The organism is Stutzerimonas stutzeri, from assembly GCF_038561965.1.
In the GTDB taxonomy this organism is placed as follows: domain Bacteria; phylum Pseudomonadota; class Gammaproteobacteria; order Pseudomonadales; family Pseudomonadaceae; genus Stutzerimonas; species Stutzerimonas stutzeri_AA.
Genome location: NZ_CP139348.1, coordinates 402,453 through 517,795, shown reverse-complemented (window position 1 = coordinate 517,795; position 115,343 = coordinate 402,453). Strand labels below are relative to the sequence as shown.

The 115,343-nt window shown below is 61.9% G+C and carries 96 protein-coding genes and 1 pseudogene (2 of these 97 cut by a window edge); 36 read left to right on the top strand and 61 right to left on the bottom strand.

Annotated features, from left to right (window positions below; translation table 11 throughout):
* Positions 1-964: the 5' portion of a lipid IV(A) 3-deoxy-D-manno-octulosonic acid transferase gene (waaA, locus tag SM130_RS02245; protein ID WP_102824211.1), read on the bottom strand. It extends 305 nt beyond the left edge of the window; the window shows 964 of its 1,269 coding nt (coding positions 1-964); the start codon lies at positions 962-964; its stop codon lies beyond the left edge, outside the window.
* A gap of 119 nt (positions 965-1,083) precedes the next feature.
* Between waaA and SM130_RS02240 the strand changes: the two genes are divergently transcribed.
* The 4 genes from SM130_RS02240 to SM130_RS02225 all read left to right on the top strand — a co-directional run bounded on the left by SM130_RS02240 (position 1,084) and on the right by SM130_RS02225 (position 4,425).
* Positions 1,084-1,416, top strand: a complete 333-nt coding sequence (locus SM130_RS02240; RefSeq protein WP_102824210.1) for a DMT family transporter — start codon at positions 1,084-1,086, stop codon at positions 1,414-1,416.
* Positions 1,417-1,470: 54 nt separating this feature from the next.
* A complete protein-coding gene (locus tag SM130_RS02235; protein WP_102824209.1) occupies positions 1,471-2,646 on the top strand; it encodes an NAD(P)/FAD-dependent oxidoreductase in 1,176 nt (391 codons plus the stop codon).
* Positions 2,643-3,452: an aldo/keto reductase gene (locus SM130_RS02230; RefSeq protein ID WP_102824208.1), complete on the top strand. Its 810-nt coding sequence runs from the start codon at positions 2,643-2,645 to the stop codon at positions 3,450-3,452. The genes SM130_RS02235 and SM130_RS02230 overlap by 4 nt, the downstream gene beginning before the upstream one ends.
* An 85-nt stretch (positions 3,453-3,537) precedes the next feature.
* Positions 3,538-4,425: a metal ABC transporter ATPase gene (locus SM130_RS02225; RefSeq protein ID WP_102824207.1), complete on the top strand. Its 888-nt coding sequence runs from the start codon at positions 3,538-3,540 to the stop codon at positions 4,423-4,425.
* A gap of 94 nt (positions 4,426-4,519) precedes the next feature.
* Here SM130_RS02225 and hldE read toward each other — a convergent pair whose 3' ends face one another.
* The 6 genes from hldE to msbA form a co-directional block, all read right to left on the bottom strand.
* The gene (gene hldE, locus SM130_RS02220; RefSeq protein WP_102824206.1) at positions 4,520-5,941 is read right to left on the bottom strand and encodes a bifunctional D-glycero-beta-D-manno-heptose-7-phosphate kinase/D-glycero-beta-D-manno-heptose 1-phosphate adenylyltransferase HldE; all 1,422 of its coding nucleotides are present in this window, start codon (positions 5,939-5,941) and stop codon (positions 4,520-4,522) included.
* Between the two features lie 27 nt (positions 5,942-5,968).
* A complete protein-coding gene (locus tag SM130_RS02215; RefSeq protein WP_102824205.1) occupies positions 5,969-7,243 on the bottom strand; it encodes an O-antigen ligase family protein in 1,275 nt (424 codons plus the stop codon).
* The gene (locus SM130_RS02210) at positions 7,243-8,034 is read right to left on the bottom strand and encodes a glycosyltransferase family 2 protein (RefSeq protein WP_102824204.1); all 792 of its coding nucleotides are present in this window, start codon (positions 8,032-8,034) and stop codon (positions 7,243-7,245) included. Before SM130_RS02210 ends, SM130_RS02215 begins: the two co-directional genes overlap by 1 nt.
* Positions 8,035-8,143: 109 nt before the next feature.
* Positions 8,144-9,613, bottom strand: a complete 1,470-nt coding sequence (locus tag SM130_RS02205) for a PIG-L deacetylase family protein (RefSeq protein ID WP_102824203.1) — start codon at positions 9,611-9,613, stop codon at positions 8,144-8,146.
* Between the two features lie 3 nt (positions 9,614-9,616).
* Entirely contained in the window at positions 9,617-10,510 is an 894-nt protein-coding gene (locus SM130_RS02200; protein WP_102824202.1) for a GNAT family N-acetyltransferase, read from the bottom strand.
* On the bottom strand, positions 10,507-12,339 hold the full coding sequence (gene msbA, locus SM130_RS02195; RefSeq protein WP_102824626.1) for a lipid A export permease/ATP-binding protein MsbA: 1,833 nt from the start codon (positions 12,337-12,339) through the stop codon (positions 10,507-10,509). The genes SM130_RS02200 and msbA overlap by 4 nt, the downstream gene beginning before the upstream one ends.
* A gap of 150 nt (positions 12,340-12,489) precedes the next feature.
* Here msbA and SM130_RS02190 point away from each other — a divergent pair, with 150 nt between their 5' ends.
* Positions 12,490-13,083, top strand: a complete 594-nt coding sequence (locus SM130_RS02190; protein WP_181019228.1) for a phosphotransferase — start codon at positions 12,490-12,492, stop codon at positions 13,081-13,083.
* Positions 13,084-13,112: 29 nt separating this feature from the next.
* Here the strand turns inward: SM130_RS02190 and SM130_RS02185 are convergent, their stop codons facing one another.
* Positions 13,113-14,033 (bottom strand): glycosyltransferase family 2 protein, encoded by a 921-nt coding sequence (locus SM130_RS02185; protein ID WP_102824200.1) that lies wholly within the window; start codon positions 14,031-14,033, stop codon positions 13,113-13,115.
* Positions 14,034-14,326: 293 nt separating this feature from the next.
* Between SM130_RS02185 and SM130_RS02180 the strand changes: the two genes are divergently transcribed.
* From SM130_RS02180 to SM130_RS02170, 3 genes are read left to right on the top strand one after another with little or no spacing between them, the layout of a single operon-like run.
* A complete protein-coding gene (locus SM130_RS02180) occupies positions 14,327-14,947 on the top strand; it encodes a hypothetical protein (RefSeq protein ID WP_342369095.1) in 621 nt (206 codons plus the stop codon).
* Positions 14,938-15,603 (top strand): hypothetical protein, encoded by a 666-nt coding sequence (locus tag SM130_RS02175; protein WP_102824198.1) that lies wholly within the window; start codon positions 14,938-14,940, stop codon positions 15,601-15,603. Before SM130_RS02180 ends, SM130_RS02175 begins: the two co-directional genes overlap by 10 nt.
* A 42-nt stretch (positions 15,604-15,645) precedes the next feature.
* Positions 15,646-16,797 (top strand): hypothetical protein, encoded by a 1,152-nt coding sequence (locus tag SM130_RS02170; protein ID WP_102824197.1) that lies wholly within the window; start codon positions 15,646-15,648, stop codon positions 16,795-16,797.
* A 19-nt stretch (positions 16,798-16,816) separates the two neighbouring features.
* Here SM130_RS02170 and SM130_RS02165 read toward each other — a convergent pair whose 3' ends face one another.
* From SM130_RS02165 to glnE, 14 genes are all read right to left on the bottom strand, one after another.
* On the bottom strand, positions 16,817-17,698 hold the full coding sequence (locus SM130_RS02165) for a lipopolysaccharide core biosynthesis protein (protein WP_102824196.1): 882 nt from the start codon (positions 17,696-17,698) through the stop codon (positions 16,817-16,819).
* Positions 17,682-18,752 (bottom strand): polysaccharide pyruvyl transferase family protein, encoded by a 1,071-nt coding sequence (locus SM130_RS02160; RefSeq protein WP_102824195.1) that lies wholly within the window; start codon positions 18,750-18,752, stop codon positions 17,682-17,684. Before SM130_RS02160 ends, SM130_RS02165 begins: the two co-directional genes overlap by 17 nt.
* 70 nt (positions 18,753-18,822) lie before the next feature.
* Positions 18,823-19,815: a glycosyltransferase family 9 protein gene (locus tag SM130_RS02155; RefSeq protein WP_256044873.1), complete on the bottom strand. Its 993-nt coding sequence runs from the start codon at positions 19,813-19,815 to the stop codon at positions 18,823-18,825.
* Positions 19,805-20,941 (bottom strand): glycosyltransferase, encoded by a 1,137-nt coding sequence (locus SM130_RS02150; RefSeq protein ID WP_256044874.1) that lies wholly within the window; start codon positions 20,939-20,941, stop codon positions 19,805-19,807. The genes SM130_RS02155 and SM130_RS02150 overlap by 11 nt, the downstream gene beginning before the upstream one ends.
* Entirely contained in the window at positions 20,934-22,688 is a 1,755-nt protein-coding gene (locus tag SM130_RS02145) for a carbamoyltransferase family protein (protein ID WP_102824193.1), read from the bottom strand. Before SM130_RS02145 ends, SM130_RS02150 begins: the two co-directional genes overlap by 8 nt.
* A gap of 12 nt (positions 22,689-22,700) precedes the next feature.
* On the bottom strand, positions 22,701-24,146 hold the full coding sequence (locus SM130_RS02140) for a lipopolysaccharide kinase InaA family protein (RefSeq protein ID WP_102824192.1): 1,446 nt from the start codon (positions 24,144-24,146) through the stop codon (positions 22,701-22,703).
* The gene (locus tag SM130_RS02135; RefSeq protein ID WP_102824191.1) at positions 24,143-24,889 is read right to left on the bottom strand and encodes a lipopolysaccharide kinase InaA family protein; all 747 of its coding nucleotides are present in this window, start codon (positions 24,887-24,889) and stop codon (positions 24,143-24,145) included. Before SM130_RS02135 ends, SM130_RS02140 begins: the two co-directional genes overlap by 4 nt.
* Entirely contained in the window at positions 24,886-25,620 is a 735-nt protein-coding gene (locus tag SM130_RS02130; protein WP_102824190.1) for a lipopolysaccharide kinase InaA family protein, read from the bottom strand. The genes SM130_RS02135 and SM130_RS02130 overlap by 4 nt, the downstream gene beginning before the upstream one ends.
* Positions 25,620-26,426, bottom strand: a complete 807-nt coding sequence (gene rfaP / locus SM130_RS02125) for a lipopolysaccharide core heptose(I) kinase RfaP (protein ID WP_102824189.1) — start codon at positions 26,424-26,426, stop codon at positions 25,620-25,622. The genes SM130_RS02130 and rfaP overlap by 1 nt, the downstream gene beginning before the upstream one ends.
* A gap of 211 nt (positions 26,427-26,637) precedes the next feature.
* Positions 26,638-27,759, bottom strand: a complete 1,122-nt coding sequence (locus SM130_RS02120) for a glycosyltransferase family 4 protein (RefSeq protein WP_102824188.1) — start codon at positions 27,757-27,759, stop codon at positions 26,638-26,640.
* Entirely contained in the window at positions 27,759-28,760 is a 1,002-nt protein-coding gene (gene waaC / locus SM130_RS02115; protein ID WP_102824187.1) for a lipopolysaccharide heptosyltransferase I, read from the bottom strand. Before waaC ends, SM130_RS02120 begins: the two co-directional genes overlap by 1 nt.
* Positions 28,761-29,795 (bottom strand): lipopolysaccharide heptosyltransferase II, encoded by a 1,035-nt coding sequence (gene waaF, locus SM130_RS02110; RefSeq protein WP_102824186.1) that lies wholly within the window; start codon positions 29,793-29,795, stop codon positions 28,761-28,763. It abuts the gene before it with no gap.
* Positions 29,796-29,865: 70 nt separating this feature from the next.
* Positions 29,866-30,789 carry a branched-chain-amino-acid transaminase gene (ilvE, locus tag SM130_RS02105; RefSeq protein WP_102824185.1) on the bottom strand — a complete coding sequence of 308 codons (924 nt, stop codon included), beginning with the start codon at positions 30,787-30,789 and terminating at the stop codon, positions 29,866-29,868.
* Between the two features lie 50 nt (positions 30,790-30,839).
* Complete coding sequence (gene glnE / locus SM130_RS02100) at positions 30,840-33,785, bottom strand: bifunctional [glutamate--ammonia ligase]-adenylyl-L-tyrosine phosphorylase/[glutamate--ammonia-ligase] adenylyltransferase (RefSeq protein ID WP_102824184.1); 2,946 nt, start codon at positions 33,783-33,785, stop codon at positions 30,840-30,842.
* Between the two features lie 266 nt (positions 33,786-34,051).
* Here glnE and aceE point away from each other — a divergent pair, with 266 nt between their 5' ends.
* Both aceE and aceF read left to right on the top strand, forming a co-directional pair.
* On the top strand, positions 34,052-36,697 hold the full coding sequence (aceE, locus tag SM130_RS02095) for a pyruvate dehydrogenase (acetyl-transferring), homodimeric type (RefSeq protein ID WP_102824183.1): 2,646 nt from the start codon (positions 34,052-34,054) through the stop codon (positions 36,695-36,697).
* A 24-nt stretch (positions 36,698-36,721) separates the two neighbouring features.
* Positions 36,722-38,728, top strand: a complete 2,007-nt coding sequence (aceF, locus tag SM130_RS02090) for a dihydrolipoyllysine-residue acetyltransferase (protein ID WP_102824182.1) — start codon at positions 36,722-36,724, stop codon at positions 38,726-38,728.
* 123 nt (positions 38,729-38,851) lie between these two features.
* Here the strand turns inward: aceF and SM130_RS02085 are convergent, their stop codons facing one another.
* The gene (locus tag SM130_RS02085) at positions 38,852-39,340 is read right to left on the bottom strand and encodes a hypothetical protein (RefSeq protein ID WP_102824624.1); all 489 of its coding nucleotides are present in this window, start codon (positions 39,338-39,340) and stop codon (positions 38,852-38,854) included.
* Between the two features lie 149 nt (positions 39,341-39,489).
* Between SM130_RS02085 and SM130_RS02080 the strand changes: the two genes are divergently transcribed.
* Both SM130_RS02080 and msrA read left to right on the top strand, forming a co-directional pair.
* Positions 39,490-42,162 (top strand): bifunctional diguanylate cyclase/phosphodiesterase, encoded by a 2,673-nt coding sequence (locus SM130_RS02080; RefSeq protein ID WP_102824181.1) that lies wholly within the window; start codon positions 39,490-39,492, stop codon positions 42,160-42,162.
* A gap of 113 nt (positions 42,163-42,275) precedes the next feature.
* Positions 42,276-42,923: a peptide-methionine (S)-S-oxide reductase MsrA gene (gene msrA / locus SM130_RS02075; protein ID WP_102824180.1), complete on the top strand. Its 648-nt coding sequence runs from the start codon at positions 42,276-42,278 to the stop codon at positions 42,921-42,923.
* Positions 42,924-43,335: 412 nt separating this feature from the next.
* Here msrA and SM130_RS02070 read toward each other — a convergent pair whose 3' ends face one another.
* The 4 genes from SM130_RS02070 to SM130_RS02055 all read right to left on the bottom strand — a co-directional run bounded on the left by SM130_RS02070 (position 43,336) and on the right by SM130_RS02055 (position 49,010).
* On the bottom strand, positions 43,336-45,114 hold the full coding sequence (locus SM130_RS02070) for an acyl-CoA dehydrogenase C-terminal domain-containing protein (protein ID WP_102824179.1): 1,779 nt from the start codon (positions 45,112-45,114) through the stop codon (positions 43,336-43,338).
* 139 nt (positions 45,115-45,253) lie between these two features.
* Positions 45,254-46,543: a GGDEF domain-containing protein gene (locus SM130_RS02065; protein WP_102824178.1), complete on the bottom strand. Its 1,290-nt coding sequence runs from the start codon at positions 46,541-46,543 to the stop codon at positions 45,254-45,256.
* A 161-nt stretch (positions 46,544-46,704) separates the two neighbouring features.
* Entirely contained in the window at positions 46,705-48,510 is a 1,806-nt protein-coding gene (locus SM130_RS02060) for a phenylacyl-CoA dehydrogenase (RefSeq protein WP_102824177.1), read from the bottom strand.
* A gap of 242 nt (positions 48,511-48,752) precedes the next feature.
* Positions 48,753-49,010 carry a hypothetical protein gene (locus SM130_RS02055; RefSeq protein WP_102824176.1) on the bottom strand — a complete coding sequence of 86 codons (258 nt, stop codon included), beginning with the start codon at positions 49,008-49,010 and terminating at the stop codon, positions 48,753-48,755.
* A 195-nt stretch (positions 49,011-49,205) separates the two neighbouring features.
* Between SM130_RS02055 and SM130_RS02050 the strand changes: the two genes are divergently transcribed.
* Together SM130_RS02050 and SM130_RS02045 are read left to right on the top strand one after the other, a co-directional pair.
* Positions 49,206-49,994: an SRPBCC family protein gene (locus tag SM130_RS02050; protein WP_102824175.1), complete on the top strand. Its 789-nt coding sequence runs from the start codon at positions 49,206-49,208 to the stop codon at positions 49,992-49,994.
* Positions 49,994-51,163, top strand: a complete 1,170-nt coding sequence (locus SM130_RS02045) for a zinc-dependent alcohol dehydrogenase (RefSeq protein ID WP_102824174.1) — start codon at positions 49,994-49,996, stop codon at positions 51,161-51,163. Before SM130_RS02050 ends, SM130_RS02045 begins: the two co-directional genes overlap by 1 nt.
* Here SM130_RS02045 and bioD read toward each other — a convergent pair.
* The 5 genes from bioD to bioB all read right to left on the bottom strand — a co-directional run bounded on the left by bioD (position 51,153) and on the right by bioB (position 55,703).
* Positions 51,153-51,833 carry a dethiobiotin synthase gene (gene bioD, locus SM130_RS02040; RefSeq protein WP_102824623.1) on the bottom strand — a complete coding sequence of 227 codons (681 nt, stop codon included), beginning with the start codon at positions 51,831-51,833 and terminating at the stop codon, positions 51,153-51,155. The two genes, SM130_RS02045 and bioD, sit on opposite strands and share 11 nt — an antisense overlap.
* A gap of 4 nt (positions 51,834-51,837) precedes the next feature.
* Positions 51,838-52,632: a malonyl-ACP O-methyltransferase BioC gene (bioC, locus tag SM130_RS02035; protein ID WP_102824173.1), complete on the bottom strand. Its 795-nt coding sequence runs from the start codon at positions 52,630-52,632 to the stop codon at positions 51,838-51,840.
* Complete coding sequence (locus SM130_RS02030; RefSeq protein ID WP_102824172.1) at positions 52,625-53,350, bottom strand: alpha/beta fold hydrolase; 726 nt, start codon at positions 53,348-53,350, stop codon at positions 52,625-52,627. The genes bioC and SM130_RS02030 overlap by 8 nt, the downstream gene beginning before the upstream one ends.
* Entirely contained in the window at positions 53,343-54,521 is a 1,179-nt protein-coding gene (bioF, locus tag SM130_RS02025) for an 8-amino-7-oxononanoate synthase (RefSeq protein ID WP_102824171.1), read from the bottom strand. Before bioF ends, SM130_RS02030 begins: the two co-directional genes overlap by 8 nt.
* A gap of 123 nt (positions 54,522-54,644) precedes the next feature.
* Positions 54,645-55,703 carry a biotin synthase BioB gene (gene bioB / locus SM130_RS02020; protein ID WP_102824170.1) on the bottom strand — a complete coding sequence of 353 codons (1,059 nt, stop codon included), beginning with the start codon at positions 55,701-55,703 and terminating at the stop codon, positions 54,645-54,647.
* A gap of 93 nt (positions 55,704-55,796) precedes the next feature.
* On the opposite strand from bioB, the gene SM130_RS02015 reads away from it, so the two are divergent.
* Both SM130_RS02015 and SM130_RS02010 read left to right on the top strand, forming a co-directional pair.
* Positions 55,797-56,501, top strand: a complete 705-nt coding sequence (locus tag SM130_RS02015; RefSeq protein WP_102824169.1) for a ComF family protein — start codon at positions 55,797-55,799, stop codon at positions 56,499-56,501.
* A 71-nt stretch (positions 56,502-56,572) separates the two neighbouring features.
* Positions 56,573-57,547 carry a serine/threonine protein kinase gene (locus SM130_RS02010; protein ID WP_102824168.1) on the top strand — a complete coding sequence of 325 codons (975 nt, stop codon included), beginning with the start codon at positions 56,573-56,575 and terminating at the stop codon, positions 57,545-57,547.
* A gap of 144 nt (positions 57,548-57,691) precedes the next feature.
* Here SM130_RS02010 and SM130_RS02005 read toward each other — a convergent pair whose 3' ends face one another.
* A complete protein-coding gene (locus SM130_RS02005) occupies positions 57,692-58,531 on the bottom strand; it encodes a 23S rRNA (adenine(2030)-N(6))-methyltransferase RlmJ (RefSeq protein ID WP_102824167.1) in 840 nt (279 codons plus the stop codon).
* 134 nt (positions 58,532-58,665) lie between these two features.
* Here SM130_RS02005 and SM130_RS02000 point away from each other — a divergent pair, with 134 nt between their 5' ends.
* On the top strand, positions 58,666-59,709 hold the full coding sequence (locus SM130_RS02000) for an NAD(P)H-dependent flavin oxidoreductase (protein WP_102824166.1): 1,044 nt from the start codon (positions 58,666-58,668) through the stop codon (positions 59,707-59,709).
* Positions 59,710-59,792: 83 nt separating this feature from the next.
* Positions 59,793-60,320 (top strand): sterol desaturase family protein, encoded by a 528-nt coding sequence (locus SM130_RS01995; RefSeq protein ID WP_102824165.1) that lies wholly within the window; start codon positions 59,793-59,795, stop codon positions 60,318-60,320.
* Here SM130_RS01995 and crtB read toward each other — a convergent pair.
* From crtB to fni, 5 genes are read right to left on the bottom strand one after another with little or no spacing between them, the layout of a single operon-like run.
* Positions 60,280-61,206, bottom strand: a complete 927-nt coding sequence (gene crtB, locus SM130_RS01990) for a 15-cis-phytoene synthase CrtB (RefSeq protein ID WP_102824164.1) — start codon at positions 61,204-61,206, stop codon at positions 60,280-60,282. The genes SM130_RS01995 and crtB overlap by 41 nt on opposite strands.
* Entirely contained in the window at positions 61,203-62,723 is a 1,521-nt protein-coding gene (locus tag SM130_RS01985) for a phytoene desaturase (RefSeq protein WP_102824163.1), read from the bottom strand. Before SM130_RS01985 ends, crtB begins: the two co-directional genes overlap by 4 nt.
* Entirely contained in the window at positions 62,720-63,889 is a 1,170-nt protein-coding gene (gene crtY / locus SM130_RS01980) for a lycopene beta-cyclase CrtY (protein ID WP_102824162.1), read from the bottom strand. Before crtY ends, SM130_RS01985 begins: the two co-directional genes overlap by 4 nt.
* The gene (locus tag SM130_RS01975) at positions 63,868-65,166 is read right to left on the bottom strand and encodes a glycosyltransferase (RefSeq protein WP_102824161.1); all 1,299 of its coding nucleotides are present in this window, start codon (positions 65,164-65,166) and stop codon (positions 63,868-63,870) included. The genes crtY and SM130_RS01975 overlap by 22 nt, the downstream gene beginning before the upstream one ends.
* A 19-nt stretch (positions 65,167-65,185) precedes the next feature.
* A complete protein-coding gene (gene fni / locus SM130_RS01970; RefSeq protein ID WP_102824160.1) occupies positions 65,186-66,226 on the bottom strand; it encodes a type 2 isopentenyl-diphosphate Delta-isomerase in 1,041 nt (346 codons plus the stop codon).
* A 157-nt stretch (positions 66,227-66,383) separates the two neighbouring features.
* Here fni and SM130_RS01965 point away from each other — a divergent pair, with 157 nt between their 5' ends.
* From SM130_RS01965 to selO, 5 genes are all read left to right on the top strand, one after another.
* Positions 66,384-67,274, top strand: a complete 891-nt coding sequence (locus tag SM130_RS01965) for a polyprenyl synthetase family protein (RefSeq protein WP_102824622.1) — start codon at positions 66,384-66,386, stop codon at positions 67,272-67,274.
* 105 nt (positions 67,275-67,379) lie between these two features.
* On the top strand, positions 67,380-69,182 hold the full coding sequence (locus SM130_RS01960; protein WP_102824159.1) for an acyl-CoA dehydrogenase: 1,803 nt from the start codon (positions 67,380-67,382) through the stop codon (positions 69,180-69,182).
* A 134-nt stretch (positions 69,183-69,316) separates the two neighbouring features.
* A complete protein-coding gene (locus SM130_RS01955; protein ID WP_102824158.1) occupies positions 69,317-71,062 on the top strand; it encodes a potassium/proton antiporter in 1,746 nt (581 codons plus the stop codon).
* A 129-nt stretch (positions 71,063-71,191) separates the two neighbouring features.
* Positions 71,192-74,482, top strand: a complete 3,291-nt coding sequence (gene mscK, locus SM130_RS01950) for a mechanosensitive channel MscK (RefSeq protein ID WP_102824621.1) — start codon at positions 71,192-71,194, stop codon at positions 74,480-74,482.
* A gap of 90 nt (positions 74,483-74,572) precedes the next feature.
* Entirely contained in the window at positions 74,573-76,033 is a 1,461-nt protein-coding gene (gene selO / locus SM130_RS01945; protein ID WP_102824157.1) for a protein adenylyltransferase SelO, read from the top strand.
* Positions 76,034-76,115: 82 nt separating this feature from the next.
* Here selO and SM130_RS01940 read toward each other — a convergent pair whose 3' ends face one another.
* The 5 genes from SM130_RS01940 to SM130_RS01920 all read right to left on the bottom strand — a co-directional run bounded on the left by SM130_RS01940 (position 76,116) and on the right by SM130_RS01920 (position 82,597).
* Entirely contained in the window at positions 76,116-77,306 is a 1,191-nt protein-coding gene (locus SM130_RS01940; protein ID WP_102824156.1) for a hybrid sensor histidine kinase/response regulator, read from the bottom strand.
* 2 nt (positions 77,307-77,308) lie between these two features.
* Positions 77,309-77,911, bottom strand: a complete 603-nt coding sequence (locus SM130_RS01935; protein WP_102824155.1) for a chemotaxis protein CheB — start codon at positions 77,909-77,911, stop codon at positions 77,309-77,311.
* Entirely contained in the window at positions 77,908-78,726 is an 819-nt protein-coding gene (locus SM130_RS01930) for a CheR family methyltransferase (RefSeq protein ID WP_102824154.1), read from the bottom strand. The genes SM130_RS01935 and SM130_RS01930 overlap by 4 nt, the downstream gene beginning before the upstream one ends.
* Before the next feature lies 1 nt (position 78,727).
* Positions 78,728-82,237 carry a response regulator gene (locus tag SM130_RS01925; protein WP_102824153.1) on the bottom strand — a complete coding sequence of 1,170 codons (3,510 nt, stop codon included), beginning with the start codon at positions 82,235-82,237 and terminating at the stop codon, positions 78,728-78,730.
* A 201-nt stretch (positions 82,238-82,438) separates the two neighbouring features.
* A complete protein-coding gene (locus SM130_RS01920) occupies positions 82,439-82,597 on the bottom strand; it encodes a YqaE/Pmp3 family membrane protein (RefSeq protein ID WP_003282625.1) in 159 nt (52 codons plus the stop codon).
* 441 nt (positions 82,598-83,038) lie between these two features.
* On the opposite strand from SM130_RS01920, the gene SM130_RS01915 reads away from it, so the two are divergent.
* On the top strand, positions 83,039-84,031 hold the full coding sequence (locus SM130_RS01915) for an SDR family oxidoreductase (RefSeq protein WP_102824152.1): 993 nt from the start codon (positions 83,039-83,041) through the stop codon (positions 84,029-84,031).
* Positions 84,032-84,042: 11 nt separating this feature from the next.
* Here the strand turns inward: SM130_RS01915 and SM130_RS01910 are convergent, their stop codons facing one another.
* Positions 84,043-84,240, bottom strand: a complete 198-nt coding sequence (locus SM130_RS01910; RefSeq protein WP_102824151.1) for a hypothetical protein — start codon at positions 84,238-84,240, stop codon at positions 84,043-84,045.
* Complete coding sequence (locus SM130_RS01905; RefSeq protein ID WP_102824150.1) at positions 84,240-85,073, bottom strand: MBL fold metallo-hydrolase; 834 nt, start codon at positions 85,071-85,073, stop codon at positions 84,240-84,242. The genes SM130_RS01910 and SM130_RS01905 overlap by 1 nt, the downstream gene beginning before the upstream one ends.
* Positions 85,074-85,262: 189 nt before the next feature.
* Between SM130_RS01905 and SM130_RS01900 the strand changes: the two genes are divergently transcribed.
* The 4 genes from SM130_RS01900 (at position 85,263) to SM130_RS01885 (ending at position 89,467) form a co-directional block, all read left to right on the top strand.
* Positions 85,263-86,642 (top strand): NfeD family protein, encoded by a 1,380-nt coding sequence (locus SM130_RS01900; RefSeq protein WP_102824149.1) that lies wholly within the window; start codon positions 85,263-85,265, stop codon positions 86,640-86,642.
* Positions 86,632-87,390 carry a slipin family protein gene (locus tag SM130_RS01895; RefSeq protein ID WP_102824148.1) on the top strand — a complete coding sequence of 253 codons (759 nt, stop codon included), beginning with the start codon at positions 86,632-86,634 and terminating at the stop codon, positions 87,388-87,390. Before SM130_RS01900 ends, SM130_RS01895 begins: the two co-directional genes overlap by 11 nt.
* 15 nt (positions 87,391-87,405) lie before the next feature.
* Complete coding sequence (locus SM130_RS01890; protein WP_102824620.1) at positions 87,406-87,894, top strand: LEA type 2 family protein; 489 nt, start codon at positions 87,406-87,408, stop codon at positions 87,892-87,894.
* A 301-nt stretch (positions 87,895-88,195) separates the two neighbouring features.
* A complete protein-coding gene (locus tag SM130_RS01885; RefSeq protein WP_102824147.1) occupies positions 88,196-89,467 on the top strand; it encodes an OprD family porin in 1,272 nt (423 codons plus the stop codon).
* Between the two features lie 84 nt (positions 89,468-89,551).
* Here SM130_RS01885 and SM130_RS01880 read toward each other — a convergent pair whose 3' ends face one another.
* The 10 genes from SM130_RS01880 to kdgD all read right to left on the bottom strand — a co-directional run bounded on the left by SM130_RS01880 (position 89,552) and on the right by kdgD (position 101,923).
* Positions 89,552-90,445, bottom strand: a complete 894-nt coding sequence (locus tag SM130_RS01880) for an aldose 1-epimerase (protein WP_102824146.1) — start codon at positions 90,443-90,445, stop codon at positions 89,552-89,554.
* A 186-nt stretch (positions 90,446-90,631) separates the two neighbouring features.
* Complete coding sequence (locus SM130_RS01875) at positions 90,632-91,558, bottom strand: 2-hydroxyacid dehydrogenase (protein ID WP_102824145.1); 927 nt, start codon at positions 91,556-91,558, stop codon at positions 90,632-90,634.
* 54 nt (positions 91,559-91,612) lie between these two features.
* The gene (locus SM130_RS01870) at positions 91,613-91,936 is read right to left on the bottom strand and encodes a DUF3325 domain-containing protein (protein WP_102824144.1); all 324 of its coding nucleotides are present in this window, start codon (positions 91,934-91,936) and stop codon (positions 91,613-91,615) included.
* A 2-nt stretch (positions 91,937-91,938) separates the two neighbouring features.
* Positions 91,939-93,465: a PepSY-associated TM helix domain-containing protein gene (locus SM130_RS01865; protein WP_102824143.1), complete on the bottom strand. Its 1,527-nt coding sequence runs from the start codon at positions 93,463-93,465 to the stop codon at positions 91,939-91,941.
* Positions 93,462-93,758 (bottom strand): DUF3649 domain-containing protein, encoded by a 297-nt coding sequence (locus SM130_RS01860; protein ID WP_102824142.1) that lies wholly within the window; start codon positions 93,756-93,758, stop codon positions 93,462-93,464. Before SM130_RS01860 ends, SM130_RS01865 begins: the two co-directional genes overlap by 4 nt.
* A gap of 49 nt (positions 93,759-93,807) precedes the next feature.
* Positions 93,808-95,931, bottom strand: a complete 2,124-nt coding sequence (locus SM130_RS01855; RefSeq protein ID WP_102824141.1) for a TonB-dependent siderophore receptor — start codon at positions 95,929-95,931, stop codon at positions 93,808-93,810.
* Between the two features lie 142 nt (positions 95,932-96,073).
* Entirely contained in the window at positions 96,074-97,627 is a 1,554-nt protein-coding gene (gene garD, locus SM130_RS01850; RefSeq protein ID WP_102824619.1) for a galactarate dehydratase, read from the bottom strand.
* A 439-nt stretch (positions 97,628-98,066) separates the two neighbouring features.
* A complete protein-coding gene (gene gudD, locus SM130_RS01845) occupies positions 98,067-99,407 on the bottom strand; it encodes a glucarate dehydratase (RefSeq protein ID WP_102824140.1) in 1,341 nt (446 codons plus the stop codon).
* A gap of 91 nt (positions 99,408-99,498) precedes the next feature.
* Positions 99,499-100,941 (bottom strand): aldehyde dehydrogenase family protein, encoded by a 1,443-nt coding sequence (locus tag SM130_RS01840; RefSeq protein ID WP_102824139.1) that lies wholly within the window; start codon positions 100,939-100,941, stop codon positions 99,499-99,501.
* A 70-nt stretch (positions 100,942-101,011) separates the two neighbouring features.
* A complete protein-coding gene (kdgD, locus tag SM130_RS01835; protein WP_102824138.1) occupies positions 101,012-101,923 on the bottom strand; it encodes a 5-dehydro-4-deoxyglucarate dehydratase in 912 nt (303 codons plus the stop codon).
* Between the two features lie 447 nt (positions 101,924-102,370).
* Between kdgD and SM130_RS01830 the strand changes: the two genes are divergently transcribed.
* The 4 genes from SM130_RS01830 to SM130_RS01815 all read left to right on the top strand — a co-directional run bounded on the left by SM130_RS01830 (position 102,371) and on the right by SM130_RS01815 (position 106,843).
* Entirely contained in the window at positions 102,371-103,750 is a 1,380-nt protein-coding gene (locus SM130_RS01830) for an enolase C-terminal domain-like protein (RefSeq protein ID WP_102824137.1), read from the top strand.
* Positions 103,751-103,778: 28 nt separating this feature from the next.
* Positions 103,779-104,756, top strand: coding sequence for a tripartite tricarboxylate transporter substrate binding protein (locus SM130_RS01825; RefSeq protein ID WP_102824136.1), 978 nt, complete (start codon positions 103,779-103,781; stop codon positions 104,754-104,756).
* A 64-nt stretch (positions 104,757-104,820) separates the two neighbouring features.
* Entirely contained in the window at positions 104,821-105,312 is a 492-nt protein-coding gene (locus SM130_RS01820) for a tripartite tricarboxylate transporter TctB family protein (protein WP_102824135.1), read from the top strand.
* 10 nt (positions 105,313-105,322) lie between these two features.
* Positions 105,323-106,843, top strand: a complete 1,521-nt coding sequence (locus SM130_RS01815) for a tripartite tricarboxylate transporter permease (RefSeq protein ID WP_102824134.1) — start codon at positions 105,323-105,325, stop codon at positions 106,841-106,843.
* Positions 106,844-106,878: 35 nt separating this feature from the next.
* Here the strand turns inward: SM130_RS01815 and SM130_RS01810 are convergent, their stop codons facing one another.
* The gene (locus tag SM130_RS01810) at positions 106,879-108,021 is read right to left on the bottom strand and encodes an L-talarate/galactarate dehydratase (protein ID WP_102824133.1); all 1,143 of its coding nucleotides are present in this window, start codon (positions 108,019-108,021) and stop codon (positions 106,879-106,881) included.
* Positions 108,022-108,125: 104 nt separating this feature from the next.
* Here SM130_RS01810 and SM130_RS01805 point away from each other — a divergent pair, with 104 nt between their 5' ends.
* On the top strand, positions 108,126-109,067 hold the full coding sequence (locus SM130_RS01805; RefSeq protein WP_102824132.1) for a LysR family transcriptional regulator: 942 nt from the start codon (positions 108,126-108,128) through the stop codon (positions 109,065-109,067).
* A gap of 114 nt (positions 109,068-109,181) precedes the next feature.
* Here the strand turns inward: SM130_RS01805 and SM130_RS01800 are convergent, their stop codons facing one another.
* From SM130_RS01800 to SM130_RS01785, 4 genes are all read right to left on the bottom strand, one after another.
* Positions 109,182-110,204, bottom strand: a complete 1,023-nt coding sequence (locus tag SM130_RS01800) for a restriction endonuclease (protein ID WP_102824131.1) — start codon at positions 110,202-110,204, stop codon at positions 109,182-109,184.
* A gap of 88 nt (positions 110,205-110,292) precedes the next feature.
* Positions 110,293-110,835 carry a hypothetical protein gene (locus SM130_RS01795; protein ID WP_146029726.1) on the bottom strand — a complete coding sequence of 181 codons (543 nt, stop codon included), beginning with the start codon at positions 110,833-110,835 and terminating at the stop codon, positions 110,293-110,295.
* 499 nt (positions 110,836-111,334) lie between these two features.
* Positions 111,335-112,561, bottom strand: a complete 1,227-nt coding sequence (locus tag SM130_RS01790) for a type II toxin-antitoxin system HipA family toxin (protein ID WP_102824129.1) — start codon at positions 112,559-112,561, stop codon at positions 111,335-111,337.
* Positions 112,561-112,884, bottom strand: a complete 324-nt coding sequence (locus SM130_RS01785; RefSeq protein ID WP_146029725.1) for a helix-turn-helix domain-containing protein — start codon at positions 112,882-112,884, stop codon at positions 112,561-112,563. The genes SM130_RS01790 and SM130_RS01785 overlap by 1 nt, the downstream gene beginning before the upstream one ends.
* Positions 112,885-113,088: 204 nt before the next feature.
* On the opposite strand from SM130_RS01785, the pseudogene SM130_RS01780 reads away from it, so the two are divergent.
* Positions 113,089-113,322 (top strand): annotated as a pseudogene (locus SM130_RS01780) (LysR substrate-binding domain-containing protein); the annotation flags it as partial.
* Here the strand turns inward: SM130_RS01780 and SM130_RS01775 are convergent.
* A complete protein-coding gene (locus SM130_RS01775) occupies positions 113,321-113,875 on the bottom strand; it encodes a thioesterase family protein (protein WP_102824127.1) in 555 nt (184 codons plus the stop codon). The pseudogene SM130_RS01780 and the gene SM130_RS01775 overlap by 2 nt on opposite strands.
* Positions 113,876-113,980: 105 nt before the next feature.
* Here SM130_RS01775 and SM130_RS01770 point away from each other — a divergent pair, with 105 nt between their 5' ends.
* Entirely contained in the window at positions 113,981-114,955 is a 975-nt protein-coding gene (locus SM130_RS01770) for a GlxA family transcriptional regulator (protein WP_102824126.1), read from the top strand.
* 196 nt (positions 114,956-115,151) lie between these two features.
* Positions 115,152-115,343, top strand: the beginning of a protein-coding gene (locus tag SM130_RS01765; protein ID WP_102824125.1) for an AzlC family ABC transporter permease. The gene runs 525 nt beyond the window's last position; 192 of the gene's 717 nt are visible here — the first part of the coding sequence; its start codon is at positions 115,152-115,154; its stop codon lies beyond the right edge, outside the window.

The following is a 115,343-nucleotide window of genomic DNA, read 5'->3' as shown; positions in this document are numbered from 1 at the left end:
TATCTGCCAGGGCATAGAGAAACAGTAGCTCGCCCATGGTGTCGCCGACCAGCACCTGGGTGCCGGCGCTGACCGCCTCGCCTTTCGAGCGCCGAACCGCGACGAAACCCTCGTTGCGGCATAGCTCGAACACCGAGGCGAAGCGTTCCGGATGCCGAGGCACCAGAATCAGCAGGGCCTGCGGATGCGCCGCAAGCAACTGCCGATGCGCGGCAAGAATGATCTCGTCCTCGCCGACATGGGTACTGGCAGCAATCCACAGCGGCCGTTCCAGCGCCGCCCATTGCCCGCGCAGATCGGTCGCCCGTGTCAGCAAAGCAGGGTCAATGGTCAGGTCGAACTTGATCGAACCGGTCACCACGACGCATTCGGGGCGCGCGCCGAGCTGACGAAAGCGCTCAGCTTCGGCCGCTGTCTGCACCGCGATCAGGCTTAGCTCGGCCAGCATCGGCGCAGTCAACCGGGCGAAGCGTGCATAGCCGCGTGCGGAGCGCTCAGACAGCCGGGCATTGACCAGCGCCACCGGAATGCCGCGCCGGGCGCATTGATGGATATGGTTGGGCCAGAGTTCGGTTTCCATCACCACTGCCAACTTCGGGCGCAGGCGGTCAAGAAACCGCGCCGCTGCCCAGGGCAGGTCATAAGGCAGATAGCAGTGCTGCACGCTGTCGCCGAACAGCGCCTGAATGCGCTCCGAGCCGGTCGGTGTCATGCAAGTGACGGTAATCGGCAGCTGTGGATAGCGCGCCATCAGCTCGCGGATCATCGGCGCCGCGGCGATGCTTTCGCCGACAGATACCGCATGCACCCAGATGCCGCCTGGCCGAAGTGGCGGCAGCCCGATGGCGAAACGCTCACCGACGCGTCGCGAATAAGCCGGCGCCCGCCTGGCGCGCCAGAGCAGACGCAGAAACACCAATGGCAGGCCGAGGTGGAACAGCAGGGTATAGAGGGTGCGATTCATGGGCGCGGAGCTTAGCAAGCCGCCTGCCGGCGAGCCACATCCGCCACATCCGGCGAACTTGTGAACCCTGACACGACCGAACGAAGTTGACCCTTCCCGCCACCATCAGGATTTTCACCATGTCCGGCTACGTTTACCTGGCCATCGCCATCTGCGCTGAAGTCGTTGCCACCACGTCCATGAAAGCTTTGGCAGGCTTCAGCCGCCCACTGCCATTGCTACTGGTGGTCTGCGGCTACAGCTTGTCGTTCTGGATGTTGGCATTGGTGGTCAAGACCATCCCGGTGGGGATTGCCTACTCGATCTGGGCGGGTCTGGGTATCGTGCTGGTCAGCGTCGCTGCGGCGCTGATCTATCGCCAACATCTGGACCTACCAGCGGTGCTCGGCATGGGGCTGATAATTGCCGGGGTCGTGGTGATCCAACTGTTCTCCGGCAGCACTGGCCACTGAGTCCCGCCGCGCTGCAGTTATACTGCGCGTTCGTTTCCCATCCGAGGTCTGCACATGCCTGAATCCCTCAGCACCGACGTCCTGATCGTTGGCGGCGGCGTCGCCGGTCTCTGGCTCAACGCGCGCTTGCGCAGACAAGGTTTTGCCACGCTACTGGTGGACAAAGGGACGCTCGGCGGCGGCCAGAGCGTGAAGTCCCAGGGCATCATTCACGGCGGCACCAAGTACGCTTTGAGCGGCGCGCTGACCGGCGCCTCCGAAGCTATTGCCGAGATGCCGCGCCGCTGGCGCGAGGCTCTCGAAGGCAAGGGAGAGCTGGACCTTACTGGCGTGCGCCTGCTCTCCGATGCGCATTACCTCTGGTCGCCCGGCACCCTGGCTGGCAACCTCACCAGCTTCTTCGCCAGCAAGGCGGTGCGCTCGCGGGTCGGCCAGGTCAAGGGCGACGAACTTCCGCCCGCGCTGCAGCACCCCAAATTCAAAGGCAAGGTCTACCGCCTCAGCGAGCTAGTGCTCGATGTGCCCAGCCTGATCGCACGCCTTGCAGAGCTCGCTGGCGACAGCCTGCTCGCCGGCCAGCAGATCGAGCCGCTGCTTGATGGTGACGAGCTGGTCGGGCTGCGGGTCGACGGCCGCGAGATCCGCGCCCAGCGCATCGTCTTCAGCGCCGGCGGCGGGACTGCCGAACTGCTCGCTTCGCTCGGCCTGCAACAACCGGCCATGCAGCGCCGCCCGCTGCACATGGTCATCGTCAAGGCGCCGACGCTCAAGCCGCTCTACGCACACTGCCTGGGCGGCGGGACCAAGCCGCGAATCACCGTGACCAGCCATCCGGCGGCGGACGGCGAGTGGGTCTGGTATCTCGGTGGAGATCTGGCCGAAGCCGATGGTGTGGCGCGGGACGAAGCCAGTCAGATCGTCGCCGCGAAAAAAGAGCTGGCCGAACTGGTGCCCTGGATCGACCTCTCCGCCGCGCACTGGGCCACGCTACGCATTGATCGCGCCGAACCGGCGCAATCGGCCCTCGCCCGCCCGGACAACGCCTTCCTTGCCGAGCAAGGCCGGCTGTTGGTCGGCTGGCCGACCAAGCTGGCTCTTTCTCCGGACTTTTCCGACCGCGTCGAAGCCGCCCTCGCCCGCGACGGCATTCGCCCCGGCGAGCATCCTGCGCTGCCGGAACTGCCGCGACCACCGCTGACCGGGCCGTTCTGGGAAGGTCTGCTGCCATGACCGCAACGCTGCACGACCTGCACCGCCCGCTGGGCAGCACCGGCCTGAGCATCTCGCCGCTGGGTCTGGGTACGGTGAAGCTCGGCCGCGATCAGGGCGTGAAGTATCCCAACGGATTCTCTATTCCCGATGATGCAGAGGCCCGCCAACTGCTGGCCCTGGCGCGCGAACTGGGGATCAACCTGATCGACACCGCCCCGGCCTACGGGGTCAGCGAAGAGCGACTCGGCCCGCTACTGGCCGGCCAGCGTGACGACTGGGTGATCGTCAGCAAGGTCGGTGAGGAATTCGAGAACGGCCAGTCGCGCTTCGATTTTTCCGCCGCACACACGCGCTTCTCGGTCGAGCGCAGCCTCGAGCGGCTGCGCACCGACCGCATCGAGCTGGTGCTGGTGCATTCCGACGGCAACGACCTGGATATCCTGCAGCACGCCGAGGTCTACCAGACCCTGGCCGAACTCAAGCGCGAGGGCAAAATTCTCGGCTACGGCTTGTCCGGCAAGACCGTCGACGGCGGGCTGCTGGCCCTGCAGCAGGGCGACTGCGCGATGGTCACCTACAACCTCAACGAGCAGACCGAGCGTCCGGTGCTCGACTACGCTGCAACCCATGGCAAGGGCATCCTGATCAAGAAGGCGCTGGCCAGCGGACACGCGTGCCTCAAGCCGGGCGAAGACCCGGTGCGTCGCAGTTTCGAGCTGCTGTTCGGCCATCCGGGCGTCAGTGGCGCGATCATCGGCACTATCAATCCGCAGCATTTGACGTCTAACGTAGGGACTGCTGCCGCCGTTCTGACTGCAAGCTGAGGCAGGCAGCAGCGTTCATCCGTTTTGCGCAGGGGCGTTACGCTGCCAGCGCACGGCGGCCTTATTCGCCGTAAGGAGAAATGGAATGCCAAGAGTTCTGGTGCGCAAGAGCCCGGCCGCATTCAAGACCCTGCCCCTCTACGTCGAGGCTAGCCAGGACAACCTGAGTTACCAGAGCCTGGGCAGGCCGCTGAACTTCAGCGAAGTGATCGAGCGGCGGCGCCCGGTTGAGGTTCCCGATCCGGGCCGCTTCGCCATCGAGCTGGCCAATCTTGGCGTGTCGGTGCGACTGACCATGAGCTGGCAGGGCCGCGAATACTGGGTATTGGTCCGTCAGCAGCGGCCGGACCGTGGCGACGTGGTCCTCAAGCTGATCTCCGGCTACATACCCGCGCACGAGCTGAACCTGCCGCTGCTCACCGCCATCCAGGAGATCGCCGAGGAATGCCTGCTGGAAACTCCAGAAGGCTGGCTGGCCGGCCGTTTCGGCGATACCTGGCTGCCCACCCCGTACCAGGCCAGCCTGCATTACCGCGAGGCGGTGCACTTCAAGCTCGCCTCCCAATCCGGCGCTACGCGCTCGGTGCAGTGCGGCAACATGGTGCTGATGGAGCGCCCGCGTGCCTATGTACACCTGCCTACGGCATCGCTGCAGCTGGTTTACGACATGCGCATGGAGCTACCTAAAGAGACGCGTCAGCTCAGTCTTTTTCACGTCGATGAGCGTTTGGAGGACGATCAGCTGGTGGCACGCCTGGACCGTAGCCGCCCGGACATCTATCTGATCCCGCTGCACCAAGGGCAGCCGCAAGATCAGCTGCTGCAACTGCACAACGGCCAGTTCAGCTCGGTGAACACCCGCGGCCTCTGGCTATCGGAAAGCTTTGCACCGCAGGATGGCTGGGTGGTACGCGACGAGCGCGTTCGCTGGAAGGATTGGTGGGCCGCAAGGCCGGTCGCAGCAGCCCGATGAAAACCAGGGCGGATGCCTCCGCCGCAGCGGTGCCCACCGCTGGCTGGCGAGCTTCGAGACATAGCAGCGCCCGCAGCCGCCGCGACTAGCCTGCTCAGCGGCTGCGAATTTTCTCGACGATGGCAGTGGTCGAGCTGTTTTCCACCAGCCCCAGCACCTTCACCACACCACCGTACGCCTTGACCAGCTCGGCACCAACCACCTGATCGACGCCATAGTCGCCGCCCTTGACCAGCACATCGGGACGAACCTGGCCTAGCAGGTTCTCCGGTGTGTCTTCCGAGAAACACACCACCCAATCCACCGCCTCGAGCCCGGCGAGCACCGCCATACGGCGATCCACCGAGTTGATCGGCCGGCCCGGCCCCTTCAGGCGACTGACCGAGCCATCATCATTGACTGCGACGACCAGACGATTCCCTTGCGCACGGGCCTGCTCCAGATAGGTCACGTGGCCGGCATGCAGAATGTCGAAGCAGCCGTTGGTGAAGACGATCTTTTCTCCTTCCGCGCGGGCGTCCTCAACGGCGGTGAGCAACTGCTCGACGGTCATTACACCGCGCTCGGAGCCCTCTTCGCGTTGCACCGCACGGCGCAATTCCGGCGCGCTGATGCAGGCTGTACCGAGCTTGCCGACCACGATGCCAGCAGCCAGGTTGGCCAAAGCCACCGCTTGCGGCAGTTCTTCACCGGCCGCGATGGCCGCAGCCAAGGTCGAAATGACGGTATCGCCAGCGCCGGTCACGTCGAAGACTTCGCGGGCGCGGGCCGGCAGGTGCAGCGGGGCGTGATCGGGGCGCAGCAGGGTCATGCCATGCTCACCGCGGGTGACCAGCAACGCTTCGAGCTCGAGCGAGCGCATCAGTTCGGCACCTTTGCTCACCAGCTCGGCCTCATCGGAACAGTGCCCGACAATCGCCTCGAACTCGCCCAGGTTCGGCGTGATCAGCGAGGCGCCACGATAGATTTCGAAGTCCTTGCCCTTGGGATCGGCAAGGACCGGGATGCCATGGCGACGCGCGGCCTGGATCAGCGCCTGATGATTTTTCAACGCGCCCTTGCCGTAGTCAGACAGCACCAGCACCCTGACGCCAGCCAACAGGCCCTCCACGTCCGCCAGCAGCGCAGCGGGATCCGTATTGAACTGCTCTTCGAAATCCATGCGCAGCAGCTGCTGATGGCGACTCATCACCCGCAGCTTGACGATGGTTGGCTGATCCTCAACGCACTGGAAATGTGTCTCCACACCTGCCGCGGCGAGGCTGTCGGCCAGACTCTGGCGCGCTTCGTCTTCACCGGTCACACCAACCAGTGCAGCAGGCGCACCCAGTGCCGCAATGTTCAGCGCCACGTTGGCCGCACCACCTGGCCGATCCTCGATCTGCTCGACCTTGACCACCGGCACCGGCGCTTCCGGTGAGATACGCGAAGTCCCACCATGCCAGTAACGATCGAGCATGACGTCACCGACCACCAGAACGGCAGCTTGGTCGAATCGGGGCATGGACAGTTTCATATAGGCTCCTAAGTTAAGACGGATAGCTTAGCAGGCAGCGGCGCCGTGATCGCCAGCCTTGAACTGCTTCAAACCACTCCGAAGAGAAGCACTTGGTAATGCGCAGGCAAAAGCCACCGGTAGCCAGACCCATAGCCAAACGAGGTTGGGAGTCGACAGGAAAGAGCTGAAATCAACCCCTATCGCGGCCGCGGCACCACACAGGATCGAAAGCCATAACGCACTTAGTGGATTCTTGTGATTGAGCCACAGACGTCTAATCGAACCGGCCAGTACGGTTACAAAAGCCGCCAACCCCAGCAGTCCATAGTTGAAGATCACTTCAACATAGAGGCTATGAGCGTGATTGATCAGCGTTTCGGAACCGCCAAGCTTTTGCAGCCCCAACAGCGACTCAATGCTTGCATCGGCCCCGTAGCCAAGAAGCCACTTACCTGGCATTAGGCCAAAAACCATCCGCCAGATTTCGTCCCGATGGGTAAGCTGGCGGGTAAATAATTCATACGCGATGCGCTCATGAAAAAAAACAACGGCCAAGGTCGCAGTAACGAGTACGCCCCCCCAGAAAGCATATCGCTGTTGCTTGGTCGCTAGAACCGTAACGAGCACCACCACCGCCACCGCAGCAGCGAGCCACCCAGACCGACCTAGCGTACCGAAGACATAAACTGAAGTGACAACGGCGCATAACAACCAAAAGCACTGAATCGATCGGCGTTTGGCGATTAAATAAAGCCAGACGATCAACACCAACGAGAAGGCCATCTGTAATGATGCAAGTACGCTGTTTTCGAACTCAGCCAACCCCTTGATGCCCGAATCGCTGATCGCAGCCGCACGATTACCCAAATCGAGTGAGCCGGCGTGCCAGAGGTCCCATAGGGTTACTGCACAGGCCATTACGGAAGCGATCCCTGTCGCCGATATAAGCACAGCCCAATGGCTCTGCCGCTGGTCGGCGGCATGGGCAAGCGCAATGAAGAACGCTGAAACCAGCACTACGCGGCGCATGGTTTTGCCATCACCGAGCCATATGCTGCTCACTGCGATATAGGCCAACAAAGCTGCAGCGGCCCATAGCAAATAGTTTTGCTTGAGGCATTGCCTGAAAACGCTCGCATCGAGAAGGCTTAGCGCCAGGCAGAGGAACAAGGTGGCGCGTATGAACCCGGCCCAGGTGCTTGCCTCACCAAACCACCATATCCGGCCTACCAAAAGCGCAAACAGCGCGCAGAAAGCCAATGCAGCACAAGCAGTTCGGGGCCAGCCCAATTGCCGCGATTCGCCCGTTAAGGACAACATCAAATCGATCCACGGCCAAAGTATCCGACCGCCACCCCCAAGCAAAACAACAAAGCTACAGCTACAACGCGACCGATTTTTTTCTTTCGTTTCTTACGTTGTTTTTGCTGGTCTGAGTCTGCCCAGACATGCGCATCATCGCCAGTATGAATGACTGCATCGGACTCGAGAATGACGACCCTGTAACCCAGCGCCTCAAACTCCTGAGACAGTCGTGACTCGCCCTCAGCAGAAGAAGAGAAGCGGGCAACCGGCGATACCTTCTGGAAGTCACGCATACGTCGCAAGCCGGGGTTGAAGGAAAAACCTCGCCATGCCGGTTCGCTGGATAGCAGGTAGTGACAGGCTATACCGTCTAGCACCAGCCGATCGCCGAGCATGTGAAATGGGTAGTTAACTCTGACATCGTGCGCGAAACTTCTCAGCCAGACCTGCAAGATTTCCGGGAACGCTTGAAGAATGCTCAGCGATTGCTCAACGAAACCGGGCCGGTAGAATTCCCAATCATCCTCGCAATGAAAAACATAAGTCGTTTCCACCTGCTCGTAAGCCCGGTCGATGGCAGCGAGTTGCCCGAGTCGCGGCCGGTTCAACAGGACTTGGGTATTTGCCTTCCAACTCGCTGGAAGCGTCATGTGAACGGCGTCATCGCCGCTGTCCTCGACGATAATGACTGACCTGATAGGAGCAGTGTTGAACCTATCGAAACTCTCGAGTGTTTTACGCAGATGATCGAACCGCCCGCAGCTTGTTACAACCAGAGTTACATCGCTATCAATGCTGAACTGCATGTTGTGTTCACTTACCCTTGAGATGAAACCGCATCTGGCCACTGAGCAACTTCTTTCGTGCAGAGCGAGCCTCACGTCTAAAACCGAACTGGTAACGGCTGTACTAGCGTCAAACCTCAACTCGAAGGCTTGGCATCTGAAGGCCATCTGCTGGCGGTCGGCGCACCCAGAACAGCTCATGCCGCCGTACCGCCTTGCGAAAAAACTCGTCCTCCCCAATCGCTGGCCATACACGGCCCGCTAGAAAACACTGGATAACCCGGCGCAGGCGCTTCTTGAAAGGCAGCGGTATCTGCAAGTCATGCTGCATCGTCAATGCCATGGCCTTGTCGATTCGGGTGGCGGAGGAAAGCTTTGGACTCCAGGGAGCATAAGCAGGTAATGGTTCGATGGCGGGCGGAAGCGCGACGCCACAATTGGCAGGTCCCATAGGCCAACGATCGTTGTCCGCTAGGTGATTGGCATAAAGCAATTGCACGCTGGGCTTCCAGGAACTCTGGGCGATGGCTTGATCAACAGCCAACGTAGCATGCACATGGTCGTCATGCGGATCGAGCTCTGGATGTGGCATGACCACCACATCAGGTTGATGATGCTCAAGCAATTCAACCAGGTCGGCAATCAGGTTCTGCCAAGTGGGAAGACCGTCAGCGTCCCCCGGCAAAGAGTGTTTATTGAGGTAGCGCGCGCCTCGTATGTCAGCCTCTTCGGACTCACGAGAGCCGTACACCTCGCCCGGATGAGCACGCATCTCAGACAACTGTAGGCAGTAGTATCCCAATTGAACGCAATTCTCTATGGGCACATCGCCCCAAAGTGGCACCGCATAGCTGTTCCATGTTCTCAAACGCCCTTTTAAACGTGCAGCGGCAGCCGTATCCAGGCCCAACCGACGGTAATAGCCGGCCTCAACTTCGCCTTGGGTCAGGGTAACAATTACAGGCTCCCTGCTTTCGCTGTACAGACCGAACGCGGCAAGCTCTGCATCATCGGCGTGAGGCGCAATGATCATCAGTTTCTGCTTGGAGAAATCGGGGTGACTAAAGGCATGGAGTATTGCTGTTTTACCTAGGCGGCAACACTTACCCTTCAAGGTGAGCTTACCATCGCGAAGCGACTCTCCAGCCCCGGAGAGATTGAGATAACGCTTGCCTGATACCCTCCTTTCGAAGTCCTGCCGGTCCGGCTCAGGCATGCCGCTTATAAGGACCTGCGGATCAAGCAAGAAGCCCGCCCATGTCGACCTCACATCGACCTCTAGAATGAGCGTATCGGCACTCACAGGGACATCCTGACCACAACAGAGCACTTGCCCCTCGCTTAAAGCGACCGGTAGTGCAACGCTATCGGGCGGAAAACTGTACCGATAGGAGTCGCGCGGAGAATAGAACAGGTGGTCGGCGAACCAAGCCTCGTGGGCCAACCAAAACAACATCGCCAGTATTGGCGAAATCCACCAGGGACCAATATTGTAAACACCAACGTCGATGAACGCGGTCAGGATCAGCGCCAGCAAAGCCAAAATTACGCGTTTGTTGCGCCGGTGCCTCTTGAGAAGGGCCTTCTTGCGTGCCGACATTAATCAGACCTCAAAACATTCCATGCGATTACACCAGCGTTCCTTGTATTCACGATCGGCCCGACCAAACGAATAGCGCAATGACTTGCCACGCGATTCGGCATCAGCCCAAGCAGCTTGAATATTAGCGAAACTGAGTATACTGCCGGGGCTAAACGCTCGGCTTTCAGGGTCCACGCCGCCATTAACATATTCGATACTAACCCACTGGGTAGACTCCACCCGGTACAACACCTGTATTGCTACCGGCTTAGTATTCAGCACAGCAATTGAGCCAAAGATGAACGGCTGTAACATTTCGAAAACCTGAGCAAGATTCTTTTTGCCAGGTACGTCGAACCCCCACCGGCGCTCGAATAAGTCAGTGTAGATCGCCGCCTGCTCGTGCGCGGAGTAGCCACTCATTGGCTGTAACTGCCCTCCCGCCTCCTCGAACAAACGCAACTCACGACGCTGGTTATAGCGAAACTTGCGAGAAAACTGGTCAAGCGGGCGAGCCATTGCCAGCTCGTCCTTTTGGGGACGCAAGCCCGAGAAGCGCCCTTGGTTAAGCGACGACAGAAAAGCCCCTCGATGGCGTAAAGGCGCCTGTGCTGTGTCTCGAGCGGGCAAAATGATTTCGGCGTTACCCATATCAAATGCTCCTCGCTGTCCAATGCGTTTCAGCACGCGCCGCGAAAGCGCAAGATCACGCCCCCAACATGCGAGCGCAGCCTCGATCTCTCCAGAACTGAAGCGCCCGAGGTAGCGCACCTTTACGCCCACCAATGAGGAAAGGCTCTCCACAAAGAAGGGATGGGTCGCAACACTACCACCAAAGCGGTGCCATGCCTGAGCGTAAGTCGGTGCATCTATCGCAACCCACCCCCGCTCGCGCCAGTAACGCAGGCTAATCATGTGGGCGTCTCGAACTCAGCGTCGGTAACGTCGGAATTCGGCTGAACCGTCTCTTCGAAATTATGGCTATGCAGGCGAGCGTAGTAGCCATTGACCGCAATCAACTCAGAATGACTACCGCGCTCTACGATGCGGCCCCGGTCCATTACTAGGATCAAATCTGCCTTTTCGATTGTAGACAAGCGATGAGCGATGACGATGGTGGTCCGCCCTAGCACGACTTCATCCAACGCAGCCTGTATATGCCGCTCTGATTCCGTATCGAGCGCCGAAGTCGCCTCATCGAGAATCAGAACAGGTGCGTCCTTCAATAGCGCCCGTGCGATTGCCAAACGCTGCCGCTGGCCGCCCGACAACAACACGCCGTTTTCCCCCACAAGCGTGTCAAAACCTTTCGGCAGTGCATCAATGAACTCGGAGGCATAAGCGGCATCCGCCGCATGCACGACCTCCTCCCGGGACTTGGACGAGAGATCACCATAGGCGATGTTCTTAGCAATGGTATCGTTGAACAGGGTTACCTGCTGGGTTACTAAAGCGATATGAGATCGCAAATTACGAAGCGTATACTTCTCGACCGGCACTCCATCCAGCAGAATCTCACCTACACTGTGCCGATAAAAGCGGGGAATCAAATTAGCCAGTGTCGACTTTCCGCTGCCAGAGCGCCCTACCAGAGCAACCATCTGTCCTGGCTGTATGCTGAAACTTATATCATCCAGAATTACTTTTTCACTTCCCGGATAAGAAAAACTCAAGTTACAGACTTGAACCTCCCCGGTTACCGCTTCCCGCTCAATGCAGCCGTCGTCCTGCTCCGGCGTCTCGTCAAGCTGCCCGAAAATTGTTTCCGCACCGGCTAGTCCTTTCTGAATGGTGGAGCTAACCTCAGACAACTGACGAATAGGCTTGGGCAATAAGCCTGCAGCAGTAATGTAGGCAACAAGGTCGCCTACTGTGGAGTCTCCTCGGAGATATAGCACCAAAAACATCATCAGCGCCATGGCGCTATAAGTTACCAACTGCAACGATGGCGTATATATTGCCGATGTGCGAACCATACGCAACTGCTTACGAGCATTGTCGATATTGGCCGCAAGGAAGCGGTTACTTTCGTAACGCTCGCCGCCAAAGCTCCGAACCACTCGGTATCCCTGTATGGTTTCCGAAGTCACATGCGTGAGCTCGCCCATAGCGTCCTGTATCTTTCGGCTTTGCGAGCGAAACTTGCGACTTGTAATCCGCACCATCACAGCGATGAAAGGAAGTACGCCCACCATAACCAACGTCAGCTTCCAGTTCATCCACAAGAGGTAACTGAAAAGGAATATAACAGTTAGCCCCTCTCTGACGAGGACCTTCAGCGCATCCGTAGCGGCGCCGGTCACCATCGAGACGTTGTATGTGACACGAGAAATTAGATGTCCCGACGAGTGCTCATCGAAATACCGGTTAGGCAGGGTTAAGAGATTATTAAATAACGTCGTTCGAAGATCTTGCACCAAGCCAAGTGCAACCCTGGCCAAATAGTAGCTACCAAGAAATGATCCTATACCTTGCCAAATAGTAATCAGCATTAGCGCAAGCGGGACGCCGTAAAGCAGCTCCATTGAGCCAATTACTGGCAGCGTCACCTCGCTCTGCGTTGAATCGGCAAGGCCGTCTACAAAGTACTTCAGCAAGCCGGCCATCATTGGCTGGGTGGACGCGAAAATTATGTAGCCAATCATACTTACCGCAAAATACAGCCAGTACGGCCGGACGTACGTCAGCAATCGCAAGTAGAGCCGCACGCTAGACAGTTTTGATCTTGAAGAATCTGGGGTCATGGTAATCATCAGATCGAGGACAGGCGACGATTGTATCACTCAGCGACAAGGTGCCAAATTATTGCTAATATTCAACGCTTCCCCTGCCCTTGAAGCCCCCTCCTAAACCGCATGCATTCCATGACAAGCGAGGCCTTTCAGCGAATTACCATGCACGCCGCCGTGCTCGAAGAAGACGGATTCGGCCCTAAAGTGTATCTGCTGGAGGACGGAAGCTTTTTAAAGCTGTTCAGACGTAAGCGCTTCTTTTCATCGGAGGCGCTGCGGCCGTACGCACGGCGTTTCGCCGAAAATGCAACGGTGCTACGCGGCCTACTGATACCCGTCCCCGAGATCAAAGGGGTCTACCGACTGGCAGATCCGCCCCGTACGGCAGTGCATTACGTCGGACTACCAGGAAACACCATGCGCACCAGCATGCGAGAGGCCGACGAAGCCGGACGAGAGCGCCTAGTAAGACGATTCGGACAGTTACTTGCCCACCTGCATGACGCCGGCATCTACTTCCGATCGCTCCACCTAGGAAACGTGATCGTACTGCCCAATGAGGAACTGGGCCTGATCGATTTCGCAGACATGCAGACTTATCGCAAGAGCCTCTCCATATCCAAACGCAAACGCAATCTTCGACACGTACAACGCTACGAAGAGGATCGCGGGTGGATATTCGAAACCTACTTGTCCACACTGCAAGAAAGCTATCGTGGAGCCACGAACACACCAGAGTTCCAGATGACCCTGTAAGGCCTCAACTGCTGAGTTGCGGGATGCACTTAAGTAAGACGCTGAATAGGACCAGGCCGGGGGCGCTTGATCAGAAAATGGCGGAGTCGCCTCAATAGCTGCCGGTCCCACTGCCGCGCCGGAATCTGCCTGAACAGCGCCCAGGCGAAGCGCTTGTCATGCAATACAGCCAGGCGCAGGGCCTTGCATATGAGACGTGCCTTGGCAGATTCGTAGCGTGGATGATCGGCGTACGGCTGAATCACCTGGAGACTGTAGCGGTATTCAGCAATGTAGTTCTTTGACAAACTGTCTCCATGGCGCCTGTAAAAGGTGACCACGTCCGGAAGAATATCTATTCGATAACCAGCAGCGGCTATTTTCAGAGTCATCTGGAAATCTTGAATCTTGATCGAGGGGTCATACCCACCGACGCGCTCAATTGCCTCTCGCCTGTAGACTGCAATGTTGCCGCCAACACATAGCGCCTGAGCCAGAACATCATCGAAGGCGTATTGACATACGGACCGCTTCTTGTTTTTTCTCGGCAGAAGCTTTCCCGTCTCGTCGATCCTGATGGCCTGTCCGCCCAAACAACCGACCTCTGGGCGATCACGCAAATAATCAACCTGCACGGCCAGCCTTCCTGCCACCATCACGTCATCGGCATCAAAGGTAGCCACATATTCGCCAGCAGCAATGGCCAAGCCCCCGTTCAAGGCCGCACTGACACCCTGATTGGCCTGACGAATAAACTCGACGCGACGCACGAACGAACCAGGTACACCCTGCGCTATCGCCGTCTCGATCACCTCAACACTATTGTCCGTCGACCCATCGTCCACGACGATGAGCTCAAAATTTGGGTAGGTTTGTGCCAGGACACTGTAGATACATTCAGCGACGAATGCGCCGTAGTTAAAGCAAGGCACAATCACCGAGATTAAAGGGTAGCAGGCCGTGGAAGCCATATCACTCACCACAGGGAGGGGTTGAGCACATCACCATGCGGCATGCCACCCGAACGGCTACTTGCGGAAGGCAAACGCGGGCGCGGCGCCCTATACTAACCAGACTCATAGATTTCTCGGTAGATCTTAACGGCGGATCGTCATAGGGATGACCGTCCCTTTGAGAACAATTGTAACGAAAAAACAAGGCAGTGCGAATGCCCCCACAACTTGACAGTCCAGAGATAACAATATTCGACCTAATCGAATTTCGCCCACCGAAGAGATGGATGCCGTGGCGACGCGATCAGCGCATGCTTCTGTACGTAGACGGCAAGCGTTTCGACTACGTGAGCGGTGCATGGGCCTATTGGATACCTGCCCTTCGCTGCAAATTTCTGCATTCGTCGCAGGGGCGCCTGGATTGCCGATTTACCGGCGTACCCTCCCGACAGACTTGTGAAACCGCGACTGACCCTGATAGCTCTGCTGGCAATGACAGCCCTTACACCTGGCAAGACTGGCGAAACGTTTACGCAAAGACGGCAGCACGCCGTGCCGCCGAGTTGTACGTTGCAACGGAGCGGCTATACAAGGCAGGAATCGGCCCCCGCCCCCTAGGCATTTGCATGGCGCGATCCTTGGTCGAATCGGGTCATGAGGATGTCCATGGCGCCTTTGGCATCAGCACGGAAAACGTACTTCAACTGCCTGTCAAGGCACCAGCTACTGAAGATGAGTTCTTGCGCGCGGGCGTACAACCTGACCGCATAGGAAGCTGCATTCGGCAACAGCTACGCGGCTATGCGGTTGACCTGAACTCTGCGGTCGGCGCAATGCCAATAAACGCAGAGGCAGAGATAGAAGCGATAGAAGCATTCTTGAAAACGCACATATACAGCAACCCTGCGGCCGTCACCCCAAAATGTACCTGACTCAGACAAAAGCGAAACTGCAGCTAGGCCAAGCCCTCGTACTGCGTATTGATCCGCGCAAGGTAACTCATCACGCCGGGTCAAAATTTCCACTTAGCAAAACCATTGAACAGAAGCTTAAAGGCTTCCCAAAGCTGATTAGAAAGGGTGCCAGCCAGCTCTGCACACGCTATCACCCCTTCGTTCTAGACGACGACGCTCTCCCCTCGCTAATACCGGTTGAGCTGCTTGAGAAAGACAGGAGAGTAAAAGACCTTCTGTTCTCCAACCATTACTCCGATTCGCTGTGGTATCGATCTCTGCTTACCGAGCTGACAACCAAGGGAAAGACACGACATAAAGGTATCAAGATAACCAGCCAAGACGAGCTGAATAAATTCTTCGAGACCTACGTCTGGGAGCTGGTAGCAAGCATGCGAAGGGACGGTTACGTTGAAAGAGCCGGATCGGATACCGGAACCGCATTCATTCTGAGCAGCGGCGTACTCGTCAAAAGCGCGAGCGCAGACCATCGTTTCCTTGTCGCAAGAAACCTCGGAGTAGGGGAATTTCCGCTTACAGTTATGGGCGTATGCCGGGGATGGCTGGAAAGCACCGGAACAACCATTGAGCACATCGGACCCGCATTAAAGAATATTGCTGAACGGTATCGCTAAATATTGCACACTAACTGATAGCTTCCCAGCCAAGATCGAGACATGACAAATACTATAGAATTGCAAATCAACAAGAGCACACCTAACAGAATTGAGCTGAACACCGACAGCATCAGCATCTACCTAGAAACAACAGGCTTCGATATAGAGCACGTCAGCGATGACTTCGCCGTATGGATGCTCTTGCCAATAGCAATGAAATGCGGCAAAGATCTCCACATCAGAGGAACCATTGATCCCGTCGTTGCCCGCAACGCTGAAAAGCTATCCTATATATGGGCCATGTGGGTGCCGGGCCTTTACTCCCCCATAAAGGTTACGGCCGACCACTGCATGCCCACAGCCCCGGCTCAAGAACGAGCATCTGAGGTCATCCTATTTTCCGGCGGCATTGATTCAACGCATGCCATGATCAAACGAGGCAAGGCGGGCAACGGCAATCTTGCCGTCACGGTTCATGGCATGGATTATAAAGCGAGAGACGACGCTCGCTTTGAAAGCCTGATGGCAAAAGGTCTTCCGCTTATTCAGGAGTTAGCCTACGAAAGCGCCTCAGTGAAAACTAACGCTGCTGAGTACGTTGCCCCGTTGAGTTACAGCCATGGTTTTCTGCTGGCCAGTATTCTGTTCCTGTTTTCAGGGCATTTCAAAAAAGGCGTTATAGCCTCGGACTGCACATGGGAGCAGGACATGCTCATCTCGCCTTGGGGAAGTAATCATGTAACAAACGAGTATTTCGCTTCCGAAAATTTCAAACTGGAGACTGCCGAAGCCAATCTCAGTCGAATCCAAAAAATATCGGCAATCTCTGCGCACCCGATTGCTCTGAACACGGTCTCTTTCTGCAAAAACTATAAATCCCGCCCAGATAACTGCGGGCAATGCACCAAGTGCATAAGAACAAAAACGATGTTCATCGCAGAGCTAGGAAGCTGCCCACCAATCTTTCACGTGACCGAATTAACGAAAGAGCAAGTTACCTCGATAACTCTTGAAAAGAAAAGCGACTTCATGTTCTTCTTCGACGTCGTGCTTTCAGCGCGAGCGAACGGAAACCTCGAAAAGCTGGCGGGTCTGGAGATTAAAGTTGAGCGCTACATTGCGAAACAGAAAACGCTGCTGGCAGAAAAGAAACTCAGCAAACCAAAGAAGCTGGCACGCAGACTCTTAAGCATAGCCGGACTTAAACGGTAGCAATAAAAAGTCCGCCCGATCACGCCAGCGATATTTTCTTGAGCAACTCGTCAAGGTCATTCAATCGTTCAAGCCGCGGAATGACCGACTTGGGCAGGCGACTGCTCGAAAATAGATTATACACTTTGAACTCTGACGTCCGCCTAAAAGTTCGGGACATATATTTAAAGCTGGGCAATATGAGCGCCTCGTAATCATCATCCAATGCGCTACGCATAGGGGCCTCGCCCTCTTCATAGAAGCGACCGGCCCCCGAACTCAGATCTACGCCAACCAGAACGACATGGCTAAAGCCGAGATGATAAGCCAACTGAATCGCAACGTATGGAACCGTCCGAGCACAGAAATAACCCTTTTCTATATTTTTGCTAAAGCCGATGCGATTGGCTTTCTTCGACCAGAGGGAGAACCGGCACATCAGATCGGGATCACGGCGAACGGACCAGGAGAACCGGCGGTCCGACATCGCCCTCCCATGCCACGGACGGTTCAGTCGCTCCACAAGGTACAAGGGGCTATTTCCGGGACGAAACTCCTCGTGATGCTTCAATACCTGATCCAGAACAGATGGGCTTAAGGCAACGTTTTCTGAAAACTCTGCCGCCTCGATAACCACTTCGCTTTTCGCGTCACCGTAATTAGGGTCGTCGCAGACATAAAAGTAGGGGCGCACATCCGCCGCTTTGAAAGCAGCCAACGATCCATTGACTGCAAACATAGGCATATGACTATAACGTTCAATCGGAAAGTTTTTTACCGAAGGGCCTGAAGCAATGATAATTGCAGCACCCTTACGGGTACTCTTGCACGCGCTCAGGCTTTCAGTCTGGAAAAGGCACTTACCATTTTGGATGACGTCGTACCTTTTCGTATTCTCGGGCCGCTCAAACAATAACGTCATGATCTACTCTACGCCTCTCGGCCCGCTGTGCAATTTCTTCGAACATACGCACAGCATCTCGCCGTGCGTCTGTCTTGAATTTTTCTATGCGCTCTTTTTCAGGTTCTGTAAACGCTAGTTGAGAACACGAATTTAATGCGTCGCTATACGAATCAAAGACCCTCTTTTCCAAGCCTATCTCTTCAAGTAACGCCTCAATTTTATGGGTATTCGACGGCACAGCGTAGAACGGTGTACCCATGACAAGGCAAAGCGTTACACAATGAAAGCGCCCTGTGATCACTCCTTCTGAAGAGGCCAGGGCACGGAGGAACCGATCCCCGGACAGTACCGCATGTCGCCAGCGCAACCGATCCATCCTCTTTTTTTCCAGACACCCAGAGCCTAGCGTCAGATAGCTTTCAGCAATATGCCTGTAGCGCTTCAATCGTTTGATATAACCCTGAAAAGCCAGACGTTTGAAACCTCGCCCAACTCGCAAAGGCGGCAATGTCCGTATGCTGAGGTAACGCAACGGCATAGACGCGCTCGAAACTAGGCGCAGCGCTTCAAGCTGACGCTCTTTCAGGACGCTTCCGTTGACTACCAGCCCTTCGCGCGTAGCCGATATAGAGGGAGCAAGCGTGAAAGTAAGGTCAGGCACAACCTTCGCGTTTACCCCCGAAGCGGCCAACTCCTCTTTGCTCATTCGATCACGCACATAGATCGCGGCAAAGTCAGTGGCGTATTCCAAAAGCCGGCAATTATCTTGCCACACACTATTTATCAGAAAGCAAGGCACGCCAACACTGCGGCAATATCGCGCGAGCCTTCCGTAGGACAGCGCCGAGCCTGCATCATGATGCATGGTGCCTTCGCCATTCACGATACAGAGGTCAAGCGTAGCGATCTCCGCAATCAGCTGTTGGTCTGACTCCCAATCATAGTTTTTTGGACAATAGCGCCTGACCTGAATACCTGCGTCCTTACTCAGCTTTCCAAGCTGAGCCATAACGAACTGGCAGCCATGGTGTTCATCACAGGAGGTGTCATTAAAAACGATGGCTTGCAACATGGCTTTCTAATTAGCTTCGGGAACTGCTTCAGGCAGCTGGTTGGTCCGGTAGGCGTATACGATCCGCCCGTTACTTTTTGCGATATAGGCCCAGCTGCGATGGAACACGCCAAGCAGGCACGAATGGACGCCAGATATATCGCCCAAAGAGCTTAAACCTATAGTAGGGATGCAGCACCGTATTAAGATTATTGAACCCTGGCCGCCAGGTAAACTGCTCCCCCCGCCTGGTAATCGTAAAGGTTTTCAGCCCAATCAAGGACGCCAGGTGTCCACCGCCGGAGTCATTACTTATGACCACCGAAGCTGTCGACACATGATCGATCAACCCATTGATATCGACAAAACTCCTGACGACAAAGCCGGGAAAAGCCGCTTCCAGCTGCTGATGCTCTTTTGGAACGCCGACGTATTCAACGTCCCAGCCATTCTTTCGAATTGCATGCCCTAACAGCCTGAAACCCAGAAGCCAGTAATTCTTCTTCGGCTGAGGAGTCGTCGGAAAAATAAGCACCAAACGACTGCTCCCCCGTTCTTCCAATTGAGATAACAGTTCTCCGCCAGGCTTGACTGATATGCCGAACACGTCGCGAGCATAGGTATCAACCCAGTCGACCATCGTGAGTCCGGCGTCCGAGTCACGGCAGAACGCCGTGCTCGCATCTGCGAAGCGGCGCCCGCGGACCATGACTTCGCGCCCTTGTACACCAACGTTGCGAGGAATTTTCTTTGCGGTCACAAAGGCAACATTCGCAAGGCCATTCGAGAGCTGCGATGCCACTGACGGGCAATAGCATCGCTCGAAACACGCGATAACCAGATCGAATCGATTGGCAACATCCACCAGGTCCTCTTTCCCGTCCTGGCGCACGTCAAGCCACGTAAAGCGATCACGCGCGGGATACAGCAAACTGCTGAAAAACTGCACCTGCGCGCCTGCCATGCACAAGTTCCAGGCCAAGCGCAGATAGATAGTGACATCACCTAGAGCAGGGAACGGCAGTATGGCAACGCTCATTCCAGCGACACTAAACGGCGGCACACCTTTTTCTTCAAGTTCCATTAGCAGCGGCCTTCCCCAGTATCGCGACAACATCTTCCATAGACCAGAACCGCTGGCGAGCAGCTGTATCTGAAAAACGCAGGCGAAGCGCCTTAGCCATGGATTCCCGCTGAGCGGCGAGCGCTTCCGGGCCCTGCCGTGACGTATTGATCAGTACGTCAGACAACGCCCGCTCATCACCCAGACGGAAAAAGACACCACAACCTTCCAAGACCTCGGGAGCCCCCCCACAATCGGCACTCACGATCGGCAACCCGGCTGCCATTGCTTCCAGCAGCACCATACCGAAGGGTTCGTGATCGGAACTCAGGACGAATATATCGAAAGCCTTGAACAGCCGGCGCGCTTCGGCTATTTGCCCTAGGAAATACACCGAAGAGCCGACGCCCATCGCCTCCGCCAAGGCTTTGAGCTCTGCCTCCAAGCGCCCTGTCCCGACGATGACTAAGATACTGCCGTGCGGCAAACGATCTCGAGCGGCCGCGAAACCACGTATCAGCGTCGCCTGATCCTTGTCCGGATGTAAGCGTCCGACATTACCGACAATCCAGGAGTCCTGCGGCAGACCAAGGACTTGGCGCGCGTCTTCACGGCAAACTTGCTCTGCCTGAACCGCGTCGACATCGAGGCGGTTGTAGAGAGTTTGTATGCGGTCGGCCTTCCAAGTCGGCAAGCAGCGCCGAATATCGTCACGCACGGCATTGGACACACCGAGAAGCATGAGCCGCTCGCGAAACAGGTTACTGAACGCGCGGCGCGAGCGGCGCGCGTAATCGCCGAACGCGTGATGAACATTTATGACGGCAAGCCTGGTGCCAAGCAACGCGACATATGCCGGCTTGGAGCGGTGCGCAATGCACAGTGCAAAATCACGCGCGGCCGCTATGCGGCGGATTTCCCGTATGGCAGCCAGCTTGAGACCTCTGACCGCCTTGCTGTCATGACCAAGAAAGATGACCTCGTCAGACGCAGACCCCTCAACAACCTCCTCTCTTGGTCTACCTGTCAGGTAGACCGTTGTGACCTTGTAGGAAGTCCCCTGAAATAGCACGGCATATTGCCGTGCGCAATCGAGGAAAGGTCCGTCATAGCCGTGACAGATCTGGAGGATCCTGCGTTCAGACACAAAGGCGTTCCTCGGCGTCACCCTTGACCACCAGCACATCCTCCATGATCAGGTACTGCAGATCCGAGCCATAGAACATGTTCAGCGCATCGGTCGGTGAGCAGATCATCGGCTCACCGCGGCGATTCAAAGACGTATTGAGCGACACGCCATTGCCGGTGAGCTTCTCCAGCGCCAGCATCAGGTCGTACCAGCGCGGATTATGCCGGCGCTCCAGTACCTGGGCGCGGGAGGTGCCGTCTTCATGAACGACCTCACCGACACGCTCCTTCCAGCCCTCGTTGACCTCGAAGGTAAATGTCATAAATGGGCTCGGATGGTCGACCTTGAGCATCTGCGACGCAACGGTATCGAGCATGGACGGGCAGAAGGGTCTCCAGCGCTCGCGAAACTTGATCTGTTCATTAATCCGATCAGCGACGCCAGGGATGCTCGGGCAACCGATAATAGACCGCCCGCCAAGGGCGCGCGGGCCGAACTCCATACGGCCTTGAAACCAGGCGACCGGGTTCCCCTCAACCATGATTTTCGCTATGCGCTGAGGTACATCGTCGATTTGCTGCCATACGGGCTTGTTCGGATGACGAGCGCAGGCCGCGATCACGTCTTCGTTCGAGTAGGACGGCCCAAGGTAGACGTGCTCCATCTTTTCAACGGGAACGCCGCGTTGGTGCGAAACATAGGCTGCAGCACCAACCGCGGTACCGGCATCACCAGACGCGGGTTGGACGAAGAGCTCCTTGACCTCGTTACGGGCAATGATCTTCTGGTTGAGCTTGACGTTCAGGGCGCAGCCGCCCGCAAAGGCAATCTTGCCGGTCTGCTTGATGATGTCCCCCAGATAATAATCCATCATCTCCAGCGCTAGCTTCTCGAAAAGCGCTTGCATGGCAGCCGCGTAATGAATGTAGGGGTCGTCGGCGATATCGCCTTCGCGCTTGGGTCCCAGCCATTCGATCAGCTTCGGCGAGAAGTAGTAGCCCTTGCCCTTCTCCTTGTAGCGACGGAAGCCGATGACATTCGCGTAGTCGGTATTAATGGTCAGCTCGCCGTTCTCGAATTTGGCCAGTCGCGAGAAATCGTACCTGGCGGCGTCGCCATAGGGCGCCATGCCCATCACCTTGAACTCGCCGTCGAGCATCTCGAAGCCGAGGTATTCGGTGATCGCGCCATACAGCCCACCCAAGGAGTCCGGATCGTAGAACTCCTTGATCTTGTGGATCTTTCCGTTTTCACCATAGCCGAAGAAGGTAGTGGCGTACTCTCCCTTACCATCGATACCGAGGATCGCAGTCTTCTCGGTAAATCCGGAGCAGTGGTAAGCGCTAGAGGCATGGGCCAGGTGATGCTCAACCGGCTGCAGCTTGACCTTTTTAAGATCGAAGCCGAGCTGCTGCAGACACCACTCAATGCGCTTCTTGTAGCGGTAGTAGCGGCGGTTGCCCATAAGGATGGCATCCAGCGCGCGGTCGGGCGCATACCAGTAACGCTTGGCATAGTGCCAGCGTGCCTTCTCGAAGATGCTGATGGGTGCGAAGGGGATCGCCACCACGTCGACATCCGCCGGATTGATGCCAGCCTGCTCCAGGCAGAACTTCGCGGACTCATAGGGCATGCGGTTCTTGGCATGCTTGTCGCGCACGAAGCGCTCTTCTTCAACGGCGGCGATCAGCTTGCCGTCGATGTAAAGGGCGGCGGAAGGATCATGACTGAGGGCGCCGGAAAGGCCGAGAATCGTCAATGCCACGGGTAATGCCTCTTAATCTTCGATACGGGTGCCGGGCACCGCGGGTAAACGTTGGTCAAGCAGCCGATACAGGGCGCTATCGATCGGCCAGTTACGCAGAAAGCGTGCACGATCCTTGGCATAGGCACGTGCGAAGCTGGCATCGTTACTGTGTTGCTGCACAGCATCAAGGTCGATCAGGGTCCAGCGATCCTGCTCCCAGAACAGGTTATGTCCTTTAAGATCGCCGTGGCTGATGCGCTCGCGAATCAGCGCGTTAAACAGTTGATCCAGAGCGGATAGCTCCGGCTCGGGCGGGCAAGCATCCAGGTACGGCTGAAAACGCGAGATTATATCTTCACCCTGCAGTAATTCGGTAATCAGCCACGCAGGGCCGCGCATCCACAGCCAGCGGCGCTCGATTACAGCCAGCAGGCGCGGTGTGGCAATTCCCAGAAAATCGAGGCGATTGCCTTCGACCCAGCTATGCCAGGCCCGACTCGGGCGCCAGAAGCGCTTGAGCCAATGCAGTGGATTCTTGATGTTGTAGCGCTTGATCAGTAGTGATCGGCCGTTCGACGCCACCCTGGCGACCGTCGCACTACCGCCGTCTTTCAACAGAACGCCTTTGGCTAGGCATGCATTGGGATCACCGAGCACCGCCTGCAATGCTGCCTGCTCTTCGCGACGAACCACTTGCGCGCCGAAGGCGCCGATGTGCGCGCTGAACAGGCTGCAATCGCGCGTTACCTTCTTAAGATAATCGTTTAGACGCCAGACGCGGGTCTTGTGAACTTCCTTGAGCAGCGCCTCTAGCGGCAAGGCATGCTCGCTATTGGCAAGCAGGTAGTGCACCAGCAGCTCTTCAATGAAGGGCTCGATCTCTGCCGGCAACTGAGCAAAGAAGACGCCAAGATTTTCCAACACTCTTTGCCGGGATAGCGGGGCGCCAGGCGTCTCCACCTTCACACCGCCACCATCGACCACGTAGAGCCGCCCGCCTGCCCGCAGCAGGTTATCGAGGTGCAGATCGGCTTGCCAGAGGCCGCGCGCATGCATCCTGGCAATCAGTTCGAGCGCCTCGCCAAGCACGCTTTGCTGCCCCTGCGAAAGCAGCTTTTCAGGCTCCACGACGCGCCAGGCAGCCCAGAGGCTTTCAGCGTCATCGATCCAATCGAAAATCAGCCAACCACCCTCGCCTTGATGCCAGCCCTCAGCCAACAGAGCGGGCGTCGGTAGGTGTTGCTCGGCGAGGCGCTGGGCCCCGCCTCGCTCGGCCTGATAATGACGCTGCGCCTTGCTGCCAACCATCAGCTTGGCCAACACCGCGCGACCATTCCACTCGGCACGCCCGACATATCGCTGGCCAGGCAGAATCCGTAGCCAGCGTTCAATGTTCAGCACACTGCTGTCAGGCAGCACAACTTGCACCGGGCAGGATGGCTGGCGCCCGGTGCCGGGCAGGTCGGACAACCTCATCCGCGCGCCTCTTTCGCTCTGCGCCGACGCCCGAGGTGCTGCACCCAAATATCCAGAAGGCGATGGTCATCAAGATAGGTCGAGAGCAGAGAGCGCACACCGTCGTCGCCAATACCGGCAGCGCGGCGTACAAGAGGCTCAAGATCCTTGATCCGGTCACGCTGGCCGAACAGCAGAGGCCTCGTCTTCTCCAGGTCGATCAGGCACGCCTGCCAGCTACCTGCCTGCTCTCGAAGAAAAATATGCTTGGGATAGAAACATCCATGCATTTGCCCGGCCCGGTGAAGGGTGCGTGCCAACTCACCCGTTGCATGGAGGATCGCTTGGCGCTGCGACTCGGCCAGCTGAGGCCACTGGCTCAGCCAGCCCTCCAGATCCGTCCAACCATCGAGTGCACGTGTCAACAGAATGGCGCGCTGCTCGCCGGCCACCTTGCGCTGTCCGAAGAAACTCGCCTGCAATGCGGGCACACCGAGCTGGGCGTAGCGGCGTATGTTGCGAAATTCGCGGGCGAAGGTGGGCTCACCGAATGGATGGGTCAGGCTGCGGGTAAGATGGTTGCTCTGCCGCTTGAGGTAAAAGGCCGCACCGTCAAGTTCGAGCCGGAAAACGCTACTCCATCCTCCACGTTCGATATTTGGCTCATCCACCGCCTCGAGCTGTACAGCCCAGAGCTCATCGAAGTGGCTCATGCCGCTGCACTCGAGTAACGGGCGATCGGACTCAGCTATGAAATCAGTCATTCTCGTCCCTGGAAGTAATCCAAGATCTGCCGGATACGTGGCTTATCCTGGGCTGCCAGCCGTGGACGCTGGCAGTACTGCAAGTAGAACCTCAGCCGCTGAGTGCGAGTGAGCTGATACTTGGCCACCTTGTCCAGGCAAGCCAGGTCCTTGACGATACGCCGCTGTAGAAACGGGCCGTGCCAAAACGCGCCGGTCGGGCAATCGATCAGGTACAGACGACGCTGCGGATCGACCAGCAGGTTGCGCCATTTCAGATCATTATGAGCAAAGCCTCGCTCATGCAATGCTCGAGTCGAACGCGCCAGCTGCAGACTGATAGCCTGCACCCAATCGGGATCACGAAGGCGGGCATCATGAGTAGTGGCAAGCATCGCCAGATCGTCGGTCTGTTCCAGCTCGCGCGTGATCAACGCACCTCGCACGAAAGCACCAGCCCGCCGCTCCAGCCCGTAGGCCACGATTGGCGCCGTCGGAATACCCCAGCGACGGAATAGCATCAGGTTCTGCCACTCGGCCTTCACCCGCGGCCTGCCGACAAATCGCCGCAACCCCTTACCCGCACCAGAGTATCGCTTGACGTAATAACGCACACCATTGCGCTCGACACGAATGACCTCCGATAGCGGGTCACGGGTCAAACGCTCGCCCGACAAGGCGAACACGCTTTCCAGACTGCCGAAATCGTCCCGTAGATCGGCGTAGGCAGGGTCCAGGGCCCAGCCCGCCATCAAAGCGCTCCCCCGTAACGCTGCTTGCGTCCCAGCAGCTTTTCCGCCCGCTGCTGCAGCCAGACCAGCAGCGACGCCTCATCGCTTAGAATTTCACGCAATGGTCGCTTGAAATAGTCACGTAGAAAACGCAGCTTGTCGCCGCGAGTCAAGCCAATCTCAAGTGCCGAGAAATACAACCCGGCCAAGTCCTTGTTGCGCCAGCGGCGAGGCGTCTGGCTACGAGTTTGTGCTCGGTGCAGGTCGATCAGCGACAGGCGGAAATCGCTCGCCGTTACTGGCCTGTCGGTATGCAGCAGAAAGTGGCAGATGTAGAAATCGCGATGATTGACCCCGGCGCGGTGCATGGTGCCGGCCATCCTTGCGACCTCGGCGATCAGGGCACGCTTGAGCGCAGGCGCAGGCGGATTTTCCGGCCAGTCGGCGGCAAAATCTTCGAGGCTGACGGTGGGTGCCAGCTCTTCGGTGATAATGAACGAATGCTGGGTCGCCGGATTGCCGCCACGCTCGCCATAGGCGACCGCGGTCATGGTCGGCACGCCAGCCTGATGCAGGCGCTGTAAAGCTCGCCACTCCTGGCCAGCGCCAAGTACGGGAGCCTTTGCCGTCAGCAGGTTCTTGGCGATTTCGCCCCAGCCGATACCGCGATGAATCTTGACGAAGTAACCGCGCCCGGCCACTTCGGTACGCAGCGTGCGACGACCTTCCAGCTCGCGGTAGACCTGACCCTGCAGTCGCTCCACCTCCATGAAGGGATCCTTGCCGTGCCAGAGGCTCTTGAAAGGCTCCGATAAGATCAGTCGCATGTAGCCTCCGCGGTTTGGAGCATCAACGCTGGTCGAGGAGCTTGAAACCGGCGCAAGCCTGCCGTCTGCAATCGCCGCGATGGCGCGGCCCCAACGGAATTAGCGGGCGCTCGCCACTTTTGTGGGTGCCCCGACCTCGAGGCGATGCTCTTGAGTGCGGTGGGCAAGCCTGTGGCTTGCGACCGGCGTGGGGGCATGCGGGTCATAGGCCTCATGCCTGCTCTCCAAGGATCACGTCGGCGGCTTTTTGCGGCATGGAATAAAGGTCAGCTGTTTCGCCATAGGCCAGCGCGTTGCGGCTCCAGGCCGCGCGCTGCTGATCGTCAGCCAGCATCTGCGCCAACAGCCGATCGAGAACACCCTGCTCGAACGGGCTAGGCACCACGCGCCCGCAATCGGCATCAACGATGTAATGTGCGTACCCACATACATCGGTAACCAGCACCGGCAGCCCGGCGACCAGCGCCTCTAGCAGCACAGTGCCGGTGTTTTCGTTATACGCCGGATGGATCAGCAGATCGGCACCCAGCAGGAAACGCGGAATATCGCTGCGTCCCTTGAGGAATGCGACCATACCCGAGACGCCCAGCGCCTTGGCCTGCAGCTTGAACGGCTTGGGATCGTCCTGGCCGATCACCAGCAGCCGGGTGCGCTGACTCAGTTCGTGCGGCAATGCGGCAAGCGCCTTGAGGCTGCGGTCCAGACCCTTGGTCTTGAAACCGGAACCGATCTGTACCAGCAGCAGCTCGTCGGGCCGCACCTCGAATTCCTCGCGAAACTCGGCACGGATTTGCGCGGCATTGGCCGGCGCGCGGCGATCCTGGGCGATGCCCGGCGGCAACAGGTGAAAGCGTTCGGCGGGCGTGCCGTAGTGCTTGACGAACAGCGGCTGCTGCACCTCGGAGATCATCAGGATTTCGGTCTTCGCCTCGGGCGCAAACACCGCGCGCTCGTACTCAGCGAAGTGCTTGTAGCGACCCCAGCGGCGGTAGATCGGATTTCGCAGGGTCTGCGCCTTGTCCTCGAAGCAGGGGTCAGCGGCGTAATACACGTCCAGCCCAGGCATCTTGTTGAAGCCGATCACCCGGTCCACCGGCCGCCGCGCCAGATCGGCCTCGACCCAGGCAGTGAAACGCTCGTTGCGGGTGTGGTTGAACAGCGCCTTGACCGGGGCGATCAGCACCTCGAAGCCGTCCGGCACGTCGCCTTCCCAGATCATCGCGTAGACGCGGACCGCATGACCGCGCCGCTGGCATTCGAGGGCAATGCGCATGAAGTCACGCTGCAGCCCGCCGAAGGGAAAGTACTTGTAGAGGATGAATGCCAGTTGCATCAGACGGACTCCGGGGCCCGCAGCAGGGCTTTCAATTCGGTGACGACACGCTCAGGGCGCAGATCGTCGAAACAGGGCTTATGCCGATCACCGCGACCGGCATTCGGCCCGCTGGCGCACAGGTGCACCTGCGAGCGCCCGTAGGCACCGACCCGCCCGGGCAGGGTCGGACCATAAAGGGAAATGCTCGGCACATCCAGCGCCGCGGCCAGATGACCGAGACCGGTATCCACCGCGACGCACGCGCGCGCACCGGCGATCACCCGGGCGACACCAGCGAGATTGAGCTTTGGCAGCACCGCGGCGCTGGCAATGCCGCTGACGATACGCTCGGCCCGCGCCTTTTCCTCGGCATTGCCCCAGGGCAGGCGGATCGCCCAGCCGAAATCGCTCATGCGCTCGGCCAGCTCGCGCCAGTAAGCTTCCGGCCAGTGCTTGCTCGGCCAGGTGGTGCCATGCAGAAATAGCAGATAAGGCTGATCGCTCGGCGCAGCCATCTGCTCCCGATTCAGGCCATAGTCGGCAATGCCCTCCGGCAGCGGATAACCGAGGGCCTGCGCGAACAGCTGGCGCACCCGCTCCAAGGCGTGCTGATCACGCGGCACGGCGTAGCAGCGATCGTAAAACCTTGTCGCCAGCGGCTCGCGTGCGGATTCACGATCCAAGCCGGCGACAGGCGCCTTGACGTAGCGGGTCAGCCAAGCGCTCTTGAGCAAGCCCTGGGCATCGATCACCAGGTCGTAACGGCTTTCGCGCAGACGCGCCTTGAAGCGCTGCCACTCACCACTGCGCAGGGTATCGATCGGGTGCTTGCGCCAACGGCGAATCGCCACCGGAATCACCTGCGCCACCGCCGGGTGCCAGGCTGGAATCTCGGCGAAGCCCTCCTCCACCACCCAGTCGAACCGGATGCCGGGCAGTGCCCGCTGCGCATCGGTCAGCGCCGGCAGGGTATGCACGACGTCACCCAGCGAGGAAGTCTTGACCAGCAGAACCTTCAATCAGCGTACCTCGAGCGACTGCGGGACCAGGCGATCCAGCGCCTCGATCACCGCGCGCGGCTTCAGCTCACGCATGCAGTTGTTGTGGCCAAAGCGGCAGGTGCGTTCGAAACAGGGGCTGCAGTCGAGGCCCAGACGCACCACTTCGACCTGCTCGGAAAGTGGCGGGGTGAACATTGGCGAGGTCGAGCCATAGACAGCCACCAACGGTCGCCCAAGCGCCGCCGACACGTGCATCAAACCGGAGTCATTGGACACCACCGCGTCGGCGCAGGAGAGCAGATCGATCGCCTCGGCCAGGCTGGTTTCGCCGGCCAGGTTCACCGCTTCCTCGCGCAGGCCCGGGATCAGCCGTTCGAGAATTTCCTCACCCACCGGGTGATCGTTCTTCGAGCCGAACAGCCAGACCTGCCAACCCTCGCGAATCTTCAGCTCGGCGACCTTGGCGAAGTGTTCGGCCGGCCAGCGCTTGGACTCACCGAATTCGGCACCCGGACAGAGCGCCAGCACCGGCCGATCGAGGCTCAGGCTGAAGCGCGCCAGCGCCGTGTCGCGTGTTTCGGCGTCGATGCGCAGCGAGGGGTTCGGATAGGGCTTGGGCAGCTCGCTACCCGGCTCGAACGCCAGCGCCATGAAACGCTCGATCATCAGTGGGTAGCGCTGCTTGTCGAGCTTACGGATGTCGTTGAGCAGGCCGAAACGCATTTCGCCGCGCCAGCCGGTGCGCTTGGGGATCCCAGCGAAGAACGGCACCAGCGCTGACTTCAGCGAGTTGGGCAACAGGATCGCCTGGTCGTACTGACCGCGCAGGCTTTGCGCGACCTTGCGCCGGGTTGCCATGTCGAGCACACCATGACCGAGCGGAAAGCTAAGCGCCTGGCGCACCTCGGGCATGCGCTCGAGAATCGGCCGACTCCATTCGGGCGCCAGCACGTCGATCTGACAGTCGGGATGGCGCTGTTTCAGGCAGACGAACAGCGTCTGCGCCATCACCATGTCGCCAACCCAGCTGGGTCCCACAATCAGAATATTCATAGGGCTACAGGCTACAGGCTACAGGCTGCAAGGCGAAAGCTGTTGCCTGCCGCCTGCAGCCCGAAGCGCTTTACTTGACCAGAGTCCGCCATTCGGCGTGGTCAGCGGTCTTGCCGGAGACCAGATCGAAATAGGCTTTCTGCAGTTTTTCGGTGATCGGACCGCGACGGCCAATACCGATGGCGCGCCCGTCAACCTCGCGGATCGGCGTCACTTCTGCAGCGGTGCCGGTGAAGAAGGCTTCGTCGGCGATGTAGACCTCATCGCGGGTAATGCGCTTCTCGACCACCTTCACGCCGTGTTCGGCGGCCAGGGTCAGGACCGTGCCGCGGGTGATCCCGTTGAGGCAGGCGGTGACTTCCGGGGTGTAGATCACGCCGTCCTTGATGATGAAGATGTTCTCGCCCGAACCCTCGGCCACGTAACCTTCCGGATCCAGCATCAGCGCCTCGTCGGCGCCGCCGGAGATGGCTTCCTGCAGGGCCAGCATCGAGTTGATGTAGGCACCGTTGGACTTGGCGCGGGTCATGGTGATGTTGACGTGGTGGCGGGTGAAGGAGCTGGTGCGCACCTTGATGCCCAGTTCCAGCGCTTCGTCGCCCATGTAGGCGCCCCAATGCCAGGCCGCCACGATCACATGCACTTTCAGGCCGCTGGCGCGCAGGCCCATGCCTTCGCTTCCGTAGAACACCATCGGGCGGATGTAGGCGCTTTCCAGGTTGTTCTCGCGCACCGCGGCGCGGGTCGCTTCGTTGATCTCTTCCTTCGAGTACGGCATCGGCATGTTCATGATGTGTGCCGAATCGAACAGGCGGTCGGTGTGCGCCTGCAGACGGAAGATCGCCGTACCGTCCGGTGTGTTGTAGGCACGCACGCCTTCAAATACGCCCATGCCGTAGTGCAGGGTATGGGTCAACACATGGGTGGTCGCATCGCGCCACTGCACCAGTTCGCCGTCATACCAGATGACGCCATCACGATCGGCCATCGACATCGTTGCCAGCTCCTCAGAATTCGATATTGCTTGATAGCCCGACGAGGGGCTCAGCTAAGGCCCAGCTCACGCCAGATACGCATGACAGCGTGGCGTTCGTCGTGGAATTGATCCCCACTCACCAGTCCGGGCTGCTTCTGCAGTGATTGCCGGTGGGCTGCCGCACGGTAGGCCTTGTAGGCGTCCTGCAGCAGCCGAACCTCATCGCCGGTCATCAACCCGGCCTGCTCCAACCCATCGAGAATGCGGATGTTATCGGTATAGCGCAGCAGTTCAGGATGCTGGTGCGACCACGCCAGAGCCGCGTATTGCACCATAAATTCGATATCCACGATACCACCGGCGTCCTGCTTGAGATTGAACTCGGCAGTGCCGTCGAACGCATGCTCTGAGGTCCCGGCGTGAGTCGTCCGGGTTCCGAGGTTGTCGCGCATCTTCGCGCGCATCTCGCTGACCTCGCGGCGCAGTGACTCCAGATCGCGCTCGCGCCCAAGCACCCCGGCCCGCACCCGCTCGAAGTCGGCAGTCAGCTGCGGGCAGCCGACCAGTACGCGCGCGCGTACCAGCGCCTGGTGCTCCCACGTCCAGGCTTCCTGGCTCTGGTAGCGCTCGAAGGCGCCGAGGGAGCTGACCAGCAACCCGGCGGCACCGGATGGGCGCAGGCGCATGTCCACTTCGTAGAGCTGGCCGGAAGTGGTCTGCGTAGTCAGCAGATGAATGATGCGCTGCCCCAGGCGGGTGAAGAATTGCGCCGTGTCGATGGGCTTGGCGCCATTGGTCTCGGCGGCGGGGTCGCCGTCGTGGATGAACACCAGATCCAGGTCAGAGCCGTGGCCGAGCTCGATACCGCCGACCTTGCCGTAACCGACGATGACAAACGATGGATCACACAACGCGCCGTCACTGCGCTGCGGTTGGCCGTGACGGGCGACGGTGTGGCGCCAGGCCAGGGTCAGCACTTCCTGCAAAATCGCTTCGGCGAGCCAGGTCAGGTAGTCGCTGACCTTCATCAGCGGCAGCGTGCCGGCGATTTCCGAGGCCGCCACGCGCAGCCGGTGCGCCAGCTTGAAATGCCGCAGCGCCTCCATTTGCTGCTCAAGGTCGTCCTCAGGGATACGCATCAGCCGCTCGCGCAACTCGGCGGCGAGCTCAGGCGCCAGCGGCGGGCTGTACAGTCGCCCGGCGTTGAGCAGCTCATCGAGCAGCAACGGAAAGCGCGCGATCTGCTCGGCGATCCACGGGCTGGCTGCGCAGAGCTCCAGCAATCGCTGCAGCGCACCGGGATTTTCGGTCAGCAATACGAGATAGGCTGAACGCCGGGCAACCGCCTCGACCAGCGGCAGCACGCGCTCCAGCACCAAGTCTGGGTCGGCCTGCTCGACGATCTGGGCCAGCAGGCGCGGAATGAAGGCATCCAGCCGCTCGCGACCGAGACGCTGCATGGTGCGCACCTGACTGGCGTTACGCAGTGCCGCGAGCCGCTGACAGGCACCCTGACCGTCGCGAAAGCCCGCCTCGGTCAGCTGTCGACAGGCGAACTCCTCGTCCCAATCCTGCTCCCACAGGGGCAGCCACTCCCCGCCGACCAGCGCATCGCCCTCGGCGGCTTCGTCCTCGTCGGGGTCGGCAATGACCTGGTGGAAATGCCAGTCGATGCGCCCGCGCCAGTACAAAAGCTGCTCATGAAAGGCCTGCCAGCTGTCGAAGCCGAGCATGAACGCCACTCGCGCACAATCCACCTCGGTGTCCGGCAGCATCTGCGTCTGGCGATCGGCGATGGCCTGCAGCGCGTGCTCGGTATAGCGAAGGAACTCGTATCCCTCGCGCAGCTCGGCCACCGCTGGCGCCGGCAGGTAGCCCTGCCCTTCCAGCGTGGCCAGCACGCCTAGCAGCGGCCGTTGCTGCAGGCTGAGGTCCCGGCCGCCGTGGATCAGCTGGAAGGCCTGGGCGATGAATTCGACCTCGCGGATGCCACCGGCACCGAGCTTGATATTGGCCGCCATGCCCTTGCGCCGCACTTCCTGCTGGATCAGCTGCTTCATGGTGCGCAGCGCCTCGATCGCGGAGAAGTCCAGGTAGCGTCGGTAGACGAAGGGCCGCAACATCGCCAGCAGCTCCTCGCCGGCCTGCTGGTCGCCGCCAATGACCCGCGCCTTGATCATCGCGTAGCGCTCCCAGTCGCGACCCTGGTCCTGGTAGTACTGCTCCAGCGCGTTGAAGCTGTACACCAGCGGCCCGGACGAGCCGTACGGACGCAGACGCATGTCGACGCGGAAGGCAAAACCATCGGCGGTGATCGCATCCAGCGCCTTGATCAGCCGCTGGCCGAGGCGGACGAAGAACTCCTGATTGTCCAGCGAACGCTTGGCGCCGACGGTCTCGCCGCCTTCTGGATAGCCGAAGATCAGGTCGATGTCGGACGACAAATTCAATTCATGGGCGCCCAGCTTGCCCATCCCGAGGATCACCATATGTTGCGCGGTGCCACTGCGCCGTCCGGTCGGCACACCGAACTGCTCGCAGTGGCGTACGTACAGCCAGTGATAGGCCAGATCGACCGAGGCATCAGCGAGATCGGACAGGTCGCGGCAGGTTTCGGCCAGATCGGCCCGGCGGGTCAGGTCGCGCCAGATGATCCGCACCTGCTGGCGGGTACGAAAGCGCCGCAAGTTAAGCGCCAGGGCATCCTCGCTGCTGCAGGCATTGATCAGTTCGCCCAGCGCCTCGCGCATTTCGCCGCCTTCTAGCGAGCGCTCCAGCCACCCCTGCTCGGCAAGCTGCAGCAGCATCTGCGGATCTCGACTAACCTGATCGCTGACGAAATCACTCGCTGCGCAAACCCGGTTGAACGCCTCGCGCTGCTCTGCAAGCCAGACGCGACAACGTGCCGCAAGCGCTTCCGACAGGCTGTCAGCAGCAGCGAGGAACGACTCTTCGGCTCGACTGACAAAAGGCAGGAGCGAGGACGGCAATGCAACCAGCGGGGGCAAACTCATTGTGGTTTCCTTCACGACGGCAGTACGGTAAACCGCGATTCAGAGCCTCGCATAAGCCTTTTAAAGGGAAATGCCAGCGCCGCTGATCTGTAGTTTTACTACTAAAGAGTATTTCAGGGGGCTGATCCCGGCGCGTTTTTGTAGTAAAACTACAGACGCCCGGTCCTACCCCCGGCATTCGTCCAAGAACATTACACGCACCGGCCCACAAAGCCGGTAGCGAACAGGCGACCGATTCTGGAAGCCTTTCCGCCATGGAGCAAGCCATGCAAGATCTCGATCCCGTCGAAACCCAGGAATGGCTGGACGCCCTCGAGTCCGTCCTCGACCGCGAGGGTGAAGACCGCGCTCACTACCTGATGACCCGGATGGGCGAACTGGCCACACGTAGCGGCACGCCGCTGCCCTACGGCATCACCACGCCGTACCGCAACACCATCCCCGTCACCCGTGAAGCCAAGATGCCCGGGGACCTGTTCATGGAGCGTCGTATCCGCTCCCTGGTCCGCTGGAATGCGCTCGCGATGGTGATGCGCGCGAATCTCAAGGATCCGGACCTGGGTGGCCACATCTCCACCTTCGCCTCCAGCGCAACGCTTTACGACATCGGCTTCAACTACTTCTTCCAGGCTCCGACCGAAGAGCATGGCGGCGACCTGATCTACTATCAGGGCCACGCCTCCCCCGGCATCTACGCCCGCGCCTTCCTTGAAGGCCGGTTGAGCGAAGACCAGATGCTCAATTTCCGTCAGGAAGTGGACGGAAAGGGCCTGTCGAGTTACCCGCACCCGCACCTGATGCCGGACTTCTGGCAGTTCCCGACCGTATCCATGGGCCTGGGGCCGATCACCGCGATCTACCAGGCGCGCTTCATGAAGTACCTGGAAAACCGCGGCTTCATTCCGAAAGGCAAGCAGCGCGTCTGGTGCTTCATCGGCGACGGCGAGTGCGACGAGCCGGAAACCCTCGGCGCTATCTCCCTGGCCGGCCGTGAAAACCTCGACAACCTGGTGTTCGTGATCAACTGCAACCTGCAGCGTCTGGACGGCCCGGTTCGTGGCAACGGCAAGATCATTCAGGAACTCGAAGGCGTATTCAAAGGCGCCAACTGGAACGTCAACAAGGTCGTCTGGGGCCGCCTGTGGGATCCGCTGTTCGCGATCGATGAAGATGGCCGCATGCAGCGCCGTATGGATCAGGCGATCGACGGTGAATACCAGAACTACAAGGCCAAAGACGGCGCCTACGTGCGCAAGCATTTCTTCGGGGCCGACGCTGAGCTGCTCAAGCGCGTCGAAAGCATGTCCGACGAAGAGGTCTGGAAGCTCAACCGCGGCGGCCACGACCCCTACAAGGTCTATGCGGCATACCATCAGGCTGTGCACCACAAAGGCCAGCCGACCGTTATCCTGGCGCATACGATCAAGGGCTACGGCACGGGTGCCGGCGAGGCGAAGAACATCGCCCACAACACCAAGAAAGTCGATATCGACAGCCTGAAGAAATTCCGCGACCGCTTCGACATCCCGGTCAACGATTCCCAGCTTGAAGAACTGCCGTTCTATCGCCCGGCCGAAGACAGCGCGGAAATGAAATACCTGCGCAAATGCCGTGACAAACTGGGCGGCCATCTGCCGCAGCGCCGGCCGAAGAGCTTCAGCATTCCGACACCACCGTTGGACACCCTGAAAGCTGTACTGGACGGCTCCGGCGACCGCGAGATCTCCACCACCATGGCCTTCGGCCGGATTCTCTCGCAGCTGGTCAAAGACAAGGATCTGGGCAAGCGCATCGTGCCGATCCTCGCTGACGAGGCGCGGACGTTCGGCATGGAGGGCATGTTCCGCCAACTGGGGATCTACTCTCCGGTGGGGCAGCTGTACGAGCCGGTCGACCGCGATCAGGTGATGTACTACCGCGAAGAGAAAGACGGCCAGATCCTGCAGGAAGGTCTCAACGAAGCCGGTGCGTTCTCCTCGTTCATCGCCGCAGGCACTGCCTACAGCAACTACAACCAGCCGATGCTGCCGGTCTACATCTTCTATTCGATGTTCGGCTTCCAGCGTATCGGTGACCTGGCCTGGGCGGCCGGCGATGCTCAGACCCGCGGCTTCCTGCTGGGCGGCACTTCCGGGCGCACCACGCTCAACGGTGAAGGCCTGCAGCACGAGGACGGCCACAGCCACATCCTCGCCAGCACCATCCCCAACTGCCGCAGCTATGACCCCACTTACGGCTATGAGCTGGCGGTGATCATGCACCACGGCATGCACGAGATGATGGAGCAGCAGAAGAGCGTCTACTACTACATCACCGTGATGAACGAGAACTACCAGCAGCCAGCCATGCCGCAGGGTGTCGAGGAAGGCATCATCAAAGGCATGTACCTGCTCGAAGAAGCCAAGGGCGACTTCAAGCACCGCGTGCAGCTGCTGGGCTCGGGCACCATCCTGCGTGAAGTACGCGCTGCAGTGGATATCCTTGCCAAGATGGGCGTAGGCGCCGACGTCTGGAGCGTAACCAGCTTCAACGAGCTGCGCCGTGACGGTCTGGCGGTAGACCGCTGGAACCGCCTGCACCCCACCGAAGAGCCACGCAAGACGTATGTCGAGCAGTGCCTGGCCGGCCGTGAAGGCCCGGTCATCGCCTCGACCGACTATATGAAACTGTTCGCCGACCAGATCCGTCAGTGGGTGCCATCGCGCGAATACCAGGTGCTGGGTACCGACGGCTTCGGTCGCAGCGACTCGCGCGCCAAGCTACGTGATTTCTTCGAGGTCGACCGTCGCTGGGTGACTGTCGCCGCACTGCAAGCACTCGCCGATCGCGGCGCCATCGAACGCAAGGTCGTGGCCAACGCCATCACCGAGTTCGGTATCGACCCCGAGAAGCGCAATCCGCTGGATTGCTGATGCGTGCGCACAGGAGAACCTATTGTGAGTGAAACCATACGCGTACCCGACATCGGCAGCGGTGAGGGTGAAGTAATCGAGTTGTTCGTCAAGGTCGGCGACCGTATCGAAGCAGACCAGAGCATTCTGACGCTCGAGTCCGACAAGGCCAGCATGGAAATCCCCGCGCCCAAGGCGGGCGTGGTGAAGAGCCTGAAGGTCAAGCTGGGCGACCGCCTGAAAGAAGGCGACGAGCTGCTCGAGCTGGAAAGCGAAGAAGGCCAGGACAGCGAAGCGCCGGCGCAAGCGGCTGCCGAGCCGGCCGGCGCGGCAACCGGCGGGCCAGCCGATGAAGCCGAGGCGCCAACGCCTCCGGGCGACGACAACCCTTCGGCCTCGGCCGATGAGGGCGAGTCGCAGGAGATCAAGGTCCCGGACATCGGCTCTTCAGGCAAAGCCAGCGTGATCGAAATTGCGGTCAAGCCCGGCGACACCATTGCCGCCGAGCAAGCCCTGATCACGCTCGAATCGGACAAAGCCAGCATGGAGATTCCGTCTCCGGCGGCCGGCGTGGTCGAGAGCATTTCGGTCAAGGTGGGCGACGAAGTCGGTACCGGCGATCTGATCCTGGTTCTCAAAGGTGCGGTAGCGAGCAAGCCGGCAGCCAACAAGGCAGCAGCCAGCCAGGCGCAAAGCCAACCGAAGGAAAAGCTGACAGAGCAGGCGGCGCAAGCGCCTGCCGAAGCGGCGGGCGAGTCTGTGGAAGAGGTTCGCATCCCGGACATTGGCTCAAGCGGTAGCGCCAACGTCATCGAAGTGATGGTCAAGGTCGGTGACAGTGTCGAGGCAGATCAATCGCTGATCACGCTCGAGTCCGACAAGGCCAGCATGGAAATCCCTGCGCCCAAGGCAGGCGTGGTGGAATCCCTGTCGATCAAGGTCGGTGACGAGGCCAAGACTGGCGATCTGATCCTCACCTTGAAGGTGGCCGGCGCAGCACCGGCGAAGAAGGCCGAAGCCAAACCGCAAGAAGCGGCTCCGCAGCAGCAGGCGGTCGCACCGAACAAGCAGGGCGTGCCCGAGGCCAAGGCTGCCGCGACGTCAGCGCCGGTGGTCAGTGGTCCGAGCAAGGCCGGTGCCAAGGTGCATGCCGGACCGGCAGTGCGCATGACCGCACGCGAGTTCGGCGTCGAACTGGCCGATGTTCCGGCGACAGGTCCCAAAGGGCGGATTCTCAAGGAAGACGTCCAGGCCTACGTCAAGAACATGTTGCACAAGGTCAAGCAAGCGGCGGCGGAGGGCGCAACCGGCGGTGCCGGCATCCCGCCGATACCGGCCATCGACTTCAGCCGCTTCGGTGAAATCGAAGAAGTACCCATGACCCGTCTGATGCAGGTCGGCGCCGCCAACCTGCATCGCAGCTGGCTGAACGTGCCGCACGTGACCCAGTTCGAGTCGGCCGACATCACCGAGCTGGAAGCCTTCCGTGTCGCGCAAAAGGCGATTGCCGAGAAGGCTGGCGTCAAGCTCACCGTGCTGCCGCTGCTGCTCAAGGCCTGCGCGCACCTGCTCAAGGAGCTGCCGGACTTCAATAGTTCGCTGGCGCCAAGCGGCAAGGCGCTGATCCGCAAGAAATACGTGCATGTCGGCTTCGCAGTCGATACGCCGGACGGCCTAATGGTTCCGGTCATCAAGAACGTGGATCAGAAGAGCTTGCTGCAACTCGCGGGCGAAGCGGCAGAACTGGCCGAGAAGGCGCGTACCAAAAAGCTCTCGCCTGACGCCATGCAGGGCGCCTGCTTCACGATCTCGAGCCTCGGCCACATTGGCGGAACCGGCTTCACGCCGATCGTCAATGCGCCGGAAGTGGCGATCCTCGGTGTTTCCAAGGCCGCAATGCAGCCGGTGTGGGACGGCAAGGCCTTCCAGCCTCGCCTGATGCTGCCGCTGTCGCTGTCTTACGACCACCGCGTCATCAACGGAGCGGCTGCAGCGCGCTTTACCAAGCGCTTGTCCGAGCTGCTGGCGGATATCCGCACGATGCTGCTGTAAACAACAAAGAGCCAAACGAGAACGCCGCATCCTCTGACCGAGGGTGCGGCGTTTTCTATTAGGCGAAGGTTACGGTTCCGGCAAGCGGCATAAAGGGCAGCCCCTCCGTGTCGGGCTATTGCGTTAGCCTTTTTGCAGGTTACGGATCAGGAACGAGAGCGCCTTGGCCAGCTCCTCGGCACCCTTGGGATCTCGCAAGATGACGACCAAAGGCAGGCCATCGGCAGGGCTGTTGATCGAGCAGCTCGGGCCTTGCGCAGGACACTGGTATTGCAGATAAGGATCAAGCCCGAATACCGACAGACTGCGGTTGCGCACGGCGACGCCGCCACCGCTCGCTCGCACTTCTTCACGGATGCGCAGCTCACCGGGTGCGGCCACGCTCAGCTCGTAGAGAAAGTCCTGCGGGTTGCTCTGTCCGACCTGATAACCGGCACGTAATGCGTAGGTATCGAGCATTCCGTTACTATGCGCCAACAGCGCATCGCGGTCGTTGTTGGTCAGGTAGAGCTTCCTCAATTCGGTGAGATAACGAGCCGATTCGTCAGAGCCGAATTCGACCGTTTCACTCGCCATCAATGGTGTACCGATCGCACAGAGAATCGAGACCACCACTAACTTTGCAAGCCGACTTGTCAGTCCCTGTCGCATGATGCACCCTTGCCGGAATTAATATTATTTAGCCATCTTCCTTCGCTGGAACGGCGCCTGCAGCACAGGCCTGCCCAACTCCGTGGAGCATACTGGAAGCCAGCCGTTCGATGAAAATACATACCGATGCCGCCAGCCGTCTGGCGACCGAGGTTGTGACGCAGTTGCCAGTGCCCTCCAGGCTCGGCATGCTGCGCTTCGAGCGCCTGAACGAATCCAGCTGGACCCTGCTGTTTCTCGACCCCGCCTGCGAACGCTATCTGGGCGTATGCGCCAGCGATCTGTGCTCACTGGTCGACTCCCCTTACGCCAGCCTCATGGAGCCCAGCGCCCGTCATCAGCTGCACGAGGAAATCCAGCAGCAGCTCGCCAACCGGAGCCATTATTCGGTCAGCTACCGGCTGCATACGCCCGATGGCGTACAGGAAATTACCGAGCTGGGCGAGGTCTGCCAGCAATACGGTCGTGAAGTGCTCAGGGGCTACCTGATGCCGGGCCGGCAGCCCGAGTCGGAACAGGACCTGAGAGCGCAGAACGCGCGACTACGCACCGCCCTGCAACAGCACGAGCAGACTCAGGACGAGCACATCGAGCACATGCTGCGCTCGCGCACACAGCAGAACCTCATCGTCCGGCTGGCCCGGCATCGCTACGGCTCAGCCAATCCACAGCTGGAGGCGGCGCAGCTGATCACCCAAGCTGCCTGCGAAGTGTACGAAACCAGTCGCGCCACGATATGGCATCTGAACGGCACTCGTCTCGAGCCGATGGCGTGCTACCGACTCGAAGGCGACCATTACGAGACACCATCGACGCTTGATCTCGCCCCCTGCCCTCGCTACCTGCAAGCCCTGCAAAGCGGCCGCGCTGTTGATGCTCAGGATGTATCCCACGATCACCGCACCTGTGAGCTGGACGAAAACGTCTACCGTCCGCAGGGCGTTCGCTCCATCCTGGATGCCAGCATACGTGTAGGTGGCGAGGTAATCGGTGTGTTAAGCCTGCAGCACACCGGCAAACCGCGTGCATGGCAGGCCGATGAAATCGCCTTCGCTGGCGAGCTGGCCGATCAGTACGCGCAGGTCCTTGCCAATCAGCAGCGCCTTAGCGCCACCCATATGCTCGGCCTGTTCCAGCGCGCCGTGGAGCAGAGCGCCAGCGCCTTCATACTGGTCGATCGCGAGGGCCAGGTGGAGTACGTCAACCCGGCTTTCACTGCTATCAGCCAGTTTTCCGCATCTGAAGTGCGCGGCCAGCGACTGGCCGACCTCAAGGCACTGGAAAACTTGAGCGAGCTGCTTTTCAACACGTCCTCGGTGCTCGCCCACAGCAACAGCTGGCAGGGCGAATTTCGCTCTCGGCGCAAGAATCTCGAACCCTATTGGGGGCAGCTGTCGATCTCCAAGGTCTTCAACGAAGAAGGCGCACTGACCCATTACATCGGGATTTACGAGGACATCACCCGCAGCAAGCTGGCGCATCAGCACATCGAGCGGCTGGCCTATACCGACAATCTCACCAACCTCGGCAATCGGCCGTTCTTCATTCGCAGCATTGAAGAACGCTTTGCTGTGGGTGCCGAGCCGAGGCTCTGCCTGTTACTGGTGGATATCGATAACTTCAAACGAATCAACGACAGCCTCGGCCACCAGACTGGCGACAAGCTGCTCACCAGCTTGGCCCGTCGCCTACGCAACGGACTCAGCCAGCAAAGCGTGCTCGCACGCTTCGCCAGCAACGAGTTCGCGCTGCTGTTCGATGACAAAGGCTTGGAAGAAGGGGTCCGGTTGGCGGACCAGGTCCTGCGCATCCTCGACAAACCGCTGTTTGTCGACAAGCAACTAATCAGCGTAAGCGGATCATTGGGGCTGGCCTGCTCACCGCAGCATGGTCGCGACCCGGAAACACTGATGAAACACGCCGGGCAGGCGCTGCACAAGGCCAAGGCGAACGGCAAGAATCAGGTGCAGATATTCACCGAAGCCCTGCATGCCGAAGCCAACTACAAACTGTTCGTTGAGAACAACCTGCGCCGAGCACTGCTGCAGAACGAGTTGGAGGTGTTCTATCAACCCAAGCTCTGCCTGCACACCGGCAAGCTGCAGGGGCTTGAGGCGTTGTTACGCTGGAACCATCCGGAAAAGGGCATGATCCGCCCGGACCAGTTCATCAGTGTTGCCGAAGAAACTGGGCTGATCATCCCGATAGGCAAATGGGTCGCGCGCGAGGCGTGCCGGATGGGCGTCACGCTTTCGAAGCTGGGGCTTGGCAAACCTCAGATCGCGATCAATCTGTCACCCAAGCAGTTCTCCGACCCGGATCTGCTCAGCTCGATCGCTGCAATCCTGGCCGAGGAGCAGCTCCCAGCCACGCAACTGGAACTGGAACTGACCGAAAGCCTGCTGCTCGAGGCGACCGAAGAAACCCGCCAGCAGCTGATCGGGCTGAAAGCACTGGGCCTGACCCTGGCCATGGATGACTTCGGCACTGGGTACTCTTCGCTCAGCTACCTGAAGAAATTCCCCATCGATGTGATCAAGATCGATCGCAGCTTCATCAAGGACATCCCGGACAATCAGGACGATGTCGAGATCACCTCCGCAGTGATCGCCATGGCCCGCAAGCTGCACCTCAAGGTGGTGGCAGAGGGTATCGAAACAGCCGAGCAGCTGAAATTCCTCCGTCGTCACCGCTGCGATATTGGCCAGGGCTACCTGTTCGACAAGCCGATCCCCGGCAACATCCTCACCGAAGCACTGCGACGCTACCCGCACTGGTGCTGAGCATAGCCAACGGCTATCGCTGAGTTCGGCGACGCATGGGCAGCCGCCGCGCTTTCCCTGTCACTCCAGCTTTTGTAGCCTAGACCGTCGCTCCCGCCCCGCTCGAGGCTCACATGTCGCTACGTTCGCAGATACTGGTCAACAAACAGGCGTTGCCTACAGCAGAACAGGCACTGCCCGGCCGCTCAACCGCCATGTCGGTTCCAGCCGCCCACTATGTCAATGGCAATCCATTGCAGGCGCCCTTCCCAGCCGGCTTCTCCCAGGCCATTTTTGCCATGGGCTGCTTCTGGGGAGCAGAGCGCCGCTTCTGGGAGCAGCCCGGCGTGTGGACGACGGCCGTAGGTTATGCCGGCGGCCTGACACCCAACCCGACCTATGATGAAGCATGTTCCGGACTCACCGGCCATACGGAGGCGGTGCTCGTCGTGTTCGATCCTCAGCAGATCGACTATGGCACCTTGCTGCGCATCTTTTGGGAGGCGCACAACCCAACTCAGGGGATGCGCCAGGGTAACGATATCGGCAGCCAGTATCGTTCCGCGATCTATTGCATGGATGCACAGCAGCGCAATGCGGCGGAAGCCAGCCGAGAGCGCTTCCAGCAGCGCTTGAGCGATGCGGGCTTTCCGGCGATCACCACAGAGATAGACGACGCGCCGACGTTCTATTACGCAGAGGCCTACCACCAGCAGTATCTGGCAAAGAATCCGGGCGGTTATTGCGGGCTAGGTGGCACCGGCGTGTACATGCCGGCCTGATGAGGAGAATACGAGCGGTTTAAGTCCAAGCCGGCGAAGCTAGCTCGGCCGCGTGTGAAATGGATAAGAACTAAGCAGAAAAGAAAAACCCCGCCGAAGCGGGGCTCTGCAGACTGAATCCTGACATCCATGATCGCGCGCCGTCCTGGCACCATTCCCTGTGTGTTCCGTTTTGTGATCCGCGCTTTCCGTGCGCCACGTCCTTATGCAGTAGATTACCGCCTGGCCGTGATGGCCAGTAGTAGCCATATTGCATCACGCCTTGTAAGCCTTTTCCTACATCGCGTCATCCGTGATGCAGAGCTGTAAGTCCAAGCTTACATTGCGTGGTTTTTATGACCGAAGGACCGGCTTAATCGTTCCGCATCATGGCCAATTAATTTCAGATTGCCTTCAGATTAAGTCTCGCAAATCAGAATTGCGCCGCGTCGAGCAGATACAGCGACTCGCTACCGGCCTTCACTGACGCACTCAGAGAATGAATTCGCGGGAGCAGTCGCGCAAAATAAAAGCGCGCGGTGCCGAGCTTGCTCAGATAGAACTCGCCCTCTTCCCGCTTGGCAAAGGCCACTGCCGCCATGCGCGCCCACATATAGGCATAAGCGGTGTAGCCGAACACGTGCAGGTACTCCACCGAGGCGGCGCCGATTTCGTTCGGGTTGGCCTTGGCCTGCTCGATGACCCAAGCGGTCAAATCGTCCAGATTGTCCATGGCGCTCTTGAGCGGCTCGGCAAACTCCGCCAGCTCCGTTCCGGCGTCAGCGATAAACGCACGGATCTCATCTACGAAAGCCTGATACATGGTGCCGCCGCTACCGACGATCTTGCGCCCAACCAGGTCCAGCGCCTGGATGCCATTGGTACCCTCGTAGATCTGCGTGATGCGGCAGTCGCGCACCAGCTGCTCCTGACCCCATTCGCGAATAAAGCCATGGCCGCCGAAGACCTGTTGGCCATGCACCGTGGTTTCCAGCCCCATATCCGTAAGAAAGGCCTTGGCTACAGGTGTCAGCAGTGCGACCTGCGCCTCGGCACGCTGCCGCGCCTCGTCGTCGTCGCTGAACTTGGCGATGTCGAGCTGCAGGGCGACGTAGCTTGAGAACGCCCGGCCGCCTTCGTTCAGCGCCTTCATCGTCAGCAACATACGACGCACGTCGGGGTGCACGATGATTGGATCGGCCGCCTTGTCCTGAGCGACAGGCCCGGTCGGCGCACGGCTCTGGATACGATCGCGCGCATACTCGATTGCGCTCTGGTAGGAACGCTCGCCAGTCGCGAGCCCTTGAATGCCGACACCCAGACGCTCGTAGTTCATCATGGTGAACATCGCCGCCAGGCCCTTGTTCGGCTCGCCGACCATCCAGCCGATGGCGCCATCGAAGTTCATCACGCAAGTAGCCGACGCCTGGATGCCCATCTTGTGCTCGATCGAACCGCACGACAGCGAGTTACGCTCACCCAGCGTGCCGTCTTCATTGACCATTACCTTGGGCACCAGGAATAGCGAGATTCCGCGAGAGCCGGCCGGCGCGTCTGGCAGCTTGGCCAGCACCAGATGAATGATGTTATCGGTCAGGTCGTGCTCGCCACCGGTGATGAAAATCTTCGTGCCGCTGACTTTATAGGAGCCGTCTGCCTGGGGCTCGGCCTTGGTGCGAATGATGCCCAGATCGGTCCCGGCATGAGGTTCGGTCAGACACATGGAGCCGGACCAGACCCCGGCATACATGTTCGGCAAGTATTTCTGCTTCAGTTCCTCGCTGGCATGCGCGTAGATCGACAGACATGCACCAGAGGTCAGCATCGGATAGAGACCGAACGCCAGGCTGGCGGAATTCATCATTTCCTCGACCTGGGCCGAAATGACCTTGGGCATGCCCATGCCGCCGAACGCCGGGTCACCACCGACGCCGACCCAGCCGCCCTCGGCGTACAGCTGATAAGCCTCTCGATACCCTGCAGGTGTCGACACCGCTCCCGCATCCCAACGGCAACCTTCCTCATCACCGCTGCGATTCAGCGGGGCGATGCTATTGGCCGTGATCTTGCCCGCCTCCTCGAGGATCGCATCGGCGGTTTCGGCGTCGACCACCTCAGCTAGAGCGGGCAGCGCCTGCCAGAGCTTCGGCGCGTCGAAGACTTCATTCAGGACAAAACGCATGTCGCGCAGCGGCGCTTGGTAGTCAGCCATGGCAAGGTTCCTCGCAAGACACTGGGTTGCGGCCACTGTGGGCCGTTTCCAACGAGTCTAACCGAATAACAAAGGCGGGATTAAGCGTCTTTTTGTGACCCGATAGTTTTTACTGGTCACAAACGATACCGCTGCAACCCTAACGCGAATGCTCGGCCATGCGCACCGCTCCGCGCCCACTGCCGTGCACACGCACGCAATTGCGACCGGCCTTTTTGGCGCTGTAGAGAGCCTGGTCGGCAGCCTTGATGACTTCGTCCGGAGTACGCTGCTCGCCCTGCCGCTCGGCCACACCGATGCTGATGGTCACAGATACTTGGCCCGCCGCGGCCTTGCCCCGAGCCATACGTCCCTGGCGGTCGTCTTTCGGACGGCTGTTGGCGTCGCGCAGTTGTAGCGCATAGCTCTCAACGGACTGGCGTACCGCCTCCAGGTGCGGCAAGCACTCTTCGATGCTGCGACCGGGGAAGACCAAAGTGAACTCCTCACCGCCATAACGGTAGGCGCGCCCGCCCCCGCCTATCTTGCGCAGCCGGCTGGCCACCATCTTCAGAACCTGATCGCCGACGTCGTGCCCGTGGGTATCGTTGAAGCTCTTGAAATGATCCACGTCGGCCATGGCCAGCACATATTGGCGTCCCAGGCGTTGCAGCTTCTCGTTCAATGCGCGCCGACCGGGCAAGCCGGTCAGCTCATCACGAAAAGCCATGAGATAGGCTTCATGAGCGATTGCCACCACCAGCATCAGCAATACATGGCTGCTGAGCACATTCAGCGCGGCATAACGACTGAACGTCTGCGGCAGCATCAGCATAACCCCAAGCAGTGCGACGACCTGTGCGGCATGTGACGGCCTGGGTTGCCGTATGTACTGGACTGTCAATAACACCAGTGCACCTAGGAACGCCGGATACGCCAACTGGATGAGTTGCAGCCAATCGGCTTGCAGGGCTGGCCAGCGAATCACCGCCAGCCAGGCATGTAATGCCTCTGGAAATCGCCTCGCCATTGCCAAGGCGACGATACATACGACAAAAAGCACCGCTGCGCGTGCCAGACCATCCTGAGCGAGATGGCCGCGTTCCCGCCACACCCCATACAGGCCATACAGCAACGGCAGCAGCAAACTGCACAGGTGAAAGGTCAGGGCTGCGTTGTCTAGCAGCGTGCCGTACGAACGGTAATGGTCGGCGTGAGTGTCGAGCAGGAAATAAGCGAGATAGATGCACAGCAGCAGAAACGACTCGCGAAGGCGACCGTACATTACGCAAAGCGCACCGCCGAGCAACAGCAGCACGGTCGGCAAAACGTTATAAAGCGACGTGAAGAACTCGTTCAGCGATACCTGACGCGCAATGACCTCGCCGCCCAACAGCAAGGCCAGCGGGGCTAGAAAATGGCTGAAGCGATGCGAGAGGGTTCGCGACACAGCGACTCCGGCGGGCTGCCGAGAAAAGATAGCATTTTGCCTTCTTGTTATCGCTAATGCAGCGGAAAACCGGCGAATACGCGACAAAATCGGCACAGTCGCCCGGGCCGCGCATAAAAAAAAGCCGCTGCATAGCAGCGGCTTTTCACAACCTCAACCTATCAGTAACCGAGAGCGAAATCTTCCTCGGCCATATCCATCAGATTGTCGGCACCGGACATCATGGCGTCAACGTGCATGCGGGTACGCGGCAGGATGCGCTGGAAGTAGAAGCGCGCAGTCTGCAGCTTGGCCTTGTAGAACGCCTCATCAGAGGTACCCTCAGCCAGTTTCTCGGCAGCAACGCGAGCCATGTCAGCCCAGAAGTAGGCGAGGCAGGCGTAGCCGGAGTACATGCAGTAGTCCACCGACGCTGCGCCGACCATTTCACGGTCCTTCATGGCGGCCATGCCGATCTTCATGGTCAGCTCGCCCCACTCCTTGTTCAGCTGATTCAAGGGAGTGACGAACTCCTTGATGGCGTCGTTGGCTTCGTGGCTCTGGCAGAACTTGTGCACGATCTTGGTGAAGGACTTCAGTGCCTCGCCCTGAGTCATCAACACCTTGCGACCCAACAGGTCCAGTGCCTGGATACCGGTGGTGCCCTCGTACAGCATGGAAATACGCGCGTCACGCACGTTCTGCTCCATGCCCCATTCGGCGATGAAGCCGTGACCACCGTAGATCTGCACGCCATGGTTGGCCGCTTCGAAGCCCACTTCGGTCATGAAGGCCTTGGCGATCGGCGTGAGGAAGGCCAGCAGGGTATCGGCCTGCTTCTTCTGCTCTTCGTCCTGGCTGTTCTTGACGATGTCGACCTGCTTGGCAGTGAAGTAGACCATGGCACGATTGCCCTCGGCGAAGGCCTTCATGGTCAACAGCATACGGCGCACGTCAGGGTGCACGATGATCGGGTCGGCCGGCTTTTCCGGCGCCTTGGGACCAGTCAGCGCACGCATTTGCAGGCGCTCGCGAGCGTACTTGATGCCGCCCTGGAAGCCGATCTCGGCATGCGCCAGACCCTGCAGCGCAGTACCCAGACGCGCGGTGTTCATGAAGGTGAACATGGCGTTCAGGCCCTTGTTCGGCGGCCCGATCAAAAAGCCGGTGGCGCCGTCGAAGTTCATCACGCAGGTCGCGTTGCCATGGATACCCATCTTGTGTTCCAGCGAGCCACAGGTCACACCGTTGCGCTCGCCCTTCTCGCCTTCGGCGTTGGGCAGGAACTTGGGCACGATGAACAGGGAGATCCCCTTGGTACCAGCCGGAGCATCGGGCAGGCGGGCCAGTACGATGTGGACGATGTTCTCGGCCATGTCGTGCTCACCGGAAGAGATGAAGATCTTGGTGCCGTTCAGCTTGTAGCTGCCGTCAGCCTGGGGCTCGGCCTTGGTGCGCAGCATGCCCAGATCGGTGCCGCAGTGCGGCTCGGTCAGACACATGGTGCCGGTCCACTGACCGGAAACCAGCTTGCTGAGGTAGGTGTGCTTCTGATCGTCAGTACCGTGAGTAGCGATGGTGTTCATGCAGCCGTGCGACAGGCCGGGGTACATGCCCCAGGACCAGTTGGCCTGACCGATCATTTCGCTGATTGCCAGACCGAGCGACTCGGGTAGCCCCTGACCGCCATGATCGACGTCATGGGCCAGGCTCGGCCAACCACCTTCCACGTACTGCTCGTAAGCTTCTTTGAAGCCGGTCGGTGTCTTTACACCGGATTCGCTCCAGGTACAGCCTTCGATGTCACCCACACGGTTCAGCGGAGCGAGTACCTGCTCACAAAACTTCGCGCCTTCATCGAGAATCGCATTGACCATGTCCGGGGTGGCGTCTTCACAACCCGGAAGGCTCTGATAGTGCGCTTCGTAGCCGAGCAATTCGTCACGTACAAAGCGGATATCGCGCAAGGGGGCCTTGTAGTCAGGCATAGCGTAAACCTCAGCGGTGGATTCTTGGTTCAGGTGACTGAATGTCAGCCACGCTTGATTTTGGATTGGACCATCCGGCTTCGCCCCGGCAGGTCAAACAGGCGTTTGAAACATACGTTTAGGCCTGGACGATGTCAAGCAGCGACCAGAACGCCGCTCGTCGATATGTCGGTAATCATAGGTAGGGGTTTCGGCTGCCCTAGGCGGGCGAGGCCGCCGACCAGATCGGTCGGCAGCGGAGGTCAGGCTGTCGTATTGATCAGCGTGCCGAGCACAGCGTCGGCCGTTTCCAGCAGGCGGGCGCCTGCCTTGGCCTGGTGCTCGCCCACTTTCATCTGCACCAGTTGCTCCGTCAGTTCAGCATTGTCTGACAACGCCTGGGAGTTCTGGGCAGCCGGCAGGGTGCGCTCGGCTATCGCACTGGCTGCCTGATCGACACGCTGCTGGCCGGCCTGATACGCGCCAAGACCCGCTGACATAAGGCTGCTATTGATCTGCATGGTGGGACTCCTCCGAGATCACATGGCCACATTGAAGCAGAGCCGTTGCGCTGGCGCCAGTTGCACGTCGCGAGAACCAGCAGGCTTTTATTACTCAAATTAACAAGACACGTTCATCGGAGCAGCGCCGCAGGCTGGAACGCCTTCGATCAAGGCGTAGTCAGCTGTTCGACTGCACCTATTCCGGAGGACATCATGACCCCGTCACAATCGTCGCTCGTTTCCCTACGCACCGACCCCGAACAGGCAGGCGCGTCCAACCTCAACGGTGTCGAACGCCTGGTATCGGGCTTCCTCGGCGGCTGGCTGGTCGCCCGTGGCCTGCGCAAGGGTGGCGTTTTCGGCTTGCTCGAACTGGCCGCCGGCGGCATGGCAATCGCACGCGGCGGCTCGGGTCAGTGCAACGCCAAGCGCGCGCTTTCGCCCACGCCTTATGAAAGCCAGCTGGCCGACGAGCACCATTGGGGCCGCGCACGGGCATTGTCGAAAAGCATCACGGTGAACCGCCCGCGCGACGAGGTGTACCGGTACTGGCGCGACTTCAGCAACATGCCGACGTTCATGGAGTTCATCGAACAGGTCGAAGCCCGCGATGACCATCACGCGCATTGGGTCGCCCGCGTGCCAATGATGGACAAGACCATCGAATGGGACACCTACATCGCCGAAGACGTGCCCGGCGAACGCCTGGCCTGGATGTCCGAAGCGGATGCGCCGGTCAGAAACCTCGGCTGGGTGACCTTTCGCGACGCGCCGAACGGCAGCGGCACCGAAATCCATGCGGTCATCGCCCATGAAGTGCCAGGTGGCCGGCTCGGGTACGCCCTGGCGCGCGGTGTCAGCAAACTCACTGGCTTCAAAGCCGAGCAGGACCTGCGCCGCTTCAAGCAATTGATGGAAACCGGCGAGATATCCACCGGACAGATGAACCGCGAGCCGGCCGACAAGCACACCGGCATCGCCTCGACCGGGGAGGCACGATAATGCGCGCACTGACCTGGCAAGGCCCGAACATGTTGCAAGTCGATACCGTGCCGGACCCGGAGATCGTCAACCCGAAGGACGTGATTCTCAAGGTAATCATGTCCTCGGTTTGCGGCTCCGACCTGCACCTGGTCGATGGCTACATACCCACCATGCATCCCGGCGATATCCTCGGCCACGAGTTTCTTGGTGAAGTGGTGGAAACCGGTTCCTCCGTGACCAAATTCAGCAAAGGCGACCGCGTCATCGCCATCTCGATCATCGGCTGCGGCGAGTGCAGCCACTGCAAGGCGAGCAATTTCAATTGCTGCGACAACTCCAACCCCAACAGTCCGGAAACCGAGCTGGCCTACGGTTACACCTGCTCGGGCATCTTTGGCTACAGCCACGCCTTCGGAGGCTATGCCGGCAGTCACGCCACCTACATCCGCGTGCCCTATGCCGAGGTAAACCTGTTCAAGGTCCCGGAAGGGGTCAGTGACGAGCAAGCGGTGTTCGTTTCCGATGCGGTTCCGACCGGCTATTTCGGTGCCGACCAGGCCGACATCCAGCGCGGCGATACCGTGGCGGTATGGGGCTGCGGCGGCGTTGGTCAGATGGCCATCCGCAGTGCCTACCTGATGGGCGCCGAACGCGTGATCGCCATCGACCGCTTCACCGACCGCCTTGCGCTCGCCGAACAGAAAGCAGGCGCCATCACCATTAATTACGAAACCACCGACGTACACGAAGCGTTGCTGGAGCTGACCGGTGGCCGCGGGCCGGACCGCTGCATCGATGCGGTCGGCATGGAGGCGCATGGCACCGGCATCGAACAGGCCTACGACAAGGTCAAGCAGCAGCTGCGCTTGCACACCGAACGGGGCGTCGCATTGCGCCAGGCCATTCATTCATGCCGCAAGGCTGGCACCGTGTCGGTGCTCGGCGTGTACGGCGGACTGATGGATAAATTCCCCATGGGCGCCATTGTTAACAAGGCATTGACTCTGCGCTCGGGCCAGCAGCCGGGGCAGCGCTACGCCGAGCGCATCTTTCAGCACATTCTTGACGGTGAGATGGACCCGTCCTACCTGCTGACGCACCCGATGGATCTGGAACAGTCGCCAGAGGGTTACAAGCTGTTCAAGCATAAAACCGAACAGTGCATGCGCGCGGTGTTCAAGCCTTGAGCAGTTGCAGGTCGAGATAGCGCGCCACCCCGGCCGGGTTAGCCGTCGACAACCGTGGCACCCGGCCGATACACGGCGCTGCCAGCCGCTCGCCCAGCGTCTCGAGGTTTTCCGCCAAACGCGAGGTCTCAGGATCGACAATATTGGCGACCCAGCCGGCCAGCTTGAGGCCGTCACGCTGGATCGCCTCGGCACTTAGCAGCGCATGATTGATACAGCCGAGGCGCACTCCAACCACCAGGATCACCGGCAGACCAAGCTGTACGGCGAGATCCGAAAGCGTTTCGCGGCCGGCCAACGGCACACGCCAGCCGCCGGCGCCTTCCACCAAGGAGAACTGCGCCTGTAGCGCCAGCACCTGGCGAACCGGCTCCAGCAACGCCGCAACACTCAGCTCCACGCCCGCTTCGCGTGCCGCCAGATGTGGGGCGATGGCCGGCTCGAAGGCCAGCGGATTGACCTGCTCGTAGCGCAGCGGCAGCGTGCATTCGCCGAGCAGGGCCAGCGCATCGCTGTTGCGCAACCCCTCGGCCGTCAACTCGCAGCCGGACGCCACCGGCTTCGCCGCTGCGGTGCTGAGCCCTCCTTGCCGCGCCGCATGCAGCAGCCCGGCCGCGATAGTGGTCTTGCCGACTTCAGTGTCGGTGCCGGTGACGAAATACGCCTGGATCATTTCACTCTTCCTTGCGCAACACGCCGTACAGCACCTGATAGGTAGCCGGCAGACCTTCGGGTTGCCGAAACCCTTCGTAGGCATCCACCAGTGCGCGGATGCGTTCACGCCCGGTCAATCCACCAGGCCGCCCGGGATTGAGATTGTGCGCGCCGAGCGCCTTGAGTTCGTCGGTCAGCTGACGCAGATCGGGGAAATGTAGAACCTCCGCCTGCACGTCCAGGCTGACCAGAGCCAGACCGCTGTCACGGCATAGCGCCTGATAGGCCGTCAGCGAGCGGAAACGGTTGACGTGAGCAAAGCCGTCCACCACCTGCCAGGCGTCTCGCAGCTCCTGCAAGGTGCCGGTGCACAGGCTAGTGAAAGCCAGGGTGCCACCAGAGCGCAAAACTCGTCGCGCTTCGCTCAGTACACTGGTGAAGTCCTCGCACCATTGCAGCGCCAGGCTGGAATAGATCAGATCGACGCTGCCATCACGCAGCGGCAAGCGCTCGGCATCGCCAGCCAGGAAATGTCGCGCACCGCCCTGCGGCTTGGCATGGCGCAGCATGCCCTCGGCTATATCCAGCGCGATGCCATCTGCCTGCGCAAACCTGGCTGCCAGTGCGCGTGAGAAATAGCCGGTACCGCTGCCGAGGTCGAGCCAGCACGCCGGCTGCCGACCAACGGGTAAACGCGCCAGTAATTGGTTGCCAACTTGCCGCTGCAAGGCAGCGACACCATCGTATGTGGCAGCGGCACGGGAAAAGGACACGGCGACCTGGCGCTTGTCCGGCAATAGGGCAGCGTCAGTCATCCTCGCCCTCGGCCATGAATGCCAGCATCGCCGTTGCCACGTCGTCGGCTCGTTCCAGCGGCAAACCGTGACTGGCATTGGCCAGCACATCGACTTCCACATCCGGCAGGCAAGTCAGCAATGCGGCCGCCGCGGCGGCCGGCACCAGCGCATCGCCACCAGCGAACAAATGCAGCTGCGGACCGACGTAATGCTGCTGCGCCTCGCGCCCGTCCAGTTCGGCGAGCAGCCGCAAGCCTGCCGCCAGGACGGCCTGCGGCTGCTCCGGCAAGCTGACCTGCAATTGCCGGGCAAGCGTTCGCGGATCGTACGCACCGCGGCTGCAAAGCAAGCTGAAGCGTTTGAGCGTGTCCTCCGGTCCCAGCTGGAATGCCGCCTCGAAGGCATCGAACACTTCCGCAGGCATGGCCGTCGGCCAGTCGTCGCGGCTGCGGAAGCAGGGATTGCTGCACAGGGTGATCAAGCCCGGGCAGTTGTCACCGCGACGTGCAGCCAACTGTGTCGCCAGCATGCCACCCAGCGACCAACCCGCCAGCCAGCTGTCGGTGGGCAACCGGGCGTCCAGCTCGTCGAGCCAGGCGCCCGGCTGTTCCAGCCGTGGCAGCGGAGCAATCTCGACCTGCAGCCGCGGTTCGCGATCACGCAGTAGCTCGGCCAGCGGTTCCAGAGCAGCAGCTCCGAACGCCCAGCCTGGCAGAAGAATCAGTCGATCACGCATCGTCACTCTCCTCGGGCAGCAAGGCCCAGCACTCGGCCAGCGCCTCCAGCAGGCGCTCGAGCTGCGCATCGCTGTGGCTTGCGGTGAAGGTGATTCGCAGCCGAGCACTTCCGGCCGGAACGGTCGGCGGGCGAATGGCTCCGACCAGGAGGCCGCGCTCGCGCAGCAATTCCGACAGTCTTAACGCCCGCTCGCTGCTGCCCACCAGCACCGGCTGGATCGGCGTCGGACTGTCCATCAGCGTCAGCCCGATCTGCTGCGCGCCCTCGCGGAAACGCGCGGCCAACCGGTTCAGATGCTCGCGGCGCCAGCCTTCGCTGCGCAGCAGCTCCAGGCTTTTGAGTGTGGCACAGGCGACCGCGGGCGGCTGGCTGGTGGTGTAGATATAGGGCCGGGCGAACTGGATCAGCGTTTCGATCAGCTCTTCGCTGCCGGCGACGAAGGCGCCTGCGGTGCCAAACGCCTTGCCCAGCGTGCCGACCAGCACCGGCACGTCATCGATGCCTAGGCCGAAGTGCTCGACGATGCCGCCGCCGGTTGCGCCCAACGGACCGAAGCCATGGGCATCGTCGACCATCACCCAGGCGCCGTGCTGCTTTGCCGTGGCACAGATCGCTGGCAGGTCGGCAAGATCGCCGTCCATGCTGAACACACCATCGGTCACCACCAGGGTATTGCCGCTGGCCTTGTCCAGGCGTTTGCCGAGGCTTTCGGCGTCGTTGTGCAGGTAACGCGAGAAACGCGCGCCGGACAGCAAACCGGCATCGAGCAGGGAGGCGTGATTGAGACGATCCTCGAGCACCGTATCGCCCTGCCCGACCAGCGCGGTGACCGCGGCCAGATTCGCCATATAACCAGTGGAAAACAGCAGCGCCCGTGGTCGCCCAGTGAATTCGGCCAACGCTTCTTCGAGCTGATGATGCGGTGTGCTGTGGCCAATCACCAGATGCGAGGCGCCGCCGCCGACGCCCCAAGTCGCGGCGCCCTGCTGCATGGCTGCCACCACCGCGGGGTGATTGGCCAGGCCCAGATAGTCATTGGAACAGAACGCCAGCAGGTGCTCGCCATCGACCACCACCTCCGGCTGCTGCGGTGTTTCCAGCAACGGGCGATGGCGGTAGAGATGCGCGGCACGGCGCTCGGCGAGGCGGGACTGCAGGTCAAAGGGCATGGCGGATGGACTTGTCGTAGGCGCCAGCTTGCTGGCGAACCTGTAGCAGCGTCGAGGCTTCGCGAGCAGGGACTTGGCGCCCCCTCGCTGCTACAGGAATCGGTGTAGCGAGGTGGACGCTGCTCAGGCCGAAGCGGCGTTGTAGAACAGCTTGCTGTCACGCTGTTCGATCAGCGCCTGCTCGATGGCCGCCTGATGCACTTCGTCGGCGTGCTCGTGGCGCTCTTCCGGCTTGATACCCAGGCGCGCGAACAGCTGCATGTCCTTGTCCGCCTGCGGGTTGGCGGTGGTCAGCAGCTTCTCGCCATAGAAGATCGAGTTGGCACCAGCAAAGAAGGCCAGCGCCTGCATCTGCTCGTTCATCTGCTCGCGGCCGGCGGACAGGCGCACATGGGATTTCGGCATCATGATTCGCGCCACAGCGAGCATGCGGATGAAGTCGAACGGATCGACGTCCTGCTCCTCGGCCAGCGGCGTGCCCTTGACCTTGACCAGCATGTTGATCGGCACCGACTCGGGATGCTCCGGCAGGTTAGCCAACTGAATCAGCAGACCGGCGCGGTCGTCCAGCGACTCGCCCATGCCGAGGATGCCGCCGGAGCAGATCTTCATCCCGGATTCGCGCACGTAGCTCAGCGTCTCCAGACGCTCGGAGTAGGTGCGGGTGGTGATGATGTTGCCGTAGTACTCCGGCGAGGTGTCGAGGTTGTGGTTGTAGTAGTCCAGACCTGCCGCTGCCAGCGCCTTGGTCTGCTCCTGATCGAGCTTGCCGAGGGTCATGCAGGTTTCCAGGCCCAGCGCCTTCACACCCTCGACCATTTTCAGCACGTAGGGCATGTCCTTGGCGGACGGGTGCTTCCAGGCGGCGCCCATGCAGAAGCGCGTCGAGCCGATGGCCTTGGCTTCAGCCGCCGCCTCCAGCACCTTCTGCACTTCCATCAGCTTTTCTTTATCCAGGCCGGTGTTGTAATGGCCGGATTGCGGGCAGTACTTGCAGTCTTCCGGGCAGGCGCCGGTCTTGATGGACAGCAGGGTGGACACCTGCACGCGGTTGGCGTCGAAGTGCTGGCGATGCTCGGTTTGCGCCTGGAACAGCAGATCGTTGAAGGGTTGCTCGAAGAGCGCCTTGACCTCGGCAAGGGTCCAATCGTGACGCGTAACGGAAGCGGAGGTGGCGCTCATGGGCATTCCTTGTAATTAATAGCGGCTTGGCGGCCTGACACGGATGCGGAATGTTTAGCCAAGCCCGATACGCTGTCAACCAGGAATGGAATCATGGTTTACAACTGGTCAATTAATAAACAGTTCTGTTTGCTGTGCGATGAGCCTTGCGAAGGCCATCCGCTTTGTATTCCGTGCGAAGCGGAGCTGCCCTGGCTCGACGGCCAGTGTGCAATCTGCGCGGTGCCGCTACCGACCCAAGGGCTGATCTGTGGCGAATGCCTGAAACGACCACCGAGCTACGATCACGTCGAAGTGCCCTGGCGATTCACCTTCCCGGTCGATGCGCTGATCACCCGCTTCAAGCATCAGGCGCGCTGGCCATTCGGACGGTTGCTTGGTGAGCGCCTGGCGCTGCATCTGCAGCACGCGTTCGCCGAGGGGCTGCCGCAGCCGGACCTCCTCGTACCGGTACCGCTGGCACGCCGCCGTATGCGCCAACGGGGCTTCAACCAGGCGCAGATGCTCGCGCAGTGGCTGGGCGGGGCGTTGAAGCTGCCGGTCGATGAGCGTCTGCTGGAACGGATTGTCGATACACCCCCGCAGCAGCAACTGGACGCGGCCACGCGCCGGCGAAATCTGCGGCAGGCCTTCTCCGTGGCTCAGGGCAGCGACATAAAAGGCCGCCACTTGGCGCTGATCGACGATGTGCTGACCACCGGCGCAACTGCCGAGGCACTGGCGCGCCTGCTCAAGCGTGCGGGCGCTGCGCGAGTGGACGTCTATTGCCTGGCGCGCACGCCCAAGCCAGGCGACTGATCACGGCGGACGCGCGGTTGTTTAAAAGCCCCGGTGCAATACACTGATCGGCCCATCCTGCGGAGCCGGTCATGTCCCATCCCTTCGACACACTCACGCCGGACCTGGTCCTCGACGCCGTGGAAAGCATCGGTTATCTCAGCGATGCCCGCGTGCTGGCGCTCAATAGCTACGAGAACCGCGTCTATCAGGTGGGCATCGAAGACGAAACACCACTGATCGCCAAGTTCTACCGGCCCGGTCGCTGGAGCAACGAGGCGATTCTCGAGGAGCATCAATTCAGCCTGGAACTGGCCGAACACGAGGTGCCGGTGGTGGCGCCGCTGGAGCGTGACGGCTCGACGCTGTTCGAGCATGCGGGCTTCCGCTTCGCCCTCTTCCCTCGCCGTGGCGGCCGCGCGCCGGAACCGGGCAACCTCGACCAACTCTATCGCCTCGGCCAATTGTTGGGGCGCATGCATGCGGTGGGCGCGAGCCGACCGTTCGAGCACCGCGAAACCCTGGCGGTGCAGAACTTCGGTCACGACTCGCTGAATACCGTGCTGAACGGCGGCTTCGTACCCAAAAGTCTGCTCCCCGCCTATGAGTCGGTGGCGCGGGACCTGCTCAAGCGGGTCGAGGACGTCTTCGCCAGCACGAACTTCACGCCGATCCGCCTGCATGGCGATTGCCACCCAGGCAACATCCTCGCCCGCGACGATGCCTTCTATCTGGTCGACCTCGACGATTGCCGCATGGGCGCGTCAGTGCAGGATCTATGGATGATGCTGGCCGGCGAGCGCCATGAACGTCTGGGTCAGCTGGCCGAACTGGTCGACGGCTACAACGAATTCCACGATTTCGCCCCGCGCGAGCTGCCGCTGATCGAGGCGCTGCGCGCGCTGCGGCTGATGCACTACAGCGCCTGGCTCGCGCGCCGCTGGGATGACCCGGCCTTTCCGATGAGCTTTCCCTGGTTCGGCAGCGAGCGTTACTGGGGCGACCAGGTGCTGATCCTGCGCGAGCAGATGTCGGCACTGCAGGAAGAGCCGCTCAGGTTGTTCTGAGGACGGCCAAGCGGCGCGACTGCGGCCCTGTGACGGTGGATGTGAAAAGCGACATCCACCCTACGAACCCCGGCGTCTGCGTGGGTGGATCGCGCTTTACCGATCCACCGGGTGGCGATCCAACGGGTGGCGATCCCGTGCTGGTCAAATCTCTTCGATCAGCCAGTCCAGGCGCCAGCTGCTCTGGCTTTGCGCCAGCTGCTCGGCCAGCCATGGCAACAGCTCGCGCAGTTCTTCCTCCAGCCCCCACGGCGGATTGATGATGGCCAGGCCCGAACCGCTCAGGCGGCTGGCGTCGTCGGCTGGGTGGACGAACAGTTCGGCGCGCAGCAACTTGGGCGCGCCACTGCGGGCGAGGTCCTGATAGAAGCGCTTGAGTTGGCGTTCGTCCTTGATCGGGTACCAGATCACGCCGATGGTCTGGCGCATGCGCCCGAGCGCTTCCTTAATTGCCGTCACGCAGCGGCTCAGCTCATCGGCCTGCTCGAACGGCGGATCGATCAGCAGCACCACGCGCTTTTCCTGCGTCGGCATCAGCGCCCGCGGCACATGCCAGCCCTCGCCGCGGTGCACGGCCACGCGGCGGTCGCCGGTCATGTTGTCCTTGAGCAGCGCGCCGTCCTCGGGATGCTTTTCGTTGAGCTGCAGACGATCCTGCTCGCGGGTCAGTTGTCGCGCCAGCTCGGGCGAGCCGGGGTAATAGCGCAGCGCCCCATCCAGATTGAGCTGGCGAATCACGCCGAGGTAGTCATCGAGCAGCGCCGGACGTGCTTCCGCCTGCCAGATGCGCGCAATGCCCTGCAACCACTCGCCAGTGCGACTGGCCTGGTCGCCGGCCAGGTCGTACAGGCCGACGCCAGCATGGCTGTCGAGGTAGGCGAACGGTGCCTCCTTGCGCGACAGCAGGGCGAAGATCCGGCTCAGAACCAGGTGTTTGAACACGTCGGCGTGGTTGCCGGCATGGAAGGCGTGGCGGTAGTTCATCTGATCCTCCTCGAGAGCCGCGCAGTTTACCTGTCCGCCCTGCGCTGCGCAGGTCCGGCATGACCAGCGTCGTTTTCCCCGACCGCCGACAGGGGCTACAGTGGCGCCCACGACGAACGAACGGAGTTGACCTCATGGACCTGCGCGATCTCTTCGGCATCGAGCACCCGATCATCCAGGCGCCTATGGCCGGTGCGCAGAATCACCAGCTGGCCGCCGCGGTCTGCGAGGCCGGCGGGCTGGGCTCGATCCCGGCTGGCATGCTCAATGCCGAGGCGCTGGACGTCGAGCTGACCGCCATCGAGGCGCTGACCGACCGCCCCTACAACGTCAACTTCTTCTGCCACCAGACGCCTGCCGCAAACCCCGCGACCATCGACGCCTGGCACCGGATGCTGGTGCCGTTCTTCGCCGAGTTCGACATCGACCCGGCAAGCATTCCGGCCGGCGCCACCCGCCAGCCTTTCGATGCAGCGATGGCCGAGGTGCTGGAGCGGCACAAGCCGGCCCTGGTCAGCTTCCACTTCGGCTTGCCGACGCCCGACCTACTGCAACGCGCCCGAGGCACCGGAGCAAAGATCGCCTCCAGCGCAACGACGGTCGCCGAAGGCCTCTGGCTGCAGCAGCACGGCGTCGATCTGGTGATTGCCCAGGGCCTGGAAGCCGGCGGCCACCGCGGGGTGTTTCTCGACGAAGGCCTGACTACCCAGCTCGGCACCTTCGCCCTGCTGCCACAACTGGTTGCCGCGCTCGACGTGCCAGTGGTCGCCGCCGGCGGCATTGCCGATGCGCAGGGCGTGACTGCGGCGCAGATACTTGGCGCGGCCGGCGTGCAACTCGGCACCGCCTACCTGCTGTGCCCGGAAAGCCGTACCAACCCGCTGCATCGCGCCGCCTTGAAGAGCCCTCAAGCGGCGCATACCGCGCTGACCACCCTGTTCAGCGGCCGCCCGGCCCGTGGCATCGTCAACCGCATCATGCGCGAGCTCGGCCCACTGCCCGAAGGCGTGCCGCCCTTCCCACTGGCGGGCAATGCCATCGGCGCGCTGCGCGCCCAGGCGGAAAAGCAGGGCTTGGATCACTTCACGCCACTGTGGGCCGGGCAGAACGTCAGCGGCTGTCGGGAAGTCCCTGCCGGCGAGCTGACCCGTGAACTTGCGGCCGGCTGGCGGGCCTGAGTCATTGTGCACTCCGTCGCGACAAAGCCTGAGCATGCGCGACGGGGCGTAGAATCGACCGGACGTCACACGGAACGCCTGCAATGAGCCCACTGACCAACACGCTCGTCTTTCTGGCCACACTGGCCGGCATGGAGCTGTTCGCCTGGTGGGCGCACAAGTACGTGATGCACGGCTGGGGTTGGGGCTGGCACAAGTCGCATCACGAGCCGCGCAGCGGCTGGTTCGAAAAGAACGATCTGTATGCGGTGGTGTTTGCCGGCGTCGCCATCCTGCTGATTGCATTGGGCACGGCGGGCTACGGCCCGCTGGAATGGATTGGTGCCGGCATGACGGCCTACGGCTTTCTCTACTTCGTAGCCCATGATGGGCTGGTCCATCATCGCTGGCCGCTGCGCTACGTGCCGCGCAACGGCTATCTCAAGCGCCTCTATCAGGCACACCGCATGCACCATGCGGTGGAGGGCAAGGAACGTTGCGTGTCCTTCGGCTTCCTCTATGCGCCGCCATTGCCGGTACTCAAGCAGCAACTGCGCGAACTGCACGACGGGCCGTTGCGCAAGGCGAGTACTAGCGAGGACGCGTCCAGAGATCGTCAGGACGCGGCCTGACCTGCATCCGCCGCGAGGCCAGCGCCAGCACGCCCCCGGCCAGCAGGAACTGCAGCTTCTGCCCTTTGCTGGTGGAGACGCGCGAATCCCATGCCGCCGAACCGCGTGCTTTCACTTCGACGCCGATCTGCCGGTAGACCCCATGCGCGGTGGCGATCGACCAGGCCGAGCGTAGCGGCAGATCCGGCAACCCCTGGGAGGCCGACTGGTAGTAGGGTTCGGCGAGATCAACCAGTCGGGCCGCCAGCCGTGCCAGCGCCGCACGATGCTGTGGCAAGGCAACCTCATCAGCTGGAATGCCGACTTCAGCCAGCCATTCAGCCGGCAAATAAACTCGCCCGATCTGCGCATCCTCGACGATGTCACGGGCGATGTTGGTCAACTGGAAGGCCAAGCCGAGATCACAGGCGCGATCCAGGGTCGGCTCCGCTTCGGCGCCCATCACCCGTGCCATCATCAACCCCACCACACCGGCGACCCGGTAGCAGTAGAGCAACGTGTCGTCGAGGGTCTGGTACTGATAATCATGGACATCCATGCGAAAGCCGGCCAGGTGCTCCAGCGGGTATTCCCTCGGAATCTGGTGGCGCTGGATCACCTGCTGGAACGCAGCGAAAGCCGGATCGCTCATCGGCTCATCAGCATAGGCGCGCTCGGTCAGCTCGACCAGCGCGGCCAGTCGCGCCTCGCCGGTGGAGCGATCACCTTCGACCTGACCATGCCCCAGCGTCTGCCCATCGATCACATCATCGCAATGACGGCACCAGGCGTAGAGCATCACGGCGCTCTGGCGGGTGCGCTCGTCGAACAGCTTTGCAGCCGCCGCGAAGCTCTTGGAGCCGACGTTGATCGCCTGGGTCGAGTGGTTGATGACCGTGTCGTTCATCCGGCCTGCTCCTTCAATATGAAGTCCTCCAGCATCAGGCCTGCCGTGGCCTTGGCTGAACCCACGACGCCCGGAACACCTGCGCCCGGATGGGTGCCGGCGCCGACGATATAGAGGTTGGGAATCACGTCATCGCGGTTATGCGGGCGGAACCAGGCGCTCTGGGTGAGGATCGGTTCCAGCGAAAACGCCGAACCCAGATGGGCATTGAGCTCGTCGCGGAAATCGTGCGGCGTGAAGATCCGATGAGTAACCAGATCACCACGCAGGCCCGGGATGTAGTGACGCTCAAGGTATTCGAAGATGCGGTCGCGGTATTTCGGCCCCTCCACCGCCCAGTCGATATCCGCCGTACCCAGATGCGGCACCGGCGCCAGCACGTAGTGGCTGGCGCAGCCTTCCGGCGCCAGCGACGGATCGGTCACGCAGGGCGCATGCAGGTAGAGGGAGAAATCGTCGGCCAGGGTTTCACGCTTGAATATCTCGTCGATCAGCTCGCGGTAGCGCGGGCCGAAACACACCGTATGGTGCTGCAGGTGCTCATGGCGGCGCTTGAGGCCGAAATGGATGACGAACAACGACATGGAAAAGCGCTTGCCGCTCAGCCGCTTGGCCTCGTCGCGGCCGCGCGCCTCATGCCCGAGCAGCTGCTTGTAGGTATTGACCACATCGGCATTGGAGGCCACCGCATCGGTGTCGAATCGCCGCCCTTGCTGCGTGATCACCGCATTCACTCGCCCTTCGGCCAGTTCGATGCGCGCCACCTCGGCATTGAGCTCCAGCTTGCCACCCAGATCCTCGAAGAGTTTGACCATCCCCTGCACCAGCGCACCGGTACCGCCGCGCGGGAACCACACCCCCCCTTGGCGCTCCAGGGCATGAATCAAGGCATAGATCGACGAGGTGTCAAACGGGTTGCCGCCGACCAGCAGGGATTGAAAGGACAAGGCCTGCCGCAGCCGGTCGCTCTCGACGAATTTCGAGACCATGCTGTAAACGTTGCGCCAGGCTTGCAGCTTGGCCAGCTGTGGCGCGACACCGATCATGCTGCGAAACGAGAGGAAAGGTACGGTGCCAAGCTTGACGTATCCCTCCTCGTACACCGCGCGCGAATAGGCGAGAAAGCGTTGGTAGCCGGCCACATCCTTGGGGTTCAGCGCGTGGATCTGCTTGTCCAGCTCGGCCTGATCATTGACGTAATCGAAGCTGTGGCCGTCTTCCCAGCACAGCCGATAGAAGGGGCTGACCGGCAGCAACTCGACGTAATCGGCCATGCGTTTGCCGGCACCGGTAAACAGCTCATCGAGCGCGGGCGGGTCGGTGATCACCGTTGGCCCGGCATCGAAGGTGAAACCCTGGTCGTGATAGACATAGGCGCGGCCACCCGGCTTATCGCGCTTCTCCAGCACAGTGGTCTGTACGCCGCTGCGCTGCAGACGGATCGCCAGCGCCAGCCCGCCGAAACCGGCACCAATCACCACGGCCCGCTTGGGCCGAACGCCTGTTGGCTCGTTCATCGCTTGTCCTTGTGGTGCAGGTTGCCAGCGGCGAGCGCACGCAGCGCCTCGCCCACCGGCACGGGAGGTTTACCCGAGACGATGCGCAAGCGGTCCCAGGTGGTCAGATTGGCCGCGTAGAAGCGCTGGATCAGCGGTTCACGCAGGCGGTAGAAACGTTGCATCACGGCCCAGCGGCGATCCGCCGGGCCGGCCATGAACAGCATGCGATTGAGCAGGCGGAAAAAGCCGCGCTGGCGCCACTGCGCCAACGAGTAGCTGCGCGTTGCCTCGTACAGGCTGGCCGCATCCCAGCGATCCAGCGCGATCAGGTGATCGGCCAGACGCACCGCGTCGGGCAACGAGTAGCCGGTAGTGGGATGGAACAAGGCCGCTGACAGGCCGGTCTGCGGCAGGCCACGCGCCTCGTCCCAGAAGGCCGGTAGGTCTCCAGACAAGACGATGGGCAGCACGCCATGTTCCTCACGCAACAGTTCGGCGATCACCCAGCCGCGTGAACTGGCGTAGTGATAGATGTTTTCGCGCAAGGTCTCAGGCGCCACGGCGTCGCCGTCGGCGTAATAGGTATCCTCGATCAGCAGCGTATCGACGCTGAGCGGCAGCACGTAGACGAACCGGTAGCCGTCCTGCTGCGCGACGCTGGCGTCCATGATGATCGGCTCGCGCAGGCCGTGTGGCTGTTGCAGGCGCAGTTCCTGACCGAGGAATTTCTGAAAGCCCAGCGCCAACTGATCGGTACGGCGCACACCGCGCCCATCGATCACTGCGCCGGCCTGCAACATTTCGCCCGAAGCCAGGCGCACCTGCTGCGGCTGCACCTCCACAACGGACGTGCTCAACCGAACGCCACCACTCAGTTCGGTCATCATGTACTGATGAAAACGCTCGGAAAAAATACTCGCGTAACCGCTGTCCAGCCGCCGTTTGAGGTCCGGAAAGATCACTTCGTAGCCCGGCCAGCGGGACCCCACCAAGGGCTCCAGCCAACGGTGCTGGACTGGCGTCAGGTCGTGCTCATGAAACGACCAGGTATGGTTGCCACCCAAGGTTTCGCCTTGTTCCAGCAGTAACAGGCGCAGATCGGGACGCTGCTTGCGCAGTCGCAGTGCCAGCAGTCCGTTGGCCAGGCCACCGCCGACGAGGATCAGCTCCGCATCAAGCGCCACCGGCCACCTCCGGGCATTTGTTGAGCGCAGCCGATTGCGGCCTCGATCAGATCGGCGGCACTCACCGCACCACCGACCTGTCGCACCTCTGCGCCAAGCTGCGCCGCCCGCTGGCGAAACGCCGGATCGCCCAGCAGCCGCGCCAACGCCTGGCTGATTCGCGCTGGACGCGCCAACCGCGGAGAAATCCGCAGGCCGACGCCGGCATGCTCGATACGCGCCGCGACGCCGGGCTGATCGAAGGCAATCGGCAGCGCCAGCATCGGTACACCGGCCTCCAGTGCATCGAGCACGGTATTCAGTCCGGCATGGGTGATAACCACGGAAGCCTTGGCCAACGCCGCGCGCTGCGCTGCGAAATCGGTCACCCAATCCGCGCCCTCTTCATGCAGCCGCGCCGCTTGTGCGGCGTTCAACCCGCCGCAATGGGCGATCAGCAGTTGCACACCGAGGGGCTTGCAGGCACGGGCGATACTGCGCAGCAGCCCGTAGCGATGACCCTGCAAGGTGCCCAGGGAGGCAAAGACGAAAGGCCGCGCCGGATTGATCGGCAGGTTCAGCTCGGCTTCGCTCTCCAGCGGGCGGCGCAACGGCCCGACAGCATGAAAATGCGCCGGAAGCTGGCGCCGCGGAAAGTCGAATCCCGTCACCGTTTGGCTGATCTGCAGCAGCGGCGACATGCATTCGCTCAGGGTCGTACGAGGCGCCAGGCCGAACGCCTGACAGTAGCGCTCGATCACCTCGGCCTGCAGGCGCATTAGATGGTCGTAAACACGACTGCTGTGCAGGTTGAGCTGCTCGCCCCAGTCTGTCGCCCGGTAGCGCCAGGGCATCACCGGCAAGGGCACCAGCGGTTCGCGGTTGAACGGCAGCGCACAGGCGACGGAGACGAACGGCAGGCCAAGATGCTCGGCCACCAGCGCGCCCGCCGGCTCCATCTGATCGGCCAGCACGGCATCGACCTCTAGCGAGCGCAATACGGCCGGCCCCTCACGGCAGAACAGCTCGGTGCTGGCGGCCATATCGGCGATGACCCGGCGAATACCGAACGGTCCCGGTTGCGCGGCCCGACGGACCACCGCAGCCAAGGTCCCCGGCGGATGGGACTGAGTACCGATAGCAACGAAATCGGCCTGGGACAATGTCAGCAACTCAGCGACATCGGTCTGCTGCACGAAGGTGACGCGGTGACCCCGCCGCGTCAGTTGCCAGGCGATGGCTTCGAACGCGCGCAGATGACTGAGAAAGGGCGGTGCAATTGCCGCAAAGTGAGTCATCTGGCGGCTCCACCGGGCTTCAGAAGGCGGCTACTTGCAGCAGCCGCGCCTGCCGCAGTTCGGCAAGGCTGGCCGAACCGGTACAGAAACAGGCGATCCGCAGCTGCTCGATCAATACCTCGAAATGCTTCACCACTGCCTCACTGTTCAGCATCGCGGCCTGCAGCACCCCGGCCGCCTGTCCGACCAGATCGGCACCCAGGCAGATCGCCTTGGCCGCCTCGACCCCGTCGCGAATGCCGCCGGAAGCGATCAGCGGCGTGTCCGGGCAAGCCTCGCGCACCGCCAGCAGTGCCTGCGCCGTGGGGATTCCCCATTCGGCGAATGCCTGGGCAATCGCCCGCTGGCTGACATCTGTAGCCCGCTCGGCTTCAACCGCCGCCCAGCTGGTACCACCGGAACCTGCCACATCAATGGCGGCGACACCCGCGTCGACCAACTGCCGTGCCACCGTCGCGGATATGCCCGCACCGACCTCCTTGATTACCACCGGTGCGGCAAGGCGGCGGGCAAGTGCTTCGATCGCCTTGAGCACGCCTCGCCAATCACGGTCGCCTCCGGGCTGAACCGCTTCCTGCAACGGATTCAGGTGCACGATCAGCGCATCGCCGTCGATCATCTCGACAGCGCGGCGCGCCTCGTCTACGCCGTAGCCACGGACCAGCTGGGCGGCACCGAAGTTGGCCAGCAGCAGAATGTCCGGCGCCAGTTGCCGCAGCTGGCCGGTCAGGCCCTGATCGCCCGCGGTTTCCAGCGCGACCCGCTGCGACCCCACCGCCATGGCGATGCCCAGCTGCTGCGCGGCCTCTGCCAGATGCGCATTGATCGCCGCCGAGCGCGCGGCACCACCGGTCATCGAGCTGATCAGCAGCGGCGCACGCAGCTGGCGGCCGAACAGCCTGGTATGCAGGTCGATCTCGTCCAGGTGCAACTCAGGCAGAGCGCAGTGCTCAAAGCGGAAGGCGCCAAAACCGGTACCCGTCGCACCGGCCGCCCGCGCCGGATCGAGGACGATGTCCAGGTGATCGTTTTTACGGCTGACCAACGATTGCTTGCTCATGGAAATCGGCTCCCGGGAAGACTTGTTTGGACGTGACGCCCTGAAAAAAGTGCTATGCGATGGCACGACTTGTACAGCTTTCTGTCGAAACGTCCAATCGTTGTACAACATTGCGCAACCCGGCTGCTCGAACTGGGGCGCCAGCGAGGGCACCGCCATGCAAACGCAGAATTCCCCCCTCCCGCTCTCGCAATGCGACAGCTTGCTGCGCCTGCGTCGGCAGGTCGACGACCGCTTGGCGATGCGCCTGCCGCTACCCGAGTCGGAGCGGGACAAGATCAGCCTGGCATTGCGCGAAGGCACCCTGGCGCCTGGCAAGAGGCTCCGACCATTGCTGTTGTTGCTGGCGCTGGCCGATCTCGGCATCGATCCGGATACCGGCCTGGACCCGGCCTGTGCCCTGGAAATGATCCATGCCGCCTCGCTGTTTCTCGACGACATGCCCTGCATGGATAACGCCAGCCTGCGCCGCGGCCAGCCGACCATTCACCTGCGTTTCGGCGAGGACGTTGCCGTGCTCGCCTCGGTGGCGCTGCTCAGCCATGCCTACGGCATCACCGCAACCGCACCCAGGCTCACCCCGCGGCAGCGCAACGATGCGGTCGCCATCCTCGCCCGCTCGGTCGGAGCACAAGGCCTGGTGCGGGGACAGTTTCGCGACCTGCATGGCGCCGACGAGGCACACCCGCTCGACGCGGTGATCGCCACCAATCAGTTGAAGACCGGCTCGCTGTTCACCGCCGCCCTGGAACTCGCGGCGCTGCTTGCGGGGGCCGAGCGAGCCCTTAGCAGCCACCTGCAAGGCTTCGCCAACGAGCTGGGCATGGCGTTCCAGCTGCTCGACGATATCGCCGATGGCCTGACACCCGAGCAAACCGGCAAGGACTGCCAGCAGGATCGAGCCAAGCCGACCGTGGTTTCGCTACTGGGCCAGCAAGAGGCGCATCAGCAGCTGGCGATGCACCGCGAAGCCGCGCTGAGTCACCTGCAAACCGCCGGGCTGGGCGATGGCGAGCTGGCAGGGCTGCTGCGTCAGCTGTTCGGCTGAGCGATGGACCGGCGCCGTGTTGACGCTTCATCAGTGCAATGGATGAAGCTAGGCAATGGAAAACCGCGCTCCTTAGACTCGGGCAGATGAAAACGGAGGTTGACCATGACCGAGACCCTGCTCTGCCCGCGTAACCTGGCATTCGAACTCTACGAAGTGCTGGATGCAGAGGCTCTGACCCGCCGCGAGCACTTCGCCGATCACAGCCGCGAGACCTTCGACGCCGCCATCGGCACCGCGCGCACCATCGCCGAGAAGTACTTCGCGCCGCACAACCGCAAGTCCGATGAGCACGAACCGCAGTACGTGAACGGCGAAGCGGTGCTGATCCCCGAGGTCAAACCGGCCGTGGACGCCTTCATCGAGGCGGGCTTTCACAATGCGCAGCGCAGCTTCGATGATGGCGGCATGCAGCTGCCGAACCTGCTCTCGCGGGCCTGCTTCGCGCATTTCCAGTCGGCCAACATCGCCACCAGCTCCTACCCGATGCTCAGCATGGGCGCCTCGCATCTGATCGAGGCATTCGGCTCCGAGGAGCAGAAGCAGCGCTTTCTGCAGCCGATGCTCGAGGGCCGCTTCTTCGGCACCATGGCGCTTACCGAGCCGCATGCCGGCTCCTCGCTGTCGGATATCCGCACCCGCGCCGAACCGGCCGGTGACGGCAGCTATCGCCTCAAGGGCAACAAGATCTTCATTTCCGGCGGCGACCACCCGCTGTCGGAGAACATCGTGCACATGGTGCTGGCCAAACTGCCGGACGCGCCGCCCGGGGTGAAGGGCATCAGCCTGTTCATCGTGCCGAAGTTCCTGGTTAACGACGACGGCAGCCTCGGCCAGCGCAACGACGTGCTGCTTGCCGGCCTGTTCCACAAGATGGGCTGGCGCGGTACCACCAGCACGGCGCTGAATTTTGGCGACAACGGCGCGTGCGTTGGCTATCTGGTAGGCGAGCCGCACAAGGGCCTGGCCTACATGTTCCAGATGATGAACGAGGCGCGCATCGGCGTCGGCATGGGCGCCATCATGCTCGGCTACGCCGGTTACCTCTATTCACTGAACTACGCTCGCGAGCGTCCGCAGGGCCGCCTGCCGGACGGCAAGGACCCAGCCTCGAGCCAGGTGCCGATCATCGAGCACACCGACGTCAAGCGCATGCTGTTGATGCAGAAGGCGTACGTCGAAGGCGCCTTCGATCTCGGCTTGTACTCCGCACGACTGGTTGACGACGAGCACACGGCTGACAGCGAAGAAGAGCGGCGCAACGCCAGCGAGCTGCTCGACCTGCTGACGCCGATCGTCAAATCCTGGCCGTCTGAGTACTGCCTGAAAGCCAACGAGCTGGCGATCCAGATTCTCGGTGGCCATGGCTACACCCGCGAATACCCAGTGGAGCAGTACTACCGCGACAACCGGCTCAACCCGATCCACGAAGGCACCCACGGCATCCAGTCGCTGGACCTGCTCGGCCGCAAGCTGATGCAGAACAAGGGCGCCGGCCTGCGCCAGCTGCTCGGGTTGATCCAGGCCAGTTGCGCACGTGCCGCCGAATACGACTCGCTGACCGCTCTGCGCCAGCCGCTGGAGCAGCACATCGCCCGCCTTAGCCGCGTCACCCAAGCGTTGCTTGGCGATCTCGCAACCGGCAAGGTCAACCAGGCGCTGGCCAATTCGGCGCTGTATCTGAAGGTGTTTGGCCATACGGTGATCGGCTGGCGCTGGCTGGAGCAGGCACTACGTGCCGAACGCGGCCTGGCCGAGGGCAATCCGGCGGATGCCGATTTCTATCGCGGCAAGCTTCAGGCCGCGCGTTACTTCCTCACCTGGGAGGTGCCGGCTTGCGAGCATGAGCTGGCCATCCTCGAAGCGCGTGATGACACCTGCCTGGCCATGCAGGACGCCTGGTTCTAGCGGGTTTCTGCGGTCCCGTTACAACGCCCCGCTCATGCGGGGCTTTTTTTGACAGCCTGTCAAATCATCAGGTTAGAATCGCTGGCATATCCCGTGCATGAGCGCGAGGCGGCATTCTCTGACGGAGACCTGATTTGGACCTCGGCAACCTCAACCACCTGTTCTTTATCGGTGCCTTGTTGGTGGCTGCGAGCATCCTGATGAGTTCGCTGTCGAACCGACTCGGCGTGCCGATCCTGGTCATCTTCCTCGCCGTCGGCATGCTCGCCGGCGTCGATGGCGTAGGCGGTATCGTCTTCGGCGACTACCAGCTGGCCTTCGTCATCAGCAACCTGGCGCTGGCGGTCATCCTGCTCGATGGCGGCATGCGCACCCGCACCGCAACCTTCCGCGTCGCACTCAAACCGGCGTTCTCCCTGGCGACCCTGGGCGTGGCGATCACCTCCGGCCTGACCGGGCTGGCCGCCGCCTGGCTGTTCGATCTACCGCTGTTGCAGGGCCTGCTGATCGGCGCCATCGTCGGCTCCACCGATGCGGCCGTGGTGTTCAACCTGCTCAATGGCAAGGGCCTCAACGAGCGGGTCGGCTCGACCCTGGAAATCGAATCGGGCAGCAACGACCCGATGGCGATGTTCCTCACCGTCGCACTGATCGACATGCTGCTCGCCGGCCGCACGTCCTTTGGCTGGGATTTTCTGCTCACCCTGTTGCAGCAGTTCGGCATCGGCACCGTGCTAGGCCTGCTCGGCGGCTGGCTGTTGCTGCAGCTGATCAATCGCCTGTCGGTGGCCGACGGTCTTTACCCGCTGCTGGCAGTGGCCGGTGGTCTGATGATCTTCGCGCTGTCCGGCGCTATCGGCGGCAGCGGCATCCTGGCGATCTACGTGTGCGGGCTGCTGCTGGGCAACCGGCCGATTCGCAACCGCCACGGCATTCTGCACATGTTCGACGGCCTGGCCTGGCTCAGCCAGATCAGCATGTTCCTCGTGCTCGGCTTGCTGCTGACGCCCAGCGAACTGTTACCCATTGCGCTGCCGGCATTGGCGCTGTCGCTGTGGATGATTCTCTTCGCACGGCCGCTGGCGGTGTTCGTCAGCCTGCTGCCGTTTCGCAGTTTCCACATGCGCGAACGCCTGTTCATCTCCTGGATCGGCCTGCGCGGCGCGGTGCCTGTCATTCTCGCTGTGTTCCCGCTTATGGCGGGGCTGGAAAACGCGCAGTTGTTCTTCAATGTCGCGTTCTTCATCGTGCTGGTGTCGCTGCTGCTGCAGGGGTCGACGCTGGCCTGGACGGCGAAGAAGGCGAAAGTGGAAGTACCGCCGTCACCGATGCCGGTTTCGCGTAGCGGCCTGCAGGTACACACCACCAGCCAGTGGGAGATGTTCGTTTACCGCCTGAGCGCCAGCAAATGGTGCGTCGGTGCCGCCCTGCGCGAGCTGAAGATGCCGCCAGGGACCCGCATCGCTGCACTGTTCCGCGGCAAGGAATTGCTGCACCCGTCAGGCAGCACCCGGCTGCAGGTCGATGACATTCTCTGCGTGATCGGCCACGACGAAGACCTGCCGGCGCTCGGCAAGCTGTTCAGCCAGGCGCCCAAGCGCGGCCAGGACCTGCGCTTCTTCGGCGATTTCATCCTCGAAGCCGACGCCCAACTCAGCGCCATCGCGGCGCTCTACGGGCTCAAGCTCGGCGACGTAGACGGCAACCAGACGATCGGCGCCTTCATGGCCGAGCAGGTCAGCGGAAATCCGGTGGTCGGTGACCAGGTTGAATGGAACGGCCTGACCTGGACCGTGGCGGCGATGGAGGCCGGAGAAGTGCGCAAGGTCGGCCTGAAATTCCCCGAGGGCGACAAGCCCGGACCGCAGTTGATGTTCTAACCACCGTGCTGCCGGCGAACGGCGGTGGCTCACCGCCCGTCCGTCGGCCAGCTGCAGGGTACTCGCGCTGGACTGGCGCAGCCCGTAGACTTTCGCCCTCTCTGGTCATTCGCCTACGTCACTGCCCTCATGTCACTCCTGCGCACCCTGCTGTTCTCGACGTTCTGCCTGTTCGTCGCCCCCCTCCATGCCCAATCGCTGGAAAGCCTGACTGGCACGCCGCCGGCCGCCGAAGGCGAGACGAAACCTGCGCAGCTGTCGCTGGGTGAGCAGACCCAGCGCATGGTTCAGCAGACCGAAAACAGCAACAAGCGCGCCGAGGATCTGAAAGCTCTGCTGGCCCAGGCCCCCAAGGAAATTGCCGAGGCCCAGCGCGAACTGGCCAAGCTCAAGGCCAGTTCGGATGAAGACCCGGCCCAGCGCTACGCCAAACAATCGGTCGAAGCCCTGGAGCAGCGCCTGAGCGCACGGGTCGAAGAACTGTCCGAATGGCAAAAGCAGTTCAGCGCCGCCAATAGCATGATCATCACCGCGCAGACCCGCCCGGAGCGTGCCCAAGCGCAGATCAGCACGGCGCAGATGCGCATCCAGGAAGCCAACAACCTGCTCAAGAGCGGTCGCGAATCAGGCAAGCCGTTGAGCGAGGAGCGCCGCGCGCTGCTGGAGGCGGAAATCGTTTCGCTCAGTGCGCAGATCGACCTGCGCCGCCAGGAGCTGGCCGGCAACAGCCTGTTGCAGGACCTGGGCAAGGCGCGCCGCGACCTGCTGGCCGAACGCATCGCCCGCGCCGAGCTGGAAACTCAGGCACTGCAGGGGCTGATCAACGAAAAGCGCCGCGCCGAATCGGAACAGACCGTAGCCGAGTTTTCCGCCCGGGTGCAGCAGGCCGGCTCGGACAAGCTGCTCGCCGCCGAGAGTGCCGAAAACCTCAAGCTGTCCGACTACCTGCTGCGCGCGACCGAGCGGCTCAACCGCCTCAACCAGCAGAACCTGAAGACTCGCCAGCAGCTCGATACGCTGAACCAGACCGACCAGGCGCTGGAAGAACAGATCGCCGTGCTCGAGGGCAGCCTGCTGCTGTCGCGCATTCTCTACCAGCAGAAGCAGGCGCTGCCGAGCCTGCAGCTGGACAAGAACCTCGCCGACGAAATCGCCGATATCCGCCTGTACCAGTTCGAACTCAACCAGCGCCGCGAAGCCGCCGGTAATTCGGCCGCCTACGTCGACCAGTTGCTGGCACGGCAGAACGAAGAGGACGTGACGCCCGAACTGCGGCGTACGCTGCTCGACCTGGCGACCACCCGCAGCGAGCTGCTCGACCGCCTCAACCGTGAACTGGACGCCCTGCTCAACTCCTCGATCACCCTGCAGCTGAACCAGAAACAGCTGCAGGACACCGCCCGCATGCTGAGTGATACGCTCGACGAGCAGATGTTCTGGATTCCCAGCAACAAGCCGCTGGATTTCGGCTGGCTGCAGGGCTCTGTGCAACGGCTGAAAGTGCAGTTGGCAGCGATGCCCTGGCTTTCAGCTGTTCAAGAGCTGGGCGCCGGGCTCAAGGAGCGGCCACTGTTCTTCCTGCCGCTGCTGCTGCTGATCGCCGGGCTGCTTTGGTGGCGCAAGACGATCGATGCCAAGCTCAGTTCGCTGAGCGAGCAGATCGGCCACTTCCGCAACGACAGCCAGCTGCACACGCCGCTGGCACTGCTGTTGAACCTCCTGCTGGCGCTGCCCGGCGCGCTGTTCCTGGCCCTGTGCGGCTATCTGTTGCAGATGGATGCGCGCGGGCAAAACTACGTGCTCGGCGCCGCCTTGTTTGAAATGGCGCAGGCCTGGCTGGTGTTCTACAGTGCCTACCGCATGCTCTCGCCAGGGCGCGTGGCCGAGCTGCATTTTGGCTGGTCGCGACCGCAGGTGGCGTTCCTGCGCGACGAGATCCGTCGCCTCGGCATGATCGTCATAGCCCTGGTCGCGGTGGTCAGCGTGGCCGAGCACCAGCCGGCGCGACTGGCCGACGATGTGCTCGGCATTCTCGTGGTGCTGACCTGCTTCGCCTTGATGAGCTGGCGTCTCAACCGCTTGCTGCTCAAGGGACCGTCGAGCCAGAACGCACCGCCACTGCGCCTGATGATCGGCCTGCTGTTCAGCATGCTGCCGATCGCGCTGATCGTCGCGGTAGGCTTCGGCTACTACTACACCGCGCTGAAGCTGACCGACCGGCTGATCGATACGCTCTACGTGCTGATGATCTGGATCGTCGTCGAAGCGGCACTGATCCGCGGGCTGACCGTGGCCGCGCGGCGCCTGGCCTACAAACGAGCGCTGGCCAAGCGGCAAGCACAGGTCGACGAAACCGGGGACAGCACGGAAGCCCAGGGCGAACCGGGGCTGGACATCGAACAGGTCAACCAGCAGTCGCTGCGCCTGACCCGCATGACCATGTTCGGCGTGTTCCTGGTAGCGCTGTACTGGGTCTGGTCGGACCTGATCTCGGTCGTCTCCTACCTGGACAACATCACCCTCTACGAATACACCAGCGGCAGCGGCGATGCCCTGACCACCGCAGCGATCAGTCTGAACAACCTGCTCGGCGCGCTGCTGATCATCGCCATCACCGTGGCCCTGGCGCGCAACCTGCCCGGCCTATTGGAAGTCATGGTGCTGTCCAAGCTGCGCCTGGCCCAGGGCAGCGCCTATGCCACCACTACGTTGTTGTCTTACGCACTGGCCGGCTTCGGCATCGTCGCCACGCTGTCCACCCTGGGCGTCAGCTGGGACAAACTGCAATGGCTGGTGGCAGCACTTTCGGTGGGTTTGGGCTTCGGCCTGCAGGAGATCTTCGCCAACTTCATTTCCGGCCTGATCATCCTCTTCGAGCGCCCGGTGCGCATCGGTGATGTGGTCACTATCGGCAACCTGTCGGGCACCGTCAGCCGGATCCGCATCCGCGCCACCACCATCACCGACTTCGACCGCAAGGACATCATCGTCCCGAACAAGACCTTCATCACCGGCCAGCTGATCAACTGGTCGTTGAGCGACACCGTGACCCGCGTGACGCTGAAGGTCGGCGTCGCCTACGGCTCGGACCTGGAGGCGGTGCGCAAGCTGCTATTGCAGGCCGCCCGGGACAATCCGCGGGTACTCAAGGAGCCGGAGCCGCAGGTGCTGTTCCTCAACTTCGGCGAAAGCACCCTGGATCACGAGTTGCGCATCCACGTGCGTGACCTCGGCGATCGCAACCCGGCGACCGACGAGATCAACCGCTTCATCGATCGCGAATTCAACAAGGCCGGGATCAACATCGCCTTCCGCCAGGTCGACGTATTCCTGAAGAACTTCAACGGCCAGCAACTGCAGCTGAGCACCACGCCCAAGCCCGCCGACGAGCAGAAGCCGTCTACCGATGATCGTGGCTGAGGAACACTCGGCCAGGTCGCAGCCTCCAACGTCCTGAACATGCCCGGCACCGGCCGGGCCATTCTTGCTACACGCCGCGCCGGAGGTATTTTGAAAAGCCTGACCCAACTGACCTTCGACAACCGCTTCGCCCGACTCGGCGACACCTTTTCCACCGAGGTGTCGCCGCAGCCGCTAAGCGACCCTCGCCTGGTGGTCGCCAGCGAGGCGGCGATGGCGCTGCTGGATATGGGCCCAGCCGAGGCCGAGCAAGCGCTGTTCACCGAACTGTTCTCCGGACACAAGATCTGGTCCACGGCCGAACCGCGGGCGATGATCTATTCCGGCCATCAGTTCGGCAGCTACAACCCACAGCTGGGCGATGGCCGCGGGCTGCTGCTCGGCGAGGTGGTCAACGAAGCGGGCGAGTACTGGGACCTGCACCTCAAGGGCGCCGGCAAGACGCCCTACTCGCGCATGGGCGACGGCCGCGCGGTGCTGCGCTCGTCGATCCGCGAATTCCTTGCCAGTGAACACCTGCACGCGCTGGGCATCCCCAGCTCGCGGGCGCTGTGCGTCACCGGCTCGGATTCAATGGTCTACCGCGAGCGCCCGGAACGCGGTGCCATGCTGCTGCGCCTGGCGCCGAGCCACGTGCGCTTCGGTCACTTCGAGTTCTTCTACTACACCCGCCAGCACGCCGAACTGAAGCAGCTGCTCGAACACGTCATCGAGGCGCACTTCACCGAACTACTGGAACACCCCGAGCCGTTCCACGCGTTCTTCCGCGAAGTGCTCGAACGCACCGCCGCGCTCATCGCCCGCTGGCAGGCCTACGGTTTCTGCCACGGCGTGATGAACACCGACAACATGTCGATCCTCGGCATCACCTTCGACTTCGGCCCTTATGCCTTCCTCGACGACTTCGATGCGCGCTTCATCTGCAACCACTCCGATGACACCGGCCGCTACTCCTTCGAGAACCAGGTGCCCATCGCCCATTGGAACCTGGCCGCGCTGGCGCAGGCGCTGACGCCGTTCGTCGACGTCAAGGTGCTGCGCGAAACCATGGAGCTGTTCCTGCCGCTGTACGAAGCCGAGTGGCTGGATCTGATGCGCCGACGCCTGGGCTTCAACCAGGCCGAGACGGGTGACGACGAGCTCGTACGTCGCCTGTTGCAGCTGATGCAGGCCGGCGCCATCGACTACAGCCGCTTCTTCCGGGAGCTTAGCGAAAGCCCTGCGGAGCAGGCGGTGAGCCGTCTGCGCGAGGACTTCGTCGATCTGCAGAGTTTCGATGGCTGGGCAGCGGACTATTGCGCACGCACGGCGCGTGAAGCCGGCGACGCAGGTACGCGCGAGGCGCGCATGCAGGCGGTCAATCCGAAGTACATCCTGCGCAACTACCTGGCGCAACAAGCCATCGAGGCCGCGGAGAAAGGTGACTACGCGCCGGTACGCGAGCTGCATGCGGTGCTTAGTCGACCCTTCGACGACCAGCCCGGCATGCAGCGCTACGCCGAGCGTCCGCCGGAATGGGGCAAGCACCTGGAAATCAGCTGTTCGTCCTGACAACGAAAACAGTGGCTCACCGCGCGCTCGTCGGTGCTGCCTCGCGGCGAGCAAGTCGCGGGATTGCCAGAGAGTTCAGCGCCTACTCCCTCAACGGCAGCAGCACGCGGAACTGCGAGCCCTGCCCTTCCACGCTTTGCACCTGGATGCGGCCGTTGTGCGCTCTGACGATCTGGTCGGCGATAAACAGGCCCAGCCCCAGGCCAGCGCTGCCTTCGCTGCCCTCGGCGCGCTCGAACTGGCAGAAGATGCGCTCCAGGCTCTTCGCGCTGATGCCAATGCCGTGGTCGCGCACCTCGATGCAGGCGCCTTCTGTGCAGGTCATGACGCTGACCTGCACCGGTTTGCCAGCGCCGTAGCGCATGGCATTGGTCAGCAGGTTGGCCAGTACCTGTTCGATGCGGAAGGCGTCCCAGACGCCGATGATCGACTCGTTGCGCTGCAAAAGCAGATCGCAGCCGCAGGCTTCCATTTGCGCCGCAAAGCTTTCCACGACATTGCCGACCAGCTGGGCGAGATCGGTGCGAATCGGGCGGATCGACAGCTTGCCGGTACGGATGCGCGAGACATCGAGCATATCGTCGATCAGGCGAATCAGGCTCTGGATCTGCCGTTCGTCCTTGCCGACCATGTTGCGTAGCCGCTCTTCAGTGAAAGCGGCGAAATTGTTGCGGCCGAGCTGCAGCTTGCGCAGCTGCACCTCCAGAATCAGGGTGTTCAGCGGCGTTTTCAGTTCGTGCGAGACGATCGACATGAAGTCATCGCGCATGCGCACCGCGTCTTCCAGTTCGGCCTTGGTGCTGCGCAGCTCGTCGAGTAGCACTTCCTGCTCGCGGCGGCTGCGTTCCAGCGCCTCCAGCTGGCGCGCCAGGCGCTTGCGGCTGCGATACAGGTCGACGAATACGCTGACCTTGCTGCGCACCGCATGGGCATCCAGCGGTTTGTGCATGAAATCCACCGCACCGCTTTCGTAGCCCTTGAACGCATAGTTGAGCTCACGACCGGCCGCGCTGACGAAAACGATGGGGATCTGCTTGGTGCGCTCGGTGCCGCGCATCAGCTCGGCCAGCTGGAAACCGTCCATGCCGGGCATCTGCACATCGAGGATGGCCAGCGCGAACTCGTGCCGCAGCAACAGTTCGAGCGCCTGCTCGGCCGACTCGGCCTGATGAACCCGTACACCGGGCGCCTGCAGCAGCGCATCCAGTGCCAGCAGGTTTTCCGGCAGGTCATCGACGATCAGCAGATTAACCTCGTCGGTACGGTCAGGCATGGTCACTCCAGTTCTCGCAACAAACGGTGAATGTCGCGCAGAGGCAAGATGTAATCCGGTGCGAAGCGCTGCAGGGCGGCTCGCGGCATGGTCGGTACGGCTGCTTCGGCAGGGTCCTGAATCACGGTCAGCCCGCCGCTGCGATGAATCGCTTCAAGGCCGGCAGCGCCGTCCTCGTTGGCGCCGGTCAGCAGCACGCCCGCGACCTGCGGTCCCCAGGTATCGGCTGCCGATTCGAACAACACGTCGATCGAGGGGCGGGAAAAATGCACCGCATCGTCCTGGCTCAGCGAGAGGCTGTGGTCGCCCTCGACGAGCAGGTGATAACCAGGTGCGGCAAAGTACAACATTCCGGGGCGCAACTGATCCTTGTCGTCCGCTTCCTTGACCTGCAGCCGGGTCCTGCGCCGGAAGATTTCGGCCAGGTGGGTAGGCCCGTTGGCGGGTATGTGCTGGACCACCAGGATCGGCGGGCGATAGCCGCTCGGCAGGCCCTCGAGCACCATACCGAGCGCCTCCAGCCCACCGGCGGAGGCGCCAATGACCACCGCCTCGATCGGCGGCTGGCGCCTCGTTTGCAGAATCGCCTGCTCTGAGCTGCTCATAGCTTGCGGAAGATCCTTTCCGATTTGTCGAACGGCTCGTAGTGCTTGGCGTAGCCCGAAAATTCGACGGTTTCCTTGCTGCCGAGACCGAGGAAGCCTCGGTGGCAGAGCGATTCGTGAAACAGCCCGAAGGCACGATCCTGCAGCGGCTTGTTGAAGTAGATCAGCACGTTGCGGCAGGAGATCAATTGCGTTTCGGAAAATACGCTATCGGTCGCTAGGCTATGGTCGGCAAACGTAACCTTTTCTTTCAGCGACTTGTCCATGATCGCCGAGTCGTAGGCGGCGGTGTAATAGTCGGAGAAGCTGCGCGTGCCGCCCGCCTGCTGGTAGTTGGCGGTGTACTGACGCAGGTGGTCGATGGCGAAGATGCCCTGGCGCGCCTGTTCCAGCGAGCGCGGGTTGATGTCGGTGGCGTAGATGATCGAGCGCTCGAGCAGGCCTTCTTCCTTGAGCAGGATGGCCATCGAGTAGACCTCTTCGCCGGTGCTGCAGCCGGCGATCCAGATCTTCAGTGACGGATAGGTGCGCAGCACCGGCACCACATGCTCGCGCAGCGAGCGGTAATAGCTCGGGTCGCGGAACATCTCACTGACCGGAATGGTGAGGTACTGCAGCAGATCCATGAACGCCTTCGGGTCGTAGAGAATCTTGCGCTGCAGGTCGGAGATGCTCACGCAGTTCAGCTGTTTGAGCGACAGCAATACCCGGCGCTTGAGCGAAGCGCCGGAGTAATCGCGAAAGTCGTAGCTGTATTTGAGGTAGATGGCCTCGATCAGCAGCTTGAGTTCGATCTCGACGTTACGGTCGGGCATGTCACAGCAGCTCCACTTTGGGCAGCCAGACGCGGATCAGCGAGAACAGCCGGTCGAGGTCGATGGGTTTGGCCAGGTAGTCGTTGGCGCCAGCGCTCAGGCAGCGGTCCTGGTCATCCTTCATCGCCTTGGCGGTTACCGCGATGATCGGCAGCTTGGCGAAACGCACGTCCTTGCGAATCTCCTGCATGGCGGTGAAGCCATCCATCTCCGGCATCATGATATCCATCAGCACCAGGTCGATGCCAACGTCGTGCTGCAGCTTGTCGATGGCCTCCAGGCCATTGCGGGCGATTTCCACCAGCGCGCCCTTCTGCTCCAGCGCGCTGGTCAGGGCGAAGACGTTACGCACGTCGTCGTCCACCACCAGGATCTTGCGCCCCTCGAAGGCCTTCTCGCGGCTGCGCGCGCTCTTGAGCATCTTCTGCCGCTCCGGCGGCATGTCCGACTCGACCTTGTGCAGGAACAGCGTGACCTCGTCGAGCAGGCGCTCCGGCGAGCGTGCGCCCTTGATGATGATCGAGCGCGAGTACTTGAGCAGCGCCGCTTCCTCGTCGCGGGTGAGGTTGCGCCCGGTATAGACGATCACCGGCGGGAAGGAGCAGATGTCCTCCTTGGCCATGCGTTCGAGCAGTTCGCTGCCGTCCATGTCCGGCAGCTTGAGGTCGATAATCATGCAGTCGAACACCGTGTCGCGTAGCTGCTCAAGCGCCTGCGCACCGAACGCGACGGCAGTGATCTCGATATCGACGTCCTCGATCAGCCGCGACATGCTTTCGCGCTGCAAGGCATCGTCCTCGACCAGCAGGATGCGTTTGACCTTCTGCGCCAACTTGGCTTCCAGGCGGCTGAACACGTCCTTGAGATCTTCGCGGGTGGTGGGCTTCATCGCGTACCCCACGGCGCCCATCTGCAACGCGGCCTCCTTGCGATCTTCCACGGAAACCACATGCACCGGAATATGGCGGGTCGCCGGGTTTTCCTTGAGGCGTTCGAGCACGGTCAGGCCGGAGTGATCCGGCAGGCGCATGTCGAGCAGGATCGCGTCCGGCTTGTACTGCACCGCCGTATCGAAACCATCGTCAGCGCTCTGCGCCAGCAGGCAGCTGTACTGCAGTTCGTGGGCCAGATCATGAAGGATGCGCGCGAACTGCGGCTCGTCCTCGATGACCAGCACGCAACGCTCCTTGAACGGGAACGTGTCGCGGTCATCCGGCAGGCGCTGCAATGGTGCTGCAACAGCATGGCTCGGCGGCATTTGCTCGTCGCGACGTCGCGGCGCTTCAACCGGCTGCACAGCCACGGGCGGCCTGCTGCTCGGCTGCGCTACCGCCGGCTCGATGACTCGCGCCTCGCTGTAGCTTTGCGGCACGACCAGGGTGAAGGTGCTGCCCGCGCCCGGCGTGCTCTGGACCTCGATCTGGCCACCGAGCAGGTTGGCCAGCTCGCGCGAGATCGACAGGCCCAGGCCGGTGCCGCCGTACCGCCGATTGGTGGTGCCGTCGGCCTGGCGGAACGCTTCGAAGATGACCGCCTGCTGCTCATGCGCAATGCCGATGCCGGTATCGCGCACGGCAAACGCCAGCAGGTCGTCACCGCGTGGCTCGACACGCAGCGTCACCGAGCCCTTCTCGGTGAACTTGAAGGCATTGGCCAACAGGTTCTTGAGGATCTGCTCCAGCCGTTGGCGATCGGTGAACAGGCTGGCCGGCAGCTCATCGGCCAGCTCAACGCTGAACTGCAGCGAGCGCTCCATGGCCTGTGGCAGGAACAGGTTTTTCATCCCATCGACCAGACGGGTGAGGATGGTCAGCTCGGGATGAACCTCGAGTTTGCCGGCCTCGACCTTGGAGATGTCGAGAATGTCGTTGATCAGGATGAGCAAGTCGTTGCCCGCCGAATAGATCGAGCTGGCGAATTGCACCTGCTCGTCGCTGAGATTGCCGGCGGGGTTGTCGGCCAGCAGCTTGGCCAGGATCAGCGAGCTGTTCAGCGGGGTGCGCAACTCGTGCGACATGTTGGCGAGGAATTCGGATTTGTAGCGACTGGCACGCTGCAGCTCGTCGGCACGCTGTTCAAGCATCAACTGCGCATCGTTCAGGCGCTGGTTCTTCTCGTCCATCTGGTCGCGCTGACGCGACAGGGCTTCGGTCTGCTCGGCCAGCTGCTCGTTGGTCTGTTCCAGCTCGGCCTGCTGTTCCTCCATGTGCGCCTGAGACTCGCGCAGGGCGTTGGATTGCTCTTCCAGCTCCTCGTTGGCGGCGCGCAGTTCTTCCTGCTGCACCTGCAACTCTTCGTTGAGCTGCTGGGTCTCGGCCAGCACCTTCTGCAGACGCTGGCGGTAGCGCGCGGCTTCAATGGCCGAGCCGATGCTGGGCACGATGCGGCGCAGCAATTCGCTGTCCTGCTCACGCAGCGGCCGCAGAAAGCCGAGTTCGATCACGCCATTGAGCATGCCGCTGTCTTCCACCGGCACGATGAGCACCGAACGCGGTGCGGTATCACCCAGCCCCGAGGTGACTTTGAGATAGTCCGCCGGCAGGTCTTCCAGCGCCATCACGCGGCGCTCCAGCGCGGCCTGACCAACCAGACCGGTGCCGATATTGAGCGTACGCGCGCTCTGTAGATGGTCGGGGTCGTAGGCATACTCGGCGACACGCTGCAGCTTGCCGTCCTGCACCACGTACAGCGCGCCCACTGCCGCATCGATGTAGCGCGAGAGGAAGTTCAGCACTCCCTGGCCCAGCGCCGGCAAGGCCAGCTCGCCAATGATCGAATCGCCGAGCTGGGTCTGCCCGGTGCGGTACCAGGCCTGTTTCTCCAGCGCGTCGGCATGTGTCTGCTGGCGCTGCAGCGACTCCGAGTAGCTCTCCGAGAGCGAGGTCAGATCGCGACGGCCGAGGTAGACCAGCAGGCCGCTGAAAATCAGACTGAACAGCAGGAAGCCACCGATCAGCGCGGTGGTCACGATTTCCGAGGTGTCGGTGCGCTGGGCCCGTAACTGGCGCTCCTCGGCGATGAAATCGTTGAGCAGGCCGCGGCGCTGGTTGGTCAGGTCGAGGCCCCGGCGGGTGCGCACGTAATCGACTATCGGCTCACCGGCCATCCGCCGAGATATGCCTTCGTCGGCAAAGGCGAGCCAGAGATGGTGGGCTGCATCGATCTTGTCGAGGCGCGAAAGCTGCAGCGCGTTATCGCGGGCATACGCCTTGAGCTCGTTGAGCTCCTTCTCCATGTGCCCCAAGCCCTGGCGATAGGGATCGAGAAACGGCTCCTCGCCGGCGATCAGGTAGCCGCGCAGGCCGGTTTCCAGATCGGCCACCAGACGCAGCGCCTCATGGGCATGGGCGACCCCCTTGACCGATTGTTCCACCCAATGGCTGACGCTCAGCAGGTAGTAGACGATGGCGCTGAAGAAGAATGCGCTGAGAAAGCCGAAACCCAGTGGCACAGCCACGTTACGGTTGAGGATCCGTCTGAAATTGCTCTGGTCGATGAAAGACTCGCTCATGGTTTCCTTTCCGTATGCCCTGGGCAGGCCGAACGCGTGAGAAGCAGGCGTAGCCACCACCATCGGATGATGGCGCTTGGTTACCAGCGTTTTCTTGAGTGTTGCGCGCGTAATAGGTTCCGCAACGCAGCAGAAGGCGCGACTCTACACGGGCACTGAAAGGAGTTCAAAACGGCCCGGCGGGAAGCCGGGCCGGAGCGATCAGCGGCGGGCGATGATCCAGACCGCATGGATGATGCCGGGAATGTAGCCCAGCAGCGTCAGCAGGATGTTCAGCCAGAACGCGCCAGCGAAACCCACCTGCAGGAACACGCCAAGCGGTGGTAGCAGAATCGCAATAATGATGCGGATGAGGTCCATCATGGTCTCCGTCAGGTCAGGGTGGCCATTGCAGGGCCTATTGAATCGACCTGATCGGCGCAGACGGGTTCCTTGCCGTGACGGCGAGATACCCGCTGCCGCAAGGGCAGCGAGTAGAAATCCGCAGGCGACCGGATAAGCCGCCGAGGGCATCGGATGGATGCACAGAGGGGGAAGACGCGGCCACGCATGTGACAGGAGCGGCGCTGCGTCATGCCGCTTTGCCTTATGAGCAGAGCGGCGGTGCCAAGGTTATCGCTTAGCCTGCTAACCATCCCAGATGGGGTGCTTGCCTACCATTGGCCATTGGTCGATAGCCGAGCGATTCAGTAAGGAACACCCCGCGCCAAAGTCGGAACTCGCCACTGCCTGTACGGGTCGTTTAAGCACAGCTTGCGTGCCGCACGCGAGCTTTACATGCATCGACCAGAGGGATACCTAATGCCTGAACCAACCGCGGTGATCTGTGGTGCGACCGCCGGAGTCGGCCGCGCGACGGCCGACGCATTCGCCAGAGCCGGCTACCGGGTCGCGCTGATCGCGCGAGGCGAACAGGGCCTGCGCGACACCCAGGCGCAACTCGAAGCGCTGGGCGCGACGGTCCTGGCGATTTCCGCTGATGTCGCCGATGCCGCTGCACTGGACGCAGCGGCCGACCGTGTGGAGGCAGAGCTGGGCCCTATCGATGTCTGGGTGAACGCGGCGATGACCACGGTGTTCGGCCCCTTCGGCGCATTGACCGCCGAGGAAATCCGCCGCGTCACCGAGGTGACCTACCTGGGCAGCGTGCACGGCGCCCTCACCGCCCTGCGCTGCATGCGCCCACGCAATAGCGGCACCATCGTCCAGGTCGGCTCGGCGCTGGCCTACCGCGCGATACCGCTGCAGTCCGCCTACTGCGGCGCCAAGTTCGCCATTCGCGGCTTCATCGACTCGCTGCGCTGTGAGCTGATCCACGACAACAGCGCCATTCGCCTGAGCATGGTGCAGCTGCCAGCGCACAACACGCCGCAGTTCTCCTGGGCACGCAACAAGGTGGGCTGGCGTGCGCAACCGGTGCCGCCGATCCACACACCGGAAGTCGCGGCCCGCGCGATTCTGCGCGCCGCTCATGAAGCGCCACGGGAGCTGTGGGTCGGCACCGCGAGCATGAAAGCGATCATCGGCACGCTGTTCATGCCCGGCCTGCTCGATCGCATGCTGGCCCGGCAGGCCTGGGACGGCCAGCTGATCCCCGAGCGCGAGCCGGAGGACCGGCCCGATAACCTGTTCGAGCCCGTGGAAGGGCTGCACGCCACCGATGGGCGCTTCAGCGATCAGGCGCAGCCCCGTGCGCTGACCCTCAGCGCGGCAAGTGTCGGCAAGCTGGCCCTGGGCGCTGGCGCATTACTGGCCTTGGGCGCCGGCTGGGCACTGGGCAGGCGCGGACGCTGACACTGCCGCATTCAGGTGCGGGGCGGTTGCCGCCCGCGCTTGCGGCGGATATTGATCCAGGAAAGCACGGCCAGTGCGAGCATCGCCCCGGTCATGTTGTAGTTGCCGATGGCGGCGTAACCGATCGCCGCCAGCGCACAGGCACCAAAGCCAACCCAACGCACGATGGCCATCATCGTCTCCACGGCCTTGCTGCGTGGCACCGGCATCAGTGCGCCCCGCCCTGCATGCGCGCGAGCTCCCGCGCGTCATGGCTACAGAACAATGTCACCTCGTCACGATGCTCCAGCGACAGCGTCCACAGCCGATGCTGATTCGCCAGGCGTGCGGTACGGTCCACCTCCATCATTCGCTGGTAGAAGCGCAGGCCCGGGGTGCAGTGGCGTTCGGTCTGGCCGACTTCCTCGCGATAGAAATAGGCATCGCCGGCATGCAGCAACCAGCCGCTGTCGGTCTGCACCACAACGCCTGCGTGCCCGTGGGTATGCCCGGTAAGGGGAATCAGCTGAATCTCCGGCGGCAGGCCGCGCAGTTCGCGAACGGCCTGGAAACCGAACCAGGTATCGCCGCCCGGCTCGTAGAACTGCCAATGGCGCACATCGTCCCACTGCCGATGGCGATAGCGGTTGTGGCCGATGAAGCTGCGGGTCGCGCGCGCGGCGTCGATCTCGCGCTGCAGCACGTGGACCTGGGCATCGGGGAAGTCCGACAGACCGCCAGCGTGATCGAAATCCAGGTGTGTGAGCACGATATGGCGCACGTCCTCGGCGGCAAAGCCGAGCTTACGTACCTGTTCCAGCGCGGTGTAGCGCAGCTCCAGTTGGATATTGTTGAGCGCGCGGAAGAACGGACTGAGCCGTTCACTGGGCCGCAGTACATCGCAACTGCCGAAACCGGTATCGACCAGCACCAGCCCGTGCTGGTCGGTTTCCAGCAGCAGGCAATGGCAGACCAGCTGTGCGGTCAGCCCTTTGCTGAAGCCATCGAACAAGGCTCCGCCGAGCGGACACATGCAGCCACAGTTCAGATGATGGATGCGCATGAAGACTCCTCGATCAGCATGCCGGCAGGGATGGCCTGCCCCTACTGGGTCTGAGGCCATGCCCGCGGTCGGAGTTCAGCCCGGTCGGCGATTGCGCGGCGTCCTGACTCGCCGCCGCACGGTATGCGGTGGTCTAAGCTGGCAACAAGGGCACGCGATGCGCCGTGCCGTCGCCAGAGGATATCCGCCATGCCTCGCCACCCCCTTCGCTGGCTGCTGTTCGTGCTGTGCGTGCTCGCGGTCCAGAGCGCAACCGCTGCGGCGCCGGTGACACTGCTGCGGGTGGATGGCGCCATCGGTCCGGCCAGTGCCGACTACCTGCTGCGCGGCCTCGAACATGCCCGCGACGAGGGCGCGCAACTGATCGTGCTGGAGCTGGACACCCCCGGCGGGCTGGACGGGTCGATGCGCAGCATCATCAAGGCGATTCTCGCCAGCCCTATTCCGGTAGCCACCTACGTCACCCCCAGCGGCGCCCGCGCGGCCAGCGCGGGCACTTACATGCTCTATGCGAGCCACGTCGCGGCGATGGCGCCCGGCACCAATCTCGGCGCGGCGACACCGGTGCAGATCGGTGGCGGCATGCCCGGTGAACCAGCCGAACAACCGAAGGGCGAAAAGAACGATGACGCCCAGGCGCCCGGCGATGCCATGAGCCGCAAGCAGGTCAACGATGCAGCGGCCTACATCCGTGGGCTCGCGCAATTGCGCGAACGCAATGCCGAGTGGGCCGAGCAGGCGGTTCGCGAAGCGGTCAGCCTGTCGGCGAGCGAAGCACTGGAGCTCAAGGTGATCGACTACCTGGCGCGCGATGTGGCCGATCTGCTGCGCCAGCTGGACGGCAAGACCCTCGCCACCATCGATGGCGAGGTCGGCCTGAACACCGCCAACGCTCAGCTGATCGAACACGCACCGGACTGGCGGGTGCGCCTGCTGGCGGTGATCACCAACCCGAGCGTCGCGCTGATCCTGATGATGATCGGCATCTACGGGCTGATTCTCGAATTCTCCAGTCCGGGCATGGGCGGTGGCGGCGTGCTCGGCGGCATCTGCCTGATCCTCGCGCTTTATGCGCTGCAGCTGCTGCCCGTGAACTACGCCGGGGTGGCGCTGATTCTGCTGGGCATCGCCTTCATGGTGGCCGAGGGCTTTCTGCCGAGCTTCGGCGTACTCGGCATCGGCGGGGTCGCGGCGTTCGTCGCCGGCGCGGTGATCCTGATCGACACCGAAGTACCCGGCTTCGGCATTCTGCTCTCACTGATCGTGCCGCTGGGCATCGCTAGCGCCCTGCTGGTTTTTGCCATCGTCAGCATGGCGTTGAAGGCGCGGCGTCAACGCCTGGTCGGTGGCGACAGCGAGCTGATCGGCAGCCTCGCCTTGATCACCGCGGTGCCGACTAACGATCCCCAGCGCGGCTGGGTGCATCTGCAAGGCGAGAACTGGCAGGTGCACAGCACCGCGCCGCTGCAGATTGGCCAGCAGGTGCGCGTGCTCGCGCGGCAGGGCTTGCAACTGGAAGTCACGGCACAGCCATCAACCAATCGAGAGGAGCTTAACCATGGGTTATGAAATGAGTTTTCTGGTGTTGCTGGTGCTGCTGGCGGGCCTGCTCGCCTCCACCTTCCGCATCCTGCGCGAATACGAGCGCGCCGTGGTGTTCATGCTCGGGCGCTTCTGGAAGGTCAAGGGCCCGGGCCTGATCATGATCATTCCTGGGCTGCAACAGATGGTGCGGGTCGACCTGCGCACTTTGGTGCTGGACGTGCCGACCCAGGACGTGATCTCCCGCGACAACGTTTCGGTCAAGGTCAACGCCGTGGTGTATTACCGCGTACTCGATGCGGAGAAAGCGATCATCCAGGTCGAGGACTATCACTCTGCGACCAGCCAGTTGGCACAGACGACGCTGCGCGCGGTATTGGGCAAGCATGAACTGGACGACATGCTGGCCGAACGTGAACAGCTCAACAGCGATATCCAGCAGGTCCTGGATACGCAGACCGACGCCTGGGGTATCAAGGTCGCGAATGTCGAAATCAAGCACGTCGACCTCGATGAATCGATGGTCCGCGCCATCGCGCGCCAGGCCGAGGCGGAACGCGAGCGGCGCGCCAAGGTCATTCATGCGGAGGGCGAGCTGCAGGCTTCGGAGAAGCTGATGCAGGCCGCCGAAATGCTCGGTCGGCAATCAGGTGCGATGCAGCTGCGCTACATGCAGACACTGAGCAACATCGCCAGCGACAAGAGCTCCACCATTGTCTTCCCGCTGCCCATAGAGCTGCTGCAGGGCATCAAGAACCTCGACAGGAAATCCTGAGTGCACCTATTTGCCATGCTTCACCGACCGCTGCGCCTGCTGCTGATCGCCCTGCTTGCGTTCGCATTGGGCGCATGTGCGGCGCTTTCGCCACGCGACCCGCTCAACGTCCAGGTTGCCGGTATCCAGCCACTGCAAGGCGAAGGCCTGGAGTTGCGCTTCATGGTCCGGCTGCGCCTGCAGAATCCCAACGAGGCCGCCATCGACTACAACGGCGTCGCCCTCGATCTGGAGGTCAACGGCCGGCGGCTGGCCAGTGGCGTCAGCGACCAGAGCGGCACCGTGCCGCGCTTCGGCGAAAGCGTGCTCAGCGTGCCGGTGACCATCTCGGCGTTCTCCGCGGCGCGTCAGGCCCTAGGCCTGGCTGAGCACGTCGGCCTCGACGAGGTGCCCTACGTATTGCGCGGCAAGCTCGCCGGCGGGCTGTTCGGCACCCAGCGCTTCGTCGAAAGGGGCACGTTCGATCTTTCCCCGGCAGCAACATCGCCCTACCGCCGCCAATAAGTCATACGATCACCACACGCAGTAAAACGCGACATCAACGCCTGTACGACCAGTACGGGCGTTCTCAAATGAACAAACAAAACCCCAACCTTTCCTCTATCTGCGCGCTTATAGCTTGTGGCTGCAACGCCTGCAGGAAGATCGCCTTCGACTTTAAGCGACATTGACAACAACGTGCTCATCGCCATAATGCCTGCGGTCATATGACAACTGACGTCATTAGACTTGCCATCAGGCATAGACCACCGCCCCCACGGTGGCCACACCGGGGCGGCCCATCAAGCAAGGGAGCACAACAATAATGACCCCACGCACCCCCTCGTCCGTCGCGCTGTTCGCTGGCGGCTGTATCACCCTCGCATCGCTCGGCATCTGTGCTAATGCACAGGCCGAAGGCTTCATCGAAGACGCGTCGACGACGCTGAATCTGCGCAACTTCTACATCAACCGGAACTTCACCAACCCGGACGCTCCGCTGAGCAAGGCCGAGGAATGGACGCAGAGCTTCATTCTCAACTTCCAGTCCGGCTATACCCCCGGCCCGGTGGGCTTCGGCGTGGATGCGCTGGGCCTGTTGTCAGTCAAGCTCGACGGCGGCGGCGGTACCTACGGCACGGGTCTGCTGCCAGTGCATGGCGCACCTGGCGACCGGCACCCGGCGGATGACTTCGGCCGCCTGGCGGTCGCGGCGAAGGCCAAGCTCTCGGAAACTGAAGTACGTGTCGGTGAGTGGATGGTGGTGTTGCCAATCCTGCGCTCGGACGACGGCCGCTCGCTGCCCCAGACCTTCCAGGGCGGCATGATCACCTCCAAGGAGATCAACGGCCTGGCGCTGTATGGCGGCCAGATGCGGCAGAACAGCCCACGCGACGACGGCAGCATGGAAGACATGTTCCTGCAGGGCTCCGCCGGTGCGACCTCAGATCGCTTCAACTTCGTCGGTGGCGAGTACGAGCTTGGCGCGAAGACCAAGGTCGGCGCCTGGCACGCGCGCCTGGAAGACATCTACCAGCAGAACTACTTCCAGCTCCTGCATACCCAGCCGCTGGGCGAAAACATGGCGCTGACCGCCAACCTCGGCTACTTCACCGGCAAGGAAGAAGGCAGCGCGCTGGTCGGCGACCTCGACAACAAGACCTACTCCGGCCTGTTCGGCTTGCAGGTAGGCGGCAACACCTTCTATGTCGGCCTGCAGAAAGTCAGCGGCGACAATGGTTGGATGCGCGTCAATGGCACCAGTGGCGGCACCCTGGCCAACGACTCGTTCAACTCCAGCTACGACAACCCCAACGAACGCTCCTGGCAGCTGCGCCACGACTACAACTTTGCCGGCATGGGTGTTCCGGGGCTGACCATCATGAACCGCTACATCAGCGGTGATCGCATCGAAGCCGGTGGCGTGGATGACGGCAAGGAATGGGGTCGTGAATCCGAGCTTGCCTACACCGTGCAGAGCGGGCCGTTCAAGAGCCTCAACGTCAAGTGGCGCAACTCCAGCATCCGTCGCGACTACAACACGACCGAGTTCGACGAGAACCGCCTGATCTTCAACTACCCGCTGTCTCTGCTGTAAGCGGTAGCGCAGTACGCAACCCTCCTCGCTCCGGTTGCGATAAATCTTTGGCCCGTCTTCTGACGGGCCTTTTTTCGTTCGCCTTCAGCTACGCGAGACGCGCATACGACAGTGGCGCTCCAGCCGCTCGCCGGGCTGCAGATACACCACGCCATGCTTGGCCGGATCGGCCTGATTCAGAGCATTGTTGAGATGGGACACCGGCTCCACGGCGAACAAGCCCTGCGCGGCAGGCGGCGTGTAGACCACCAGGTGCGCCATCGACGAGTCCGCCTCGATTTGCAGCGTGACACCCGCCGCGGGCCACTGCAGCGCCGCCTTCGCATCCCAGCCGCTGAAGCAGTGATCCAACCCTGGCTCGCCCAGCTCCCGCGCCTGCCGATAATCCCAGCGCGGCGGCACGTCCACCGCCTCGTGCGGCAGCTGCTGCTCATCACTCAACCAGACCTGCTTGGCGGCAAAACCCAGCGTCACGCCGTCGTGGCGCGGGAAGTATGGGTGCCAGCCGAGGCCGGCCGGCATGACCCCATCGCTACGGTTAGTCAGCGCCAGCCGCAGCCAGGCGCCCTGCTGGTCCAGGCGAATCTCATGCTCGAGTTCGAAGGCAAACGGCCAGTCCAAGGCGTTTTCGCCCCAGGTCGGGTCATGCGTCAGGCTCAGTAGGAGGTGATCATTGCCCTGCTTTTCCAGCTGCCAGGCACGCTTCCAGGCCAGCCCATGGATCGGCAAAGCGTGATCAGGGGAGTTGCGCCGTAGCCGATGGGTGCTGCCATCGAAGTCGAATCGGCCCTCGCCGATGCGGTTGGAGTATGGCGCCAGCACGAAGCAGCTCGCGCGGCGCACCTGCTCGCTGCCATCCCAGGGCCGCAACAGGTCGAAATCATCGAGGGCGAAGCGGGTGACGGCGCCCCCCAGCGCCGGGCAGACCGAGAGCCGGAAACCAGCGTGAGCGAGGTGAACCTGGTCAAAGGTAGCCATGCCTTCTCCATATCAGATGGCGCCCACTGCGGAGCGACGTTGCTTGGGCATGAGGCTGCGCCAGGTTCTGCGGCCGGGAACGCTGCCACGCCCAGTGTTGAAACTGGTCGGGGGAACCGGGCTTCGCCTGCAAACGCAGCGATACGGCGTTTCGCCGCCAAGGCACTGGCGCGGCAACCTGCAGCGCTAGACCGGCGTCAGCAGCCTGCCTTCACGGACAAAGCAGTCCAGGTTGTCCAAAAGCAGATCCTCCATCGCGCCGCGGGTTTCATGGGTGGCACTGCCGATGTGCGGCAGCAGCACAACGTTGGGCAACTCACAGAGCGCGGTAGGCACCCTCGGCTCGTCGGCAAAGACGTCCAGCCCGGCACCACCGAGCCTGCCGTCCTGCAACGCGGCGACCAACGCTGGCTCGTCCACTACCGACCCTCGCGCCACGTTGATCAGAATGCCTTTGGCACCCAGTGCGTCGAGCACCGCACGGTCGATCAGATTTTGCGTCTGTGGCCCGCCCGGACAGGTAAGGACCAGGAAATCAGACCAGCGCGCGAGCGCGTGCAGATCGGCCTCGTATTGAAACGGGCTGCCCGCAACCGGCCGGCGATTGTGATAACGCACCGACATGTCGAAGCCCGTCGAACGCTTGGCAACCGCCTCGCCGATGCGCCCCAGCCCAACGATACCCAGGCGTTTGCCACTAACCCGACGGCCGAGGCCAAGATTGCCATCAGCCCAACGGCCCTCTCGGACGAAACGGTCGCCCTGCGCGAGCTGCCGGGCGCAGTCGATAATCAGACCGAAGGCCAGATCGGCCACGCAGTCGTTGAGTACCTCGGGGGTGTTGCTTACCGGTATGCCCCGCGCCCTCGCGGCCTCCACCGCAATGGAGTCATAGCCGACACCGAAGCTGCAGATGGCTCTCAAGCTGGGCAGCCGTTCGATCAGCGAGGCCGGGCAGCCGAACCGCGCAGAGGTGACCATGATCTCGATACGCTCGGCATGCTTGGCAAGCAGCGCTTCGGCGTCGCCCTGCCAGTACGTCAGTACTTCATGGCCGTCCAGGCGCCGCTGAAATCGCTCGGTTAGCGGGCCCATCTGAAGAATGCAGGTCATCGATTTTCCTCTGCTAGTTGGCGAGCCGCACGACCGGTGCCGCCCGTGGGGTTGTTAGAACACTCCCTGCAATACGCCGCACACTGCCAGCAACGGCGCGACCGGCAACACCCAACGCGAACGCCAGGCCAGCAGCAGCACCAGCAACAAGCCGGAGAGCATCACCAGACAAAGCCAGATCACCGTTCCGATCTCGCCGCCCTGGCTGTTGATGCACAGCCAGAGGGCGAAGCCGAAACAGACCGCTGCCAGTGAACGGATGATCGCCGCCCCCGGCAAACGCGTATTAGCGCGAAGCAGCACGCCACGATGGCGGTTCATGGTCAGGCAGAGCAGCGTCATACCCAGGTAGGCCAGGGCCAAAGCCAATAACAACACGTTCACGCCTCCTGTGCTCGGGTTGCCCGGCTACGCATCGCGGCGGGGGCCGGCGCTGCGTTCAGGCGCCAGGCGCAGGCGGCACACGCCAGCCCTGCGACGATCATGAACAGATCAACCGATGCCAACGTCCAGTCGCCACGCCCGAGGCTGGCGATCAGGTGCCCCTCGGCTGTCAGCCCGTTGATCAGTGGCAATCCAAGCGCGAGCACGGCACCGAGCAGCAGTTGTTCGCGCAGCAGGCGGCGGCTCTGCCGGCGCCGCAGCACAGCCCAGAGCACAGCTAGCCACCAGGCGCCAACGAACACCCAGCCCTCGGCCACGGCGCGTTCGGCGAAAGTGCTCGGGATCAGCCGATTGCCCCACAGCAGCGCCAGGCTGGCCAGCGGCAGGCCGGCAAATACGGAGGCGTTCAGCGCCCGTACCCAGACCACGCTCCGATCACCTCGCTGCTCACGCTTGGCCAGCCAGACCTGCAGGCCGCCGACCAGCATGGCGCAACCGGCAAGTCCCATCAGCAGATAAAGCAGGCGCACCAGCGTGCCGCCGAACTGCGCCATATGCAGGCCCGCGAGCCAGAGGTAGGCGCGATAGCCGGTGGATGCATCCTGACGATTGAGCAGCTCGCCGCTGGCGGCGTCGTAGGTCAGGGTGTCCTGCGGTGAGCCGATGCGCGAGCGGTCCCGCCGGCGGATGTCCACCACGGCCGAGGCGTCATCGGGATGGTGCACGCTGACCCAGCCTGCCTCGCCGCCGTCCCACTGCCGCTGCGACTCGACGATCAGCGCATCGAGCGAGGTAGGCGCGGCGGCCGGCTGGTGCAGCTCGTCGCGGTGATAGCTACCCATCACCTCGCCGAAGTACTGCATGACATTGCCGGAGTAGCTCACCTGCGCGGCAGCCGGCATGTAGGACGCGACGAAGATCGCCACGCCGGTGTAGGCCAGCACCAGATGGAATGGAAAACCGACCACGCCGAACAGGTTGTGCGCATCGAGCCAGGCGCGCTGTCCATTGGCCTTGGGCCTCAAGGTGAAGAAGTCCTTGAAGATGCGCCGATGGATAATCACTCCCGACACCAGCGCGACGAGCATGAACATGCCCGCCAGGCCAACGATGTACATGCCGATGTCGCCAGCGTGCAGGTTGTAGTGCAGCTTGAAGAAGAACTCACCACCGACGGTTTCCGGCATGGGCGTGGCCTGCGCACTGCGCGGGTCGAAGGCGACATTGTGGATCGTCTCGGTGCCGTCCACTTCCCAGCCGAGCCGCCAGTACGGTTCACGCTCGGTGGGGCCGTGCATCCAGAAGGCATGCAGCTCATCGCTGACGTTCTGCTGCAACCAGCCCCGTACGTCGTCCGCTCCCAGGCTCGATACCACGCCGTCGTGCAGCGCGGGGCGCATCCAGCGCGTGAGTTCCTTGTCGAAGCACGCAACCGTGCCGGCGAAGATGATCACGAAGAGCAACCAGCTCGGCAGCAGTCCGCCCCAGGTGTGCAGCCCGGCCATGCTTTGGCGCAGTTTCATGGACGAACCCTCCAGTCGCCGGAAAAGAATGCGGCCAGGCACAGCACCGCGGTCAGGCCGACGATCGGCAGCCAGATGCGGCTGGCGCTGCGCGCGGCGAACACGTAGATCACCACGGCGGTCCACACCGCGAAGCTGGCCAGGCTGGAAAACACCACGCGGTCAGGCCGTGCCAGCGGCAGATAGACCGCGAGAAAGGCGGTCACCGCATAGGCCATGGCATAGCCCCCGACCAGCGCCGCGAGGACGCGCGAGACGATGCTCCAGCGGTTGATGGATGTAGTAGTGGTCACCTTGAATCCTCCCTTGCAGGCCGATAGGAGCTTTGCGGATCAACGCTGCTCAAAAGCTGTAGCTCGCGGTCGCGGTCAGCGTGCGGCGGTTGCCGGTGAAGCAGTCGCCACGTGACAGACAGGTGGTGTAGTAGGTTTCGTCTTCCAGGTTGGTGGCATTGAGGGTGAGCGACCAGTCCTGATAGGCGTAGCCGAGCATGGCGTCGAACAGCGTGGTCGACGGCGTCTTCAGGCTATCGGTGCCATCCCAGCTGGCGCCGACATAGCGCACACCGACACCAGCGCTGAAGCCGGGAATGCCGGCGATGCTGAAGCGATGCTGCGACCACAGCGAGGCCATGTGTTCAGGCACGCTGGCAATGCGTTTACCTTGCTGCGCGGATGGTCCCTTGACCACTTCGCTGTCCAGGTAGGTGTAGGTGCTGATCAGATCCCAGTTCGCGTTCATCTCGACAAGGCCTTCAAGCTCCAGGCCCTTGACCCGCGCCTCGCCGGCCTGAATGGTACTGAGTGGATTCGCCGGGTTGGGCATCTGGCGGTTGGTCTCACGCAGATCGAACACCGCGGCAGTGAGCAGGGTGTTGCTGCCAGCCGGCTGATACTTCACACCAAGCTCCCACTGCTCGCCTTCGAGCGGTTTGTAGGACTGCTGGGTGATGGTGTCCAGGCCGATGATCGGCGTGAAGGACTCGCTGTAGCTGATGTACGGCGCAACGCCATTGTCGAAGAGATAGGTCAGCCCCACCCGGCCAGTGACCGCATCATCCTTTTGCCGGGTCCCCTGCTCGACTCGCGTGTCGGCCCAGTCCTTGCGCAGGCCGAGCGTCATCAGCCAGTTCTGGTAGCGAATCTGGTCTTGGGCGTACAGGCCCTGTTGCGCGACGCGCTGCTGCGGAACGTCCGAGAGCGTGATGCCGGACGGATCGAAAGTCCCATACACCGGATCGTAGAGGTCGAGCGGCGTGGCGACACCGCGAGCGGTCCGGCTGTCGGTGACCGCGTGCCGGTAGTCGATGCCCACCAGCGCGGTGTGCTGCAGTGCGCCGGTATCGAAGCGCGACTCGGCCTGATGATCGGCCGTCCAGATGGTCACTTCGGGCTTGGAGACGGACCAGACGCGATTGACCGTGCGGTCGTCGGCACCGAGCACCGGCGGCCAGCCATACATCGTCTGGTAGCTGACCTTGCTCTTCTGCCAACGCAGGTTCTGCCGCAGCGTCCAGGTGTCGTCCAGGCGCCAAGCCATCTGCGAGGTCAGCGCTTTTTGCTCACTGTCATATTCATCGAAGCCCGGTTCGCTGACGAAGCGCTCGCTGCCGATCTCGCCATAGGGCGCGCCAAGCACCGTGCCACGGTGCGGCAGGAAGGAACTGGTCGTGCCGCCGTCGTCCTTCTGCACGTTGGCCATCAGCGTCCATTCGAACTGCTCGTTGGGACGCCAGGTCAGCGACGGCATGAACAGCAGGCGGTTGTCCTTGGTGTGGTCGACCTGGGTCTGGCTGTCGCGCTGGATGGCCACCACGCGATAGAGCAGCGTGCCATCGTCGTCCAGGGGGCCGGTGCTGTCGAAGGCAATCTGCTTGCGATCGAAGCTGCCGTACTGCAGTTGCAGCTCGTTTTTCTGCTCGGCTTGCGGACGCTTGCTGACGAAATTAAGCAAGCCGCCCACCGAGCTCTGGCCATAAAGCATCGAGGAAGGGCCTTTGATGACTTCAACGCGCTCCAGAGTGAACGGATCGGTGCGCGTGTTGTTGAAGCTACCGATGCTCTGCTGCAAGCCATCCAGGAATATGGTCGGCGAAACGCCACGGATCAGCGCCGAATCGCCGCGACTGTCGAAACCGTAGGCCTCGCCACGCATGCCGGCAACGTAGCGCAGCGAATCCTGGATGGTCAGCGAGCCCTGGTCGCGAATGCGGTCGGCGGTGATCACGCTGATCGACTGCGGCGTCTCGATGATCGGCGTGTCGGTCTTGGTTGCGCTGGCGCTGCGCTTGGCGACATAGCCTTCGACCGGGCCATTGCCGCGTTCGCTCTCACGGGGTGCGGTGATCTGCTGCGCTTCGAGCTCGACCGCCTCCTGAGCCTCAACAGCGAAGCAGGCGACCAGTACGGGCAAGCCCAGCACCAACGGGCGCAATGAAAACGGTGGCAAAGCGGCAACGCGACTCATGAGGGTTCTACCTTGTTGTTCGATGAGAACGCGCATGATATTGATAAATGTTTCTATTTAGAAGTTATACCTGACCTCTCTTCTGCGGTATCGCCTGCCAGCGCCTCACCACGGCTACAGGCGATACCGGGAGTAAGTCGGCTCAGGTGATGGGCGCAGGATTGAACAGTACGATGTCGTTGTGCAGCCGGTGTCGCTCCGCCCAGGTTTTCGCGCGCCCGCTGGCGACGTCCAGGTAATAGTGGAACAACTCCCAACCGAGCTCCTCGATGCTCGCGCGGCCACTGGCGATGCGCCCGGCGTCGACATCGATCAGGTCCGGCCAGCGCTCGGCCAGTTCGGTGCGCGTCGCCACCTTGACTACCGGCGCCATGGCCAGGCCGTACGGCGTGCCGCGGCCGGTGGTGAACACGTGCAGGTTCATCCCGGCCGCCAGCTGTAGCGTCCCGCAGACAAAGTCCGAGGCCGGCGTGGCGCAGAAGATCAGCCCTTTGCGCTCGACCCGCTCGCCCGGGCCGACCACACCGTTGATGGCGCTGCTACCGGACTTGACGATCGAGCCGAGGGATTTCTCGACGATGTTCGACAGCCCGCCCTTCTTGTTGCCGGGCGTGGTGTTGGCGCTGCGGTCGGCGGCGCCGCGTTCCAGATAGCGGTCGTACCAGTCCATCTCGGCGATCAGCGCATCGGCGACCTCCGGGGTTTCCGCACGGGCAGTGAGCATGTACACCGCGTCACGCACCTCAGTGTTCTCGCTGAACATCACCGTGGCGCCGGCGCGCACCAGCAAGTCTGCCGCATAACCCAGCATCGGGTTCGCGGTGATGCCGGAAAACGCATCGCTGCCGCCGCATTGCATACCGAGGATCAGCTCGGACGCCGGCACTGTTTCGCGGCGACGCTGGTCGAGCTTCTTCAGCCGCGTTTCGGCCAGCGCCATGATCTGCTCGATCATCTCGCCGAAGCCGGTGTTGGACTCCTGCAGGCGATACAGCCACGGCTCGCGCAGATCCACCGATGGATCGCCCTCGTGCATTACCTGCTCGGCTTGCAGTTTCTCGCAGCCGAGGCTGATCACCAGCGCCTCGCCGCCCAGATTCGGGTTGCGCGCCAGGTTGCGCACGGTGCGGATCGGGATGTAGGCGTCACGTGCATTGATCGCCACGCCGCAGCCGTAGCTGTGGGTCAGCGCGACCACGTCATCGACGTTCGGGTACTTGGGCAATAGCTCGTCGCGGATGCGCTTGACCGCGTGCTCCAGTACGCCGGTGACGCACTGCACCGTGGTGCTGATGCCGAGAATGTTGCGCGTACCGACCGTGCCATCGGCATTGCGATAGCCCTCGAAGGTGTAGCCCTCCAGCGGTGCGAGCTTGTCCGGCACGGCGGTAGCGCGCGGCAGGCTGTCCAGCGGCGGCGCGCTGGGCATCTTCAACTGGGTTTCCTTGACCCAACTGCCGCAGCGGATGGGCTCGAGTGCGTAACCGATGATCTGCCCATAACGGCGCACCGGCTCGCTTTCGCCGATATCGACCAGCGCGACCTTGTGGCTCTGCGGCACCGCTTCGACCGTGACCAGGCCATCCTCGAAACGGGCGCCGACCGGCACGCCGCCGTCATTGACCACCACGGCCACGTTGTCCGCCTCGTTCAGACGGATGCAACGCGGGGAATCCTGGTGGGGAATCAGTTGCACGGTTTCGCTCATGTTCGCTCCGGGTCAGTCCGGTTGTTGTTCTGGTCTGGTTTCGTTCGGTCCAGCGCCGTAGCCTGAGCATTACCCCAGCGTCTACGTCGTTCACCGAGCGGCCTATTTCGTTGCACCGCCTCTGGTGGCTGAAGCCCACCCTACGATGCTGAGCCCACTTGCAGCGCGGGCCCCAAATCGCGGCCAAGACCGGCTTCTACGAAGGCAAGTTTTTGGCGCCAGCCGCGGGGGCCATCTTGTCCACGCTGCCCTTGCCCCTCCCGTAGGGTGGGCTTTAGCCCACCGTCACTTCGCCATCGACCAGCGTTAGTTCGTGGCACCGCACCCGGTGGGCTGAAGCCCACCCTACGACGAGGAGGTCTGCCGATACGCTGGGGCGCCAGGGCCGCTATGAAAAAATGGCGCAAAGTCGCCCCTCAAAAAAGGCTTAGCGCACCATGCAGGGCTTTTTGTTGTTGAACGTCCAGTTGGGGATCAGGTACTGCATGGCGATGGCATCATCACGGGCACCCAGGCCTTTTTCCTTGTACATCGCATGCGCCTGACCCAAGGCATCCCAGTCCAGCTCGACACCCAGCCCCGGCTTCTGTGGCACCGCCACCTTGCCGCCGACGATCTTCAGCGGGTCGAGGGTCAGGTGCTGGCCGTCCTGCCAGATCCAGTGGGTGTCGATGGCGGTGACGCGGCCCGGCGCGGCGGCTGCCACATGGGTGAACATCGCCAGCGAGATATCGAAGTGATTGTTCGAGTGCGAGCCCCAGGTCAGGCCGAAGTCGTTGCACATCTGTGCCACGCGCACGGAGCCGGCCATGGTCCAGAAGTGCGGGTCGGCCAGCGGGATGTCCACCGAGTTCAACTGCACCGTGTGGCTCATCTGCCGCCAGTCGGTGGCGATCATGTTGGTCGCGGTGGGCAGGCCGGTGGCGCGACGGAATTCGGCCATCACTTCGCGGCCGGAATAGCCGTTCTCCGCACCGCAAGGATCTTCAGCGTAGGCCAGCACGCCATGCAGATCACGGCACAGGCCGATGGCCTCGTCCAGCGACCAGGCACCGTTGGGGTCCAGGGTCACGCGGGCGTCCGGGAAGCGCGCGGCCAGGGCGCGGATCGCCTCGACCTCCTCTTCGCCACGCAGCACGCCGCCCTTGAGCTTGAAGTCCTTGAAGCCGTAGCGCTCGTACGCTGCCTCGGCCTGGCGGACGATGCTCTCCGGCGTCATGGCCTCCTCATTGCGCGCGCGGAACCAGGGGTCATCGGCGCTGGATTCGTCGCGATAGGCGAGATCGGTCTTGTTCCGATCGCCGATGAAGAACAGATAGCCGAGCATTTCCACTTCGTCGCGCTGCTGACCTTCGCCGAGCAGTGCGGCGACCGGCACCTCCAGGTGCTGACCGAGCAGGTCGAGCAGTGCCGATTCCAGTGCGGTGACGGCATGAATGGCGATGCGCAGATCGAAGGTCTGCAGGCCACGGCCGCCGGAATCACGATCGGCGAAGGCGCGGCGCGCGCGGTTGAGCAGGGCGTTGTACTGGCCGATCGGCTCGCCAACCAGCATGGCGCGCGCGTCTTCCAGAGTCTGGCGGATAGCCTCTCCGCCCGGCACCTCGCCGACACCGACGTGCCCTGCGCTGTCCTTGAGAATGAGGATGTTGCGAGTGAACCAGGGGCCGTGAGCGCCGCTCAGGTTCATCAGCATACTGTCCTGCCCGGCGACGGGCACGACGGTGAGTTCGGTAATGCGGGGCGTGCCCGTTGCGGCGATGGTCATGGGTGTCCCTCTGTTGTTCTTGTAGGGATGCGGCGCCCATGTAGGCGCCGTGACGCAGTTTCACAGACCGGCCTTGCGGCCGGCTTTCAGCTCAGCCGATGTAGGTGGTCTTCACCGTGGTGTAGAACTCCTGGGCGTAGCGGCCCTGTTCGCGAGGGCCGTAGGACGAGCCTTTGCGGCCACCGAACGGCACGTGGTAATCCACCCCGGCGGTCGGCAGGTTGATCATCACCATGCCGGCCTGGGCGTGGCGCTTGAAGTGGTTGGCGTACTTCAGCGAGGTGGTACAGATGCCGGCGGACAGGCCGAACTCGGTGTCGTTGGCCATGGCCAACGCTTCGTCGTAGTCCTTGACCTTTACCACGTTGGCCACCGGGCCGAAGATCTCTTCGCGGCTGATGCGCATGCTCGGGTCGCTGTCGACGAACAGCGTCGGCGCCAGGAAGTAACCCTCGGTGCCGCACTTCACCCGCTCGCCGCCGCAGGCCAGGCGCGCGCCTTCCTGTTTGCCGATCTCGATGTAGCGCAGATCCTGCTCCAGCTGGGCTTCGGACACTACCGGGCCGACGTCCACGCCTTTTTCCAGCGCCGCGCCGACCTTGATCTTGCCGATACGCTCGATCATCGCCTCGACGAAACGGTCGTAGATGCCCTCGGTGACGATGATGCGGCTCGACGCCGTGCAGCGCTGGCCGGTGGAATAGAAGGCGCTCTGGGTGCACAGCTCGACGGCAACGCTGAGGTCGGCGTCGTCCAGCACGATCTGCGGGTTCTTGCCGCCCATTTCCAGCTGCACCTTGGCACCGCGCGCCACGCAGGCCTGGACGATGCCGCGACCGACACCGACCGAACCGGTGAAGCTCACCGCGTCGACGTCCTTGGCGTTGACGATGGCTTCGCCGACTTCACGACCGCGGCCCATCACCAGGTTGAACACGCCAGCCGGGAAGCCCGCGCGGGAGATGATTTCGGCGATGGCCCAGGCGCAGCCCGGTACCAGGTCAGCCGGCTTGATCACCACGCAATTGCCAAAAGCCAGCGCCGGAGCGATCTTCCAGGCGGGAATCGCGATGGGGAAGTTCCACGGGGTGATCAGACCGATCACGCCGATCGGCTCGCGGGTCACTTCCACGCCGACACCGGGGCGCACCGACTGCAGCGTCTCGCCAGCCTGGCGCAGGCATTCGCCAGCGAAGTACTTGAAGATGTTGCCGGCGCGGGCGACTTCGCCAATGGCCTCCGGTAGGGTCTTACCCTCTTCCCGCGCCAGCAGCGTGCCGAGCTCTTCGCGGCGGGCGAGGATTTCCATACCGACCTTCTCCAGCGCATCGGCACGCGCCTGGATGCCGAAGCTAGCCCAGGCCGGGAAGGCGCGGCGGGCGGCGGCGATGGCCTGCTCGACCTGCGCGGCATCGGCCTGGGCGTATTCACCGACTACGTCCGACAGGTCGGACGGGTTGACGTTGGCCTGGTAGCGGTCCGAGCCAACCCACTGGCCGTCGATGTAGTTGTCGTAGCGTTGTACGTCAGCCATGCAAAGTGTCCTCTGATGATGCCCGGCGCGGCCGTGCGGCACGGCGACGCCGGGGCGATTCCGGAAAGGCTTACTGGGCGCCCTGCTTCTCGATCAGCACCGCCAGGCGCTCGTATTCGTCGGGCTTCAGCTCGGTCAGCGGCGCGCGCACCGGGCCGGCGTCGTAGCCGGAGATGCGTGCGCCGGCCTTGACGATGCTGACCGCGTAACCCTTGCAGCGGTTGCGGATGTCCAGATACGGCAGGAAGAAATCGTCGATCAGCTTGCCGACGGTTTCGTGATCCTCACGGGCGATGGCGTGGTAGAAGTCCATCGCCGTCTTCGGAATGAAGTTGAACACCGCCGAGGAATACACCGGCACGCCCAGCGCCTTGTAGGCGGCGGCGTAGACTTCCGCGGTCGGCAGGCCGCCGAGGTAGCTGAAGCGATCGCCGAGGCGACGGCGGATCGACACCATCAGCTCGATATCGCCGAGGCCATCCTTGTAGCCGATCAGGTTCGGGCAACGCTCGGCCAGCTGCTCAAGATGCGTCGCGTTCAGACGGCAGACGTTGCGGTTGTAGACCACCACACCGATGTTCACCGACTTGCAGACCTGCTCGACATGCAGCGCGACGCCTTCCTGGCTGGCTTCGGTGAGGTAATGCGGCAGCAGCAGCAGACCCTTGGCGCCCAGGCGCTCGGCTTCCTGCGCCATCTGAATGGCCAGGCGGGTCGGACCACCGACGCCAGCAAGGATCGGCACCGTACCGGCACAGGTATCCACGGCAGTCTTGATGATTTCGCTGTACTCGCGCGGCTCCAGCGAGAAGAACTCGCCAGTGCCGCCGGCAGCGAACAGCGCCGAGGCGCCGTACGGGCCGAGCCATTCCAGGCGCTTGACGTAGCTGGCGCGGTTGAAGTCGCCCTGTGCGTCGAAGTCGGTGACCGGGAACGACAGCAGGCCGGTAGAGAGGATGGCCTTCAATTCTTGTGGGTTCATTATTCGAGCATCCTGAATGCATGTTGAGAGGTACTAAGGGCATCAGCCTTGAGATACGTTATCGTACAACATCAAATAGTCCAACCGTTTTTTCTGTCGGTTTTGCCGACCGTTGAAAGCTCAATGAAAGCTTCGTCCTTTTCACTCGCCCGGCTCAGCCAATATCAATGGATTAGCCCATTGCAAAAGGAATAAGCGTTCGCCGTGCTGGTTCGAAACTCTCCGATGAATTCGTTTGACAGGGGCCGGATCGGGCTGTAAAAAATCCTAAATGTCGTACGACGACCTATGACCACAATAACAATAGCGAGGCCCGGACATGTTCCGCCACTGCCCGACCCCTGCGCAGCCATTGGCTGCCGGCAATACCCTTCATTGCGCCGCCCCGGCCCGCCCGATAGCAAGCATCGCGGCTGCTCGCTTCGTCTGCGGCGGAGGCTGCCCACAATGAGCCTGCAGCCGAATGCGACACCTCGCGTACAGAGCATGCAAGTCATTCCGGTCGCCGGCTACGACAGCATGCTGCTCAATCTCTGCGGCGCCCATGCCCCCTACTTCACCCGCAATCTGGTCCTGCTCACTGACAACGCCGGCAACACCGGCATCGGCGAAGTGCCCGGTGGCGAAGGCATTCGCCAGGCGCTGGAGCGCAGCTGCCCGCTGGTGATCGGTCAGCCGATCGGTGCCTATAACCGCGTGCTCAACCGCCTACGCGCAATGCTCGCCGGCAATGGCCGCGACACCCGCCATGAGGTGACCTCCGAAGCCGAGGCGTCGGTGCTCAAGCAGCCCCACGAAATCAACCTGCGTCTGGACAACGTCATTACCGCAGTCGAGGCCGCCCTGCTCGACCTGCTCGGCCAGCACCTCGACGTGCCGGTCGCCGAACTGCTCGGCAACGGCCAGCAGCGCGACGCCGTGCCGATGCTCGCCTACCTCTTCTATATAGGTGACCGCAGCCGCACCGACCTGCCTTACCTGGCCAGCACCGGTGAGGACTGGTATCAGCTGCGCCATCAGCAGGCGATGACGCCGGACGCCATTGCCCGCCTGGCCGAAGGCGCCGCCGCGCGTTACGGCTTCGCCGACTTCAAGCTCAAGGGCGGCGTGATGCGCGGCGAGGACGAAATGCAGGCGATCGCCGCGATCAAGGCGCGCTTCCCGGATGCCCGCGTGACGCTGGATCCCAACGGCGCCTGGTCACTGGACGAGGCCATCGCCCTGTGCAAAGGCCAGGGCCATCTGCTCGCCTACGCCGAAGACCCCTGCGGACCAGAAAACGGTTACTCCGGCCGCGAGATCATGGCCGAGTTCAAGCGCGCCACCGGCATTCCCACCGCGACCAATATGGTCGCCACCGACTGGCGGCAGATGGGTCATTCGCTGCGCCTGGAAGCAGTCGACATTCCGCTGGCCGACCCGCATTTCTGGACCATGCAGGGTTCGGTGCGCCTGGCGCAGATGTGCGAGCAGTTCGGCCTGACCTGGGGCTCGCATTCGAATAACCACTTCGATGTCTCGCTGGCCATGTTCACCCATGCCGCTGCTGCTGCACCGGGCCGCATCACAGCCATCGACACCCACTGGATCTGGCAGGAAGGCCATGAGCGCCTGACCCGCGAGCCGCTGCAGATCGTCGGTGGCCAGGTCCGCGTACCGGAGCGTCCGGGCCTGGGCATCGAGCCGGACATGGATCGGATCATGGTGGCTCACGAGCTGTACAAGCAGGTCGCCAGCGGCGCGCGTGACGACGCCATGGCGATGCGTTACCTGGTGCCTGGCTGGACCTACGATCCGAAGAAACCCAGCCTCGGCCGCAGTGCCTGAACCCGCAGCCCAAACCCGGAGAACTCCAATGAAAACAATATTCCGCGCCTCCCTCCTTTCCGCCGTTGTCGGCATTGCCGGTCTCGCCTCCTCCGCCGCCATGGCGGCCGACGTCAAATGGCCGACTCGTCCCGTCCAGGTAGTAGTCATTGCCAACCCCGGTGGTGACACCGACTTCAACGCTCGCACCATGGCCAAGTACTTCAACCAGATCACCGGCAAGAGCATGGTCGTGACCAACATCGCCGGCGGCGGTGGCACCCTGGCCGCCGAGCAGGTCAAGGGCGCGGCGGCCGACGGCAACACCATCCTCTTCACCCACCCCGGCCAGCTGATCGTCAACGAGGTGGCTGGGCTGACCGAGGACAGCTACGAGACTTTCGATGTGTCGTGCATCGCCGGTGTCGACAAGAGCGCTGTATTCGTTGCCTCCAAGCAGTCCGGCGTAACCAGCATGCAAGACCTGGTAGAGAAGTCGAAGGCCAAGCCAGGCAGCGTCACTTACGGCACCGAAATGGGCAGCTTTTCCCACGTCCAGGGGTTGATGCTGGAGAAGCTGACCGACACCAAGCTGAAAATGGTCGACGGCGGCACCGTCTCTGACCGCGTGGTAGGCATGCTCGGCGGTCGCCTCGACCTCGGCGCAATCAGCTACGGCTCGGTGCAGGACTACGTCAGTGGCGGGCAGATGGTTGTCCTTGGCCAGCCCAACGATGAGCGCAACCCGCTGCTCGGCGACGTGCCGACGCTCAAGGAGCAGGGCCTGGATATCACCATGGACAAGCCCTACGTGGTCGCTTTTCCGAAGGGCACCGATCCGGCGATCGTGAAGAAGATGGCTGACCTGATGAAGCAGATCAGCGAGATCCCTGAATACGCCGAGGACCTGAAGAAGTTCAAGCAGCCGGTTGCCTACTTCGGCACTGAAGAATCGAAGGCGATCCTGGCGAAGACTCGCGAAGACTTCATGCAATTCCAAGACGAACTGCGCAGGGCCAAGAAGTAACCCCAGGCGTACCGCCAGCCGGAGCATCCGGCTGGCGCTCTCCCCCCGCCCACGGAGGTTTGCCATGATCACCGCGAACAAGAAAGAACTGACCATCGGCGTGGCGATGCTCGGCGCCAGCATCACCTATCTGGTGATGGCCTCTCGTGTACCCAACCACGAAGGTATCGATGCCGCCACCGTGCCCTTTCTGCTGGCCGTCCTGCTCTGCCTACTGGGCCTGCTGCAGACGCTGAGCGCTTTCGCCCGCCATGCGCGAGCGGCCGAAAGCACCAGCGATACGCCAGACGAGCCCAAGGTAACCGTCACCGAGCCGCTGACCGTACTCAAGACCCTCGGCCTGATCCTGCTTTACGTCGTGCTGCTGGGTCCGGTGGGCTTCCCCATCATGACCACGCTCTACCTGTACCTGCAGTTCATCGTGCTGACGCCGGTGGATCGCAAGATTCGCCATCTGCTTTACGCAGGCATTGCTTTGGTCACGTCCGTCGTCATTTACCTGCTGTTCCGCGAGGCCTTCGATCTGTTGCTGCCCGCTGGCCTGCTGAATTTCTGAGGAATCGACCATGCTCGAATTACTGCAGCAAGGCTTCGGTGCCGTCTTCTCACTCAACATCCTGTTGCTGATGCTCGGTGGCGTTGCGGTTGGCATCGTCTTCGGCGCCGTGCCCGGCCTGTCGGCGACCATGGCGGTGGCGCTGTGCCTCCCGCTGACCTTCACCATGGGCCCGCAGGCCGGGCTGTCGCTGCTCGTCGCGCTGTTCATCGGCGCTACGTCCGGCGGGCTGATCTCGGCGATCCTGCTGAAGATTCCCGGCACGCCGTCGTCCATCGCCACGGTGTTCGACGGCGGCCCGCTGATGGAGCAGGGCCTGGGCGTCAAGGCGCTCGGCGTGGGCATCGTGTTTTCCTTTCTCGGCACCATCTTCAGCATCATCGCGCTGATGTTCATCGCGCCGCAGTTGGCCAAGGTGGCGCTGAGCTTCGGCCCGCATGAGTACTTCGCCATCGCGGTGTTCTCGCTGACGCTGATCGCCACGCTTTCGGCCGGCTCGATGGTCAAGGGGCTGTTCGCCGGCACCCTCGGCATCGCCGTGTCCACCATCGGCATCGCACCGGTGGAAGCCGTACGCCGCTTTACTTTCGGCGTCAGCGAACTGAACGGCGGCTTCTCGATGCTCACGGTGATGATTGGCATGTTCGCCGTCGCCGAGGTCATCAAGCTCGCCGAAACCGGGCGGCATGCCGTGCGCAGCAAGGCCGGCTCGGTGAGCATGAAGCAGATCAAGGGCTTCGGCTTCTCGCTCAAGGAGTTCCGCCAGGAGCTGCCCAACGCCAGCCGCTCGGGCCTGATCGGCCTGGCCGTGGGCATCCTCCCTGGGATCGGTGCCGGCACCTCCAACCTGCTCTCCTACATCGTCGCCAAGAAGCGCGCCAAGCAGCCGGAAACCTACGGCAAGGGCAATATCGGCGGCGTGGTCGCCAGCGAAACCGCGAACAACGCCGGTATCGGCGGCGCCATGATGCCGCTGATGACCCTGGGCATTCCCGGCGACACCACCACTGCGATCCTGCTCGGCGGTTTCCTGATCCACGGCATCCAGCCCGGGCCGCTGCTGTTCATCAGCCAGGGGCCACTGGTGTACACCATCTTCGCCGCGCTGCTGGTGGCCTCGGTGATGATGCTGTTCATGGAGTTCTACGGCCTGCGCCTGTTCATCAAGCTGCTCGACGTGCCCAAGCACATTCTGCTGCCGATCATCCTGGTGCTCTGCGTCGTCGGTGCCTTCGGCCTCTCCAGCCGGCTGTTCGATGTCTGGTCGATCCTCCTGTTCGGTCTGCTCGGCTATGGCTTCGTCAAGGCGGGCATGCCGGTCGCGCCCTTCATCATCGGCTTTATCCTCGGGCCGATGGCCGAGACCAACCTGCGCCGCGGCCTGATGCTTTCCGACGGCAACTTTGCCTCCTTCTTCACCAACCCCATCGCCGCAACCTTCCTCGGCCTGGCCCTGGCCTTCGTGCTCTGGCAGCTGTACAGCGCCGTGCGGCCACGGGGCGGTGTGCTCGGCCAGGTCCTGCGCACCTGAACCTGCGCCCCTCTGCGCGAGCAGAGGGGCTGCCGTCAGGGCTTGCGGCCGAACGTCTCGCTCGCCAGCGTCCAGCCCGCCACCTGCTCGCTGAGGCTCAGCCCCAGCCCAGGCCGGGTCGGCACCTGCATGCAGCCATCGCGGATCTCGAGTCGCTCCTGGAACAGCGGTTCGAGCCATTCGAAATGCTCGACCCACGTGGCATGCTCGTAGGCCGCAGCGAGGTGGATATGCAATTCCATGACGAAATGCGGCGCCATCACGATTCCACGTCGCCGCGCCGCCTCGGCCACCTGCAGGAACGGGGTGACGCCGCCAATGCGCGGTGCGTCATGCATGATCACATCCACCGCCCCGCGCTCGACGAAGGCGCAGGCTTCGGCCGCGCTGCCGAGCATCTCGCCGCTGCCGACCGGAGTGATCAGCTGCGCTGCCAGGGCCGCGTGGCCTTCCAGATCGTGGGCGTCCAGCGGCTCCTCGATCCAGGTCAGCTCGAACTCCTCCAGCGCGGCGCCCATGCGCGCCGCGGTGGTTCTGTCCCACTGCTGGTTGACGTCCACCATCAGCGCCACCTCGTCGCCGAAGTGCTTGCGCAGCGCCTCGACCCGCCGCAGATCAGCGCGGCGGTCCGGCTGACCGACCTTCAGTTTGATCCCGCCAATGCCCCGCGCACGGGAAACCTCAGCCTTCTCGATGACCTCTTCGATGGGCGCCTGCAGGTAACCGCCGGAGGTGTTGTAGCAGGGCACCGCGTCGCGATGAGCGCCGAGCAGCTTGGCCAGCGGCAACCCGGCGCGGCGCGCCTTGAGGTCCCACAGTGCGGTGTCGAAGGCGGCGATGCTTTGCACCGCCAGGCCGCTGCGCCCGATCGAGGCACTGGCCCAGCTCAGTTGGCTCCACAGGCGGGCAATGTCGTTGGGGTCTTCCCCCAGCAGCAGCGGAGCCAGCTCACGGGCATGGGCATATTGCGCCGGGCCGCCAGTGCGCAGGCTGTAGCTGAAGCCGAGGCCGTGATGGCCCTGCTGCGAGTGCAGCTCGACGAACAGCAGGCTGACCGACGCCAGCGGCAGCTGCCGCCCGGTGAGCACCTTGGCATCGCTGACGGGGCGCTGCAGTGGCAATTCCACCGAACGCAGACCGATCCAGGCGATACGGTCCGCTTCATACAATTTGCTCATTCGTGCCGCCGTCTCGCCAGCCAGGGAATGAGCTGGATAATCTCCCCGAAGGATTGATACGGTCTAATTCATTTCCGCACTCAATTGATACCAGGAACGGATCAATGTTCGAACTCGCACAGCTGCGCTGCTTCACCATTTTGGCCAGCGAACTGAATTTCCGTCGCGCGGCCGAGCGCCTTAACATGACTCAGCCGCCGCTGAGCCGGCAGATCCAGTTGCTGGAACATCAGCTGGGCGTCGCGTTGTTCACTCGCAGCACGCGCTCGGTAGCGCTCACCGCCGCCGGCCGCGCCTTCTTCGTCGAGGCCCAGGCACTGCTCGACCAGGCCCACCGCGCGGCCCAGGGCGCCCGGCTGGCTGCGCTCGGCGAAAGCGGCTCGCTGACCATCAGCTTCGTCGCCAGCGCGGTCTACGACTTCCTGCCGCGCGCTATAACCCAAGTACGCCGGGAACGACCGGGCGTGGCCATCACCCTCCTGGAAACCACCACTTTCGAGCAGCTGCAGGCACTGCGGGCACGACGGGTCGACCTGGCTGTGATGCGCGAGCCGTTGCAGCAGCCGGGGCTGGTCAGCGAATGCCTGCTGCGCGAGCCTTTCGTACTGGCCACGCCAATCGACCATCCGCTGGCAGAGCATCCGGCGCCGACCCTGGAAATGCTCCACGGCGAGCCGTTCATCCTCTATGCCCATGGCGCCTGGCAACCGTTCAACGAGCTGCACACCGGGCTTTTTCGGGCCAGCGGCATCCAGCCCGACTACGTGCAGTCACTGGGCTCGACGCTGACCATCCTTTCGCTGGTTAATGCCGGCCTCGGCCTGGCGCTGGTGCCGCGCGGGGCCAGCGCGATCCGCTTCCAGCAGGTGCGCTTTCGCGAGCTAGCGCTGCCAGCGGGCATCTGCGCCGAGCTGCACCTGGCCTGGCGCGACGACAACGACAACCCGGCGCTGGAGGCGGCGCGCGATGCCGTGCGTCAGGCGGCCCGCGATATCGCCCGGGACCTGCCGCCAGTCCAAGGCCTACACCATGGGACGGGCTGCTGACGGCCATTAGGGGACACTCATCGTCTGTTTGCTACGCAAGCTGATTTATGTCAGCAGTGCGTCGATTTTGGCTCTCCTAGTCGCGATTACAAAAAATCCAGACACCTTCCACCGTCATGGAGCCAATCTAAGGAAAAACTCACCCAGTTGAGCGTCTAGGACGTCTGTCGGATTCTCGCCATATGATTTTGCGCGAACGAGATCCTTTAGCTCTTCATCGGAAAGCAAAAGTATAAGTTTGTCAGCCTCCACCCAAGCGCGTCGCCGCGCCAAGAGCGCTGACTCGGCAGGTTGACTCCGGCTGCACAGTACTCCAAACATTCGCATAGCCTTCGAAAAGAGGTACTGCTGAATAGATTCCACCTCACGCTGCCTGACACTCTCGGTGTAGTTCTTGAACTCGGCAACCATGAAGCGCGTTGAGCAGATTCGCTTGATTTCTTGCCAAAAAGCGTGGTCGCCTGAAATTGGAAAAACAGCGTCCCGAATATCGAGACCATCTTCGCTCCTGCTTTGTACAGATGGAACCCCTAATTGTGGAAAGAATGCGTAGTTCAGAATTTCCACGCAGAGGTCCTCAAACTCACGGAAAGTCTCTCTTCCTGGCGGAAGCGCCTCTAGTCGGCTAATCAACTCCTGCGCCCGTGGATCAAGTGGCGCAGGTTGCTCCAAACCGCGACGTGCAACCGCTTGGGCATCCAGCAGCACAAGAAAGTCTTGCTCAACGTCAGGACGGTTGGCCAAAAGCTCATTCAGGCGGCGGGAGTCCCAAATTGTGATGCCCTCACGTGCTTCGATATCGTCCTTAAGGTTTTGCGGGAGCAGCATTGAGACGATCAACAGACCGTGCGTAGCATCAGTCAATTGCTTAGCGGAGTTGAGTTGAACAGCTGCTTGCCGGAGTACGGTTGTTCCAGTTCTCGGTCGTGTGAAGTGTTTTACCTCGGCAACCCATGTTTCGCCCGAAGGGTCAGTGAATGTGAAGTCGACTCCGATGTCTTGGCTCCGTGCCCCTTGCCGCTGGAGCGTATAGCCAGAAGCCTGAAGCCTGAAGCAGCCGGGCGCAGAGCATCTCGAACTCCTGCCCGCCGAATTTTGAATAATCCATGAATTGCTGCTCCAGTTTATCTGTGGCATCAAATGTAGTGATAACCGGCGTTGCGCGGTTTATCACGCAGCGTCTAGCGACCGACGAGTGCGAGATTGAGCGCCATGTTAGAGCGCATTAAACATCTACCGCCTTCGCCAATATTTCAGATTCTAATGCCGAGAGCCTGAGCTGTAGGGGCTGTCTGTTTGCAGGGTGGTTGTCGTCGTAATTGGTAACAATGACATCGGATACATCTCCTGGATCCCCTATTGCTGCGGACATGGCTCGATCGATATCGGGCACGGACTCGTCCCAAAATACAACATCACACTCATAATTGAAGTCTTTATCAAGGCCAAAGGCGCGCCTTGTTATGTTGCTGCTTCCAATAATTCCAACAAGAGGTGTTTTCCCTTGTTTAGCTAAGAACACCTTTGCATGCCACCCCATACTTGGGATCCGTTTCTGAGCCGCCGAGAAGCACCGGCATGCGTTCTGGGCTTTTAGTTGCGCGAAGAAATTGGAGTATTGCGCTTTCCAGCTGTATGAGTACAAGCCCAGTGTTGTGACTGCCAATGGGCTGCACTTCCGATGAGAAATTAAGTCGAAGTCCGCTCCTGCAGAATACTTGCCATCACTCTGAAAAAAGCCACTACACAGCAGCGCGTTGTCTACCAAGTCTGTTCTCAGCGCACCAAGAATGGCAGCTCGAAACTTGTTAGTCGACCCAGTCTTACGTAGAAATATCGCAACTCGCCTCATAAGTTCTAACTATAAGCAAGCGACACATGCGGGGTAATATTTTCCGCTACTTGTATCGAATAGCTTTCCTTGTTCGTGGAGAAATTCCTCAGCAGCATACAAGGTACGTTGGAGACGCGGCATGAGGCAGGAAGAAAAGAAGACGACATGGCCTGCCAGAGATTACGAAGTCGGTAGCAGTGTGTCCATGCCCTATTTTTAGCTGGCTACTGCTTCTCGTGACGGGGCATTAACCTCCTTTACTGGGAAGGCAGCTTTTGGCCGATTGCGGACTCCCGCGACAGGCTGCCTTCGGCCACAAGTTGACGTTCAAATGGTCGGCCACAGCTGGGGCTATTCAGGCCTGTGACGAGGATGCGCTGCTCGACGCTAAAGCAAGGACCAAGCGTGCAGGAGAAGCCTCCGCAGCCCGCCCCTAAGCCAGCAGTCTCTCGCTGCTTGTTGCGTCCACCGCCGCATCCAGCTCAGCCCCAGCCAAATGCTTTGCATAGTGCTCCATCAGCTCCGACTCCCAAGAAGCGACCTCGTCCAATATGCCTGCCGCCTCATCTTTCGTCAGCGCGAAATGCTCATGCTGGCTAAGCAGGTTCGCTCGACTTAGGAGAGTACCGTTGATACCAACTTCCATCGCCAGCCCCTGCGCAGGCCCCTCCCCCAGTACGGGAAGGACGTCATACATAGGCGAGAGGCGCCAGGCTCCTTCCTGCCAGATCACTGCGTGGTTGCGAGGATGATCGTCACTGTTGCCGACCAGAGCGTTGTAGGCCATTCGCCTGTAGAGCTCCTGCCTATCAGAATCGGGCGCGCCTCTGCGGTACAGCTCATCGGCAAGCGCCGCGTAGATCCATCCGTTGCTGCGCTGCACCTGCCATTCGGCATCGAGAAGAGTTAAGCCACTCATCATCGGAATGCGCCGAAACCTCGCATCATTCGCTGACCATTCTCGGTCGAATCGCTCCACCAGCAACGTGTTGCCTTTTTCATTTTGATGGAGTGCCGTCCGGGCAACAGTCATCCCCTTGGCAGCCGCAAAAGTCATGCAGGCATACTCGAATATCGGCAGGTCGTAGTGATCAAATTTGTCGCGTGGCTTGGCAAGAATCAGCTTGTGATCAAAGCGGTACGTGCGCTTGGGCCTGGCGCCACCAACAGCTGAGCGCTGATCCCGTATTCTTAATGCCTCCAGCTGCTCAGCGCTCAGCTGGCTGTCATAGATCGCAGCGCAAACATCTATGAAATGATCGAGCCCTTTGGCTTCAAGCATTTTCATAGGTCGTTCGCCTATACCCGGCCTCGGCGTGCGATCTTCGCCAGCCATGATGTTTCCGGCGCGGTCTTCGTTAGGAGATAACAGCAGGAGCTGGATCGGGGTGAGCTCCTCCTTTCGGGTACGGCGCAACAGGCGTTCTCCCCAGCCATCTGGCATCGCATCATCAATGAAGCCGGGAACGCCGCCATTCTTATGTACCTGAATGGGTCGAGTGGAGAGCGGATACCGTATCGGATCAGGCACCCAACGCTTGGCTTCCACGATCTCCGGCGCATAGATGAAGGTTCCCGTGCGACCAGCAAGGGTCAGCCTGCCCAGCGTCACAGTCTCACCCGTTTCCGGACACTCCATGTAGATGTAAGCGCGCGACATTAGAAGTCCTCCGCGTTGCTGCGCGGCAGCCTGACGCGCTTGGTCGTATTGGTTTCCAAAGCGTCGAGATCAAGCGCAGGGTCATCGATCAGCGCCTGGAAAACCCGGTCGGAAATCCCAACGGTGAACAGCGCGAGCATGAAGTCGCGCAGCGAAACACCTTCAGCCTTGCCCCCCTCAATGTGCCGAACAGCTCGGAGAGAAATCCCAGCCTGCTCTGCAAGGTCAGCCTGGCGCAGCCCCATGCGCAGACGCGCCTCCTTCACCAGAAGGCCTATACGGTAAAGCAGAGACGTACTTTGAACAGGGAAAAAACCTTTCATAAGGTTACACCAAGCGACATCCTATAAAGGATAAGGTACTACTAATCGCACACTAAGCAACCTTACCAGAATATTAAGAAGTCTTTTCATAGCATCTTAAATACGATAAGACATCATGAAACGATATCTTATCTATCGTTGATGGCTGGCGAGGCACAGCGTCGATAGGCCGAAGTCTTCATTATCCTTCGCGCCATCGCCTGCGCGGCCCAGGGCGCCCGGCTGGCTGCGCTCGGCGAAAGCGACTCGCTGACCATCAGCTTCGTCGCCGGGGCGGTCTACGACTTCCTGCCGCGCGCTATCACCCAAGTACGCCGGGAACGGCTGGGCGTGGCCGTCACCCTGCTGGAAACCACCACTTTCGAGCAGCTGCAGGCACTGCGGGCACTGCGGGTCGACTTGGCTGTGATGCGCGAGCCGTTGCAGCAGCCGGGTCTCAGCCTTGCTGCGTCTGCCCCTCCGCTTCGCGTAGCTGACTGCTCAGGCCATCGCAGCTGGCTGACCACTCGCGCAACCATTGGGGCAACGGCGGCGACTCTTCCTCCAGACCAAGCTCTCGAGCGAATTCGCCAGGCGCAACGACACCCTTGCGCCCCCTGAACAGCCCGCGCATGACCACCACCGCAATTACCCGCTGATCCTTGACGAAACGGTGCTCGACGAAACTCCACTTGGCGTCCCAACCGAGCATTCGCGTGTGGATCTCGAAGCGCTCGAACAGCTTCAGCTCACGGCGGAACTTGCCGCACACGTCTCCAACGATCGGTATTGCACGATGCCGAAGGGCCACGCGGTACGCACCACTGCGAAGCACATAGTCCATACGGCCGACATCGGCCAGGGTGAAATAGCGGCCATTGGTGACGTGGCGGTTGAAATCCAGATCCAGCGGCCAGACCCGTAGACGAACGACAGTCGTGGCGAGTCCAGGCACCGGTTTCCGCCACGGACGGCGCAACAACATCAGCAGAAGACGAAACCATAGGTTCATGCGAGAAATACCGGTTTGCATGCAGGTGCCGAACTCTAGGCGGAGCGTTCGGGGTAAGGTAGATGCATAAATGACCAATACCATGCGAATTACGCACGACCTGCCATGCACATAACGCTTCTACTGGCCGAGCACAGCTCCCAGGCCTCCGCCGCGCTGGCGCTCGAGGTGCTGGATGCAGCGAACCGCCTGGCCGCACCCTCCGCGGCACCATTTGCGGTTGTTGTCGCGTCACTCGATGGGCAGCCGGTGGCCAACGCCTTCGGACGCGCCATGAGCGTGGACGTTGCGCTCGGCGCGCTCGATCACACTGACCTGGTACTCGTCCCCGGCTTTCTATTCAGCCTGCGCGAGGCGCTGCCCGCCTTCGGCCTATACCGTGACTGGCTATGCCACCAACACCGACAGGGCGCCGTCATCGCATCGATGTGCACCGCCACCTTCATGCTCGCCGAAGCGGGTTTGCTCGACGGCGTGCAGGCCACCACCCACTGGGCCTTCGCCGACTTCATGCGCCGTCGCTATCCGGCAGTACGCCTGGATGAACGACGCATCCTCTGCGAGGACGGTCGGCTGATCAGCAGCGCTGGCGCGAGTGCGGCCATGGATCTGCTGCTGCACCTGATTCGCCGCTTCGCCTCCCGCGAACTGGCACAGCAATGCAGCCGTTATCTGCTGGTGGACGGGGTACGCAGCGAGCAGTCCGTGTACATCAAATGGTCGATGCCCCGCGATCATGCTGACGAGGCAGTACGACGGGTGCAGGACTGGCTGGAGTCGAATTTCGCCGCTCCCGTCGGCATCGACGAACTGGCTGAGCGCTTTGGTTTTGGTGCGCGCAACTTCAAGCGACGATTCAAGGATGCCACTGGCTACACGCCTCTCGCCTACCTGCAGGCCCTGCGCCTGGAAAGAGCCAAGCAACTGCTGGAAACCACTCGACTGGGGTTCGATGTGATCACCAGCCGGGTGGGTTACGAGGACAGCAACTCGTTCCGGCGCCTATTCTGTCAGCGCATCGGCATTTCACCGGCGACATTTAGAAAGCGGTTCCTTCGCCTTCCCTCCGCTCCCAACTGAAGCGGGGGATTACTTGAGAGCGCACGTTGGAATTCTGCTTCTGGACCACAGAGGCTTCGGCGATGCCCTCAAGCGAATCTGTACCGCCCGATCAGACGCCAACTGCGCTGTTCCGTCGCTGCAACACGCCCTAATCTGGCTGGCTGAACATTGAATGGCGTCTTCAATCCGGCGCCGCCATCTGGAGGACCCGTGCATGACTGACGCAGAGAGCGAGCTGCATCACTTCGACCGGCGCATGGTCTGGGCCGGTTTTCGCCAGCTCGCGCCGATTTCCATCTTCGTCACGCTGTTCGGTGCCGCCTTCGGCCTCGCCGCGGTGCAGACCGGCCTGGACGATTCGGTGATCCTGGCGATGAGCGCGCTGGTGTTCGCCGGTGCCTCGCAG

Coding starts and splice junctions, on each gene's coding strand:
- gudD (WP_102824140.1), bottom strand. CDS start 99,407: ATGACCATCGCCGCAACGGGCACGCCCCGCATTACCGAACTCACCGTC.
- SM130_RS01920 (WP_003282625.1), bottom strand. CDS start 82,597: ATGGACCTCATCCGCATCATTATTGCGATTCTGCTACCACCGCTTGGC.
- SM130_RS02200 (WP_102824202.1), bottom strand. CDS start 10,510: ATGATTAGCCTGCGTTACTGGCGCGAGCGGGGGTGGGTTGCGATAGAT.
- SM130_RS02080 (WP_102824181.1), top strand. CDS start 39,490: ATGAAAATACATACCGATGCCGCCAGCCGTCTGGCGACCGAGGTTGTG.
- SM130_RS02160 (WP_102824195.1), bottom strand. CDS start 18,752: ATGTTGCAAGCCATCGTTTTTAATGACACCTCCTGTGATGAACACCAT.
- hldE (WP_102824206.1), bottom strand. CDS start 5,941: ATGAAACTGTCCATGCCCCGATTCGACCAAGCTGCCGTTCTGGTGGTC.
- SM130_RS01855 (WP_102824141.1), bottom strand. CDS start 95,931: ATGAGTCGCGTTGCCGCTTTGCCACCGTTTTCATTGCGCCCGTTGGTG.
- SM130_RS02140 (WP_102824192.1), bottom strand. CDS start 24,146: ATGAGGTTGTCCGACCTGCCCGGCACCGGGCGCCAGCCATCCTGCCCG.
- SM130_RS02215 (WP_102824205.1), bottom strand. CDS start 7,243: ATGTTGTCCTTAACGGGCGAATCGCGGCAATTGGGCTGGCCCCGAACT.
- bioF (WP_102824171.1), bottom strand. CDS start 54,521: ATGCCCTTTGACCTGCAGTCCCGCCTCGCCGAGCGCCGTGCCGCGCAT.
- aceE (WP_102824183.1), top strand. CDS start 34,052: ATGCAAGATCTCGATCCCGTCGAAACCCAGGAATGGCTGGACGCCCTC.
- SM130_RS02165 (WP_102824196.1), bottom strand. CDS start 17,698: ATGACGTTATTGTTTGAGCGGCCCGAGAATACGAAAAGGTACGACGTC.
- SM130_RS01785 (WP_146029725.1), bottom strand. CDS start 112,884: ATGAAAGGTTTTTTCCCTGTTCAAAGTACGTCTCTGCTTTACCGTATA.
- crtB (WP_102824164.1), bottom strand. CDS start 61,206: ATGAACGACACGGTCATCAACCACTCGACCCAGGCGATCAACGTCGGC.
- SM130_RS02210 (WP_102824204.1), bottom strand. CDS start 8,034: ATGCAGTTCAGCATTGATAGCGATGTAACTCTGGTTGTAACAAGCTGC.
- SM130_RS02170 (WP_102824197.1), top strand. CDS start 15,646: ATGACAAATACTATAGAATTGCAAATCAACAAGAGCACACCTAACAGA.
- SM130_RS01895 (WP_102824148.1), top strand. CDS start 86,632: ATGGGTTATGAAATGAGTTTTCTGGTGTTGCTGGTGCTGCTGGCGGGC.
- SM130_RS02060 (WP_102824177.1), bottom strand. CDS start 48,510: ATGCCTGACTACAAGGCCCCCTTGCGCGATATCCGCTTTGTACGTGAC.
- SM130_RS02015 (WP_102824169.1), top strand. CDS start 55,797: ATGGTTTACAACTGGTCAATTAATAAACAGTTCTGTTTGCTGTGCGAT.
- SM130_RS01930 (WP_102824154.1), bottom strand. CDS start 78,726: ATGCCCGACCGTAACGTCGAGATCGAACTCAAGCTGCTGATCGAGGCC.
- SM130_RS02070 (WP_102824179.1), bottom strand. CDS start 45,114: ATGGCTGACTACCAAGCGCCGCTGCGCGACATGCGTTTTGTCCTGAAT.
- SM130_RS01880 (WP_102824146.1), bottom strand. CDS start 90,445: ATGGCTACCTTTGACCAGGTTCACCTCGCTCACGCTGGTTTCCGGCTC.
- SM130_RS02225 (WP_102824207.1), top strand. CDS start 3,538: ATGCCAAGAGTTCTGGTGCGCAAGAGCCCGGCCGCATTCAAGACCCTG.
- kdgD (WP_102824138.1), bottom strand. CDS start 101,923: ATGAACCCACAAGAATTGAAGGCCATCCTCTCTACCGGCCTGCTGTCG.
- SM130_RS02010 (WP_102824168.1), top strand. CDS start 56,573: ATGTCCCATCCCTTCGACACACTCACGCCGGACCTGGTCCTCGACGCC.
- SM130_RS01995 (WP_102824165.1), top strand. CDS start 59,793: ATGAGCCCACTGACCAACACGCTCGTCTTTCTGGCCACACTGGCCGGC.
- SM130_RS02180 (WP_342369095.1), top strand. CDS start 14,327: ATGCTTCTGTACGTAGACGGCAAGCGTTTCGACTACGTGAGCGGTGCA.
- SM130_RS01830 (WP_102824137.1), top strand. CDS start 102,371: ATGAGCCTGCAGCCGAATGCGACACCTCGCGTACAGAGCATGCAAGTC.
- waaF (WP_102824186.1), bottom strand. CDS start 29,795: ATGAATATTCTGATTGTGGGACCCAGCTGGGTTGGCGACATGGTGATG.
- SM130_RS01885 (WP_102824147.1), top strand. CDS start 88,196: ATGACCCCACGCACCCCCTCGTCCGTCGCGCTGTTCGCTGGCGGCTGT.
- SM130_RS01940 (WP_102824156.1), bottom strand. CDS start 77,306: ATGCCTGACCGTACCGACGAGGTTAATCTGCTGATCGTCGATGACCTG.
- SM130_RS01800 (WP_102824131.1), bottom strand. CDS start 110,204: ATGCCACAGATAAACTGGAGCAGCAATTCATGGATTATTCAAAATTCG.
- SM130_RS02050 (WP_102824175.1), top strand. CDS start 49,206: ATGACCCCGTCACAATCGTCGCTCGTTTCCCTACGCACCGACCCCGAA.
- SM130_RS02045 (WP_102824174.1), top strand. CDS start 49,994: ATGCGCGCACTGACCTGGCAAGGCCCGAACATGTTGCAAGTCGATACC.
- SM130_RS01840 (WP_102824139.1), bottom strand. CDS start 100,941: ATGGCTGACGTACAACGCTACGACAACTACATCGACGGCCAGTGGGTT.
- ilvE (WP_102824185.1), bottom strand. CDS start 30,789: ATGTCGATGGCCGATCGTGATGGCGTCATCTGGTATGACGGCGAACTG.
- SM130_RS02155 (WP_256044873.1), bottom strand. CDS start 19,815: ATGGAACTTGAAGAAAAAGGTGTGCCGCCGTTTAGTGTCGCTGGAATG.
- SM130_RS01890 (WP_102824620.1), top strand. CDS start 87,406: ATGCTTCACCGACCGCTGCGCCTGCTGCTGATCGCCCTGCTTGCGTTC.
- SM130_RS01975 (WP_102824161.1), bottom strand. CDS start 65,166: ATGACTCACTTTGCGGCAATTGCACCGCCCTTTCTCAGTCATCTGCGC.
- msbA (WP_102824626.1), bottom strand. CDS start 12,339: ATGACCCCAGATTCTTCAAGATCAAAACTGTCTAGCGTGCGGCTCTAC.
- msrA (WP_102824180.1), top strand. CDS start 42,276: ATGTCGCTACGTTCGCAGATACTGGTCAACAAACAGGCGTTGCCTACA.
- fni (WP_102824160.1), bottom strand. CDS start 66,226: ATGAGCAAGCAATCGTTGGTCAGCCGTAAAAACGATCACCTGGACATC.
- SM130_RS01875 (WP_102824145.1), bottom strand. CDS start 91,558: ATGACCTGCATTCTTCAGATGGGCCCGCTAACCGAGCGATTTCAGCGG.
- SM130_RS01775 (WP_102824127.1), bottom strand. CDS start 113,875: ATGAACCTATGGTTTCGTCTTCTGCTGATGTTGTTGCGCCGTCCGTGG.
- SM130_RS02000 (WP_102824166.1), top strand. CDS start 58,666: ATGGACCTGCGCGATCTCTTCGGCATCGAGCACCCGATCATCCAGGCG.
- SM130_RS02185 (WP_102824200.1), bottom strand. CDS start 14,033: ATGGCTTCCACGGCCTGCTACCCTTTAATCTCGGTGATTGTGCCTTGC.
- SM130_RS02205 (WP_102824203.1), bottom strand. CDS start 9,613: ATGTCGGCACGCAAGAAGGCCCTTCTCAAGAGGCACCGGCGCAACAAA.
- SM130_RS01815 (WP_102824134.1), top strand. CDS start 105,323: ATGCTCGAATTACTGCAGCAAGGCTTCGGTGCCGTCTTCTCACTCAAC.
- SM130_RS01985 (WP_102824163.1), bottom strand. CDS start 62,723: ATGAACGAGCCAACAGGCGTTCGGCCCAAGCGGGCCGTGGTGATTGGT.
- SM130_RS01905 (WP_102824150.1), bottom strand. CDS start 85,073: ATGCGCATCCATCATCTGAACTGTGGCTGCATGTGTCCGCTCGGCGGA.
- SM130_RS01965 (WP_102824622.1), top strand. CDS start 66,384: ATGCAAACGCAGAATTCCCCCCTCCCGCTCTCGCAATGCGACAGCTTG.
- SM130_RS02055 (WP_102824176.1), bottom strand. CDS start 49,010: ATGCAGATCAATAGCAGCCTTATGTCAGCGGGTCTTGGCGCGTATCAG.
- SM130_RS02190 (WP_181019228.1), top strand. CDS start 12,490: ATGCACGCCGCCGTGCTCGAAGAAGACGGATTCGGCCCTAAAGTGTAT.
- SM130_RS02120 (WP_102824188.1), bottom strand. CDS start 27,759: ATGCAACTGGCATTCATCCTCTACAAGTACTTTCCCTTCGGCGGGCTG.
- SM130_RS01770 (WP_102824126.1), top strand. CDS start 113,981: ATGCACATAACGCTTCTACTGGCCGAGCACAGCTCCCAGGCCTCCGCC.
- SM130_RS02005 (WP_102824167.1), bottom strand. CDS start 58,531: ATGAACTACCGCCACGCCTTCCATGCCGGCAACCACGCCGACGTGTTC.
- SM130_RS02235 (WP_102824209.1), top strand. CDS start 1,471: ATGCCTGAATCCCTCAGCACCGACGTCCTGATCGTTGGCGGCGGCGTC.
- SM130_RS01925 (WP_102824153.1), bottom strand. CDS start 82,237: ATGAGCGAGTCTTTCATCGACCAGAGCAATTTCAGACGGATCCTCAAC.
- SM130_RS01790 (WP_102824129.1), bottom strand. CDS start 112,561: ATGTCGCGCGCTTACATCTACATGGAGTGTCCGGAAACGGGTGAGACT.
- SM130_RS01960 (WP_102824159.1), top strand. CDS start 67,380: ATGACCGAGACCCTGCTCTGCCCGCGTAACCTGGCATTCGAACTCTAC.
- SM130_RS01900 (WP_102824149.1), top strand. CDS start 85,263: ATGCCTCGCCACCCCCTTCGCTGGCTGCTGTTCGTGCTGTGCGTGCTC.
- bioB (WP_102824170.1), bottom strand. CDS start 55,703: ATGAGCGCCACCTCCGCTTCCGTTACGCGTCACGATTGGACCCTTGCC.
- rfaP (WP_102824189.1), bottom strand. CDS start 26,426: ATGCGACTGATCTTATCGGAGCCTTTCAAGAGCCTCTGGCACGGCAAG.
- SM130_RS01865 (WP_102824143.1), bottom strand. CDS start 93,465: ATGAAACTGCGCCAAAGCATGGCCGGGCTGCACACCTGGGGCGGACTG.
- SM130_RS02135 (WP_102824191.1), bottom strand. CDS start 24,889: ATGACTGATTTCATAGCTGAGTCCGATCGCCCGTTACTCGAGTGCAGC.
- glnE (WP_102824184.1), bottom strand. CDS start 33,785: ATGAGTTTGCCCCCGCTGGTTGCATTGCCGTCCTCGCTCCTGCCTTTT.
- SM130_RS01935 (WP_102824155.1), bottom strand. CDS start 77,911: ATGAGCAGCTCAGAGCAGGCGATTCTGCAAACGAGGCGCCAGCCGCCG.
- SM130_RS02130 (WP_102824190.1), bottom strand. CDS start 25,620: ATGGCGGGCTGGGCCCTGGACCCTGCCTACGCCGATCTACGGGACGAT.
- SM130_RS01910 (WP_102824151.1), bottom strand. CDS start 84,240: ATGCCGGTGCCACGCAGCAAGGCCGTGGAGACGATGATGGCCATCGTG.
- SM130_RS01805 (WP_102824132.1), top strand. CDS start 108,126: ATGTTCGAACTCGCACAGCTGCGCTGCTTCACCATTTTGGCCAGCGAA.
- SM130_RS01820 (WP_102824135.1), top strand. CDS start 104,821: ATGATCACCGCGAACAAGAAAGAACTGACCATCGGCGTGGCGATGCTC.
- SM130_RS01810 (WP_102824133.1), bottom strand. CDS start 108,021: ATGAGCAAATTGTATGAAGCGGACCGTATCGCCTGGATCGGTCTGCGT.
- SM130_RS01915 (WP_102824152.1), top strand. CDS start 83,039: ATGCCTGAACCAACCGCGGTGATCTGTGGTGCGACCGCCGGAGTCGGC.
- bioC (WP_102824173.1), bottom strand. CDS start 52,632: ATGACTGACGCTGCCCTATTGCCGGACAAGCGCCAGGTCGCCGTGTCC.
- SM130_RS02240 (WP_102824210.1), top strand. CDS start 1,084: ATGTCCGGCTACGTTTACCTGGCCATCGCCATCTGCGCTGAAGTCGTT.
- SM130_RS02230 (WP_102824208.1), top strand. CDS start 2,643: ATGACCGCAACGCTGCACGACCTGCACCGCCCGCTGGGCAGCACCGGC.
- SM130_RS02030 (WP_102824172.1), bottom strand. CDS start 53,350: ATGCGTGATCGACTGATTCTTCTGCCAGGCTGGGCGTTCGGAGCTGCT.
- mscK (WP_102824621.1), top strand. CDS start 71,192: ATGTCACTCCTGCGCACCCTGCTGTTCTCGACGTTCTGCCTGTTCGTC.
- SM130_RS02175 (WP_102824198.1), top strand. CDS start 14,938: ATGTACCTGACTCAGACAAAAGCGAAACTGCAGCTAGGCCAAGCCCTC.
- SM130_RS01825 (WP_102824136.1), top strand. CDS start 103,779: ATGAAAACAATATTCCGCGCCTCCCTCCTTTCCGCCGTTGTCGGCATT.